Raw genomic sequence first — 113721 nt, forward strand, 5'->3', positions numbered from 1 at the left:
CCGGCGTCCTCCTCCTCGGCCGCCTTCGGCGCGATCTCGCGCTGTGCGATGTCCCGGACCAGGGCGAGCAGATCCCTCGCCTCGTCCGTGGGCAGTTGACGCTCCACCGGCTGCGTTTCGCGGTCGGACATGGCGTCGGACTCCTCCCTGTGCGGGCACATCGGCGGATGTGCGCCTTGGGTGGGGCGGCTCCGCGCGATCGCTCCGGTGGCGCCGAGGGCCCCGCTTCCGGGTCTCGGAGGCGGCTGACCAGCGGCTTGTGCCGTGAGTATGCCCGATCGGGGACCTCCCGTCACCAGTTAACGACCGCTTACTTCAAGAATCCAGCCGGAGCCGCCCGGACCCCCTTCGGCCGGGGTGCGGGCAGGGCCGTTCGGGGGAATCTCAGCCGTCGCGGCGGGCCGGCGGCGGGGCCGGGCAAGAGGGGTCCAGCTCCTCGATGGCGCGCAGGGTGCCGCCGAGCGTCTTGACAAGCAGCTCGCCCAGGGCGGCGCGGGTCAGCTCCGGGCGGCCGATCCAGTCGAGCGTGGTGCCCTCGACGCTGCAGACCCAGGAGAACAGGCCGGTACGGGCCAGCGGGCCGATGTCGGTCCTGCCGTACGCGCCGTCGGCGAGGGTGGCGACGATCGCCTCGCGCACCCCGTCCCGGATGGCGTGCACCTCGGCGTCGAAGCCGACGCCGCCGCTGACGATGGTGCGGTACGCGGCCTGGTGGTGCTCGGCGAAGCGGAGATAGCCGTCGATGGTGCGCTGGAGGCGGTCCACGGCGGGGAGTTCGGCGCCACTGGCGGCGAAGGCGACCAGCTCGGCGACGGAGTCCTGGACGATCGCCAGGTAGTAGCCGCGCTTGGAGCGGAAGTAGTAGTAGATCAGGCCCTTGGCGACATGGGCCTGGCGGGCGATGTCGTCCATGGACAGCGCGTCGTAGGAGGTGTCCGCGAACAACGTGCGCCCGATGGCGAGGAGTTCGGCGCGGCGGGCCGCGGAGCGGTCGGTGCCGCGCGCCCGGACGGGAACAGCCGCCTGCTGCTGACGCACACTCACATTCTGCCCTGGTCTCGACGTTCGGCGGGACCCGCGCAGTATGGCAGAGGGGGCGGCCGGACCGGCGCCCGGCCGCCCCCATGCCGGGTCAGCGCACGCCCACCGCCGCGAGCGCGCGGAGCTGGCGCGGGGTCGGGCGGGCCGGGAAGTAGAGGTAACAGACGCCGCCGGTACCGCTCTTGACCTGGCCGTTCGCGTCGTAGCGCTTGGTGCGCAGCCAGATGTTCTCCCACTCGCGCCGGGCGTAGACGCGGCGCACCTCGGGGTCGCTGGGCGAGGCCGGGTCGTTGGCGATGACGTCGCCGGCGGCCGTGAAGCCGATGACCGTCATCAGGTGGCCGGAGGTGCCGTAACCGGCGCCGGTCAGCTCGGTCTTGAGGAAGGACTGGGAGGTGATGGCCGGGATGCCGGCCGCGATCAGGGTCTCCAGGTCGGTGAGCGAGGTCAGCCGGGTCACCACGCCCTGGATGCCGGGGAAGGTCGCCGCGTAGGCCGCGTTGAACGGCCAGTTGCCGCAGCCGGTGTACTGGTGGTCGTAGGTGTACCGGGCCGCGTGGTCGACCTGCGGGTCGGCGTAGGAGGGGTCCACCCAGGCGAGCTGCTCCGGGGTGAGCCGGCCGCCCCAGTACTCGATGATCATCTGCGAGGAGGTCGGGCTGCACCACGCCTCGCCGCCGTTGTCGTACTCGGGGTACTGGCCCTTGTGGATCTCCTGCGAGTAGCGCGGGACGACCAGTTCGCGGGCGAGGCCGGGCGTGGAGGCCGGGACGGTGAAGCGGTCGGGGATGTCGGAGCCCATCGCGCCGACGCGCCACACGGTCGGGGTGCGCCGGGTGCCCGGCGTCCGGTACAGGGTGAGGCGCAGCCGGTACGCGATCGCGCGCAGGCCGGTGCTCGCGTCGTCGATGGCGAAGGTGTCGGTCCACACCGAACTCTTGCCGTCGCTCTGGTCGTCCACCGAGGTCCGCTTGATGTCCTGGTCGCCCGCGGCCCAGCGGCCCATCACGTACCAGGGTGCGGTGGTGCCGTCGGAGTAGCCGGCCTGCAGCTCGATCTGGAGCCAGGTGCCGGCCGGGGTGTCGGCGTTCCAGGACGCGATCAGCTCGGTGGCGGGCACCCGGAGCCGGTGCAGCGGGGAGGTCCAGGTGGCGTACTCCCAGGCGGCGGTGGTGCCGGTGTGCGGGTCGGTGTAGTCGGTGCGGCCCTCGGGCACGCCGATGGCGATGCCGGGGCGCCGGCCGGGCACGGTCCGGACGCCGTGTCCGGTGCCGCCGCGCCAGTCGAGGTACGTGGTCCAGGCGTGGTTGTCGACGGGACGGGCGGGCGCGCGGCCCGAGTCGTCGGCGTCGGCCGCGGTTGCGGTGGCGGCGGCCGCGGGTACCGTCCCGGCGGCCGCCGCGACGGCGACGGCTGCGGCGAGAACGGTACGGCGGGACGGCTGCTGGGCTCTGCTCATGGGCGCGACTACCCCCAGGTGTCCGGATCGGGACGGTTCAGGTGCACGGGCGTGCGCCAACTCGGGTGCACGGTTGTGCGCCAACTATGGAGCAGCCGACATGCCCCTGCCAGCACTTCGGCGCATGCCGCGCCCATGAATATTGGTCTTGGCCAATGGCGGGAACCGGCGCACCGGCATGGCACGGCCCCGGTGCGGGCGGGACGCCGTACACCGGGGCCGTGCCATGGCAGGCTCATGTCACCTTCGGGTCACCTTGAGGGCGCCCGGGGGCTCAGACCAGGTCCATCGCCGCGACCTCGTCGGGGCGGCCGTAGCTGACCGGGCCCTGGAAGCGGCGGCGGGCGGTGGTGAACCACCACACCGTGGCGATGAGCAGCACGGCCGCGAGCGCGATCGGCGCGTAGTTGAAGGAGTCCACGGTGATCGGGGAAGCCTGCGGCAGCATGAACAGGACGCTGCTGAGCAGAATCCAGACCACCGCGACCCAGCCGATCGGCCGGCCCCAGCGGCCCAGGTGCCAGGGGCCTGGCTGGAACTCGTCGCCGAGCCGCAGCCGCAGGAAGATCGGCACCGCGTAGGCGAGGAACAGTCCGACCACGTTGACACTGACGATCGCCGTGAACGCCGTGTGGGACCACCAGCCGGGGACCACCAGGGCGAGCGAGCAGGCCACCGCGAGCCAGACCGCCTTGACGGGTGTCCGGGTGCGCGGCGAGACGGAGTGCCACCAGCGGGAGCCGGGCATGGCACCGTCGCGCGAGAAGGCGAAGATCTGCCGGGTGTTGCTGGTGAGGTTGGCCAGCCCGCAGAAGAGCATGGCGCCGATGACGATCAGCAGCATGACCTTGGCGGTGCCGATGCCGAGCCCGTCGATGAGAATCTGGACGGGCGGGGCGTCCGAGCCGGCCACCTTGGTGTAGTCGCTAATGCTGTAGACCAGCGCGAGCATCAGGATCAGGCCGGTGATCGCCGAATAGCCGATGGCGCGGGTGATGCCCTTGGGCGCGTTGACGGTCGCCTGGACGGTTTCCTCCGACATGTGGAAGCTGCCGTCGAAGCCGGTGAAGGTCCAGCTCGTGACCAGCAGGCCCAGCATGCCGCCGTAAAGGCCGTTGGTGAAGCCGGTGTTGTTCTCGAAATGCGTGACGAAGGACGCCGACTGGTGGTGATCGGGAATCACGATGAGTGCGCCCACGATCACCACGAGTCCGATCAGCAGCCACCACACGGAAATCCGGTTCAGCACCGCGACGAGCTGGACGGTGTAGGTGTTGGCGAGACCCTGGAGCACGATGATCACCGCGGTGATCAGCACCGTCTGCTGGGCGGTGGGCTCGTAGGAGGACCACTGGAGGGCGACGAACGCCTGGATGAAGGTGGCGGCCGCGTATCCGGTGGCGGCGGTGCCGCCGATCTGCCCCACGAAGTTCAGCCAGCCGGTGAACCAGGACCAGGCACCCTTGTGCCGCTTGGCGAGTTTACCGGCGGAGAAATACAGCGCCCCGCTCGTCGGATAGGCGGAGGCGACCTCCGCCATGGCGGCACCGATGAAGAGCACCATAACGGAGACGCCGATCCAGCCGAATACGAGAATACGGGGGCCGCCCGCACTCAGACCGAATCCGAAGGACGAGAAAATACCCGAGAGGACATTGATGATGGTGAAGGAGATCGCGAAATTGTCGAACGCTTTGAAACGGCGCGTGAGTTTGCGCGGATAACCCATCGCGTGCAGGGTCGCGTCGTCGTCGAGCACGACCGGTTCCTCGGCCGCCGGAGCCTCGGCCCCTGGCGGCGATATCCGTTCCGACACTGATCTGCCTTTCTGTTGGGGGGTGGACGCGTGAAGTGCGGTCTCAGGCGGGTCCGGGGACGGGCAGCCCGCAGGCGCGCCGGGCACGGGAGAGCTGCTCGGCGGGGTCGCCGAAGGCGCTCCAGGGCATGCGGGAGGCGTACGGGCCCATCGCCGCGAAGACCGCCCGTGCCTCGAACTCGCTCTGGCCCATGACCAGCGCGTGCGCGAGGTAGGCCAGGTCGAGCACCGGGGTGAAGCGGGAACCGGCCACCGTGGGCAGCCAGTTGCGGTAGGCGGCCAGCGCGGTGGAGCGCCACTGCGGCTGCTCCCAGACCCGGTCGGCGAGCAACTGGGTCGGGTTGTAGCTCTCCACCAGCGCGACCAGCGGCAGCAGCCGGAGCGCGGAGTCGGCGGGGGCGCGCTGGCTGAGGAAGGCGGCCACGTCCCAGGCGGCGTTGACCGTGCCGCCGTGCCGGGTGAAGAAGAAGGAGAGGAAGCGGTGGTGGGCCTCGCGGTGCCAGGGGTCCAGGGACAGGATGTGGGCGAACAGCCGCCAGGGGCCGGGCGGCGCGGTGAGCAGGCCCTGCGGTGCGGGTTCGCGCAACTGGTGCAGCCGGGCCATGGTCAGCTTGGCGACCCAGGGCGTGGGGTCGTCCGGGGCGAGGGCGGCGGCGCGTTCGCAGGCGGCCAGCGCTATCCGCTCCAGCGCCTCGGCGCGTTCGTCGCGCGCGTCGGCGGCCCGCATCGCGCGCTGCACGGCGACCCGGGCCCACATCAGCGCGGCCTCGGGCGACGGTTCCTCGGCGAGCCAGCGCTCCACCAGGTCGGTGCCGGCCGCCTCCGAGGCCAGCACCAGCGAGCGGTGGGCGCGCAGGGCGAAGTCGGACCGGGTCTCGGCCAGGGCCTCACAGGCGTAGCGGTGACGCCCCGCCCGTACATCGACGCATACGCTCGCCAGGACGCGGTCGTCGGCCGCCGGGTGCCAGACGTACTGCCCCTCGAATAACTCCGCGGCCATGCTCCCCTGTCCGTCCCGATACGACGCGTCGCAGTTGTGCAGGACGCACCTTACTCACCGGGCGACACACCTGGAACGCCGAATTTCACATATCGGTCGGCGGATTCCGGGGGAAAATCTCCACCGATTGACCTTGAGTCAGCGGGCACCTCGGGAAGTCGCGCTTTTCCGGTCCGACGGACACCTCGCCTTCACCCCCTACTAGACTGTTTCCGGCAGAACTCCCCCACACCGCACCACACCTCAGGAATCGCCATTCACGACCTCGCCCGCCGGCTGCGCGCCCTTCCCCCGTCCCTGGGTCCGGTCCGGCTGATCGGTGTCGACGGGCACGCGGGCTCGGGGAAGTCCACCTTCGCCGGACACCTGGCGGCCGCGCTCGGCGGGGCCCCGGTGCTGCACCTGGACGACATCGCCACCCACGACGAGCTGTTCTCCTGGACAGCCCGCCTGACCGCCCAGGTCATCGAGCCCCTGGGCCGGGGCGAGAGCGCGCGGTACGCCCCCTACGACTGGACCCTGCGCGCCTTCGGCCCGCCCCGCCTCCTGCCGCCCGCCCCCGTGATCCTGGTCGAGGGCGTCGGCGCCGGGCGCCGGGAGCTGCGCCCGCATCTGGCGGCCCTGCTGTGGATGGAGCTTCCCGCGCGCGAGTCCTGGGCGCGCGGCCGCCGCCGGGACGGCGAGGCCCAGCGGGCGTTCTGGGACGGCTGGACCGAGGCGGAGCGCGCGCACTTCGCCGGCGACCCCTCGCGCCCCCATGCGGACCTGTTGGTGCGCGCGGCACCCGAGGGGTACAAGGTGCTGCCAGGGCCCGCGAGCCCCCTCCGGCCGGGATTGCCCGACCCGGATTCTCACTCAGGGTGACGAGCCGTCCGCTGTGTGCTGAACTTGTGAAGACGGCCGTCCCGGAAGTTCGTTCAGGGCCCCAACTCGGCTTGACCCGGCGCCCGTACAGGTCTTACGTTCTCCACACACGGCCCTTCACGGGCCGTCCCCAGGACACGAAGCCCCCGATTGTTCCCCCGTGATCGGGGGCTTCGTTCTGCCCTCGGCCGGTTCCGGGGCGCCGAACGCACCGATTTGATCACCCTCGGTGACCGCGCCCCATGCGCCCCGCATGCTCCCACCTCGTCAAACGCCCTTTGCGGCACCCTTCGGCAGCCGGTGCCCCCACGGGTACGATGCCCTCGGTGCGACCTTCGGGCAGCAGCCTCGCGCACCGGCAACTCCGGTCCGCGGTACAGCGGTTCGACCGCGGCGACCGCCGAGCGCCTGCCCGGCGGGGCAACCAACGGGGGGCACGGTTCGTGGGGGACGTGATGGACTTCGGCACGCAGGGCCCCGAGGCCCCGGCCGACCTCGCCTGGGTGCGAGGCGTGGACGCCTACACGATGGGCGCCTACCCGCAGGCCGAGGAGGAGTTCCGCGCCGCGGCGCGGATGGACCCGGGGATGGCCGACGCCTGGCTCGGGCTGCACGCGCTCAGGGTGGACACGACCACCGCGCTGCTCAGGATGTTCCGGCACCGGGACCGCTTCGGGGAACAGCGCGCCCGGCATCACCGCTCCCTCAACTCCTGGTACTGGCTGGGCTGGTGGGTGCAGCCGGTGCTGGAGAGCCCCCGCGATCTGCTGCTGGCGCACGCCTCGCACTGGCTGGACGGCCGCCATGTGCCCGAGCTGGACCGGGCGCTGGCCGGGCTGCCGCCCGTGGACACCGACCCGCAGGTGCGGTTCCTGCACGCCTGCCGCGCCTATCTGGTCAAGGACTGGGACCAGTTGGTCCGGCACACCGATCCGCTGCTGGACGACCCGCTGCTCGGCATAGAGGCGGGCCTGTTCGGCGGCATGGCCCGGGTCCGGCTGGAGACGTACGGGCAGGCCGAGCCGCTGCTCTCGGCCGCCCTGATGCGCTGCCGCAGCGAGCAGCCGCAGCGCAAGGAGCTGCGCTACTGGCTGGCCCGCGCCCACGAGGGCACCGGCCGCAGCGCCGCCGCGCTCCCGCTGTACCGGGCGGTGCACCGGGTCGACCCGGCCTTCATGGACACCTCCGCCCGGCTCGCCGCCATCGCCGAGGGCGACGGGTACGACGACCCGGCCGACTTCGCGTCGGTCACCCTGTCCGGCGCCGGCCAGGACACGATGGACGGGCCCGACACCCTGGACCCGCTGTTCGGCACCGAGGGCCGCGACCTCAGGTTCGCCGAGCCCGACCTGCCGACCGGCCCGCTGCCCTCGGTGCCGGACCGCGCGGTCCGCCTCAAGAGCGGGCTCTCCTCCCCCAACCTGCCGGCCGGGCCGACCGATCCCGGCTTACTGGAGGAGGCGCTGGAAGAACTGGAGCGCATGGTGGGCCTGGAGCCCGTCAAGCGCCAGGTGAAGGCGCTCTCGGCGCAGTTGAACATGGCCCGGCTGCGCGCCGGACAGGGGCTCCCGGTCCAGCCGCCGAAACGGCACTTCGTCTTCTCCGGCCCCTCCGGCACCGGCAAGACGACGGTGGCCCGCATCCTCGGCCGGGTCTTCTACGCCCTCGGCCTGCTCGGCGGCGACCACCTGGTGGAGGCCCAGCGGGCCGACCTGGTCGGCGAGTACCTGGGCCAGACCGCGGTGAAGGCGAACGAGCTGATCGACTCGGCCATCGGCGGCGTGCTCTTCGTGGACGAGGCGTACGCGCTCTCCAACTCCGGGTACGGCAAGGGTGACGCGTACGGCGACGAGGCGCTCCAGGTGCTGCTGAAGCGGGCCGAGGACAACCGGGACCATCTGGTGGTGATCCTCGCCGGGTACCCCGAGGGCATGGACCGGCTGCTGGCCGCCAACCCCGGTCTCTCCTCCCGCTTCACCACCCGGGTGGACTTCCCCTCGTACCGCCCGCTGGAACTGACCGAGATCGGCCGGGTGCTGGCGGCGGAGAACGGGGACGCGTGGGACGAGGAGGCGGTGGAGGAGCTGCGCTCCATCGCCGGGCACGTGGTCGACCAGGGCTGGATCGACGAGCTGGGCAACGGCCGGTTCCTGCGCACGCTGTACGAGAAGAGCTGCGCGTACCGGGATCTGCGGCTGTCCACCTGTCCGGGCGTCCTCTCCCGCGAGGACCTGGCCACCCTGCGCCTGCCGGACCTGATGCAGGCGTACGGCGAGGTGCTGTCGGGGCGCGCACCGCAGGACCCGTCGGCGATGTGACGGGCCCCGCGGCGCAAGCGGCCTGACGGCCTGGGACGGCCTAGGTGGCGAGCGCCTGCTCCGGGTCCCCGCTCTTGCGCGGCCGGGCCGGGGCCGGGCGCACGGGCACCGGTTCCGTCCTCGGCGCGGGCTGAGGGGTGTCCGGGTGGGCCGGGTCGTGGACCTCGCCCACCAGCAGCTCCAGCGCGTCCTCCAGCGCGACCAGGCCCAGCACCCGGCCGGAGGCGTCCGCCACCTGGGCCAGGTGCGTGGCGGCCCGGCGCATGACGGTCAGCGCGTCGTCCAGCGGGAGTTCCGCCCGCATCGTGGCCATCGGACGCCACACGTGCTGCGGCACGGCACGGTCGGAGTCCTCCAGATCGAGGACGTCCTTCACATGCACGTACCCCATGAACGCGCCGGTCCCGGCGGCCACCGGGAAGCGGGAGTAGCCGGTGCGCGCGGTCAGCTCGACGATCTCCCCCGGCGTCACCGAGGGCGGCACCGTCACGAGGGTCTCGCGCTTGAGGAGGACGTCGGTGACCGGGCGGGAGCCCAGTTCCAGCGCGTCCTCGAGACGCTCCTGCGCCTCCGGGTCGAGCAGCCCGGCCTGGCCGGAGTCCTCCAGCAGGCGGTTGAGCTGCTCGCTGGTGACGACGGCCTCGACCTCGTCCTTGGGCTCGACCCGGAACAGGCGCAGGATGCCCTGCGCGCAGGCGCCGAGCGCCACGGTGACGGGCTTGCAGATCCGGGCGAAGTACACCAGGCCGGGGCCGAGCCACAGCGCGGCCTTCTCGGGCGCGGCCATGGCCAGGTTCTTCGGCACCATCTCACCGATGACCAGGTGGAAGAAGACCACCGCGGCCAGCGCGATCACATAGCCCAGCGGGTGGATCGCGCCCTCGGGGATGTGGACGGCCTCGAACACCGGCTCCAGCAGATGGGCCACGGTCGGCTCGGCCACCGCGCCCAGCGTCAGCGAGCAGACGGTGATGCCGAACTGGGCGGCCGCCATCATCTGCGGCAGCCGCTCCAGACCGTGCAGCACCTGGCGGGCGCGCGCGGTGCCGACCGGCTCGATCTGGCTGCGCCGGACGGAGACGAGCGCGAACTCGGCGCCGACGAAGAATCCGTTGGCGAGCACGAGCAGCGCGGCGAAGAGGAGTTGGACGACGCTCATCGGGCGGCCTCCGTCTGCTGGGCGACGGGCGCCGTCCGGACCAGGCGGACCCGCTCGGCGCGGTAGTGGCGGACCTGGCGCACGGAGAGCCGCCAGCCGGGCAGTTCGGCCCGGTCGCCGGGGGCCGGGATACGGCCGAGCAGGTCGGCCACGAGCCCGGCGACGGTCTCGTAGGGGCCCTCGGGGGCGTCCAGGCCGATGCGGGTGAGGACGTCGACACGGCAGCCGCCGTCCACGTCCCAGGCAGGGCGGCCGTCCTCGGGCGGGGCGGGGGCGACTTCGGGCACCACCTGGTGGTCGTGCTCGTCGCGGACCTCGCCGACCAGTTCCTCGATGATGTCCTCCAGCGTGACCACGCCCGCGGTGCCGCCGTACTCGTCGACGACGACCGCGATGGGCTGCTCGCTGCGCAGCCGGGTCAGCAGGGGGCGCACCGGCAGGGTCTCGGGCACCAGCAGCGCCTTGCCGGCGATCCGGGCGACCGGGGTGCGCAGGCGCTCGGCCGCCGGGACCGCGAGGGCGTCCTTGAGGTGGACCATGCCCACGATCTCGTCGATCTTCTCCCGGTAGACGGGGAAGCGGGACAGGCCGGTGGCCCGGGTGAGGTTGACGACGTCCTCGGCGGTGGCCGAGTCCTGGAGCGCGCTGACCTTCACCCGCGGGGTCATGACGTGCTGGGCGGTCAGGTCGCCGAGGGACAGGGTGCGGACGAACAGGTCGGCCGTGTCCTGCTCCAGGGCGCCGGCCCGCGCGGAGTGCCGGGCCAGGGAGACCAGTTCGCCGGGGGTGCGGGCGGAGGCCAGCTCGTCGGCGGGCTCGACGCCCAGGGCGCGCACCAGCCGGTTGGCGACCGTGTTGAGCACGGAGATCACCGGCCGGAACAGCCGCGCGAACATGTGCTGCGGGCCCGCGACGAACCGCGCGACCTGGAGCGGCTTGGAGACCGCCCAGTTCTTGGGGACCAGCTCACCGACGACCATCTGGATCGCGGAGGCCAGCAGCATGCCGACCACCACCGCGATGCCGGAGGCCGCGCCCTCGGGGACGCCGAGCGCGCCGAGGGGGCCGCCGAGCAGGTCCGCGAGGGCCGGTTCGGCGAGCATGCCGACGACGAGTGAGGTGATGGTGATGCCGAGCTGGGTGCCGGAGAGCTGGAAGGAGAGTTCCTTCAGCGACTCCACGACCGTACGGGCGCGCTTGTCACCCTCGGCCGCGGCCTGCTCGGCGTCCTGGCGCTCGACGGTGACGAGGCCGAACTCGGCGGCCACGAAGAAGCCGTTGGCCAGGATCAGCAGGAAGGCCGCTCCGAGGAGCAGCAGGGGGATGCTCATGATGCCGCCGCCTCCGCGTGCCCGCGGGCCGGGTGGTCCGCGGTATGTCGGCTGGGGGCGGCGCAGGTACTACAGGACGATCCGTCCATCGCCGGAGAGGGTCACTCCTCGGATAGCAGGGAAAACCTCCGCGCGCCGGGCGTGGCACGACGGAGGCGGAGGCGTGTGGAAAAACGCCTCCGCCAACAGATTAGTCAAGACCGGGGCAGGTGCGGCAAGGGTGACCGCCCCTGAATGGTCCCCGATCCGGGACCCCGAGGGGCCCCTGAGGCCGCTCGGGGCCTCAGCTCCGGGGGAACTCGGGATCGCGCGGCGCCTGCTGCTCCACCAGAGTGCGCAGGCTCCGCGCGTCGGCGATGGCGCGCTGCTTGGCGACGCCGGGCTGGATGCCGAGCGCGGCCAGGCTGGTGCCGTCGCTGAGGTCGAGGAACACCCAGGGGTCACCCGGACGCAGGTTGACCCCGACGATCTCGGCCCAGGCCAGCTTGCGGCTGCCCGCGATGTTGACGACCGTGACGCCGGACTCGTCCGCGACGACCTTCACCCGCGCCAGCCGGGCCAGCACCCAGGCCATCAGGGCGCCGGTGACGATGAAGCTGAGGCGCTCCCCCGGCCCCATGTCCAGCAGGAAGGCGACGGCGGCGACGACCACGAAGATCGCCAGTCCGGCGGTGAGCAGGATCACCCGCGTGCGTTCCGGCCGGAAGGTGACCGGGAGGGCGGGCTGGGCGGGGGGCTGGGGCAGCTCGGACATCTGACTCGCGGTTCCTCAGAGACGGCAGGCGTGGATGGCCGTGGTCAGGATGGCCCGGGCCCCGATGGCGTAGAGGTCGTCCATGATCCGCTGCGCGTCCTTGGTGGGGACCATGGCGCGCACGGCGACCCAGCCCTCGTTGTGCAGCGGGGAGACGGTCGGGGACTCCAGGCCCGGCGTGAGCGCGACGGCCTTCTCGAGCTGCTCCACGCGGCAGTCGTAGTCCATCATCACGTAGGTCCGCGCGACCAGGACGCCCTGGAGGCGGCGGAGGAACTGCTGGACCTTGGGCTCGTCGGTGTCGGCGCCGGTGCGGCGGATGACGACGGCCTCGGACGTCATGATGGGCTCGCCGAAGACCTCGAGCCCGGCGTTGCGCAGCGAGGTGCCGGTCTCCACCACGTCGGCGATGATCTCGGCCACGCCCAGCTCGATGGCGGTCTCCACCGCGCCGTCGAGGTGGACCACGGAGGCGTCGATGGCGTTGTCCGCGAGGTGGCGGGCGACGATGCCCTCGTAGGAGGTGGCGACCGTGCGGCCCTTGAGGTCGGCGGTGCCGGCGAAGGTGCCGGGGCGGGCGGCGAAGTGGAAGGTGGAGCGGGCGAAGCCGAGCGGGAGGATCTCCTCGGCGCCGGCGCCGGAGTCGATCAGCAGGTCCCGGCCGGTGATGCCGATGTCGAGCTGCCCGGAGGAGACGTAGATCGCGATGTCCCGGGGGCGGAGGTAGAAGAACTCGACCTCGTTCACCGGGTCCACGGTGCGCAGTTCCTTGGACTCCCGCCGCTGCCGGTAGCCGGCCTCATGCAGCATGTCCCCCGCAGGTCCGGACAGGGAACCCTTGTTGGGGACGGCGATGCGCAGCATGAGGTCGGCTTCCTTCGTGTGACGGGGTGGTGCGGTGGGTGATGCGGAGGGGGCGCGTACGGGGCGACGGATCACAGATGGGCGTAGACGTCGTCCAGCGAGATGCCGCGGGCGACCATCATCACCTGGACGTGGTAGAGCAACTGCGAGATCTCCTCGGCGGCTGCTTCCTTGCCCTCGTACTCGGCGGCCATCCAGACCTCGGCGGCCTCCTCGACGACCTTCTTGCCGATGGCATGGACGCCCTTGCCGACCAGTTCGGCGGTGCGGGAGGTGGCGGGGTCGCCGTTGGCTGCCTTGTGCTGGAGCTCGGTGAAGAGCTCCTCGAACGTCTTATTGGACATGGTGGTCCTCAGCCTACGCGGTCCGGGCGGGGTCTCAGTGCCAGGGTTCGGAGACCGAACGGAGCGTCGCGGCCGTGGCCACGGCCGCGGTGACCGCCTCGTGGCCCTTGTCCTCGCTGGAGCCCTCGATGCCGGCGCGGTCCAGCGCCTGCTCCTCGGTGTCGCAGGTGAGGACGCCGAAGCCGACGGGGACGCCGGTCTGTACGGAGACCTGGGTGAGGCCCTGGGTGACGCCCTGGCACACGTAGTCGAAGTGGGGGGTGCCGCCGCGGATGACGACACCGAGGGCGACCACGGCGTGGTAGCCGCGGTCGGCCAATACCTTGGCGGCGACGGGGAGTTCGAAGCTGCCGGGGACCCTGATCAGGGTCGGCTCGTCGATCCCCAGGTCGTGCAGGGCGCGCAGGGCGCCGTTCACCAGACCGTCCATCACCTTCTCGTGCCACTGCGCCGCGATGACGGCGACCCTGAGGTCGCTGACGTTGCTGCGTACGGAGATCTCCGGTGCACCCTTGCCGCTCACGTTGCTCCTTCGTGCTGTTCGCTTACTGGTTGCCGCAGGTGGACACGGCGGGGGTGTCCAGCCAGGGCAGGTCGTGGCCCATCCGGTCGCGCTTGGTGCGCAGGTACCGGACGTTGTGCTCGTCGGCGTGGACCGGCATCGGCTCGCGGCCGGTGACCTGGATGCCGTGCCGGGTGAGCGCGTCGGTCTTGTCGGGGTTGTTGGTCATCAGGCGGACGTCGCGCACACCGAGGTCGGCGAGGATCTGGGCGCCGGCCGCGTAGTCGCGGGCGTCGGCGGGCAGGCCGAGTTCCAGGTTGGCGTCGAGGGTGTCCCGGCCGCGCTCCTGGAGTTCGTAGGCGCGCAGCTTGGACAGCAGGCCGATGCCGCGTCCCTCGTGGCCGCGCAGGTAGACGACGACGCCCCGGCCCTCGGCGTGGATGCGGGCGAGGGCGGCGTCGAGCTGGGGGCCGCAGTCGCAGCGCAGGGAGGCGAAGACGTCGCCGGTGAGGCACTCGGAGTGGACACGGGCGAGGACGCCGGTGCCGTCGCCGAGGTCGCCGTGGACGAGGGCGACGTGCTCGACGCCGTCGGGGGCGCGGTAGCCGTAGGCGGTGAAGGTGCCGTGCCGGGTGGGCAGGCTGGTCTCGGCCTCGCGGCGGACGGTGGGCGCGACGGCTGCCACGGTCTGCTCGCGGTCGGCCTCGGCCTCGGGGGCGCGGAGGTGGGCGACCAGGTCCGCGATGGAGATGATCGTCAGCCCGTGCTTGCGGGCGAACGGGATCAGCTCGGGCAGCCGCAGCATACGGCCGTCCTCGCCGGCGATCTCCACGATGGCTCCGGCGGGGCGCAGTCCGGCGAGCCGGGCGAGGTCGACGGCGGCCTCGGTGTGGCCGTCGCGGACCAGGACGCCGCCCTCGCGGGCGCGCAGCGGGAAGATGTGGCCGGGGCGCACCAGGTCGGTGGGCCGCGCGGTGCCGCTCGCCAGCAGGTTGAGGGTGGTGGCGCGGTCGGTGGCGGAGATGCCGGTGGTCACGCCGTGCGCGGGCGAGGCGTCCACGGAGACGGTGAACGCGGTCTTCATCGACTCGGTGTTGTCCTCGACCATCTGCGGCAGCTTCAGCCGGTCGAGTTCGGCGCCCTCCATGGGGGCGCAGATCAGGCCCCGGCACTCGCTCATCATGAAGGCGACGATCTCGGGGGTGACCTTCTCGGCGGCGATGACGAGGTCGCCCTCGTTCTCCCGGTCCTCGTCGTCGACGACCACCACGGGCCGGCCCGCGGCGATGTCGGCGACGGCCTGCTCGACGGGGTCGAGGCGGAGGTCTTCGATGCTGTCAGCGGGGTGCAGCGGGGGTGCCGAGGTCATGCGGGCGTTCCTTCCAGGACGGGCCGCGCGTTCTCGCGGGAGCGCAGCCACCAGTCGCGCATGCCCCACAGGACGAGCGCGCCGTAGATCACGTAGACGAAGCCGGAGAAGGCGTAACCGTTGGCGAAGTTGAGCGGGACGCCGACGACGTCGACGAGCAGCCAGGCGAACCAGAACTCGACCATGCCCTTGGCCTGGGCGTACATGGCGACGATGGTGCCGACGAAGATGTAGGCGTCCGGCCAGGGGTCCCAGGACAGGGACGGGTACGCGGTGAAGAGCAGCGCGACGGCGACGGTGCCGGCGGCGGCCGCCGCGATCATGGCGGCGCGTTCGCGCCAGGTGGCGAAGCGGGGGGCGATGTGGCCGTCGGCGGCCTTGCCGCGGCTGCGGCTCCACTGCCAGAAGCCGTAGACGGCGACGGCCATGACGACGACCTGCTTGCCCGCGCTGCCGGCGAGGTGGCCGTAGAAGGCGGCGAAGAGGATCAGGCCGGAGACGAGCTGGACCGGCCAGGTGATGAGGGACCGGCGCCAGCCGAGCGCGAGGGCGGCCAGGCCGAAGAGGTTGCCGATCATGTCCGACCAGAGGATGTGCTGGCCGAACAGGGTGAACGCCTCGGTGTTGAGCGAGTTCACGCCCCTGCCTCCTGTCCGGCCGCGAGCAGCCGCTCGACGTACTTGGCGATGACGTCGACCTCGAGGTTGACCGGGTCGCCGGGCTGCTTGTGGCCGAGCGTGGTCAGGGCGAGCGTGGTGGGGATGAGGCTGACGGTGAAGAAGTCGGGGCCCGCTTCGACCACGGTGAGGCTGATGCCGTCGACCGTGATGGAGCCCTTCTCCACGACATAGCGGGAGAGGGCGGCGGGCAGCGAGATCTTGACGATCTCCCAGTGCTCGGACGGGGTACGGGCGAGCACCTCGCCGGAGCCGTCGACGTGTCCCTGCACGATGTGGCCGCCCAGGCGCGCGCCGACGGCGGTGGGGCGTTCGAGGTTGACGCGGGAGCCGACGGCGAGGGCGCCGAGGCTGGAGCGTTTGAGGGTCTCGGCCATCACGTCGGCGGTGAACTCGTCACCCTCGTGGTCGACCACGGTGAGACAGACGCCGTTGACGGCGATGGAGTCCCCGTGCCGCGCGCCTTCGGTGACGACGGGGCCACGGAGCCGGAAACGGGAGGCGTCGCCGAGGTTCTCGACGGCGGTGACCTCGCCCAGCTCTTCCACGATTCCGGTGAACACGTCCCCGGTCCTCCTGCCTCTTCGGGCACGGACTCCGGGGGCCGGTCGATGACGACGGCATGGACGAGGGGGATGCACCGGGTGACGACGCCGAGAGGGACCCGTCCCGAGGGACGAGACCTGATACGGCGGCGCGCATGGTGATGCCCGCCCGCCGCGCACTGCCTCCCATCCGGACTTTAACCGTCGGTCCAGGAATTTCACCTGGTCAACCGGCCGCTGGAAGCGACCGGGTCGCGGACTGTAACCGCCGGTTCGGACTTTCACCGACCCCGGAGTGCGCTGCTTCTGGTACACCGCAAGTCTGCCACGCCCGCCGGTCGGCCATACAGGGGACCGGTGTGGGCTGCCTCACAAGGGCATCGCACGGGTGAATGCCCTGCACAACATCCCCGCATCACAAGGGAATTGAGCTTGGTCCGGACCTATTGACCGGAGTGGTCTAGTCCTTTTATGGTGCGACCGGACCCGGCGGCGGTGACGAAGGCCCTTGCCCGCCGCCGGGTCACCCCAGCCGCATGTCACATCCGCCGGGGCGCAGCCGTCCTAGGCCATGGGGCGTGCCGAACGGGCCGCCCCGGACCTTCGGGAAGGCGAGCGGCATGACCACGATCCTGGTGACGGGCGGCACCGGCACACTCGGCCGGCTGGTGACGGAGAGACTCCGGGCGGACGGCCACGAGGTACGGGCGCTCAGCCGGCACAGCGAGCCGTACGCGGTCGATCTCCGCAAGGGCGGGCCCGCGCTGGACGCGGCGCTGGCCGGAGTGGACACCGTGGTGCACTGCGCCAGCTCGCCCAACGGCGGCGACGAGAAGGCCGCGGGCCATCTGATCGCGGCCGCGCGGCGGGCCGGAGTGGCCCACCTGGTGTACATCTCCATCGTCGGCGTGGACCGGGTACCGCTGCCCTACTACCGGGCCAAGCTCGCGGTGGAGCGGCGGATCGAGGAGTCGGGTCTCGGCTGGACCGTGCTGCGCGCGACCCAGTTCCACGACCTGATGGTCACCTTCCTGAGCAAACTCACCGCGCCTCCGCTGGCCCTCCTCCCGGCCGCCCTGTCCGACCAGCCGGTGGAGGTCTCCGAAGTCGCCGACCGTCTCGCGGAGTTGGCCCTCACGACTCCCTCGGGCCGCGTCCCCGACATGGGCGGCCTCGAGGTCCGCTCGGTCCCCTCCCTGGCCCGCGCCTACCTGAACGCCACGGGCCGGCGGCGCCGCCTCCTGGAGGTTCCCCTGTTCGGCCGGACGTACGGCGCCTTCCGCGCGGGCGGTCACCTCGCCCCGGAACAGGCGGTGGGGAAGGGCACGTTCGAGGAGTACCTGGCACGCCGGTTCGGCTGAGCGGAGGGCCGGGGTTGCCGGGCGCCGGAAGCGGAGGGGTGCAAGACCGGTGCCGGGCGCGCGGTGGCCCCGAGGCGCGACTGAGTCCTAGGGCGCGAACAGTTCGTCCTGGGCGCGGTCGCGGGCCGTCAGGAGGGCGCCGCGCAGGACGGCCGTGCCGCCGAGGGTGCCGGGGCGGACCTCGGTGGACAGGGGGGACATGCGCTTCAGGCGGGCGCCGACCCGTGCCGCGAGGGCCTCACCGCCGGCCTGGCCGACCTCGCCGCCGAGGACCACGCAGCCGGGATCGAGGATGGCGGTCACGGCGGCGGTGCCGATGGCGAGGCGGTCGGCCAGGGTGTCGAGGAAGCGGGCGGCGGGGCCGTCCCCGGCGGTCACCGCCTGGGCGACCAGCCGTGCCGCGCCCGGTCCGTCCGGCGGGCCTTCGGCCGCCAGGCCGTGCTCGCGGGCGAGGGCACTGATCGCGGCGGCGCCCGCCAGGGCGTGGAAGCCGCCGTCGCAGTCGGTCGCGGAGGGCAGCGAGCCGGTGCCGGGGACGGGCAGGAAGCCGATCTCGCCGGTACCGCCGGAGGCGCCCCGGCGCAGGCGGCCGTCGAGGACGACGGCGGCGCCGACCCCGTGCCCGAGCCACAGCAGCACGAAGGTGTCCCGGTCGCGGGCGGCGCCCTCGCGCTGCTCGGCGAGGGCCGCGAGGTTGGTCTCGTTCTCGACGGTGACCCGTGCCTTCGGCAACCGCCACTGAAGGGCGGCGACCAGACTGCGGTGCCAGGCGGGCAGCCCGCTGGAGTCGCGCAGGTCGCCGCTGGCGGGGTCGACCAGACCGGGCGCGCCGATGCCCACGGTGTGCAGCCCCGCCCACGCGTCCGGGCCCGCCTTCCGCGCCGCCTCCTCCACGGCCGCGACCGCCTGCTCGACGGCGGGTCCGGTACCGCTCCCGGCGTCGATGGGCACCGCCACCTCCGCGAGCACCCGCCCCACCAGGTCGGAGACCAGCACCAGCACTCCCCCGGTGCGCACGTCGAGCGCGGCCAGGTGGGCGCGGTCGGCGGCGATCCCGTACAGCCGGGCGTTGGGGCCCCGGCGCTGCTCGCCCGACTCCCCCACCACCCGGATCAGACCGGAGACGGTGAGGCGCTCGACGAGGTCGCTCACGGTGGGCCGGGACAGTCCGGTGAGCTGCTTGAGCTGTCCCGCCGTCAGCGGGCCCTCCTGCTGCAACAGCCGCAGGGCGAGCCGGTCGTTGATGGCCCGTGCGGTGCTCGGTGATGCGGGCATGACGGGAATCCTCCCAGAGACGGGCCGCTGGACGCACTCTATCTATCAGGCAGGGTCCCTGATAGTTTGCGCGGGTGCCGAGGACGGTACAGCGGGCGACTCCCTGGGGAGGGACGTGAAAATGGGTGACGTGAGCCGGCCGGCCGGGGAGGTCAGGCGTGCCCGGTACGCCGTGGCCGCCGTGTTCGCCGTGCACGGCGCGGTGACGGGTTCGTTCGCCACCCGCGTGCCCTGGATTCAGGACCACGCCGGTCTCAGCGCGGGCCAGCTCGGGTTCGCGCTGGCCTTCACCGCGCTCGGTGCCTCCGTGGCGATGCCGCTGGCGGGCCGGATCAGCCACCGCTTCGGCAGCCGTACGGCCCTGCGCGGGCTGCTCGCGCTGTGGACGCTCTCGCTGGTGCTGCCCTCGCTGGCGCCGAACCTGCTCACGCTGTGCCTGGGGATGTTCGCCTACGGCGCCGCCTCCGGCATGGCGGACGTGGTGATGAACGCGCTCGGGGTGGAGGTCGAGCGGCTGCTCGGCAAGTCGATCATGTCGGGGCTGCACGGCATGTGGAGCACCGGCGCGCTGATCGGCTCGGCGGCGGGCACGCTGGCCGCGCATCTCGGCTCGGACGCCCGGCTGCACCATCTGCTGGCCGCCGCCGTACTCACCCTGCTGGGCCAGCTGGCCTGCGCCTGGGTGCTGGACGTGCAGCCCGCCGAGGACGAGGAGCCGCCGCCGAGGTTCGCGCTGCCGCCCCGCTCGGCCCTGCTGATCGGCGCGGTCGGCTTCTGCGCGGTGTTCGCGGAGGGGGCGAGCCTGGACTGGTCGGCGGTGTTCCTGCGGGACCGCCTCGACGGCTCGCCGGGTCTCGCGGCGGCCACCACGACCGGGTTCATGCTGACCATGGCCATCGCCCGGATCGCCGGGGACGCGGTGGTGAACCGCTTCGGCGCGGTGCGCACGGTCCGGTCGGGCGGCCTGCTCGCCGGGGTGGGCGGTCTGCTGGTGGTCCTCGCGGACCGGCCCCCGCTGGCCATGACCGGCTTCGCCCTGATGGGCCTCGGCATCGCGGTGGTCGTCCCGCTGTGCTTCGCGGCCGCCGGGCACTCGGGACCCAACCCGAGCCAGGCCATCGCGGGCGTGGCCACCATCACCTACACCTCGGGGCTGGTGGCGCCGAGCCTGATCGGCGGGGTGGCGCAGGCGACCAGCCTGACCGTGTCGTTCGTCGTGGTGACCGTGCTGGCCTGCGCGCTGGCCGGGTTCGCGGGCGTGCTGCGCACCGCCGAGCGCGGGGGCGGCGAGGTCAGCCGGCAGGCCGCAGCAGTTCCCGGCCCGCCTGCCTGAAGCCCTCGCTCCAGGGCGCGGGCCGCAGCGTGTCCGCGTCCAGCCGGACCAGGACGCGGGTGCCGCGCGCGTAGGTCGTGGCGCCGTCGGCCGAGCAGAGCCGGAAGCCGTAGGTGAGGCCGGTGGTGCCGAGCCGCTCCAGCCAGAGGTGGACGGCGTAGGCGCCGGGGCGGGTGACGGGCGCCTCATAGCCGATGACGAGTTCGCGGACCGCGTTGCAGGCGTCGCCGGCCGTCGCCCAGTCGCCGTCGAAGCGGACCCCGCGGGCGTTCCACAGCTCGGTCCAGGCCCGCTCGACCAGCAGCGGGTACCGGGCGTTGTGCAGCAGCCCGAGCGCGTCCAGGTCGTCGAAGTGCACGGCGACGGGGACGAGTTGGCCGTACGGGACGGTGGGGGCGGTCGGCGCTTCGGCGGTCACGGGCGGGGCTCCTGGGACACGATGGGCGGGGCGGCGCGCCCCCGGACCCCACCATACTAAGCGACCGCTCAGGACCACTCGGAGGGAACTCCCCTGGTCAGGACGGGGTCCCCGGACACCCGTTCCCGGCGCGCGAGAGGCACCGCGGGCGCGAAGCGCACCTTCGGACCCCTGACAATGGTGCGGACCCTCTTCAGTACAGAGAAAGCGAAACCCCACCATGGACCTCGGCGTGCGATGGAAGCTGCACGGTGACGGGAAGAGTCCCGCACCCGGAGCGGTGGTGCGCCCCGACGAGCGGCTGACCTGGCCGCGCACGGTGGGCCTGGGCGCCCAGCACGTCGTGGCGATGTTCGGCGCCTCCTTCGTCGCCCCCGTGCTCATGGGCCTGGACCCCAACCTGGCGATCATGATGTCGGGTGTGGCGACGGTGATCTTCCTGCTCGCCACGCGCGGCCGGGTCCCCAGCTACCTGGGCTGCTCGCTGTCCTTCGTGGGTGTCGCCGCGGTGATCCGCGCGGACGGCGGCAGCAGCGCGACCGTGACCGGCGCGATCCTCGTGGTCGGCGTGGCGTTGTTCCTGGTGGGTCTCGCGGTGCAGAAGTTCGGCGCGCGGATCATCCACGCCGCGATGCCGCCGATCGTCACGGGCGCCGTGGTCATGCTGATCGGCTTCAACCTGGCGCCGGTCACCGCGACGACGTACTGGCCGCAGGACCAGTGGACGGCGCTGCTGGTGATGCTGTTCACCGGTCTGGCCGTGGTCTGCCTGCGCGGATTCTGGTCGCGCATCGCCATCTTCCTGGGCCTGGTCTTCGGCTACCTGATCTCCTGGATCTTCGACCTGACCCTCGGCAAGATCCACTCGGCGGACGCGAGCGGCAAGGTCACCGACCACTGGCGTCTGGACCTCTCCGGCGTCTCCAAGGCGGACTGGATCGGGCTGCCGACCTTCCACGGGCCGACGTTCCAGTGGTCGGCGATCCTGGTCGCGCTGCCCGTGGTGATCGCGCTGGTCGCGGAGAACGCGGGCCACGTCAAGGCGGTCGGCGAGATGACCGGCGACTCCCTGGACGACAAGCTCGGCACCGCGATCTCGGCGGACGGCGTCGCCTCGGTGCTGTCCACGGCGGTGGGCGGCCCGCCGAACACCACGTACTCCGAGAACATCGGCGTGATGGCCGCGACCCGGGTCTACTCCACGGCCGCCTACTGGGCCGCCGCCTGCTTCGCCCTGCTGTTCGGCGTCTGCCCCAAGTTCGGCGCGGTCGTGGCCGCGATCCCCGGCGGTGTCCTCGGCGGCATCACCGTCATCCTGTACGGCATGATCGGCCTGCTCGGCGCGCAGATCTGGCTGCACGGCAAGGTGGACCTGCGCAATCCGCTGAACCTGGTCCCGGCGGCCGCGGGCATCATCATCGGCGTCGGCAACGTCACCATGAAGTTCACCGACACCTTCTCGCTGAGCGGCATCGCGCTGGGCACCCTGGTCGTCATCACCGGCTACCACGCCCTGCGCGCCTTCGCCCCGGCCCACCTGAAGACGCAGGAACCGCTGCTGGACGAAGGCACCTCGAAGTACGACGAGTCGGGGGAGAACCCGGCCCGGCCCGACCAGCCGTAGGAGCGCGGTCCGGCCCGGCGTTCGCTCGTTCCGGCGAAGCACCGGGCCGGTCGGCCCACCGGCCGGTGCGCGGCTGCCACCCTTCCCCCATGGTGCTGCCGCGATATACCACCACCCCCGTCGACGCCGTCCTGACCCGGATGCGCGCGCTCGACGCGGCGCTGCCCGAGCGGGACGGGGTCGCGGTGTTCAACCGGGTCTACCTCAGCGTCACCGAGGAGGTGGACCGGCGGCTGGACGCCGGGGAGTTCCCGGACGCGTGCGCGGCGGCCGCGCTGGACGTCCGGTTCGCGGAGCGGTACCTCGCGGCCGTGGACGCGGTGGAGGACGACCGCCGTCCGCCCGCCTGCTGGCGCCCGCTGTTCCAGCTCCGCCGCCATCCCGGCGTGCGGCCGCTGCAGTTCGCGCTCGCGGGGATCAACGCGCACATCGGGCACGACCTCGCGCTCGCCGTGGTCGACACCTGCCGGGCGCTGGGGTGCGCGCCGGCCGAGCTGGAGGACGAGTTCGACCGGGTCGGCGAGCTGCTGGCCGAGCTGGAGGAGCGCATCCGCGAGGATCTGATGCCGGGTCCCGACCTGCTCCAGATCGCCGACCCGATCACGCATCTGCTGGGCGCGTGGAGCCTGGAGCGGGCCCGCGACGCCACCTGGTCGGCGGCCCGGGTCCTGTGGGCGCTGCGCCGCTGCGGCGACATGGCCGAGGAGTTCACGACCCGGCTGGACGCGGCGGTCGGCTTCGCGGGGCGGATGCTGCTCACACCGCTGGGTGACTGAGGTGGCCTGAAGTCACTCCATCGGGTGACTTACGGAACAGCCGGGCGAGGGCCGCGCGTTGAAGAGGCATCCCGACGCGAAGGAGCACCGGTATGACGACCAGGCTCGGCCTCGGCCTTCCCCAGATGCGCCAGTACGACCTCGGCAGGGACGTGCCCGACGTGGCACGCGCCGCCGAGGAGATCGGTTACGACAGCCTGTGGGTCTTCGAGCGGGCCCTGGTCCCGGAGCCCGCCACCCAGGGGCTCTACGGCATACCGGGTGCGCCCTGGCCGGACTACTACCGGGGTGTGGCCGACCCCCTGGTCACCCTCACCCTGGCCGCCACCGCGACCTCGCGGGCCGAGCTGGGCTCCAGCGTGCTGGTCGCTCCGCTGCACCTCCCCTTCCAGCTCGCCAAGTCGCTGGCCACGCTGGACGCGGTGAGCGGCGGGCGGGTGATCGCGGGCTTCGGCACGGGCTGGTCCCTGGACGAGTACGCGGCCTCGGGGGTGCTCCCCTTCGAGGAGCGCGGCACGGCGCTGGACGAGGTGATCGCGGTGTGCCGGGCCGTGTGGGGTCCCGATCCGGTCGTCCATCACGGCAAGACCACCGACATCGCCTCGGCGGTCGTCGGCCCGAAGCCGGTGCGGCCGATCCCGGTCCTGCTGGCGGCGACCAACCGGCGGGCGATGCGGCGGCTGGTGGAGCGGGCCGACGGCTGGCTGCCGGGCGCCTACGGCCCCGAGCAGCTCGCCGCCCAGTGGCGCGACCTGCGGGAACTGGCCGAGGAGGCCGGTCGCACGGAACCCGTCCGTACGGTCATCCGGGTCAACGCGCGCGTGGCCGCGAAGCCGAACACCGCCGCGGACCGCCCGCTGTTCGAGGGCGACACCGACCAGATCGCGGCCGACGTCGCGGCGCACACCGGCATCGTCCCGGACGCGGAGATACTCCTCGACGTCCAGAGCGAGGCACGGGACGCGGCCGAACTGAAGGACACCGCCGCCGAGCTGTACGAGAAGGCGCGGGCGGCCGGGGTCTGAACCCCGGGCCACCCGCGCCCGCTCCAGCCCTCCGGCTCAGTCCTCGGGCAGCTCGACGGGTGCGATCTCGTCGTACACGTCGCCGGGGCCCGGGTTGGTCGGGTCGGTCTCGCCGCCGAAGTGCCGCATGACGCCCCAGACCGCGTTCAGCGCGGTCTGGACCGCGCCCTCGGCCCAGCCGGCCGTCCAGGAGATGTCGTCACCGGCGAGGAAGACGCCCCGCTTGTCCTCGGGCAGCCGGTCCTGCATGAAGTGCGTGAACAGGCGGCGCTGGTAGCGGTAGTGGCCCGGCAGGTTGGCCTTGAACGCGCCCATGAAGTAGGGCTCGTTCTCCCAGGAGACGGTCACCGGGTTGCCGATGATGTGCTTCCGGATGTCGACCTTCGGGTAGATCTCGCCGAGCGACTTGAGCATGACCTCCATCCGCTCGTTCGCGGACAGCGGCAGCCACTTCAGGCTGTCGTCGCACCAGGTGTAGGAGAGGCAGATGACGGCGGGCTTGTCCGGGCCCTCGTCCAGCAGATAGGTGCCGCGCGTCATCCGGTCGGTGAGCGTCATCGACATGACGTCCCGGCCGGTCTCCTCGTCCTTGTCCAGCCAGAAGGGCCGGTCCACGGGCACGAAGAGCTTGCTGGACTCCATGTAGTGCGTGCGCTCGATCGCGGTCCAGTGGTCGATCGGGAAGAGCGAGTCGTCGCAGGCGATCTTGGAGAGCAGCATCCAGGACTGGGCGGTGAAGATGGCCGCCTGGTAGGTCCGGATGTCGCCGTTCGCGTCGGTGACCGTGATCCGGTTGCCGGAGGTGCGGTTCAGCCGGGTCACGGCCGGGCGGGGCTCGCCGCCGACGTGCAGGGACGCCAGCGAGGTGCCGTAGGGCCAGTGGACGATCTTCTCCGGCTCGCGCTCCCACATCCGCAGCGGCAGCTGCTGGGAGCCGCCGACGATGCCCCGGTGGTGGTCGTCGGCCTCCGTGTAGACGACGCGCAGGATCTCCAGGATGGAGTTGGGGAAGTCGGTGTCCCAGCCGCCGGTGCCGAAGCCGACCTGGCCGAAGATCTCCCGGTGCCGGAAGGACTTGAACGCCTCGGAGTCGCAGAGGAAGCCGTAGAAGGTCTGGTTGTCGAGCTTCTCGACCAGCTTCGCCCAGATCTCGCGGATGCGCGGCACGTCACGCTCGCGCATGGCGCGGTTCATGTCGGAGAAGTCGGCACCCTCCTCCAGGCACTTGCCCCACGCGGCGGCGACGTCCCGGTAGACCTGGGGCAGGTCCTCGACCGTCTCCGCGTAGTGCGACTCGCCCTTGAGGTCCACGACAGTGGACGGCGTGCCCTCGGCCAGCGGGTTGGGGAAGGGCCGGGTGTGCAGGCCGACGAGGTCGATGTAATGCTGGAGGGCCGTGGAGGACGGCGGGAAGCGCATCGCGCCCATCTCGGCGGTCAGCGACTCGTCGCAGCCCTCGAACCCGACGGTCCGCAGCCGGCCGCCGAGCTGGTCGGCCTCGTAGACGACGGGCTTGAGGCCCATCTTCATCAGCTCGTAGGCGGCGACGATGCCGGACAGACCGCCGCCGATGACGGCGACCTCGGTGCCGTGCTCGGTCGCCGGTATCTGGCCGAGCCCCGCCGGGTGGGCGAGGAAGTCGTCGTAGGCGTAGGGGAAGTCCGGGCCGAACATGGTGATCGGCGGCTGCTGCTCGTCGGCGTGCTCGACGGCGTTGGGCACCGTGGACGTCATGGGGTACGGACTCCTTGCGCGGAAGTACTGCGACGAACTGTGGGGGGGGGAGGTTCAGGCGGTGAGCGAGCCGTACAGACCGGGGCGGCGGTCGTTCAGGTACGGGTTGGCCTCGCGGGAGGCGGCCAGGAAGGCGGGGTCGGCATCGGCGAACACCAGCTCGGCCGAGGCGCGCCCGGCGCGGACGCGGGCCACCCCGTCGGGCCCGGCCAGCGTGGTGAGCCCGACGAACTCGAACTCCCCTTCCTGGCCGACCCGGTTGACGTAGGCCACGTACATCTGGTTCTCGAAGGCCCGCACCGGGATCATCGACTCCGGCACGAACTGGTACGGGTGCATCTGCGCGGTCGGCACGATCAGCAGGTCGGTGCCGGCCAGCGCGTGGGCCCGGACGTTCTCCGGGAACTCGACGTCGTAGCAGATCAGCAGGCCCACGGTGAGGCCGTTCAGCTCGGTCTGGACGACCTGCCGCTCGCCCGGCGTGAAGTGGTCGCGCTCGAAGCAGCCGAAGAGGTGGGTCTTGCGGTAGTTGGCGAGCCTGGCGCCCTCGGCCGAGATGATCTGGGCGGAGTTGTAGACGGTGTCGCCGTCGCGCTCGGGGTAGCCGTAGGCGATGGCGAGGCCGTGCCGGGTGGCGATGTCGGCGACGGCGTCGGCCGAGTCGCCGTCGGCGGGCTCGGCGAGGTGCGGGATCTCGCCGCCGATCGCGTACCCGGTCAGGAACATCTCCGGTGCGGCCAGCAGCCCGGCGCCCGCCCCGGCGGCGCGGCCCGCGGCCTCGTCGAGGACCTTGAGGTTCTCGGCGACGGAACCGGGGCGGCCAGAGCTCTGGAGCAGGGCGGTGCGCATGGGTGTTCCTCACCGGGAAAAAGGGGGATTCGGGGGGCATCGGGAAGCCAGTAAGACGGTACGGTCGGCGCGCTCACCCGGACAAGAAGCACCCGTTGCGCGCCGGTGCGCGGTTCGTTGCGTCGAGAGGCCCCCGGACGGCGATTCGTTGCGCGTGCCACGGATGCACGCGCGTAGAAAACGGCTACAGCTCGCGCAGCCTGCGCACGATCTCGCGCAGCAGCTCGGGGTCGGCGGTGCCCTCGTGGACCGGGAGGCGGCGGGGCGCGTCGATGCGGATCAGTCCCTGTTCGGCCAGGTCACCGAGGAGTACGCGGACCACGGTGAGCGGCAGATCGGCGTCGGCCGCCAGCTCGACGACCGGGCGCGGGCCGCGCCGGACATGGCCGAGCAGCGCCGCGCGGGCGTGGTCGACACCGGGACCGTCCGGGCCGGGCTCCAGGGCCGTGACCCGTGACATCAGGTCGATGGCCAGCCGCGCCGAGGGCCGGGTGCGGCCACGGGTGACGGTGTAGGGGCGGACCATCGCCCCGGTGTCCTCCTCGTACCAGTACTCCTCGTCCACCGCCGGTCACGGCGCCGAGCGGGCCGCGGCGTCCAGGTGGCGGCCGAGGCGGCGGACGAGAAGGGTCATCTCGTGGGCGAGCTGCCCCACGTCGGTGCGGGCCTCGCACAGCACGGCGAGCCGGCTGCCGTGCCCGGCGGGGGTGATGAAGAGGTAGGCGTCCTCCAGCATGACCATGGTCTGCCGGACCTCCCCGGCGGCGAACCGGTCCCCCGCCGAGCCGGCGAGCCCCTGGAGGCCCGAGCAGACGGCGGACAGGTGCTCGATGTCGCGGCGGCGCATGCCGTCGGAGCTGCTGAGCGGCAGCCCGTCGGCGGTCAGGAGCACGGCCTGGCGGACGTGCTCGGTGCGCGCGACGAGGTCGTCGAGCAGCCAGCCCAGGTCGGTACCGGGCGCGCCCTCGGGCACGGCCGGGTTCTCCGGGTTCAGATCGTCACCGTACATCGTCGGTGTCCGTCCCTTCGTCGGCGTTGACGTCGGCGGGAATGCCGTTGCGGCCGTCGCTCAGGCCCCGCTGGAAGGCGGCGAACAGGGCCCGCATCTCCTCGGGGTCGGCCGCGCCGAGCGGGGTGTCGTCGGCGGGCGGCGGGTCGGCGCGGAGTTCGGGGGCGAGGGACGCCTGCCGGGTGCGGGTGGGCAGGGCGGCGGTGCCGGGAGACACCTGGACGGGCGTGCGCACCGGTCTGCGGGGGCTCGGCGGTGCGGGGGCCGGGCGGGCTGCCGCGGGCTCGACGGTCGCCAGCACCCCGGCGGGGATCAGCACGGTGGCGGTCGTGCCCCCGTAGGGGGATTCCCCGAGGCCGACCTCGATGCCGTGCCGGGCGGCGAGGCGGCCGACCACGTACAGGCCGAGCCGGTCGTGTCGGGTGGGGTCGAAGGCGTCGGGGTCGCGCAGGGTGCGTGTCGCTTCGTCGCGCTGTGCGGCGTCCAGGCCGAGGCCCCGGTCGTCCACGCGGAGCACGAGGTGGCCGTCCTCGTGCTCGGTGCGCAGGGTGACCTCGGTGTGCGGGGGCGAGAACAGGGTGGCGTTCTCCAGGAGTTCGGCCAGCAGGTGCACCAGGTCGGCGACGGCGTCCGCCGCGATCCCGTCGTCCGGCATCGGCGGCACCACCACGCGGGCGTACGCCTCGATCTCGCTCACCGCCGAGGCGACCACGTCCGCGACGGGTACGGGCCCGCGCCAGCGGCGGCCGGGTGCGGCGCCGGAGAGGATGATCAGGCTCTCCGCGTGGCGGCGCATCCGGGTGGTGAGGTGGTCGATCCGGAACAGCTCGCGCAGCACGTCGGGGTCGTCGGTGCGCCGCTCCAGGGTGTCGACCAGCTTCAACTGCCGGTGCACGAGCGCCTGGTTGCGGCGGGCGATGTTGAGCAGGACCGCCGACAGCCCCCGGCGCAGGGCGGCTTGATGGACGGCGGCCTCGACGGCGGCCAGCCGGGCGGTGTTGAAGGAGCGGCCGACCTGGCCGATCTCGTCGTCGCACCCCTCGTCGGCGGCCAGCGGCGGCGCCTCGGCGGCCGCGTCGACCCGCTCCCCCGCGCTCAACCGGCGCATCACGTCCGGGAGTTGACGGGTGCTGAGCAGGTCGGCCGCGTCGCGGAGGTTCTCCAGCCGCCGGGAGACGCGCCGGGCACCGCGTACCGCGAGCCACAGGGAGAGTCCCGCGACGGCCAGCCCGGCCGCACCGACGACCGCCGCCTTGGTCAACTCCCGGTAGGCGAAGGCCCGTCCGCGTGCGGCGGAGTGCTCGGCGGCGCTGGAGCACAGCCGCATGTAGCTGTGCACGGCCCGGTCCGCGACCGACCGCCAGGTGTCGGCGGCCACCGCCTGATCCGCACCGCCGGCCCCGGCGGCGAGCAGCGCGTCCTCGGCGCTTTCCAGCGCCCGGTGCGGGCCGCCGTCGCGGAACTCCTCGTACAGCGCGCGGGAGTCGGCGGGCAGGTCGGGCGCGTAGGTCCGCTCGAAGAGGCGGCGGTCCTCGATGGTGGCGGTGAGCAGGGCGTACTCGGCCGGGGTGAGGGTGCCGGCGGCCCGTGCCCCGGCGACCAGGGCGTCCTCGCGGGAGACGAACTCGCGCACCCGGACCAGTTCGATGACGGTCTGGGACTCGCGGGCGAGCTGTCCGGCCTGGAGGGCGGTGAGCGCGGACTCGACGGCGAAGCCGGGTTCGACCAGGGCGCTGTACTCGGTGACGGCCTTGTCCCAGCCGATCCGCCGGGACAGCACGTCCCGGCGCAAAGCCTCCAGCTTCCCGGTGGCGGTGACCATGGCGTCCAGGGCCCGGCGCTGCCGGCCGGTGAGCCGGTCGCGGTCGCCGCTCGAAAGGGCGCGGCGCATCGCGGTGACCGCGCGGTCGGTGCGGCGCTGCTGGGCGAGGAGGGCGGCCGCCGGTGCGCTGGCGCGCGGGTCGCCGAGGTGGGCGGCGGTCATGCGGCGCTCGATCTGGATCTGCCCGATCGCGGTGTCCACGGGGGTGCCGTAGTCCTCGTAGACCCCCTGGAGCCGGATCAGGGCCCGTAACTCGCCGGTGACGGAGACCATCGCGAAGCTCCACAGCGCGGTCAGCGCGAGGGCCGGGGCCAGGGCGAGGGCGATGATGCGGGCGCGGACGGTACGGGGACGGCAGACGGGCCAACGCATGGATCACCTGCCGGTTACCAGTCGGTAGAAAGTGCCGGACAACCTACGGGACCGCTCCGGGGAGCGCAATGGTTACCGTAGGTAGCCCGGTCCCCGGCAAGGGCGGTCAGCCCGGCGCGCCCGAGGAGAAGCGGCGCAGCAGCGGGGAGAGCACCAGCACCGACTTGGTCCGCTCCACGAAGGGCTCCCCGGCGATCCGCTCCAGCACCCGCTCGAAGTGCCGCATGTCGGAGGCGAAGACCTGGGCGATGGCGTCCGCGTCCCCGGTGACGGTGGACGCGGCCACCACCTCCTGGTAGCGCTCGAGCCCGCGCAGGATGGTCTCCGGCGAGGTGTTGCTGCGGCAGTAGATCTCGATGTACCCCTCGGTCTCCCAGCCGAGGGCCGCCGGGTCCACCCGGACGGTGAACCCGGTGATGGCTCCGGTGGCCCGCAGCCGGTCCACGCGCCGCTTCACGGCGGGCGCGGACAGGCCGACCAGTTGCCCGATGTCCGCGTAGGAGCGGCGGGCGTCCTCGGCGAGGGCGTGCACGATGCGTTCGTCGAGATCGTTCAGCACAGGGGGTGGTTCACTTCGTCGGTACGGTCACTTCTCCTACGAAGTAGAACACGAACCGCGCCCGCCCCCGCACCTGGGAAGCTCCCAGGTCGCAGGCGTGCGGAGGGGTCAGCTCCAGCTCGCGTGCAGGGGCATGCCCTCGGCGTACCCGGCCGCGCTCTGGATGCCGACGATGGCCTTCTCGGCGAACTCCTCCAGCGAACCGGCACCGGCGTAGGTGCAGGAGGAGCGGACGCCCGCGATGATCGAGTCGACCAGGTCCTCCACGCCCGGCCGGGCCGGGTCGAGGAACATGCGGGAGGTGGAGATGCCCTCCTCGAAGAGCCCCTTGCGGGCGCGGTCGTACGACGACTCCTCGGAGGTGCGGTTGCGCACCGCGCGGGCGGACGCCATGCCGAACGACTCCTTGTACAGGCGGCCGTTGGCGTCCTGCTGGAGGTCGCCGGGCGACTCGTAGGTGCCGGCGAACCAGGAGCCGACCATCACGTTGGAGGCACCGGCCGCGAGCGCCATGGCGACGTCGCGGGGGTGGCGGACACCGCCGTCGGCCCACACGTGCTTGCCGTGCTTCTTCGCCTCGGCGGCGCACTCCAGCACGGCGGAGAACTGGGGGCGGCCCACGCCGGTCATCATCCGGGTGGTGCACATGGCGCCCGGTCCGACACCGACCTTGATGATGTCGGCGCCGGCCTCGATCAGATCGCGGACGCCCTCGGCGGAGACGATGTTGCCCGCGACGATCGGCACCTGGGGGTCGAGGGCGCGCACGGTGCGGACCGCGCTGATCATCGACTCCTGGTGGCCGTGCGCGGTGTCGATGACGAGGGTGTCCACGCCCGCGTCGAGGAGCTGCTTGGCCTTGCCCGCCACGTCGCCGTTGATGCCCACGGCCGCCGCGATGCGCAGCTTGCCGTCGGCGTCCACGGCCGGGGTGTACAGGGTGGCGCGCAGGGCGCCCTTGCGGGTGAGGATGCCGGCGAGGCGGCCCTCGGCATCGACGGCCGGGGCGTAGCGGCGGTTGGCCGCGTCCAGGATGTTGAACGCCTCGCGCGGGTCGATGCCGGCGTCGAGCAGCAGCAGGTCGCGGGACATGACCACTTCGAGCTGGGTGAAGCGGTCGACCCCGCTGAGGTCCTGGTCGGTGACGACACCGACGGGACGGTAGTCGGCGTCCACGACGACACCGGCGTTGTGCGACCGCTTGGGCAGCAGGGCCAGCGCGTCGGCCACCGTCTGGTGCGGGGACAGCACGATCGGGGTGTCCAGCACGAGGTGGCGGCTCTTGACCCAGGAGACGACCTCGGTGACGACGTCGATCGGGATGTCCTGCGGGATGACCACCAGGCCGCCGCGCCGGGCCATCGTCTCCGCCATCCGGCGTCCCGCGATGGCGGTCATGTTGGCGACGACCAGCGGGATGGTGGTACCGGTGCCGTCGGGAGAGCCGAGGTCCACCGCCTGCCGGGAGCCGACCGCCGATCGGCTCGGCACCATGAAGACGTCGTCGTACGTCAGGTCGTAGGCGGGCTGGATGTCATTGAGGAAACGCACGTGCCGCACATCCCAGTCGATCAGAGGTGACCCCCTGACGGGTGCGCCAGGGGGAAAGAGCACGTACTTCATTCTCCCATGCCAGGGCCCTGATCATGCCCTCACGGAACCTCCAGGGACCCGAGGTCACAGCTCGGAGGTTCCTCCAAGGGCGAGCATCACGTCGAGGAACGAGGTGCGGTCCACCGCCTCGGAGAACACGTCCCGCGCGATCCGCCACTCCTGCCCGTTCAGCTCGGCGAACGGCTCCCAGTTCCGTACGACGATCAGCAGCCCGCGCTCGATGGCGGCCGGGGGCCAGAGGGTGGTGTCGGAGAGGGAGTCCAGCAGGGCGTCCCAGTTGCGGCCGAACCAGTCGGGCAGGTTCAGCGCCGACACCACCTGGTCCATCAGCCCGGCCTTGTTCCGGACCCCCTTGAGGTCGAGGGTGACCGCAACCCGGTCGACAAGGTCTTCGCTCATCTCAGCACCGCCCGGAACGAGTTGTAATGATCATCGGTGTAGTAGAACTCCCCGCCGTCCCCGGTGACCATGCGCCGGGCACCCCGGTCGCTCGATCCGGGGGTCGGCACGGTGTACTCGTGGTAGTAACCGCGCTGGTGCTGGGGCAGACGGCCCTCGAAGTTCCCGAAGACGATCCCGTCCCGTGCGTACGGATAGGGGCCGCCCTTGTCGATGAGGGCGAGGGTCCGCCGCGCCTCGACGGGCAGCTTGGATTCGGGGACGGTGGCCATGCCCTTGGCCCAGGCCGGGACCGAAACGGTCTTCTGCGAGGCGGCCGGGGGCTCGGTGGCCGTGTCCGTACCGGCGCAGCCGGCCAGCAGGACACCGAGGACGGCCAGCACACCGGCGAGCAGACATGCCCGGCCGCTGTTTCGCTTCAGGATCTGGGGGACGAACCGCGACAGCATGCCGCAGATGCTGCCACGGCCCGCCCGCCGTGGCAGCGTTCCGCCGGATTCCGTCCTCAGACCCCGTCGGGGTCGGCGCGGCTGAGCGCGGGCTTCGGCGCGGCGCCCGCGGTGAGCAGGTAGTCCGCGGCCGAGGTGTCCGTCACCAGACTGGTGACCAGCCCGGAGCGCAGCACCGCGTCGATCGCCGGGGCCTTGCGCTGCCCGCCCGCGATGGCCACGACCTCGGGGATACGGCGCAACTGGTCGGTCTTGACCGTGATGCACCGCTCCCCCAGGTCCCGTCCGATCCGGCGCCCGTCGGCGTCGAAGAGGTGCGCGGACATCTCGGCGGCGACCCCGAGCGAGGCGTAGTGCGCGCGCTCCTCGTCGCTGAGCATGTCGTGCACCGTGGAGATGCCCGGCTCCCAGGAGCCGATGGAGACGCAGGCGACCGTGACCTTGTCGAAGTACTCGAAGGCGCGGGCGATCCCGGTCTGGTTGCGCAGGGCGGCGGCCGTGGCCTCGTCCGGCAGCAGCATCGGCGCGTAGATGGGGTGGGCGTCCCCGCCGGACACCTGGGCGGCACGGCGGACGGCCTCCACCGAGCCGCGCTCGGCGGTCCCGGCGTCGTACACGCCCGTGAGCTGCACCACCGTGCACGGCGGCAGCCGGTCGAGCGCGGCCGCCATGTGGATGGTGGAGCGGCCCCAGGCGAGGCCGAGGACATCGCCCTCGTCGACGAGTTCACCGAGCAGGTCGGCGGCGACCTCGCCCAGGTTCTCCGGGTCGGGGGTCTCCTCGGCGTCGGCCGGGGACTCGACCACGACGGCGTGTCTGAGGCCGTACCGGGCGCGGAGCGCGTCCGAGCGCTCGGCGTCCAGCTCGGCCGGGACGCGGATCTCGATACGGACGAGATCCCGTTCGAGGGCGGTCTCCAGCACTCGGGCCACCTTGAAGCGGCTGACGCCGAACTCCTCGGCGATCTGGATCTTGGACTTGCCCTCCAGGTAGAAGCGGCGGGCCATGGCCGCCGCCTGCACCAGCTCAGCGGGTCCCATCCGCATGGCTGACCGGCCCGCCGACATACCCGACACGGCGCTCTCCTCACTGCTGTTCACACTCTGGATTCGCCGTTCATCCTCGCAGATCCGGCGCCGTGAATCCGCCCTGATGGGCGGCCTTCTCTCAACCGTTCACCTACGCGTGGCTCAGTGGCCGCACGCCCAGGACGAATCGGCGATCGCCCGGTCCGCCTGCGCGCGCAGCGCACGGACCGCCTCGGCCGGGTCCTGGGCCCCGTACACGGCCGATCCGGCGACGAACACGTCCGCCCCCGCCTCGGCGCAGCGCTCGATCGTCTCGGCCGAGACACCGCCGTCGACCTGGAGCCACATCTGCAGGCCGTGCTTGGCGATCAGGTCGCGGGTGCGGCGGATCTTGGGCAGCGTGATGTCGAGGAACGCCTGCCCGCCGAAGCCCGGCTCGACCGTCATGATCAGCAGCATGTCCAGCTCGGGGAGCATGTCCTCGTACGACTCGATCGGCGTCGCGGGCTTGAGGGCCATGGCGGCGCGGGCGCCCTTGGCGCGGATCTCGCGGGCGAGCCGGATGGGGGCGTGCGCCGCCTCGACGTGGAAGGTCACCGAGGAGGCGCCCGCCTCGACGTACTGCGGGGCCCAGCGGTCCGGGTCCTCGATCATCAGGTGGCAGTCCAGCGGGATGTCCGTGGCGCGGGCCAGGGACTCCACGACGGGGGTGCCGAGCGTGAGGTTCGGGACGAAGTGGTTGTCCATGACGTCGACGTGGAGATAGTCGGCGCCCTCGACCGCCTTCGCCTCGTCGGCGAGGCGGGCGAAGTCTGCGGACAGGATGCTGGGGTTGATCTGCGCGGCCATGGACCAAGCCTGCCATGCCCCTCCGGGGGGTGCGGGGTCAGGTCCGGGGTGGTGGGGGTCGGGTGTTCGGGTGCCGGCCCGGTGGGGGTTGTTCGCGCAGTTCCCCGCGCCCCTGGGTTGGCCCGGCCCGGCTGGGTTCAAGGGGTGCCCCTGATTCCCTCACGCTGTGCGGCGGATCAGGGCCAGGTACATCGCGTCTGTGCCGTGTTTGTGGGGCCAGAGTTGGATGTCGGGGCCCTCGCCGAGGTCGGGGACGCCGGGGAGGAGGGGGCGGGCGTCGATCAGTTCGGTGTCGGGGTGTTGCTTGAGGAGGTCGGCCACTACTGCCCGGGTTTCCGCGAGGTGGGGGGAGCAGGTGGCGTAGCCGACGATGCCGCCCACGCGGACGGAGTCCAGGGCGGTGCGGAGGAGGGCTCGCTGGACCGGGGCGAAGTTCTCGAGGTCCTCGGGGCGGCGGCGCCAGCGGGCCTCGGGGCGGCGGCGCAGGGCGCCGAGGCCGGTGCAGGGAACGTCCATCAGGACGCGGTCGAAGGTGCCGGGGAGCCACGGCGGACGGGTGCCGTCGGCGGTGATCACCTGGTACGGGCCGGGGTTGCCGGCCAGCGCCTTGGCCACCAGGCCCGCGCGGTGCGGCTGCTTCTCGGAGGCGACCAGGGTGGCACCGCGCTGGGCGGCCAGGGCGGCCAGCAGCGCGGCCTTGCCGCCGGGGCCCGCGCAGCCGTCGAGCCACTTCTCGTCGGGGCCGTCCAGGGGCGCGTTGGCGAGGGCGAGGGCGACGAGCTGGCTGCCCTCGTCCTGCACACCGGCCCGTCCCTCGCGCACGGCCTCCACCGCGCCCGGCTCGCCGCCCTCGGTGAGCCGTACCGCGTACGGGGACCAGTCGCCGGCCACGGCCGCGTCCTCGGTGAGCAGTTCCTCGGTGGTGGACCGGCCGGGCCGCGCGACGAGGGTGACCTCGGGGCGCTCGTTGTCCGCCGCGAGAAGTTCCTCGATGCCGGCGCGGCCGCCGCCGAGGGAGTCCCACAGCGCGGAGACGACCCAGCGGGGGTGGGAGTGGACGACGGCGAGGTGGTCCTCGGGGTCCTCGTCGTAGGGCGGCGCGACCCGCTCCAGCCAGCCGTCCAGGTCGTGCTGGGCGATCTTGCGCAGCACGGCGTTGACGAACTTGGCCCGCCCGTCGCCGAGCACCACCCGCGCCAGCTCCACCGAGGCCGAGACGGCGGCGTGGGTGGGGATGCGCGTCCCGAGCAATTGGTGCGCGCCCAGGCTCAGTACGTCGAGCACCGGCGGGTCCACCTCGCGCAGCGGCCGGTCCACGCAGGCGGCGATGATCGCGTCGTAGGTGCCCTGGCGGCGCAGCGTGCCGTAGACCAGCTCGGTGGCGAGGGCGGCGTCCCGCGCGTCGAAGTCGCCGTTCTCCCGCGCCTTGCGCAGCAGCGGGGGCAGCACGAGGTTGGCGTAGGCGTCCCGCTCGTCCACCGCGCGCAGCGCGTCGAAGGCGAGGACGCGGACGGGGTCCTTCTGGGGGCGCCGGTAGGGCTTGGCGGGCCGGTGCGGCCGACGGGACTGCTCGCTCACGGGAAAGGTGCTCCGGATGTGGTCAGGGGGTGCGGTCACCAGCGTACGTCGGCGGACCGTCACCCCCCACTCGCGGGGTGTCAGCCGCCGAGCGACTCGCCTTCGGTGATCCGCGCCCCGCGCGCCCAGTCGGCGGCCCGCATCGGCTTCTTGCCCTGCGCCTGCACCCAGAGCAGCTCGACGGCGTACGAGCCCGTGCCCACGTGCACACTGTTCTTCCCGACGGCGAGCTGCCCGGGCGCGAGGTCGGTCCGCTCGGGCACCGGCCTGACCTGCACGAGCTTGAGCCGCTCGCCCCGGAACACCGTCCACGCGCCGGGGGCGGGCGTGCAGCCGCGCACCACCCGGTCGACGCGCAGCGCGGGCGCCGTCCAGTCGGCCCTGGCGTCCTCGACCGTGATCTTCGGCGCGAGCGTGATGCCCTCGGCGGGCTGCGGTACGGCCTTCAGGGTGCCGTCCGCGATGCCGTCCATGGTGGCCGCGAGCAGCCCGGAACCGGCGAAGGCGAGCCGGGTGAGCAGGTCGCCGCTGGTGTCGGTGGGGCGGATCTCCTCGGTGACGGTGCCGTAGACCGGGCCGGAGTCCAGGCCCTCCTCGATGAGGAAGGTGGAGGCGCCGGTGATCTGGTCGCCCGACATGATCGAGTGCTGTACGGGCGCGGCTCCGCGCCAGGCGGGCAGCAGCGAGAAGTGCAGGTTGACCCAGCCGTGGACGGGGATGTCGAGGGCGACGCGGGGCAGCAGGGCGCCGTAGGCGACGACCGGGCAGCAGTCCGGGCCGATCTCCTTCAGCCGCTCCAGGAACGCCGGGTCGCGCGGACTGGCCGGCTTCAGCACCTCGATCCCGGCCTCCTCCGCCCGCTCGGCCACGGGCGAAGCGACCAGCCTGCGCCCCCGCCCGGCGGGCGCGTCGGGCCGCGTGACGACGGCGGCCACCTCGTGCCGCCCGGAGTCGATCAAAGCGTCCAGAGCGGGAACGGCGACCTCGGGGGTACCGGCGAAGACAAGCCTCATGGTCAGAAACGACCCTCTCGAACGACAGCAAACGGCAGCGGACCAGTCTATGACCGCGCGCGGTCATCAGGTGGCCGAGGCCGCCGACGGCGATCGGCACCACATGTTGTCCAGCCTCCCGGCCAACAGCAAACGGGTGGTGCGCGGGTGGGAGACCCCGGCGTACAAACACACCCCGCACGCCCCCACCCCGTGACCAGCGGAGCGCCCACGCGTTGGTCAAGAGAGAGTTGACCACTTCGGGCCGCCAAAGCCGCCCACTTCCTTTCAACGCCGGTTCGAGAGGCTTGTTCATGGCCGACCACGCAACCCACGACGCCCAGGCCCGTGCCAGCCTGCACTTGCTGGTGCGCGACATCGAGCGGGTCCGCCGGCAGGTGGACGCGCTGCGCACCCTCACCGCCCAGCTCGGCAACGTCTACCGTCCCCGCCGCTCCGGTCCGTCCACCGGCTTCGTCGTCTACGGACGCGCCCCCGCCCCGACGGTCCGCCTCGCCCAGGAACTCCGGGACAGCGTCGAGACCCTGGTGACGGCGGCCGTGGACTTCGACCGCTCGCTCGGCTTCTCGTGGGACGCGGTGGGCTCCGCGCTCGGCGTCACCAAGCAGGCCGTGCACCGCCGTTACGGCGCCCGCCGGGCCGCCGCCCAGGCCGCGGCCGAGGCCGAGCGGGCCGGCGAGCCCTCGGGCACCCGCACCATCAACACCGGTATGCCGACCGTTCCCGCGGCCCGCTCCATGCCGACCCAGCCGACCTCGGGCAGCCCCACCCTCCGCGACGACCCGAGGCCCCCGGCCTTCCCGGGCCCCCGCAGCGGCTGACCGGACCCGCCCCGCGCCCTCCCGGTAACCGACCGGGAGGGCGTTCGTATGCGCGTCAAGAACCTCAGCCGATGTCCGGCGGATCGATCCGCACCCGTACCGGCTCTCCACTCCCCCGCGCCATCCGCGCCGCCTGAGCCGTCTTCAGCGCGGCGGCCAGCGCGGAGCCACTGCCGGGCGGCACCCGGATCAGCGCACGTTCCCACTGCTCCCCCGGCGGGGGCGCACCGGGACGGCGGGGCCGGCCGGGCAGGGTCGGGGGCAGCGGCACCGGCCCCAGTACCTCCGCGTCCGGGGGTGACTCCACCGCCGCGAGGAACTCCGCGACCGCCTCCGGCGTCCCCGACACCGCCGCCATCCGCGACACCGGCGGAAACCCCAGCTCGGCCCGCTCGGCCAGCTCGCGGACCGCGAACCCGACGGGGTCCCAGCGGACCAGCGCCTGCACGGGCCGCAGCGTCGGCTCGGCCACGACCACCACGGTCCCGCCGTCGCCCTGCGGACGCACCAGTGCGGCCGCGCCGATCCACCGGCGCAGCGCGTCCTCGCCGGAACGCAGGTCGGGCCGGCCGAGCATGGCCCAGCCGTCGAGCAGCAGCGCGGCCGCGTACCCGCCCTCGGCGACCGGCTCGGCGCCCGGCGTGCTGACGACCAGCGCGGGCGCGTCCGGCACGGTGTCGAGCACATGCTCGCGCCCGGAGGTGCGTACCGGCACGGCGGGGAAGGCGCGCCCCAGCTCCTCGGCGGTACGGCGCGCGCCGACGACCTGGGCCCGCAGCCGGAAGCCGCCGCACTCGGGACAGTGCCAGGAGTGCTCCTGGCGCCCGCACCACTCGCAGCGCAGCGCCCCCGCGTCCTGCGCCTGGAGCGGCCCGGCACAGTGCGCGCACCGCGCGGGCGCCCGGCACTGGGCGCAGGCCAGGCGGGGTACGTACCCGCGCCGGGGCACCTGCACCAGCACCGGGCCGGTCTTGAGCCCCTCGCGGACGGCCTGCCAGGCGAGGCTGGGCAGCCGGGCGGCGCGGGCGGCCTCGTCACGCGCGAGGTCGGTGTCCCCGACGGTGCGTACCAGCGGGGCGGTGCGGCGGACCTGGTCGCGTCCGGCGGTCAGGGGCCGCGCCCAGCCGCTCTCGACGAGCTGCGCGGCCTCCACCGTGCAGCTCCAACTACCCACCAGAAAGGCGCACTTGTCGAGGGAGGCACGCAGCAGCAGGACGTCGCGGGCGTGCGGCTGGGGCGCGTGCTGTTCGCTGTGGCTGTCGTCGCCGTCGTCCCAGATGGCCACGAGCCCGAGGTCCCGCACGGGGGCGAACATGGCGGCGCGGGTGCCGACGACCGCCCGTACCGAGCCGCGCCGGACCGCGAGCCACTGCCCGTACCGCTTCTCGGGCCCGGCGTCGGCGGTGAGCAGCGCGTGGCGGCCCTTGCCGAGCAGGTCGGTCAGCGCGGCGTCGACCCGCGCGGCGGTCCGCCCGTCGGGGACGACGACCAGCGCGCCACGACCCGAGGCGAGGGTGGCGGCGACGGCGCGGGCGATCTCCTCGCTCCACTCGGGCCCCGGCAGCGCGTTCCACACCGCGCGGGGTGAACCGCCGGAGGCCAGCGCGTCGAGGAAGGCGGGACCGTACTCGTAGCGGGCCCAGGTGCCCGCGTCCGGGGCGGGGGGCGCGGGGAGGGGCTCGGGGGAGGCGCGCTTCTCCGCGCGGGCGCTGCGCGGCGGCACGGCCAGTTGCAGCACGTCGGCGAGGCTGCCCGCGTACCGGTCGGCGACGGCGCGGGCCAGCCCGAGGAGTTCCTCGCCGAGCACCGGCTCCGGGGAGACGACCTGGGCGAGGGCGGCGAGCGGTCCCGAGTAGTCGGACTCGTCCCGCCGCTCGATCAGGTAGCCGTCGATCAGGCCGCCGCCCTCGCGCCGCCCGTCCCGCACCCGGTGCCGTCCGGCGCCGAACCGCACCCGGACCCGTACGCCGGGCTGGGCGTCGGCGTCGAGTTCCTCGGGCACGGCGTAGTCGAAGTACCGGTCGAGATGGAGCACGCCCTTGTCGACGAGCACCCGCGCGACCGGCCGGTCCTTGGCGAGCGCGGCCCCCCGCCAGGTGCGCGGCTTGGCGCGCGGCACGTCGGCGCCGCGCACGCTCTCCCGGATGAGCGCGAGCTGCTCCGGCGGCGGCCCCTCGGCCCCGCCGTCCCCCGGCCCGTTGTCGCTGCTCACGCTTGCATTCTTCCAAAGACCACTGACAGCGCCGTCCGTCGAGGCACCCGGAACATGCCGGGGCCCGGCTTCCCCGAAGGGAGGCCGGGCCCCGGTTCACGCGGTGCGGATCAGACGCCGGCGGCCTTGCGCAGGGCGTCGACGCGGTCGGTGCGCTCCCAGGTGAAGTCGGGGATCTCGCGGCCGAAGTGGCCGTAGGCCGCCGTCTGGGCGTAGATCGGGCGCAGCAGGTCGAGGTCGCGGATGATCGCGGCCGGACGGAGGTCGAAGACCTCGTCGATGGCCTTCTCGATCTTCTCGGGCTCGATCTTGGCGGTGCCGAAGGTCTCCACGAAGAGACCGACCGGCTCGGCCTTGCCGATCGCGTAGGCGACCTGGACCTCGCAGCGCGAGGCGAGACCCGCGGCCACCACGTTCTTGGCGACCCAGCGCATGGCGTACGCGGCCGAGCGGTCCACCTTGGACGGGTCCTTGCCCGAGAAGGCGCCGCCACCGTGGCGGGCGAAGCCGCCGTAGGTGTCGATGATGATCTTGCGGCCGGTGAGGCCGGCGTCGCCCATCGGGCCGCCGATCTCGAAGCGGCCGGTCGGGTTGACCAGCAGGCGGTAGCCCTCGGTGTCGATCTTGATGCCCTCGTCCAGCAGGGCCTTCAGCTCGGGCTCGACCACGAACTCGCGGATGTCGGGCGCGAGCAGCGACTCGAGGTCGATGTCGGAGGCGTGCTGGGAGGAGACCACGACGGTGTCGAGACGGACGGCCTTGTCGCCGTCGTACTCGATGGTGACCTGGGTCTTGCCGTCGGGGCGCAGGTAGGGGATGGTGCCGTTCTTGCGGACCTCGGAGAGGCGCTTGGACAGGCGGTGCGCCAGGAAGATCGGCAGCGGCATCAGCGTCGGCGTCTCGTCCGAGGCGTAGCCGAACATCAGGCCCTGGTCGCCCGCGCCCTGCTTGTCCAGCTCGTCCTCATCGCCCTCGACACGCGACTCGTACGCCGTGTCGACGCCCTGCGCGATGTCCGGGGACTGCGCGCCGATGGACACCGAGACGCCACAGGAGGCGCCGTCGAAGCCCTTCTTGGAGGAGTCGTAGCCGATCTCGAGGATCTTCTCGCGCACCAACTGGGCGATCGGCGCGTAAGCCTTGGTCGTGACCTCGCCGGCCACGTGCACGAGGCCGGTGGTGATCAGCGTCTCGACGGCGACGCGGGACGAGGGGTCCTCGCGGAGCAGCGCGTCGAGAATGGTGTCGCTGATCTGGTCAGCGATCTTGTCGGGGTGACCTTCGGTCACGGACTCCGAGGTGAACAGGCGACGGGACACAACGCTCCCTGGGGTTGCAGCGGCTGCTGGCTGATCATTGAAGGACCACGTCGGGAGCTGCGCCCAACGTCGTCCGTGAACAGTTTATCGGTCGCACCTGGCCGCAGGGCCACCCGTTCTCGCCCAGCGAGAACGCTGTGACCTGCGGCACAGGCATTCTGCCCGCTGGTGCGCGGCGTTGACCAGATCCGCCACGCGCCATCGCGGTGTGAAAAAAAGACTCCGGGTGGCCGAAAACAGACCGCCCCGAACGGCCCAGCCGCTCAGCCCAGCCGGGCCGCCACCAGGTCCCAGACGGTGTCCGCGAGGGCCTCCTTCGGCCCGTGCGGTACGGCCGTCTCGGTGCCGTCGGCGCCCAGGACGACCGCCTCGTTCTCCTCCGAGCCGAAGGTCCGGCGCTCCCCCACCTCGTTCACCACCAGCAGGTCGCAGCCCTTGCGGGCCAGCTTGGCGCGGCCGTTGGCGAGCACGTCGTCGGTCTCGGCGGCGAAGCCGACGACGACCTGGCCGGGGCGGGCGCGCTCGGCGGCGACCTCGGCGAGCACGTCGGGATTGCGCACCAGGGCGACCGGCTCGGGCTCCTGGCCGTCCTTCTTCTTGATCTTCCCGCTCGCGTAGACCGCCGGGCGGAAGTCGGCGACGGCGGCGGCCATGACCACGGCATCGGCGTCGGCCGCGGCCTTGAGCACCGCCTCGCGGAGCTGGACGGCGGTGCCGACGTGCACGATGTCCACCCCGGCCGGGTCGGGCAGGGAGGCGTTGGCCGAGACCAAGGTCACGCGGGCCCCCCGCGCGGCGGCGGTCCGGGCGAGGGCGTACCCCTGCTTGCCGGAGGAGCGATTGCCGAGGAAGCGCACCGGGTCCAGCGGCTCACGGGTGCCGCCCGCCGAGACCACCACATGGCGCCCGGCGAGGTCGGGCTCGGTCACGCCCCGCGCCAGCACCCGGCGGCACACCTCGAAGATCTCGGCCGGGTCGGGCAGCCGCCCCTTGCCGGTGTCGACGCCGGTGAGGCGGCCCACGGCGGGCTCGATGACGACCGCGCCCCGGCGGCGCAGAGTGGCCACGTTCTCCTGGGTGGCCGGGTGCTCCCACATCTCGGTGTGCATCGCCGGGGCGAAGACCACCGGACAGCGCGCGGTGAGCAGGGTGTTGGTGAGCAGGTCGTCGGCGAGGCCGTGCGCGGCCTTGGCGAGCATGTCGGCGGTGGCGGGCGCGACCACCACGAGGTCGGCGTGCTGCCCGATGCGGACGTGCGGGACCTCGTGGACGCTGTCCCAGACCTCGGTGGAGACCGGGTTGCCGGACAGCGCGGACCAGGTGGCGGCGCCGACGAAGTGCAGCGCGGAGGCGGTCGGCACCACCCGCACGTCGTGCCCCGACTCGGTGAGCCGTCTGAGCAGCTCACAGGACTTGTACGCGGCGATGCCGCCGCTGACGCCCAGCACGACCTTCGGCTTGTCCACCGTCTCCACCGTCTCCCAGCGTCCTACGGACTTTCTCGGAACCTTTGACACCCATGACACACCACAGGCCCGGCAGGGTGACTGCCGGGCCTGTGGACAAGACGGGAACTACTGGACCGGGCCCTCGATGGCCTCGGAGGTCAGCAGACCGGCGTTGATCTCGCGCAGCGCGATCGAGAGCGGCTTCTCGTGGACGTGGGTGTCGACGAGCGGACCGACGTACTCGAGGAGGCCCTCACCGAGCTGCGAGTAGTACGCGTTGATCTGACGGGCGCGCTTGGCCGCGTAGATCACCAGGCTGTACTTCGAGTCGGTGGCCTCGAGGAGCTCGTCGATCGGAGGGTTGATGATGCCCTCGGGCGCGGTGATGGAAGAGGACACGCTCTGCCTTCCGATGGGTGGGAAAGAATCAGTCGGTGTGGATCACCGTGACCGTTGGGTCCTCTTCATGGACGGCGGTCACGATCACACAACGTCCATCAAGGCTAGCAGCTCCCCGGCCACGTCCTCGACGGAGGTGTTGACCAGGGTGACGTCGAACTCGGGCTCGGCGGCCAGTTCCGTCCGGGCCGCCGCCAGCCGGCGCTCGATGACCTCCGGCGGCTCGGTGCCCCGGCCGGTGAGCCTGCGCACCAGCTCGTCCCAGGACGGCGGGGCGAGGAAGACCAGTTGGGCGTCGGCCATCGACTCGCGGACCTGCCGGGCGCCCTGGAGGTCGATCTCCAGCAGTACCGGCTCGCCCTTCTCCAGCCGCTCCAGCACGGCCGTGCGGGGTGTGCCGTAGCGGTTGCCGGCGAACTCGGCCCACTCCAGCAGCTCGCCGTTGGCGATCAGCTTGTCCATCTCCTCGTCGCTGACGAAGAAGTAGTGGACGCCGTGCTGCTCGCCGGGTCGCGGCTTGCGGGTCGTCGCGGACACCGACAGCCAGACGTCGGGGTGTTCTTTGCGCATATGGGCGACGACCGTGCTCTTGCCGACCCCGGAGGGGCCGGAGAGCACGGTCAGCCGCGGACGTGCGTCCGGGGGTACGGGGGACGTCCCCCGGAATGTTCCAGCCATGCAGCGATTATTCCAGCAATCCCGGAGTGTCCGGGACTCCGGTCCGGGCAGCGCCCGGACTCAGGAGCCGGTGCTGCCGAACTCACGCTCCAGGGAGGCGATCTGGTTGGAACCGAGGCCGCGGACACGGCGGCTCTCGGAGATGCCCAGACGCTCCATGATCTGCTTGGCGCGGACCTTGCCCACGCCCGGCAGGGACTCCAGCAGGGCCGAGACCTTCATCTTGCCGATGACCTCGTTCTCCTGGCCCTGCTTGATGACCTCGTGCAGCGAGGCGCCGGAGTGCTTGAGTCGATTCTTGACCTCGGCCCGCTCCCGGCGAGCCGCGGCGGCCTTTTCGAGCGCGGCTGCGCGCTGTTCAGGGGTAAGGGGCGGAAGAGCCACGCCTACGTCACCTCGGATGTCGAACTGTCGGATACGGACCGGTGAGGAACCTAGTCGCCCCACACCTGGGGAGCGACGAGCAACACGCTCGCCCGCTCTCACTGCTCGGAGACTAGCGGGCATGTTCGCCAGAGTCAGCGAGAACAGCGGAAAAGTCCTGGTCAGCCTCCGTGAGGTCGGACTTTTCGGGCATACTGCCCACGATTCGTGGATGTATTCGCCTCTCGGACCCCCCATCGAGCCCGTCCGCCGTGCTCAGGAGCCCGCGACGGCGGCCCGGATCTCGCCCGCGAAGGCCGCCGTGGCCGCCCGCAGCGCCGCGACGTCGGGACCGTGCCGCAGCACGCCCCGGCTGACGTTCGGCACCACGTTGCCCACCGCGCTCCCGAACACCGCCGGGAGGTCCGCCGGGGTGGCCCCCTGGGCACCGACGCCGGGGGCGAGCAGCGGCCCGTTGATGGCGAGGTCGTAGGAGGACAGGTCGCCCACCGTGGCGCCCACGACCGCGCCGAAGGAGCCCAGCGGCTCGGCGCCCGCGTTATCGGCGGCGAGGTGGGCCAGCACGGTCGCGGCGACACTGCGCCCGTCCGCGCGGACCGCGTGCTGCACCTCGGGACCCTCCGGGTTGGAGGTCAGCGCGAGCACGAACAGCCCGGTGCCGCTCTCGCGGGCCAGCTCGACCGCCGGCGCGAGCGAGCCGTAGCCGAGGTACGGGGACACGGTGAGCGCGTCCGAGAACAGCGGGGCGTCCTTGCGCAGGAACGCCTCCGCGTACCCGGCCATGGTGGAGCCGATGTCGCCGCGCTTGGCGTCCATCACGACCAGGGCGCCCGCCGCGCGGGTCTCCTCGACGACACGCTCCAGGACGGCGACACCGCGCGAGCCGAACCGCTCGAAGAACGCGCTCTGCGGCTTGATCACGGCGACCCGGTCGGCCACGGCCTCCACGACCGTGCGGCTGAACCGCTCCAGGCCGGCCACGTCGTCGTTCAGGCCCCAGTCGGCGAGCAGCGAGGCGTGCGGGTCGATGCCGACGCACAGCGGGCCGCGCTCGTCCATGGCACGGCGCAGACGGGTACCGAAGGGCTCGCTCATGCGGGGTTCCTGACGTCGGCGCCGACCGCGTCGGCGAGGGTGGCGTACGGGCTGGCCTTCAGCCGGGCGGCGAGGCCCTTGTGGACGGCACGGGTCCAGAAGGGGCCCTCGTAGACGAAGGCGCTGTAGCCCTGGACCAGGGTGGCACCCGCCAGGATGCGCTGCCAGGCGTCCTCGGCGGTCTCGACGCCGCCGACGCCCACCAGGGTGATGCGGTCGCCCACGCGCGCGTACAGGCGCCGCAGCACCTCCAGGGAGCGTGTCTTGAGCGGCGCGCCGGACAGTCCGCCGGTCTCCTTGACCACCGAGGGCGCCGAGCGCAGGCCGAGGCCCTCGCGGGCGATGGTGGTGTTGGTGGCGATGATGCCGTCCAGGCCGAGTTCCACGGCGAGGTCGGCGACGGCGTCGACGTCCTCGTCCGCCAGGTCGGGGGCGATCTTCACCAGGAGCGGCACGCGGCGCTCGCCGGTGGCGCGGTCGGCGGCCTCGCGCACGGCGCCGAGCAGCGGGCGCAGCGCCTCGGTGGCCTGGAGGTTGCGCAGACCGGGGGTGTTCGGGGAGGAGACGTTGACCACGAGGTAGTCGGCGTGCGGGGCGAGCCGCTCGGCGGACTTCACGTAGTCCGCGACCGCGTCCGCCTCGGGGACGGCCTTGGTCTTGCCGATGTTGACGCCGACGACCGTACGGAACACCGGGCGCCGGGAGGCGAGGCGGGCGGCGACGGCGAGGGAGCCCTCGTTGTTGAAGCCCATGCGGTTGATCAGGGCTCGGTCGGCGACCAGCCGGAACAGCCGCTTCTTCGGGTTGCCGGGCTGGGCCTCGCCGGTGACGGTGCCGATCTCGACGTGGTCGAAGCCGAGCATGGAGAGCCCGTCGATACCGACGGCGTTCTTGTCGAAGCCGGCGGCGAGCCCGAAGGGGCCGTGCATGCGCAGGCCGAGGGCCTCGGTGCGCAGTTCCTCGTGCCGGGGGGCGAGCGCGGCGGCGGCGAAGGTGCGCAGGACCGGGATGCGGGCGAGCAGGCGAATCCAGCGGAAGGCGAGGTGATGGGCCTGTTCCGGGTCCATCCGCTGGAAGATCAGCCGGAAGAACAGCTTGTACATGTGGGGAGTCCTCAAGGGGCGGGGCGGGCGTGGCTCATGAAGAGGGGCTCATGAAGAGGGGGACACCGTTTCCGGTGTCCCCCTCGGCGCGGCTAGTCGCGGGCCGCGTTCAGATGTTCCGCGTGCTCCTGGAGGGAGCGGACGCCCACGTCCCCGCGGCCGAGGGCGTCGATGCCCTGGACGGCGGCGGCGAGCGCCTGGACGGTGGTCAGGCAGGGCACCGAGCGGGCCACGGCCGCCGTACGGATGTCGTAGCCGTCGAGGCGGCCGCCGGTGCCGTAGGGAGTGTTGACGATGAGGTCGACCTCGCCGTCGTGGATGAGCTGGACGATGGTCCGCTCGCCGTTCGGGCCGGCGCCCTCGGACTGCTTGCGCACGACGGTGGCGTTGATGCCGTTGCGCTTGAGGACCTCGGCGGTGCCGGAGGTGGCCAGCAGCTCGAAGCCGTGGGCGACCAGCTCGCGGGCCGGGAAGATCATCGAGCGCTTGTCGCGGTTGGCGACCGAGATGAACGCGCGGCCCTTGGTGGGCAGCGGGCCGTACGCGCCCGCCTGCGACTTGGCGTACGCCGTGCCGAAGACGGAGTCGATGCCCATGACCTCGCCGGTGGAGCGCATCTCCGGGCCGAGCACGGTGTCCACGCCGCGGCCCTGGATGTCCCGGAAGCGGGACCAGGGCATCACGGCCTCCTTGACGGAGATCGGCGCGTCCAGCGGGAGTTCGCCGCCGTCGCCGGTGGCGGGCAGCAGGCCCTCGGCGCGCAGCTCGGCGATGGTCGTGCCCAGCGAGATGCGGGCGGCGGCCTTGGCGAGCGGGACGGCGGTCGCCTTGGAGGTGAAGGGGACCGTGCGGGAGGCGCGCGGGTTGGCCTCCAGGACGTAGAGGATGTCGCCCGACATGGCGAACTGGATGTTGATCAGTCCGCGGACGCCGACGCCCTTGGCGATGGCCTCGGTGGAGGCGCGCAGCCGCTTGATGTCGAAGCCGCCCAGCGTGATCGGGGGCAGGGCGCACGCCGAGTCGCCGGAGTGGATGCCGGCCTCCTCGATGTGCTCCATGACGCCGCCGAGGTACAGCTCCTCGCCGTCGTAGAGGGCGTCGACGTCGATCTCGATGGCGTCGTCCAGGAAGCGGTCCACGAGGACCGGCCGGGACGGGCTGATCTCGGTGGACTCCTCGATGTACGCGGAGAGGCGCTCCTCCTCGTACACGATCTCCATGCCGCGGCCGCCGAGGACGTAGGAGGGGCGGACCAGGACCGGGTAGCCGATCTCGTCCGCGATGGCCTTGGCCTCGGCGAAGGTGGTGGCGGTGCCGTGCTTGGGCGCGGGCAGGCCGGCCTCGGCCAGCACGCGGCCGAAGGCGCCCCGGTCCTCGGCGGCGTGGATGGCCTCGGGCGGGGTGCCGACGACCGGCACGCCGTTGTGCTTCAGCGCCTGCGCGAGGCCGAGCGGGGTCTGGCCGCCGAGCTGCACGACCACACCGGCGATCGGGCCGGCGAGGGACTCCGCGTGCACGATCTCCAGCACGTCCTCCAGGGTGAGCGGCTCGAAGTAGAGCCGGTCGGAGGTGTCGTAGTCGGTGGAGACGGTCTCCGGGTTGCAGTTGACCATCACGGTCTCGTACCCGGCGTCGGAGAGCGCGAAGGAGGCGTGGACGCAGGAGTAGTCGAACTCGATGCCCTGGCCGATGCGGTTGGGCCCGGAGCCCAGGATGATCACGGCGGGCTTCTCGCGCGGCGCGACCTCGCTCTCCTCGTCGTAGGAGGAGTAGAAGTACGGCGTCCTGGCGGCGAACTCGGCGGCGCAGGTGTCGACCGTCTTGTAGACCGGGCGGATGCCGAGCACGTGCCGGACCTCGCGGACGACGTCCTCGCGCAGGCCCCGGATCTCGCCGATCTGGAGGTCGGAGAAGCCGTGCCGCTTGGCCTCGGCGAGCAGTTCGGCGGTCAGCTCGGACGCCTCGGCCAGCTCGTCCGCGGTCTCCTTGATGAGGAAGAGCTGGTCCACGAACCAGGGGTCGATCTTCGTGTAGTCGAAGATCTCCTCGGGCGTGGCACCGGCGCGGATGGCCTGCATGACGGTGTTGATCCGGCCGTCGGTGGGGCGTACCGCCTCTTCGAGGAGGGCGGTCTTGTCGCCGGGGTCACCGATGAAGGTGAACTGGCTGCCCTTCTTCTCCAGCGAGCGCAGCGCCTTCTGGAACGCCTCGGTGAAGTTGCGGCCGATGGCCATGGCCTCGCCGACCGACTTCATGGTGGTGGTCAGCGTGGAATCGGCCTGCGGGAACTTCTCGAACGCGAACCGGGGGGCCTTGACGACGACGTAGTCGAGCGTGGGCTCGAAGGAGGCCGGGGTTTCCCGCGTGATGTCGTTCGGGATCTCGTCCAGCGTGTAGCCGACGGCCAGCTTGGCGGCGATCTTGGCGATCGGGAAGCCGGTGGCCTTGGAGGCGAGCGCGGAGGACCGGGAGACACGCGGGTTCATCTCGATGACGATGACCCGGCCGTCCTCGGGGTTCACCGCGAACTGGATGTTGCAGCCGCCGGTGTCCACGCCGACCTCGCGGATGATGGCGATGCCGACGTCGCGCAGGAGCTGGTACTCGCGGTCGGTCAGCGTCATCGCGGGGGCGACGGTGATCGAGTCGCCGGTGTGCACGCCCATCGGGTCGAAGTTCTCGATGGAGCAGACGACCACGACGTTGTCGTTCTTGTCGCGCATCAGCTCCAGCTCGTACTCCTTCCAGCCGAGGATGGACTCCTCCAGGAGCACCTCGGTGGTCGGGGAGAGCGTGAGGCCCTGGCCGGCGATGCGGCGCAGCTCCTCCTCGTCGTGGGCGAAGCCGGAGCCGGCGCCGCCCATGGTGAAGGAGGGGCGGACGACGACGGGGTAGCCGCCGAGCGTGTCGACGCCCGCGAGGACGTCGTCCATGGCGTGGCAGATGACCGAGCGGGCGGACTCGCCGTGGCCGGTCTTCTTGCGGACCTCCTCCACGACGCCCTTGAAGAGGTCGCGGTCCTCGCCCTTGTGGATCGCCTCGGGCCGGGCGCCGATCAGTTCGACGCCGTACTTCTCCAGCACCCCGCTGTCGTGCAGCGAGATGGCGGTGTTCAGCGCGGTCTGGCCGCCCAGGGTGGGCAGGAGGGCGTCGGGGCGCTCCTTGGCGATGATCTTCTCGACGAACTCGGGGGTGATCGGCTCGACGTAGGTGGCGTCGGCGATCTCCGGGTCGGTCATGATCGTCGCCGGGTTGGAGTTGACCAGGATCACGCGCAGGCCCTCGGCCTTGAGCACGCGGCACGCCTGGGTGCCGGAGTAGTCGAACTCGGCGGCCTGACCGATGACGATCGGGCCCGAGCCGATGACCAGGACGGACTGGATGTCGGAGCGCTTAGGCACGCTGGCCCTCCCGGACGGTGCTCATCAAAGACGTGAAGCGGTCGAACAGATAGGCGGCGTCGTGCGGACCGGCCGCCGCCTCGGGGTGGTACTGGACGGAGAAGGCCGGCTGGTCGAGGAGCTGGAGGCCCTCCACCACGTCGTCGTTCAGGCAGACGTGGGAGACCTCGGCGCGGCCGAACTTCGTCTCGCTGACCTGGTCCAGCGGCGCGTCGACGGCGAAGCCGTGGTTGTGCGCGGTGACCTCCACCTTGCCGGTGGTGCGGTCCTGGACGGGCTGGTTGATGCCCCGGTGGCCGTACTTCAGCTTGTAGGTGCCGAAGCCGAGGGCGCGGCCGAGGATCTGGTTGCCGAAGCAGATGCCGAACAGCGGGGTCTTCCGCTCCAGCACGGCGGTCATCAGGGCCACCGGGCCGTCGGCCGTGGCCGGGTCGCCGGGGCCGTTGGAGAAGAACACACCGTCGGGGTCGACGGCGTAGACGTCCTCGGCCGTGGCGGTCGCCGGGAGCACGTGGACCTCGATGCCGCGCTCGGCCATCCGCTGCGGGGTCATGCCCTTGATGCCGAGGTCGATGGCGGCGACGGTGAACTTCTTCTCGCCGACCGCGGGGACGACGTACGCCTCCTTGGTGGCGACCTCCTCGTAGAGGCTCGCGCCCTTCATGTGCGGCTGGGCCTGGACCCGCTCCACCAGTTCGGCGTCGGGGGCGAGTGCCTCGCCGGAGAAGATGCCGGCGCGCATGGAGCCGCGCTCGCGCAGGTGCCGGGTGAGGGCGCGGGTGTCGATGCCGCTGATGCCGACGACGCCCTGGGCGGTCAGCTCGTCGTCCAGGGAGCGCCGGGAGCGCCAGTTGGACGGCACGCGCGCGGGGTCGCGGACCACGTAGCCGGAGACCCAGATGCGGCCGGACTCGTCGTCCTCGTCGTTCCAGCCGGTGTTGCCGATCTGGGGGGCGGTGGCGACGACGATCTGGCGGTCGTAGGAGGGGTCGGTCAGGGTCTCCTGGTAGCCGGTCATGCCGGTGGAGAACACGGCCTCGCCGAAGGTCTCCCCCACGGCCCCGTAGGCGCGGCCGCGGAAGGTGCGGCCGTCCTCCAGGACGAGTACGGCGGGAGTCTTCGCGGCTCCCCTGGTGGAGGTCGTCATCGTGCGCCTTCCGTGTGGTTGGTCATCTGGTTCAGGGTGTCGACCCAGGTGGTGTGTTCGGCGGCGTGGTCGGAGCGGAAGCCGGAGTCGATCAGCTTCTCGCCGTGCGCCCAGGTCACCACGAGCAGTCCGCCCTCGGTGAGGACCTTGCCCGCGATGCCCTTGTCGAGCCGAGCGCCGCGCAGCGCTCCGGCGGGGATGAAGAAGTCGGTGGCGCCGGGGCGCTCGACGGCCAGGCCCTCATCGGTGAGGGTCAGCTCGGCCCGGCTGCGGGAGCCCAGGCCGTGGGCCACGATCCGGTCCAGCCACTGCCCGGCGGTGGTGGAGCCGTGGTAGCGGCCGCTGAGGGTAAGTTTCTCGGGGCCGAGGTCGTCCGGCACCTCGGGGAGTTCGGGCAGGTCGCTCTGGAGGGTGCCGCGCCACTTCCAGCCCTCGCGCATCAGCCAGTAGACGAGGGCGACGAAGAGGGCCAGTCCGACGAGCCAGCCCAGGCGGGCGGCCCAGTCGGTCACCGCGGCCGACTTCTTCTCGTCCGCCAGCCCGGTGGCGAGCGATACGGCGAGCTGAGTTGCAGGTGTCACGTGAGCTTCCCGTCCATGAGCGTGGCCTTGCCCCGCAGCCAGGTGTGGGTGACACGGCCCGGCAGCTCGCGGCCCTCGTAGGGGGTGTTGCGGCTGCGCGAGGCGAAGCGCGCGGGGTCCACCTGTCCACGGTAGGCCGTGTCCACGAGGGTGAGGTTGGCGGGCTCGCCCGCGGCGACCGGGCGGCCGTGGCCGGTGGCGCCGCCGATGCGGGCCGGGGTGAAGGACATCCGGTCGGCGACCGCGGCCCAGTCCAGCAGGCCGGTCTCCACCATGGTCTCCTGCACCACGGACAGCGCGGTCTCCAGGCCGACCATGCCCATGGCGGCCGCGGCCCACTCGCAGTCCTTGTCCTCGTGCGGGTGCGGGGCGTGGTCGGTGGCGACGATGTCGATCGTGCCGTCGGCCAGCGCCTCGCGCAGGGCGCGCACATCGCGCTCGGTACGCAGCGGCGGGTTGACCTTGTAGGCGGGGTTGTAGGTGCGCACCATCTCCTCGGTCAGGAGCAGGTGGTGCGGGCACACCTCGGCGGTGACGTCGATGCCGCGGGACTTGGCCCAGCGGATGATCTCCACCGAGCCGGCCGTGGAGAGGTGGCAGATGTGCAGGCGGGAGCCGACGTGCTCGGCGAGCAGCACGTCCCGCGCGATGATCGACTCCTCGGCGACGGCCGGCCAGCCGCCGAGGCCCAGCTCGGCGGAGACGACGCCCTCGTTCATCTGGGCGCCCTCGGTGAGCCGGGGCTCCTGGGCGTGCTGGGCGACGACCCCGCCGAACGCCTTCACGTACTCCAGGGCGCGGCGCATGATCACCGCGTCGTCCACACACTTGCCGTCGTCGGAGAAGACGCTGACCTCGGCGGCCGAGTCGTGCATGGCGCCCAGCTCGGCGAGCTTCTTGCCCTCCAGGCCCACGGTGACGGCGCCGATGGGGCGTACGTCGCAGTAGCCGGACTCCTTGCCGAGCCGCCAGACCTGCTCGACCACGCCGGCGGTGTCGGCGACGGGGAAGGTGTTGGCCATGGCGAAGACGGCGGTGAAGCCGCCGGAGGCGGCGGCGCGGGTGCCGGTCAGCACGGTCTCGGAGTCCTCGCGGCCCGGCTCGCGCAGATGGGTGTGCAGGTCGACCAGGCCCGGCAGCAGCACCTTGCCACCGGCCTCGATCACCTCGGCGCCCTCGGCGCTCAGCCCGGTGCCGACCGCCGCGATCAGCTCGCCGTCGATCAGTACGTCCTGCGGCTCGCCCCCGAGCACCTTCGCACCACGGATCAGGATCTTGCTCATGGGTCTTACTTCTCCTCGGTACGAAGGTGGGCGGTGGCGGGCTGGGCGCCGGCGGGCTCGTTGCCGCCGAGCAGCAGGTAGAGGACGGCCATGCGGATGGAGACGCCGTTGGCGACCTGCTCCACGACCGTGCAGCGGTCGGAGTCGGCGACCTCGGCGGTGATCTCCATGCCCCGGACCATCGGGCCGGGGTGCATCACGATGGCGTGGTCCGGCAGCCTGGCCATGCGGTCGCCGTCGAGGCCGTAGCGGCGGGAGTACTCGCGCTCGGTGGGGAAGAACGCGGCGTTCATCCGCTCGCGCTGCACGCGGAGCATCATCACCGCGTCGGACTTGGGCAGCGTGGAGTCGAGGTCGTAGGAGACCTCGCAGGGCCAGGTCTCCACGCCGACCGGCAGCAGGGTGGGCGGGGCGACCAGGGTGACCTCGGCGCCCAGGGTGTGCAGCAGATCCACGTTGGAGCGGGCGACGCGGCTGTGCAGGACGTCGCCGACGAGGGTGACGCGCTTGCCGTCGAGGTCCCGGCCGAGCCCGGCGTCGGCGCCGATCAGGCGGCGGCGCATGGTGAAGGCGTCCAGCAGGGCCTGGGTGGGGTGCTGGTGGGTGCCGTCGCCGGCGTTGATGACCGGGGCGTCGATCCAGCCGGAGTTGGCGAGGCGGTAGGGGGCGCCGGAGGCGCTGTGCCGGATGACGACGGCGTCCACGCCCATCGCCTCCAGCGTCTGGGCGGTGTCCTTCAGCGACTCGCCCTTGGAGACGCTGGAGCCCTTGGCCGCGAAGTTGATGACATCGGCGGAGAGGCGCTTCTCGGCGGCCTCGAACGAGATCCGGGTGCGGGTCGAGTCCTCGAAGAAGAGGTTGCAGACCGTGCGGCCGCGCAGGGTCGGCAGTTTCTTGATCGGCCGGTCCGCGACCCGGGCCATCTCCTCGGCGGTGTCGAGGATCAGGACGGCGTCGTCGCGGGTGAGGTCGGCGGCCGAGATGAGATGACGCTGCATCTGTCAGGCTCCGTAAGGCAGTTAATACGGGAGGTTTCGGGCGGACCGGGGTGCGCCGGGGCACGCCGAAGCGGCCGGGCACCCGGAGGCGCTACTGGTCGGCAGACTTGGCACCGAGCAGCACGGTGTCCCGTCCGTCCTCCTCGGCGAGCTGGACCTTGACCGTCTCCCGCAGCGACGTGGGGAGGTTCTTGCCGACGTAGTCGGCGCGGATCGGGAGTTCCCGGTGCCCGCGGTCGACGAGGACGGCGAGCTGCACCGCGCGGGGGCGCCCGATGTCGTTCAGGGCGTCGAGGGCGGCGCGGATGGTGCGGCCGGAGAAGAGCACGTCGTCGACGAGGACCACCAGGCGGCCGTCGACTCCCTCACCGGGGATCTCGGTGCGGGCGAGGGCGCGCGGGGGGTGCATGCGCAGGTCGTCGCGGTACATCGTGATGTCGAGCGAGCCGACGGGGATCTTCCGGCCGGTGACCTGCTCCAGCTTGACGGCGAGCCGCTGGGCGAGGAAGACGCCTCGCGTGGGGATGCCGAGGAGCACCACGTCGTCGGCGCCCTTGGCGCGTTCGACGATCTCGTGGGCGATGCGGGTCAGAACCCTGGCGATGTCCGGGCCTTCGAGCACGGGCCGGGCATCGGAGTTGAGCGGATTGGCGTGCGTGTCCATACGAAACGGACCTCCTTCTCCGCCTCACGGGACGGACTTTAAAGGACGTCGGATTTGCGCCAACCACCCTAGCAGGTCCCCGGAGGGGCTTCTTCACCCGCTTGGCCCAACGGGCGGCCACTACCACGGAAGAGTCGGTGTGGACCATTCGGCTTGACGCAGGAGAATCACGCTGCGTAACCTCACAGTGAGTTACCAGCCGCGCGGTGGGATCACCTGCCGCCCGCGTCTACACAGTGTCCGGGGAGCTATATGTCCAGCGAATACGCCAAACAGCTCGGGGCCAAGCTCCGGGCCATCCGCACCCAGCAGGGCCTTTCCCTCCACGGTGTCGAGGAGAAGTCCCAGGGGCGCTGGAAGGCCGTGGTGGTCGGTTCCTACGAGCGCGGCGACCGTGCCGTGACCGTACAGCGCCTGGCCGAGCTGGCCGATTTCTACGGCGTTCCGGTGCAGGAGCTGCTGCCGGGCACCACGCCGGGCGGGGCCGCCGAGCCGCCGCCGAAGCTGGTCCTGGACCTGGAGCGGCTGGCCACCGTGCCGGCCGAGAAGGCGGGCCCCCTCCAGCGGTACGCGGCGACCATCCAGTCCCAGCGCGGCGACTACAACGGCAAGGTGCTGTCGATCCGCCAGGACGACCTGCGCACCCTCGCCGTCATCTACGACCAGTCCCCCTCGGTCCTCACCGAGCAGCTCATCAGTTGGGGCGTCCTGGACGCGGACGCGCGCCGCGCGGTCGCCCACGAGGACGCCTGACCGCTCCGCGGGGTTCAGCAGCAGAAACGTGCCGCCGGGGTGGCAGGGAAACCTTCCCTGCCACCCCGGCGGCTTTTTCGGCTCGCTGAGGCCGGAGAAACTCAGGGGCGCGGGGAACTGCGCGACCAGCCCCGACGGGCCGGCACACGCGGCTCTCCCGCGCCCCTACGACGCTGCTACGGCTGATCGCGCCGCAGGCTCGGCTTCAGCTCCTTGAAGCGGCCGAGAAGACCGTTCACGAAGGCCGGCGACTCGTCCGTCGAGAACTCCTTCGCGAGCTGCACCATCTCGTCGAGGACGACCGCGTCCGGGGTCTCGTCCTCCCAGATCAGCTCGTACGCGCCGAGGCGCAGCAGGTTGCGGTCGACGACCGGCATCCGGTCGAGCGTCCAGCCCACCGCGTACTGGGCGATCAGGTCGTCGATGCGGCGGGCGCGCTCGGCGTACCCCTCGACGAGCTGCATGGTGTACTCGCTGACGGGCGGCTGCCGGGTGTCGCTCCGGGAGAGCCGGACCCAGTCGGCGAGAACCGTGATGACGTCGGTGCCGCGCTGGTCACCCTCGAAGAGGATCTGGAAGGCGCGCTTGCGGGCCGTGTTGCGGGCGGCCACGGTTAGCTGTTCACCCGGCCGAGGTAGTCGCTCGTGCGGGTGTCGACCTTGATCTTCTCGCCGGTGGTGATGAAGAGCGGGACCTGGATCTGGTGGCCGGTCTCCAGGATGGCGGGCTTGGTGCCACCGGTGGAGCGGTCGCCCTGGACGCCCGGCTCGGTCTCCTGGATGACCAGCTCGACGGCGGCCGGCAGCTCCACGAAGAGCACCTCGCCCTCGTGCTGGGCGACGACGGCGGTGAAGCCCTCGATCAGGAAGTTCGCGGCGTCGCCGACGGCCTTCGGGTCGATGTGGAGCTGGTCGTACGTCTCCATGTCCATGAAGACGAAGTACTCGCCGTCCTTGTACGAGTACTGCATGTCGCGCTTGTCGACGGTGGCCGTCTCGACCTTGACACCGGCGTTGAAGGTCTTGTCGACCACCTTGCCGGAGAGGACGTTCTTGAGCTTGGTGCGCACGAAGGCCGGGCCCTTACCGGGCTTGACGTGCTGGAACTCGACGACGGACCAAAGCTGGCCCCCGTCGAGCTTGAGCACCATGCCGTTCTTGAGGTCGTTCGTGGAAGCCACGGTTGCGGAATCTCCTGGACTGACGTACGACCCCGGCGCTCACACCTGTCTACAGGGCGAGCAGTTCCTTGGTCGTGATGGTGAGTAGCTCGGGTCCGCCGTCCGCCTCGGGGCGGACGACGAGCGTGTCATCGATCCGGACTCCGCCCCGGCCCGGAAGGTGGACCCCCGGCTCGACGGTGACCGGCACGCAAGCGTCAAGTTTACCCATGGCCGCGGGGGCGAGCTGCGGGTCCTCGTCGATTTCGAGCCCGACCCCGTGTCCGGTGGCCGGCTGGAGGGCCGCGCCGTGCCCGGCGGAGTCCAGCACCTGGCGCGCGGCACGGTCCACGTCACGGCAGGCCGCGCCCGGCACGAGGGCCTCGCGACCGGCCCGTTGGGCGGCGAAGACCAGGTCGTACAGCTCGACCTGCCAGTCGGCCGGCGAGGTGCCGATGACGAAGGTCCGGCCGATCTCGCACCGGTAGCCGCGGTAGGCGGCGCCCAGGCAGACGGAGAGGAAGTCGCCCTCCTCCACCCGCCGGTCGGTGGGACGGTGGCCCGGACGGCCGGAGTTGGGGCCGGTGGCCACCGAGGTCGGGAAGGCCGGGCCCTCGGCGCCGTGGTCGACCAGCCGGCGCTCCAGCTCCAGCGCGAGATGGCGCTCGGTGCGGCCGACGAGGATGGACTCCAGCAGCTCGCCGAGGGCCTGGTCGGCGATCTCGGCGCCGATGCGCAGGCAGGAGATCTCCTCCTCGTCCTTGATCAGCCTGAGCTGCTCCACGGCCGTACCGAGCCCGGCGAGCCGCAGCCCCGGCGCGACGGCGTCCAGGGCGCGGTACCGGGCGACGGTGAGGTGGTGCTCCTCCACGGCGAGGGCCTCGCTGCCCTGGCTCCCGGCCAGGTCGGCGGCGGCCACGGCCGGGTCGCGGCCGGGCGTGGACAGGATGTGCAGGACCAGGGACTCGTCGGGGCGCCCGTCCGCGGGCCGGTCCTCCGGCGGGACGGGGCACACCAACTGGTCCTGCTGGTCCTGGTCCCTGCCGAGCAGCAGGACAGCGCCCTGGGGCGCGGCGCCCGCCAGGTAGCGCACATTGGCGGGGCGGGAGATGAGCGCTGCCGCGGTACCGGCCGCGTTGCAGCGTTCCCTCAGCCGGGATCGACGGGTCGCGTACACCTCTGACATGAGACGAGCGTAGAAGTTGTGCCCGGTTTGTGCCGGTTGGCGGGGGCCGAGTGGGGTGCGGCCGGTGTCCCTACCAGTTCGGCGGGCTGGCGATCGCGCGGGCCAGCACCTCGTCCAGGACCCGCGCCGTGCCGGGGACGTCCAACTGGGAGTTGTCGATGATGGGCAGCCCGGAGCCGTACCAGCCGGCCATGCGGCCGTGGATGCGGGCCACCTCCTCGTCGGTGAGGCGGCGGTTGCCCGAGCGCTCGGCGTTGCGCTCCAGGACGATGTCCAGCCCCGGCAGCAGCACCACCGGGAGCAGGCCGGGGCCCACATGGCGCTTCCAGCCGCCGAGCCCGACGACCGGGCGGTCCGGGAAGACGGCGTCGTCGAGGATGCAGGAGATCCCGTTGGCCAGGAAGTTGCGGGCCGCGAAGCCGCAGGTGCGGCGGGCCAGCCGGTACTGGGCCTCGGAGTGGTCGTTCCACCCGGTCTGCGGGTCGGCGAAGCCGGAGCGGACCCACTCGCGCACGTCGTCCAGGCTGATGTGGGCGGTGGGCACCCGGCGGTGGTCGGCCCAGTACTTGGCCACGCTGGTCTTGCCCGCGCCCGCCGGGCCGATCAGCAGCACGGCGAGCGTGGTGGCCGAGGGGTCGGGCGCGGTCGGGTGGGGCGGCGCCGCGGGAACGCCCACGGGACCGCCGGGCGGCAGCGTCACATGCCCGGAGACATCGGGCGCGGGCGGCGGGGCCACGGGGTGCTGAGGAGCGGGAGCCTGCGGCGGCGGGGCCGGCGGCGTGAGCGGCGCGGGCGGTACGGGAGCCGAGAACCCGGGTGGCGGCACGCCGGGACCCTGTGGCGCCCCCGCGGCCCAGGTGGTGTGCGGCCCGTGCCCCGGCTGGTGGGGCGGCGGCAGCGGAGATCCCACTGCGTGCTGCATCCGTTGCCACTCCATCTCGTACACACACTCGGCGCCGGAAGGCGGGTACGGAGCCCGCACCCTACCGAACGGTACCGCCCCCGGCCGTCATTCGGTGAAACGGCCGGGGGCGGTGCGAAGTGCCCGCCCCGCGTGGGGAATCGGGGCACACCGGGCGGTACGGGACCTACTGGCCGACCTCGCCGTAGGCGGCGAGGAGCACGGCCGGGTCGGGGCCCTCCAGCACGGTCGGCCGGGCGAGGCCGTCCAGCACGATGAAGCGGAGCAGGTCGCCACGGGACTTCTTGTCGACCTTCATCGCCTCCACCAGCTTGGGCCACTGGTCGTAGCGGTAGTGCAGCGGCAGGCCCACCGACTCCAGGACCGCGCGGTGCCGGTCGGCGGTCGCGTCGTCCAACCGGCCCGCCAGGCGGCCGAGTTCGGCGGCGAAGTGCATGCCGACGGCGACGGCCGCGCCGTGCCGCCACTTGTACCGTTCGTTCTTCTCGATGGCGTGGCCGAGGGTGTGGCCGTAGTTGAGGATCTCCCGGCGGCCGGTCTCCTTGAGGTCGGAGGAGACCACGTCGGCCTTGACCCGGATCGAGCGCTCGATCAGCTCGGCGGTGTGCGGGCCCGCCGGGGTGCGGGCGGCCTCCGGGTCGGACTCGATCAGGTCGAGGATCACCGGGTCGGCGATGAAGCCGGCCTTGATGACCTCCGCCAGCCCGGAGACGTAGTCGTGCACCGGGAGGGAGTCCAGCGCGGCCAGGTCGCACAGGACGCCGGCCGGGGGGTGGAAGGCGCCGACGAGGTTCTTGCCCTCGGCGGTGTTGATGCCGGTCTTGCCGCCGACCGCCGCGTCCACCATGGCCAGCACGGTGGTGGGGACGGCGATCCAGCGCACGCCGCGCAGCCAGGTCGCCGCGACGAATCCGGCGAGGTCGGTGGTGGCGCCGCCGCCGACGCCCACGACCACGTCGGTGCGGGTGAAGCCGGACTGGCCGAGCGCCTTCCAGCAGTAGGCGGCGACCTCGGCGGTCTTCGCCTCCTCGGCGTTGGGCACCTGGATGGCGACCGCCTCGTACCCCTGCTCCGCCAGGTCGGCGCGGAGCGCGTCGCCGGTCTCGGCGAGCGCCTCGGGGTGGATGACCGCGACCCGCTTGGCCTTCTGGCCGATCAGTCCGGCCAGCTCGCCCAGCAACTGGCGGCCCACCAGGACCTCGTAGGGGTCGGTGCCCGCCGTCCCGGCGATCTGGATGCGGGTGACTGCCTCGCTCATGCTTCCTTCAACTCCAGTGCGTCCAGGACGGCTCGGGCGACGTCCTCGGGACCGCGTCCGTCGGTCGGCACGACGGCGGTGGCGACCTCTTCGTACAGATGGCGGCGGGCCTCCATCAGCGCGCGCCACTGCTGGCGCGGGTTGACGGCGAGCAGCGGACGGGCCGCGTTCAGGCCGGTGCGGCGTACGGCCTCCTCGACGTCCATCGAGAGGTAGACCACCCGCTGCGCGGTCAGCAGCGCGCGGGTGTCCGCGTCGAGGACGGCGCCGCCGCCCAGCGCGAGGACGCCCGCGTGCCCGGCGACCGCCTCGGCCACCGCGCGCTTCTCCAGCGCGCGGAAGGCGTCCTCGCCGTCGTCCACGAAGATCTCGGCGATGGTGCGGCCCTGGGCGGCCACGATGTCGTCGTCGGTGTCCCGGAACGCGGCGCCCAGCCGGTCGGCCAGCAGCCGTCCGACGGTGGACTTGCCCACGCCCATCGGTCCGACCAGGACGACCAGGGGCACGGCGCTCATCCGATGGCCAGGTTGTCGAGGTAGGAGCGGACGTTGCGGCGGGTCTCGGCCACGCTGTCGCCGCCGAACTTCTCCGCGACCGCGTCCGCGAGGACCAGGGCCACCATCGCCTCGGCCACGATGCCGGCGGCCGGGACCGCGCACACGTCGGAGCGCTGGTGGTGGGCCTGCGCGGCCTCGCCGGTGGCGACGTCGACCGTGGCCAGCGCGCGCGGCACGGTGGCGATCGGCTTCATCGCCGCCCGCACCCGCAGCAGCTCACCGGTGGTCAGACCGCCCTCGGTGCCGCCGGAGCGGCCGGTGGCGCGCCGGATGCCCTCGGGGGTGGTGAGGATCTCGTCGTGCGCCTTCGAGCCGGGCACCCGGGCCAGGTCGAAGCCGTCGCCGACCTCGACGCCCTTGATCGCCTGGATGCCCATCAGGGCGGCCGCGAGCCGGGCGTCCAGCCTGCGGTCCCAGTGCACGTGCGAGCCGAGGCCGACCGGGACGCCGTACGCCAGCACCTCGACCACACCGCCCAGGGTGTCGCCGTCCTTGTGGGCCTGGTCGATCTCCGCGACCATCGCCTTGGAGGCGTCCGCGTCCAGGCAGCGCACCGGGTCCTCGTCCAGCCGCTCGACGTCGGCCGGCGTCGGGTACACGCCGTACGGCGCCTTCGCCGCCGCCAGCTCCACGACGTGGCTGACGATCTCGATCCCGGCGGTCTCCTTCAGGTACGACCGCGCCACCGCGCCCAGCGCGACCCGCGCCGCCGTCTCCCGCGCGGAGGCCCGCTCCAGGATCGGCCGGGCCTCGTCGAAGCCGTACTTCTGCATGCCGGCGAGGTCCGCGTGGCCGGGACGCGGGCGGGTCAGCGGGGCGTTGCGCGCGAGACCGGCCAGCACCTCCTCGTCCACCGGGTCGGCCGCCATGACCTGCTCCCACTTCGGCCACTCGGTGTTGCCCACCATGACCGCAACCGGGGAGCCGAGCGTGAGCCCGTGCCGCACACCGCCGAGGAACGTGACCTCGTCACGCTCGAACTTCATCCGCGCGCCACGCCCATAGCCGAGCCGCCGCCGCGCGAGATGATCCGCCACCATCTCCGTGGTGATCGGCACGCCGGCGGGAAGTCCCTCCAGCGTCGCGACGAGTGCGGGACCGTGGGACTCCCCCGCGGTCAGCCAACGCAGCCTGCTCAACGGTGCTCCTCAGTTTTCGCGCCCGGTACTGCCCCGCTTACGCGTGTCCGCGCGTACGGCGGGCCGACCGGGTGCGCGATCCCGGCCCGCCACCTCCGATCCTCCCACGCCGGGCCCGGTATCCGGGCCTCGGTCCGGATTTCGGGACCCCGGTACGGGGGCGGGGGGCGGCGGGTCAGCGGGCGGCGAGGGCCCGTTCGCCCGCCCGGCGCATGGCCTCCAGCGGGGCGGGGGTGCGGCCGGTCATCCGTTCCACCTGGAGCACGGCCTGGTGGACCAGCAGGTCCAGGCCGCCGACCACGGCTCCGCCGAACATCGACCAGCGGGCCGCCAGCTCGGTGGGCCAGGGGTCGTAGAGCACGTCGAAGAGGGTGGTGGGGCGCTCGGGTACGGCGGTGGCGAGGGCGTCCGCCGTACCGGCGGGGGTGGTGGCGATCACCAGGGGCGCGTGCAGGGCCTCGGCCGCGTCCGCCCAGTCGGCGGTGCGGACGTCCACGTCGAGGCGCTCGCCCCACTCCCGCATCTCCGCGGCGCGGGCGGCGCTGCGGACGTACACCACGACCTCGCCCGGGCAGATCCGGGCAAGCGCGGCGAGCGCGGAGGACGCGGTGGCGCCGGCGCCGAGGATGGCGGCGGACTCCACCTCCTCGATCCCGTGCTCGCGCAGCGCGGCGACCATGCCGGGGATATCGGTGTTGTCCCCGACCTTCCGCCCGTCCTCGGTAAACACCACCGTGTTCACCGCATCCACGGAGGCCGCCGTCTCACTGACCTCATCCAGCAACGGCATCACGGCCCGCTTGAGCGGCATGGTCAACGACAACCCGGCCCACTCGGGCCCAAGCCCGCCGAGGAAGCCGGGCAGCCCCACCTCATCGACCTCGAACCGGTCGTACGACCAGTTGCCGAGCCCGAGTTCGGCATACGCGGCCCGATGCAACACCGGCGACAACGAATGCCCGATCGGCTTACCGAGCACAGCGGCCCGGCGGGCGTCGGTGGCCTCAGTTGGCATTGAACTTGTCCTTGAGCGCCTTGAACTCGTCGTACGTCTTGGCGAATTCGGTCTTGTTCATACCGTCCGTCGCCACGAAGTACATCCAGCCCTCGTGCGTCGGGGACAGGGCCGCGTTGAGCGCCTCGTCGCCCGGGTTGCCGATCGGGCCGGGCGGCAGGCCCTTGTTGGTGTACGTGTTGTACGGGCTCCGGTCGGCGTTGATCTCCGCCTCGGAGATGTGGATGTTGCTGGCGCCCTTGAGGTAGTTGTACGTCGAGTCGAACTGGAGGAGCCGGTTCGTCTCGGTGTTGTCCGGCTTGAGGCGGTTGTAGATGACTTCAGCCATCTTGCGGAAGTCGTCGTGCGTCTTGCCCTCCGCCTGGACCAGGCTCGCGGCGGTCAGCAGCTCCCAGGGCGATTCGAGCCCGACGTCGGACGCCTTCTTGTCCAGGCCCAGGGCCGTGTACTTGTCGTTGGCCCGGCCGACCATCGCCTTCAGGACGTCCTTGGGCTTCTGGTCCTTGCCGACCGCGTAGCTGGACGGGAAGAGGAAGCCCTCCAGCGGGTCCTTCAGACCGGGGTGGTTCAGCGCCCAGGCGGGCAGGCCGAGGGACTTGTACTCCTTCGCGGCCACCTTCTGGGTGGTGCCGCTCGCCACCTTCAGCCGCTTGTCGATCAGCGCGTAGACGGCCGCGTTGCGGGTGCCCTCGGCGATGATCAGGTTGTTGCGGCTCTTCGGGCTGAGCATCAGCTCCACCGCGCTGGCGGCGGACATGTGCTTCTGCAGGGTGTAGACGCCGTCCTGGAGGGACTTGCCCTTGGGGTTCGCGAGCTGGGCCGAGACGAAGGCGTCGACGCTCTGGACGACGCCGGCCTCCTTGAGCTTGCGGCCGATGTCGGCGCCGACCGCGCCCTTGGGGATCTCGACCGTCACCGCCTCGCCGTTGCCGCTGCCCGCGTAGTCCGGGGCGGGGGCGAAGCGGTTTTTGTAGAACTGGTAGCCGAAGTAGGCGACGCCGCCGAGGCCGCCGCCGAAGACGAGGACGACGACCATCAGGGCGCAGCCGGTGCGGCCCTTCTTGCTCTTGACGGGCTTGCGGCCCTTGCCGCGCCGCTCGGCGGGTTCCGCCGGGACGTCGTCGTCCTCGGGGGGCAGCGGAGGCTCGTCGTCGCCCTGGGGGTCCCGGTGGCCGGGCGGCTGGGGCGGCGGGTAGGCGTCCTCGGTGCCGTAGAGGTCGGGCTGCTCGGCGCCGTAGGCGGCGGGGTGCTGCCCGTAGGGGTCGCCCGGATCGGCCGCGTAGGGCACATGGCCGTGCGTGCCCGTCGCGTCCCAGCCGCCCTGGTGCTGCTGGGGATACGGGTGCTGCCCGGTCTGCTGGGGATCGAAGTGCTGGCCCTGGCCGTCGTACGGCGGGTACTGCTGACCCCCGTAGTGCGGCTGCTGCTCCTGGGACCAGCCGTCGTACTGCGGGTGCTGCGGCTGGCCGCCATAGGGGTACTGCTGTCCCGCGTGGGCCGCTTGCGCCCCCCACCCGGCGTCCCCGTACAACGGGTCCTCCGGATGCCACGGTTCGGTGCCTGGGCCCCGGCCATACTCAGTCATCGATCCCCTAGAGCCGCGAGGCCGACGGTCGCCCGGCTCCAGGACCGGCTTCCGTTCCGCCTCTTGCTGTGCGGCGGCTGTTCGAACACCGCCGCATCGCGCGGAACGTTACCGCACCGCGATCAGATGACCACTTCGACGCCCTCACCGGGTGGCGCACCTGACACCCGTTCGGATTCCAGCGCCTGCTGGAGAATGATCACCGCGGCCGCCTGGTCGATCACGGAGCGGCCCTTCTTGGACTTCACGCCCGAGGCGCGCAGTCCCTGACTGGCCGTCACCGTGGTCATCCGCTCGTCCACCAGCCTGACCGGCACCGGCTTGATGCCCCGCGCCAGCTCCTGGGTGAACGCGCGCACCTTGACCGCCGCCGGCCCCTCGCCCCCCTTGAGGGAGCGAGGGAGCCCGACGACGACCTCGATCGGCTCGTACTCCTCGACCAGTTGCCGCAGCCTGCGGTGCGCGGCCGGGATGTCCCGGCCGGGAACCGTCTCCACCGGGGTGGCGAGGATTCCGTCGGGGTCGCACGAGGCGACCCCGATCCGGGCGTCCCCGACGTCGATGGCGAGCCGGCGTCCTCTGCGCATGACGGCCCGGCCTACTTCGCGGTGTCGGCGACGAGGCGCTCGACGGCGTCGACGGCCTCGCCGACGGCGGCCGGGTTCTGGCCGCCGCCCTGGGCGACGTCCGGCTTGCCGCCACCGCCGCCGCCGAGGGTCTTGGCGGCGGTGCGGACCAGCTCACCGGCCTTGAGGCCGCGCTCGCGGGCCGCGTCGTTGGTGGCGATGACGGTGAGCGGCTTGCCGTTGTTCACCGTGAAGAGGGCGACCACGGCGGCCCGGCCGCCCTGGATGCGCCCGCGCACGTCCAGCACCAGCTTGCGCAGGTCGTCCGGGGTGGTGCCGTCCGGGACCTGGCCGGCGACCAGGGCGACACCGCGTACGTCCTTGGCGGACCCGGCGAGACCGGCGGCGGCCTGGAGGACCTTCTCGGCGCGGAACTTCTCGATCTCCTTCTCGGCGTCCTTCAGCTTGCCGAGCATCGCGGAGACCTTCTCCGGCAGCTCCTCCGGGCGTCCCTTGATCAGCTCGCTGAGCTGGTTGACGACCGTGTGCTCGCGGGCGAGGAAGTTGTAGGCGTCCATGCCGACCAGCGCCTCGATCCGGCGTACGCCGGAGCCGATGGAGGACTCGCCGAGCAGCTTCACCAGGCCGAGCTGGGCGGTGTTGTGCACGTGGGTGCCGCCGCACAGCTCCTTGGAGAAGTCGCCGATGGTGACCACGCGGACCCGCTCGCCGTACTTCTCGCCGAACTCGGCGATGGCGCCCTGCTTCTTGGCGTCGTCGATGCCCATGACCTCGGCGTGCACGTCCAGGTCGCGGGAGAGCACCTCGTTGATCTTCTGCTCGACGTCGGTCATCACGGCCGTCGGGACGGCGGCCGGGGAGCCGAAGTCGAAGCGGAAGCGGCCGGGCTGGTTCTCCGAACCGGCCTGGGCGGCCGTCGGGCCGAGGGCGTCGCGCAGCGCCTGGTGGGTCAGGTGGGTGGCCGAGTGGGCGCGGGCGATGGCCTTGCGGCGGCGGGCGTCGATGGACGCCTGGGCCCTGGCCCCGACCGTGACCTCGCCGACCTGGACAACGCCCTTGTGGACGTACACGCCCGGCACCGGCTTCTGGGTGTCGCGGATCTCGATGACGGCACCGGTGTCCACCTTGATGCGGCCGGTGTCACCGATCTGGCCGCCGCCCTCGGCGTAGAACGGGGTGCGGTCGAGCACGATCTCGACCTCGTCGCCCTCGGTGGCGGCCGGCGAGGAGACACCGTCGACGAGGATGCCGACGATCGTGGTCTCGCTCTCGGTGTCGCTGTAGCCGATGAAGTCGGTGGCGCCGGAGGCGTCCGCGATCTCCCGGTAGGCGCCGAGGTCGGCGTGGCCGGTCTTCTTGGCGCGGGCGTCGGCCTTGGCGCGCTCCCGCTGCTCCGTCATCAGGCGGCGGAAGCCGGTCTCGTCCACGGAGAGGCCCTGCTCGGCGGCCATCTCCAGGGTGAGGTCGATCGGGAAGCCCCAGGTGTCGTGGAGCAGGAACGCCTTGTCGCCGGAGAGCATGCTGCCGCCGGACTGCTTGGTCTCGGTGACGGCGGTGTCGAGGATGTTGGTGCCGGCCTTGAGCGTCTTGAGGAAGGCGTTCTCCTCGGCGACGGCGACCTTCTCGATGCGCTCGCGGTCGGTGATCAGCTCGGGGTACTGCTGGCCCATCATGGCGATCACGACGTCGATCAGCGGCTTGACGACCGGTCCGTCGGCGCCCAGCAGGCGCATGTTGCGGATGGCGCGGCGCATGATGCGGCGCAGCACGTAGCCGCGGCCCTCGTTGCCGGGGGTGACGCCGTCGCCGATCAGCATGACGGCGGTGCGCATGTGGTCGGTGACCACGCGCAGCGAGACGTCCGACGCCTGGGCGTCGCCGTAGGCCACGCCGGTCAGCTCGGTGGCCTTCTCGATGACGGCCATGGAGGTGTCGATCTCGTACATGTTCTGCACGCCCTGCAGAATCATGGCGAGGCGCTCCAGGCCGAGGCCCGTGTCGATGTTCTGGCTCGGCAGGTCCCCGAGGATCTCGAAGTCGTCCTTGCCGATGCCCTCGCCCCGCTCGTACTGCATGAAGACGAGGTTCCAGATCTCGACGTACCGCTCGTCGTTGACGGCGGGGCCGCCCTCGACGCCGAACTCGGGGCCGCGGTCGTAGTTGATCTCGGAGCAGGGGCCGCAGGGGCCGGGGACGCCCATGGACCAGTAGTTGTCCTTCATGCCCAGGCGCTGGATGCGCTCCTTGGGCACGCCCACGACGTCGTGCCAGATGCGCTCGGCCTCGTCGTCGTCCTTGTAGACGGTGATCCACAGGCGCTCGGGGTCGAGGCCGTAACCGCCCTTGTCCTGGGGGCTGGTGAGCAGCTCCCAGGCGAACTTGATGGCGCCTTCCTTGAAGTAGTCGCCGAAGGAGAAGTTGCCGCACATCTGGAAGAAGGTGCCGTGGCGGGTGGTCTTGCCGACCTCTTCGATGTCGGGCGTGCGCACGCACTTCTGCACGCTGGTGGCGCGCTGGAAGGGCGGCTTGACCTCACCCAGGAAGTAGGGCTTGAAGGGCACCATGCCGGCCGGGACGAGGAGCAGAGTCGGGTCGTCCGCGATGAGCGACGCCGAAGGGACGACGGTGTGCCCGCGCTCCTCGAAGAAGCTCAGCCAGCGGCGGCGAATCTCGGCCGACTCCATCAGTGGTCCTCATTCCGGTTGTACGAGTACGTCGTGTTCTCGATGTACTTCACTGTGCTGCTGTTGTTCTCGATGGCGGTGATCCGCCGGGGCTCCGGCAGGGCGGGGCTCTCGTGGATGCCGAGCGCCTCCTCCAGCTCCGCCTCGCGCTGGACCATGTTGTCGCGGACGTCGAGTGCGAAGCCGACCGCCGCGTCCTTGAGCCGGTGCCCGGTCTCCAGTGCCTTGTTGGCCGCGGTGACGGCGAGGCTCTCGGGAGTGAGCTGCTTCAGCTTGCGGTTGACCTTGGTGGTGGCCCACACACCGGCGGCGACGCCGGTGCCGAACCAGAACGTACGGCGGAACATCGCGGTCCTCAGTCCTTCTTTCGCTTGCCCCGCCGTGCGGCCGGGACCGTCCGGCCCACGATCACCGTTCGGCGCGGCGTCTTCGCGGGCTTGGCCTCGTCGCGGCCGCCGAGCGCGCGGCGGACGCCGTAGCCGAAGGCGGCGACCTTGACCAGGGGGCCGCCGAAGGTGGAGGCGACGGTGGAGGAGAGCGCGGAGGCGTTCGACGTCACCTCCTGCACGTCGGAGGCGATGGCGTCGACGCGCTCGATCTGGGTCTGCGCCGAGCGCACCGCCGTGGACGCGTCCGCCAGCAGCGGGACGGCCTGGTCGGTCACGTCCGCCACGAGCTTGGTGGTCGCCTTGAGCGTCTGGGCCAGCCTCGCCAGCGCTACGGCGAGGAAGGAGACCAGGATCGCCCAGAAGACGGCCACCAGAATCCCGGCAACCTCTCCACCGGACACTGTGCGCACCAGCTCCCTGAAACGTGCTTGAGCATCGATAAAAGTCGTGCACCGAGCCTATCGCGCCACCGGCGGGGCTCCGTACCGGATTACCGGGCGCCGGCGGGGGCGCCGGAAACGCGCGAGCCCGCCGTCCCGCCCGCGAAAGAGCGGGGGGACGACGGGCCGTGGTGCTGCGCCGGGGCTGGGATCAGCGGGCGTAGTACTCGACGACGAGCTGCTCGTCGCAGATCACCGGGATCTCCTTGCGGTTCGGCTCACGGTCCAGGCGGAACGCCAGGGCCTTGAGGTTCACCTGGAGGTAACGCGGGGTCTCACCGTCGGCGGCGAAGCCACCCTCACGCGCGACCTGGAAGAGCGTCTTGTCCTTGGAGCGGTCGCGGACCTGCACGACGTCGTCCGGACGGACACGGAAGGACGGCTTGTCGACCTTCTGGCCGTTGACCTGGATGTGGCCGTGGACGACCATCTGGCGGGCCTGGTAGATCGTGCGGGCGATGCCCGAACGCAGGACCAGCGCGTCGAGGCGGCGCTCGAGCTCGATGATCAGGGCCTCACCGGTCTTGCCCTGGACCTTGGAGGCACGCTCGTAGGCGCGGACGAGCTGGCGCTCGGACACGTCGTACTGCGCGCGCAGACGCTGCTTCTCGAGCAGACGGACCTTGTAGTCCGAGTTCTGCTTGCGGCCGCGGCCGTGCTCGCCCGGCGGGTAGGGGCGGGCCTCGAAGTACTTGACGGCCTTCGGGGTCAGCGCGATGCCGAGGGCACGCGACTTCTTGACCTTGGGGCGGGACTGGTTCGCCATGGAACCGACACCTCGTGTTTCTTATGCGAATACGGCTTCACCAGGGTTAGGGGAGGTCGCATCCGCAGCCGGGGAGACCCTGCCTGTCCTTACCGGACGGGCCGGGCAGCCGTTCCCCGAACTGGGCACATACGTGCAGCACGCGAGTGGCCCACCGACCGGTCCCGGCGCTCGGCCGGAGGGTGGTGGGCTGCCCGCGACACCTTCGACGGTGCGCGACGCTCCTGGAGAACCCCGCCCCGAGGGGCCGGACTCTCCGGCTGGATGTCCCGCTCTGGTGAGCCGTTCCCCCTTGTCGGGGGCCCGGACACGGGACTCAGCACTTCGAGGCAGTCTACAGGGCGCTCAGGACCGCTTTCGACCCAGGTGCTTCCTGGTCCATTCGACCGCGTCCGCGTACCGCGCCTCGGCGCCGTGCCGGGTCGGGGTGTAGTACTCGCGGTCCTTGAGGGCGTCCGGGGCGTACTGCTGGGCGGCGATGCCGTCGGCCTGGTTGTGCGGGTAGACGTAGCCCTTGGCGTGGCCCAGCTTCTTGGCGCCCTGGTAGTGCCCGTCCCGCAGGTGGGCCGGGACCGGGCCCGCGAGGCCCTTGCGCACGTCGGCCAGGGCCTCGCCGATCGCGGTGGTCGCGGAATTGGACTTGGGGGCCAGCGCGAGCGCGATGGTGGCGTGGCTGAGGGTGAGCGAAGCCTCGGGGAAGCCGATCATCGCGACGGCCTGCGCGGCCGCGACGGCTATCGGCAGCGCGTTGGGGTCGGCGACACCGATGTCCTCGCTGGCGGAGATCATCAGGCGCCGGGCGATGAAGCGGGGGTCCTCGCCGGCCTCGATCATCCGGGCCAGGTAGTGCAGGGCCGCATCCACGTCCGAGCCCCGGATGGACTTGATCAGGGCGCTGGCCACGTCGTAGTGCTGGTCGCCGTCGCGGTCGTACTTCACCGCCGCGCGGTCGGCGGTCTCCTCCAGCGTGGTCAGGGTGATCTCGCCCTCACCCTTGTCGAGAGAGGCGCCGGCGGCGGCCTCCAGCACGGTGAGGGCGCGGCGGGCGTCGCCGCCGGCCACCCGCAGGATGTGCTCCTCGGACTCCTCGGGGAGGGTGAGCGTCCCGCCCAGGCCCCGCTCGTCGGCCAGGGCGCGGCGCACGAGGTCGCGTACGTCGTCGTCGGTGAGCGGTTCGAGGGTCAGAAGCAGGGAGCGGGAGAGCAGCGGGGAGTTGACCGAGAAGTGCGGGTTCTCCGTGGTGGCCGCGATCAGGGTGACCCAGCGGTTCTCCACGGCCGGGAGCAGGGAGTCCTGCTGGGCCTTGCTGAAGCGGTGGATCTCGTCCAGGAAGAGGACGGTCTCCTTGCCGAAGCCGCCGGTGGCGCGGCGGGCGCCGTCGATGACCGCGCGGACCTCCTTGACGCCGGCGCTGATGGCGCTCAGCTCCACGAAGCGCTGGTCGGTGGCGCGGGAGACGACATGGGCGAGGGTGGTCTTGCCGGTGCCGGGCGGGCCCCAGAGGATCACCGAGGAGGGTCCGGCGGGACCCCGGCCGCCCTCGCCGACCAGTCTGCGCAGCGGCGAGCCGGGCTTGAGCAGATGGCGCTGGCCCACCACCTCGTCCAGGGTGCGCGGGCGCATGCGCGCCGCCAGGGGACTGCCCGCGGGCTCCTTCTCCTGGCGTTCTTCGGCTGCGGCGGTGAACAGGTCGGCTTCCACACCGAAAACCCTAAATCACGCCACTGACAACGGCCCCGGACACCGGTTGAGGCACGGCCGGTCAGCTCGTCCAGAAGCTCCACCAGCGGGTCAGGATCAGCATGCCGATGATCCCGATGTGCAGCACGGGCAGGACCCAGGTGAACTCGCCGAAGAAGGAGCGCAGCGGGCGCGGGGCGGGCAGGAAGCCCTGGCGCACGTTGAAGGAGGTGAGGTACCAGAACATGATGATCGTGGCGACCCAGGCCAGCGAGCACCACAGGCACAGGGCGTTGATCCGGTACAGGGACTGGAACTGGAGCCAGGTGCAGAAGCCGACGCCGAACAGCGTGCCGGCGTTGAAGGTCAGCCAGTACCAGCGGGGGAAGCGGGCGCGGGCGAGCAGGCTCACCCCGACGCAGATCACGATGCCGTAGGCGACCAGGCCCAGCATGGGGTTGGGGAAGCCGAAGGCGGCGGCCTGCTTGCTCTCCATGACGCTGCCGCAGGAGACCACGGGGTTGAGACTGCAGCCGGGGACGAAGGTCTTCCCCTCGACCTTGGCTTCGAGCAGCTTGAACTTGTCGAGCGTGATGACCCAGGCGGCGAGCAGTCCGGCCGCGCCAGTGATCACCAGCATCAGGGCGAAGGCGCGGCTGCCGCCCTCGACGCGGGCCGTGCCGTGAGCACGTTCGGGCCCGGACTGGGTGGAGACGTCGTTGACTGTCGTCTTGCTCATCACGCCGATTCCGTCACTCGCTAGATCGGACCTGCTTCGGGCATCGGTCATTGTGCCGCACAGGCGCCCTGGCGCACCGTTCGCTGTGCATAAGTTCGAGGCGGGCGGGGCACGCTCCCTCTATTTTCGGCCGGTTCGGACCGTACGGCAGCACAGGCGATCGAACGGTGACGGGCCGGACGGCTGTCCGTCCGGCCCGTCACCTGTTCACGACCGAGGGTCAGAGCCGGGACTCCAGCTCCGCGACGACCTCGTTCAGGCCGACCGCGGTCTGCTCGCCGGACTCCATGTCCTTGACCTGCACCAGGCCCTCGGCGAGGTCGCGCTCGCCGAGCACCAGCGCGTAGCGGGCGCCGGAGCGGTTGGCGGCCTTCATCGCGGCCTTCAGGCCCTTGCCGCCGTAGGAGAAGTCGGCCGCGACGCCGACCTTGCGCAACTCGGTGACCTTGGCGAACAGCACCCGCCGGGCCTCCTCGCCGAGCGGCACGGCGAAGACGCTGGTGGTGGACGGCAGGTCCAGTTCCACGCCCTCGGCCTCCAGGGCGAGGACGGTGCGGTCCACGCCGAGCGCCCAGCCGACCGAGGGCAGCGCGGGGCCGCCGATCATCTCGGAGAGGCCGTCGTACCGGCCGCCGCCGCCGACGGCGGACTGGGAGCCGAGGCCGTCGTGGACGAACTCGAAGGTGGTGCGGGTGTAGTAGTCCAGGCCCCGGACCAGCTTGGGGTCGTCCTCGAAGGCGACGCCGGCGGCGGTGATCAGCTCGCGGACCTCCTCGTGGTACGCCTTGCAGGCGTCGCACAGGTAGTCGCGCAGCAGGGGGGCGCCGGTGAGCTGCTTCTGCACCGACTCGCGCTTGTCGTCCAGGACGCGCAGCGGGTTGATCTCGGCGCGGCGCAGGGTGTCCTCGTCGAGGTCGAGTCCGCGCAGGAAGTCCTGGAGCGCGGCCCGGTACACCGGACGGCACTCGGCGTCGCCCAGGCTGTTGAGCAGGATGCGGAACTCGCGCAGGCCCAGCGAGCGGTACGCCTGGTCGGCCAGGATGATCAGCTCGGCGTCCAGCGCGGGGTCCTCGGCACCGATCGCCTCGGCGCCGACCTGGGAGAAGTGGCGGTAACGGCCCTTCTGCGGGCGCTCGTAGCGGTAGTAGGAGCCGGAGTACCAGAGCTTGACCGGGAGGTTGCCCGCCTTGTGCAGGCTGGCCTCCAGGGCGGCGCGGAGCACGGAGGCGGTGCCTTCGGGGCGCAGGGCGAGGCGGTCGCCGCCCTTGGTCTCGAAGGCGTACATCTCCTTGGTGACGATGTCGGTGGACTCACCGACACCGCGCGCGAACAGCTCGACGTTCTCGAAGCCCGGCGTCTCGATGTAGCCGTACCCGGAGTTGCGCAGCGGGGCGGCGATGGCCTCGCGGACGGCGAGGTACTGGGCGGACTGCGGCGGGATCAGGTCGTACGTGCCCTTGGGGGCCTTGAAGGTGCTCACGGAAGTTCTCTCGTCACATTCCTCGTCGGGGAGCCGGGTCGGTTCCCTGGCCGGCGGCCACCTGCCGCAGATAGGGGTTGGTGGCGCGTTCCTGGCCGATGGTGGTCTGGGGGCCGTGGCCGGACAGGACCACGGTGGAGTCGTCGAGCGGCAGGCACACGCGTGCCAGCGACCCGAGCATGTCCTCCATCGATCCGCCCGGCAGGTCGGTGCGTCCCACGGAGCCGGCGAACAGCAGATCCCCGGAGAAGAAGACCGACGGGACGTCGGCGCTCTCGGGCATCCGGAAGGTCACCGACCCCTTGGTATGGCCCGGCGCGTGGGCGACGGAGAACTCCATCCCGGCCAGGTCCAGCTTCGCCCCGTCGGTCAGCTCGCGGACGTCGTCCGGCTCCCCCACGGTCAGTTCGCCCATGAGCGGCATCCCGATGGACCGGCCGAGCGCCTTCTCGGGGTGCTTGAGCATGTACCGGTCGTCGGGATGAATCCACGCGGGCACGTCGTGCGCGCCGCACACGGGGACGACGGAGGCGACGTGGTCGATGTGGCCGTGGGTGAGGACGACGGCGGTCGGCTTGAGGCGATGCTTCTTCAGCGCTTCCTCGACGCCGGGGGCGGCCTGATGGCCGGGGTCGATGATCACGCACTCCTCACCGGCGGCGGGGGCGACGAGATAACAGTTCGTCCCCCAGGCCCCGGCGGGGAACCCGGCAATGAGCACGATCGTCCTTCGTTGTGTCGGTACGGGAGGGCTCGCGCGGGGGCGGCCCGTGATCCCAGAGCCTACCGGCGCTGCCGATTCCTCAGCGAACCCATATACGGTACGGGGCTACACGCGCCTGTCGGATCACAGGACGCACACGTACCGGTCGGCATACGACACGCATGAGGGAGAAACCCGGTGGTCAGCCAGGAGCAGCGACGGCGTCAGCTCGCACGGGAGAAGTTCTTGCGGCAGCAGCAGCGGCGCACGGACTCGCGACGCAAGGCGCGCATGCGCAACTCGGTGATCGCGTCGGTGCTCGGCGTGATCGTGATCGGCAGCGTGGCGCTGTACACGACGGGCGTGATGAAGGACGACGGCGACAAGAAGGTGGACGCCGCCGGGTCCTCGCCGAGCGCGGCCGCGAGCCCCAGCAAGGCCCCGGACCCCTGCGAGAAGCCGGCCAAGGGCTCGGTGAAGAAGCAGTCGTGGAAGAAGGAGCCGGCGGTGTCGATCGACACGTCGGCCGACTACACGATGAAGCTGGCGACCACCTGCGGCGACATCGGCATCGCGCTGAAGGCGTCGGCGGCCCCGCACACGGTGAACTCCTTCTCCTACCTCGCGGACAAGGGCTTCTTCGACCACACCAAGTGCCACCGGCTGACCACGAACGGGATCTACGTCCTGCAGTGCGGCGACCCGACGGGCACCGGCACCGGCGGGCCGGGCTACACCATCCCGGACGAGAATCTGAAGGACAAGAGCCTCAAGAAGAACACCTACCCGGCGGGCACGGTGGCGATGGCCAACACCGGGCAGGCGCACACCGGCGGCAGCCAGTTCTTCCTGGTGTACAAGGACAGCCCGCTGCCGCCGTCGTACACCCCCTTCGGCACGATCGACAAGGCCGGGCTGAAGGTGCTTGACAAGATCGCCAAGGCGGGCGAGAACACCGGCCAGGGCGACGGCGCCCCGAACGCGACGGTCGTGATCGACAAGGCGACGGTCACGAAGTCCTGACCCCGCCGGGGCGTTCCGGCCCGCCCTCGCGGGCCGGTCGCCTGCGGAATTGGGTGCCGCCGGATGCGGACAGGCCACCCGCCGGTCGCCTATGTTGGCGATGACGAAACTGTGGACGATGCCAGGGGGCCGGGAGGCTCCCCGCAGGCATCATGTGGAGGAGGCGCTGTGAGCAGCGACCCGTGGGGCCGCGTCGACGAGACGGGGACCGTGTACGTGCGTACGGCCGACGGCGAGCAGGTCGTCGGATCGTGGGCGGCCGGCTCCCCCGAGGAGGCGCTTGCCTACTTCGAGCGCAAGTACGAGGGCCTGGTGGTCGAGATCGGCCTCCTCGAAAAGCGCGTGCAGACCACCGATCTGTCCGCGAAGGACGCCCAGACCGCGATCGGCCACATCCGCGAGCAGGTGGACGCGCACCACGCGGTGGGCGACCTGGAGGCGCTGCGGACCCGGCTGGACAAGCTCGTCGAGAAGGTCGAGTCGCGGCGCGAGGAGCGCAAGGCGCAGCGGGCCAAGCAGTCCGACGAGGCCCGCAAGGCCAAGGAGGACCTGGTCGCGGAGGCGGAGCAGCTCGCGGCGTCCGACCAGTGGCGGGTGGCCGGGGAGCGGCTGCGGGCCCTGGTGGACACCTGGAAGGGCCTGCCCCGGCTCGACCGCAAGTCCGACGACGAGCTGTGGCACCGCTTCTCGCACGCCCGGTCGGCGTTCTCCAAGCGCCGCAAGGCGCACTTCGCGCAGCTCGACTCCCAGCGCGAGGACGCCCGGCGTGTGAAGGAGCGGCTGGTCGCGGAGGCCGAGGCGCTGTCCGGTTCGACGGACTGGGGTGCCACGGCGGCCCGGTACCGCGAGCTGATGGCGGACTGGAAGGCCGCGGGCCGCGCCCAGCGCGAGCACGAGGACGACCTGTGGAACCGCTTCCGGGGCGCGCAGGACGTGTTCTTCGCCGCGCGCAGCTCGGTGTTCGCCGAGCGGGACGCGGAGCAGGGCGAGAACCTGAAGCTGAAGGAGTCGCTGGCCGAGGAGGCCGAGCAGATCCTCCCGGTGCGCGACCTGAAGGCCGCGCGTGCCGCGTTCCGTTCGGTCAACGAGCGGTGGGAGGCCATCGGTCATGTGCCGCGGGACGCGCGGGGCAAGGTCGAGGGCCGGATGCACGCGGTGGAGCGGGCGATCCAGGAGGCCGAGGAGGCCGAGTGGCGCCGGACCAACCCGGAGGCGCGTGCGCGTGCGGCGGGTCTGACCGGTCAGCTCCAGGCCGCCGTGGACAAGCTCCGGGGCCAGGTCGAGCAGGCCCGCGCCCAGGGCAACACCTCCCGCGCCGACAAGCTGGAGCGTGAGCTGGAGGGCCGCCAGGCGCTGCTGGACCAGGCGCTCAAGGGTCTCGAGGAGTTCGGGGGCTGAGACGGCCCCCTGATTTCCGCCGCCTGCGCCGAGGGGCTCCGTACACACCGTACGGAGCCCCTCGGCGTATCTGTCGCTAGCCCCGGTTGCGGGCCGAGGTGACGCGGTAGACGTCGTAGACGCCCTCCACGCCCCGGACCGCCTTCAGGACGTGCCCCAGGTGCTTGGGGTCGCCCATCTCGAAGGTGAAGCGGGAGGTGGCGACCCGGTCGCGGGAGGTCTGCACGGCCGCCGACAGGATGTTGACGTGCTGGTCGGACAGGACGCGGGTGACGTCCGAGAGCAGCCGGGAGCGGTCCAGCGCCTCGACCTGGATGGCGACCAGGAAGACCGAGGACTGGGTGGGCGCCCACTCGACGTCGAGGATGCGCTCGGGCTCGCGGGAGAGCGAGTCCACGTTGACGCAGTCGCTGCGGTGCACCGAGACCCCGCTGCCCCGCGTGACGAACCCGATGATCGGGTCGCCCGGGACCGGGGTGCAGCAGCGGGCCAGCTTCACCCATACGTCGTCGACGCCCTTGACGACGACACCGGGGTCGGCGCTGGAGCGGCGCTTGCGGCTGCGCCGGGTCGGCGGGACCGGCTCCTCGATCTCCTCGGTGGCCGCCTCCTCGCCGCCGAGCGCCTGGACGAGCTTCTGCACGATGTTCTGCGCGGAGACATGGCCCTCGCCGATCGCCGCGTACAGCGCGGAGATGTCGGAGTAGCGCATCTCGTGCGCCAGCGTGACCAGGGAGTCGCCGGTCAGGATGCGCTGGATCGGCAGGTTCTGCTTGCGCATCGCGCGGACGATCGCGTCCTTGCCCTGCTCGATCGCCTCGTCCCGGCGCTCCTTGGAGAACCAGGCGCGGATCTTGTTGCGGGCGCGGGGCGACTTGACGAAGCCCAGCCAGTCGCGGGAGGGCCCGGCGCCGGGCGCCTTGGAGGTGAAGACCTCCACCAGGTCGCCGTTGTCCAGGGTGGACTCCAGCGGGACCAGGCGTCCGTTGACGCGTGCCCCTATGGTCCGGTGGCCGACCTCGGTGTGCACCGCGTAGGCGAAGTCGACCGGGGTGGCCCCGGCCGGGAGCGCTATCACGTCGCCCTTGGGCGTGAAGACGAAGACCTCGTTGCGGGACAGGTCGAAGCGCAGGGACTCCAGGAACTCGCCGGGGTCCTCGGTCTCCTTCTGCCAGTCCAGCAACTGGCGCAGCCACGCCATGTCGTTGAGGTGGTCGTCCTTGCCCTTGCCGGACGACTTCGGGGCGTCGGTGCGCACCTTGGAGGCGCCGGCCACGGCCTCCTGCTTGTACTTCCAGTGCGCGGCGATGCCGTACTCGGCGCGGCGGTGCATGTCGAAGGTGCGGATCTGCAGCTCGACCGGCTTGCCGTTGGGGCCGATGACCGTCGTGTGCAGCGACTGGTACATGTTGAACTTCGGCATCGCGATGTAGTCCTTGAACCGGCCGGGGACCGGGTTCCATCGCGCGTGGATCGTGCCGAGCGCCGCGTAGCAGTCCCGGACGGTCTCCACCAGGACGCGGATGCCGACCAGGTCATAGATCTCCGCGAAGTCCCGGCCGCGGACGATCATCTTCTGGTAGACGCTGTAGTAGTGCTTGGGCCGGCCGGTGACGGTCGCCTTGATCCGGGCGGCGCGCAGGTCGGCCTGCACCTCGTCGGTGACTATGGCCAGGTACTCGTCGCGCTTGGGGGCGCGCTCGGCCACCAGCCGCACGATCTCGTCGTACATCTTGGGGTAGAGGATGGCGAAGGCCAGGTCCTCCAGCTCCCACTTGATGGTGTTCATGCCCAGGCGGTGGGCGAGCGGCGCGTAGATCTCCAGGGTCTCGCGCGCCTTCTTCTCCTGCTTCTCGCGCTTGAGGTAGCGCATGGTGCGCATGTTGTGCAGGCGGTCGGCGAGCTTGATGACCAGGACACGGGGGTCCTTGGCCATGGCGACGACCATCTTGCGCACGGTCTCGGCCTGCGCGGCCTCGCCGAACTTGACCTTGTCCAGCTTGGTGACGCCGTCCACCAGCAGCGCGACCACGTCACCGAAGTCCCGGCGCAGGTCGTCCAGGCCGTACTCGGTGTCCTCGACGGTGTCGTGCAGCAGCCCGGCCATCAGGGTCGCCGGGTCCATGCCCAGCTCGGCCAGGATGGTGGTGACGGCCAGCGGGTGCGTGATGTACGGGTCGCCGCTCTTGCGCTTCTGGCCCCGGTGCCAGCGCTCGGCCACCTGGTAGGCGCGCTCGATCTGGCGGAGCGTCGCGTTCTCGATCTTGGGGTCGTTGCTGCGCACTATCCGCAGCAGCGGCTCCAGCACCGGGTTGTACGGGTTGGCGCGCTGCACGCCGAGGCGGGCCAGGCGGGCGCGGACGCGGTTGGAGGAGCCGGAGCGGGGCGCGGTCTGACCGGCTGCGGGGCGCACGGGGGCGGGCTTGGGGCGCGCGGCGTCGGCGGTCTTCTCCACCGGCGCCGACTGGGCGTGCTCGACCGAGCCGCGCCGGTCGTTCTTCGCTTCGGACGCGTTCGGCGCGGGCTTCACCGCGGGCGCCGAGGCGGACTCCGGCTTGGCGGCGGTCAGTGGCTGGGCCTCGTCGGGCAAGAGGACTCCTAGTGCGCGATCCGGGTCCCCCGGTCAGGCTCCGGAAACCCCATGGTAGCGATCCCGCGCCCCGTCATCGCCTTCAGGCGGTGGGGAGAGCGGCCCACCAGTGGAACACCCAGTGGAACACGTGGGACGGGTGGTGGATTCCGGGGGGCCGGTCTCGCGGGACGCGGAGCGGCCGCGAGCGCGGGCCGGGGAGGCCCGGTGCGCTCGCGGCCGCTCAAGGTCCGCTCGGTCCGGTTCAGACCTGGAGCAGCGCCTCCAGGGGCGCGCCGTGCAGGGCGGACTCCAGACGGGCGCGGCCCTGGAGGAAGCCCAGCTCCATGAGGACGGCGACGCCGGAGACGCGTGCGCCGGCGCGCTCGATCAGCTTGATCGCGGCCTCGGCGGTGCCGCCGGTGGCGAGCACGTCGTCCACGATGAACACACGGTCACCGTCGGACAGGTCCTCGGCGTGCACCTCGATCTCGGCGGAGCCGTACTCCAGGTCGTACGCCTGGCGCAGCGTCGCTCCGGGGAGCTTGCCGGCCTTGCGGACGGGGATGAAGCCGAGGCCCGCGCGGACGGCGACCGGCGCGCCCAGGATGAAGCCCCGCGCCTCCAGACCGACGATCTTGGTGGCGCCGGTGGCCGTGGCCAGCTCGGCCAGCGTGTCGGTGAGGGCCGTGAACGCGGCGGGGTCGGCCAGGAGCGGGGTGATGTCCTTGAACATCACGCCCGGCTCCGGGTAGTCGGCCACGTCGCGGATACGGCTGAGCAGCAGCTCCTGGATGGAGGTCATCGGCGCTTTCCAGAGGGTCGGCCGCGGCCCCGGTTGCGGGGCGCGGACTGGTCGCGCGGGCCCACCACAGCGGGCGCCGCGCCGTCGGACGGTTCTCCGGTGGCGGACCGGGACTCCCCCTGGGCCTCTCCGGCGGCGGCCTGGGCACGCTTGGCCATGACCCGCTTCCGGAGGGCCTTCATCGCCGGCTCGCGCTCCTTGAGGTCGGCGACGAGCGGCGTGGCGATGAAGATCGAGGAGTACGCGCCGGCCGCGAGGCCGACGAACAGCGACAGGGAGATGTCGTTGAGGGTGCCCGCTCCGAGGAAACCGCCGCCGATGAACAGCAGGCCCGCCACCGGGAGGAGCGCGACCACCGTGGTGTTGATGGAGCGCACCAGGGTGCTGTTGATCGAGTGGTTGGCGATGTCGCTGTAGGTGAAGCGGGTCTGCTTGGTGATGCCCTTGGTCTGCTCCTTGAGGCTGTCGAAGACGACGACCGTGTCGTAGAGCGAGTAACCGAGGATGGTCAGCAGACCGATGACCGTGCCGGGCGTGACCTCGAAGCCGACGAGGGCGTAGATGCCGACGGTGATGGTGATGTCGTGGATCAGCGCGACGAGGGCCGCGATGGCCATGCGCCACTCGAAGGCGATCGCCAGGTAGATCACCACGAGCACCATGAAGATCGCCAGGCCCTGCCACGCCTTGTTGGCGATCTGCTCGCCCCAGCTCGGGCCGACCAGGTCGGCGTTGAGCCGCTCGGGGTCGAGCTTCAGGTCCTTCGCCAGGGTCTGCTTGACCTGGTCGGACTTGGCGGTGTCGAGGCCGGCGATCTGAATGCGCAGGCTGCCGTTGCCGAGCTTCTGCACGACGGCCTCGTGGCCGGAGGCGTCGTGGGCGTACTCCTCGACCTGGGCGACCGAGGCGCTCATCTTGGTCGGGGTGGTGAAGACGGCGCCGCCCTGGAAGTCGATGCCCATGTTCAGGCCGCGCACCGCCAGGCCGAGGATGGCCGTGATGGTGATCAGGATGGAGACGCCGTACCAGATCTTGCGCTTGCCGATGAAGTCGTAGCTGACTTCGCCGCGGTGCAGCCGCGCGCCGAGGTTACCGAGTTTCGACATCGCTCACGCCCCCTTGGGGTCGACGGGGCCCGTGGTGGGACCGGAGGGACGGCGGGTGCGGCGCAGCGGCGGGTTGGCGCCCAGGCTCCGCGGGTCGAGGCCGGACCACTTGTGGCCGTCGGCGAAGAACCTGCGGCGGGCCAGCAGCGTCATCAGCGGCTTGGTGAAGAAGAAGACCACCACGACGTCGAGGACGGTGGTCAGACCGAGGGTGAACGCGAAGCCCTGGACCTTGCCGACGGTGACGATGAACAGCACGGCGGCGGCGAGGAACGACACGAAGTCGGAGACCAGGATGGTGCGCCGGGCGCGCGGCCAGGCCCGCTCGACGGCGGGGCGCAGGGTGCGGCCCTCGCGGATCTCGTCCCGGATGCGTTCGAAGTACACGATGAACGAGTCCGCGGTGATACCGATGGCGACGATGGCACCGCAGACGGCGGGCAGGTTCAGCGCGAAGCCGATGGCCGGGCCGAGCAGCGACATGATCACGTAGGTGAGGATCGCGGAGACCAGCAGGGAGGCCATGGCCACCAGCGACAGACCGCGGTAGTAGGCCACCAGGTAGATCACGACCAGCACGAGGCCGATGGCGCCCGCGAGGAGGCCGGCCTTGAGCTGCTCGCCGCCGAGGGCGGCGGTGACCGTGGTGACGGTCTCCTCCTGGAAGGACAGCGGGAGCGCGCCGTAGGACAGCATGTTGGAGAGGCTCTGGGCCTCCTCCTGCGTGAACCGGCCGGAGATCTCGGCCTGGCCGCCGGTGATGGCCTGCTGCACGTACGGGCTGGAGACCACGTCGCCGTCGAGGACGATGCCGAACTCGTTCTGCGGCTGCTGGTTCTTGGCCAGCTCGCCGGTGATGTCGGCGAACTTCTTGGCGCCGGAGGAGGTGAAGGTCATCTGCACCTGCCAGCCGGAGGCGCCCTGGGTGTCGAAGATGGCCTGGGCCTTCTTCACCTCGGTGCCGTCCACGGCGGCGGGGCCGAGCACGTACTTGTACCAGACCTTGTTGATCTCACCGCAGGCCACGGTGGGGTCACCGGGCTTGGCGGCCTGGCCGACCTTGGCGCGCTCGGCGGGCTTGGTGCAGTCCAGGGCCGCGTACTGGGCCTGGAGCTTCGCGGTGGCCGCGTCGGTGCTCGGCGTCGGCGAGGGGCTCGCCGGGGCGCCGGAGGACTTGGCGCTCGCGGAGCCGGTGGGCGACGGGGTGGCGTCGGCCTTCAGCGCGTCGCTGACGGCGCGGCCCTGCGAGGTGGCCGAGGCGTTCGGCGAGGGGGAGCCGGAGGGCGAGGTCGCCTTCTGGTCGCCGGAGGGGCTGGCGGCCGGGCTCGGGGAGCCACTGGCGCCGGAGGAGGTGCTCGGCGACGGCGCGGGGGTCGCGCCACCGCTGGGCTCGCTGGCCAGGACCGGGCGGAAGTACAGCTTGGCGGTGGTGCCGACCTGCTGCTGGGCCTCCTTGGAGTTGGTGCCCTTGGGGATGTTGACGATGATGTGGTCGTCGCCCTGGGTCTGCACCTCGGCCTCGGAGACACCAAGGCCGTTGACACGGCGGTTCATGATGTCGACCGCGGTGTCCATGTTGGCCTTGTTGATCGCCGACCCCTGGTCGGCCTTCGCCTTGAGCGTGATGCTCGTACCGCCGGCAAGGTCGATGCCGAGACGCGGGGTGGTGTGACCGGCGAGGAACATTCCGCCGGTCATCGCCACGATGGCGATCAGGATGAGGACCAGCGAGCGCCCTGGCTTGCTCTGGGCACTCGGGCCCCGGCCCTTCTTAGGTGCTGCCACCTTCTCGTACTCCCTCTCGGGCCGCCCGGTGCGCCGTGGGCGCCGGTGGCCATGACATGGTGTCGGGATTCCGTGCGGGAAAACGTGCGGGAACCGAGCCGTCCGGGGCGTACCGCGCGCCCGGTGTGAGGCGCCGGGACGCCCCGGGGACGTGACTACTTCGCGTCGGTGTCGCCGTCGGTCTTCTTCGGCGCCTCGGCCGGCTCGGCCGTCTCCGCCTTGTTCACGACGGTGTCGTCCTTGGCGGCGGGCTCGACGGTCTCGGCCTTGTCGGCGAGCGTCTTGTCCTCGGCGACCGGGGTCTCCTCGGCGGCGTCCTTCTTGCCGAAGTCGACGGCCTTGTGCTCGGCGTCGGCGGCGGTGAGGGAGGAGGCGTCGTCCGGGACGATCTCGGAGTCCGACTTAAGGTCGTGCTCGATGCCGTGGATGATGCGGTTGTACTCGTCGTCGGAGAGGACGGCGCCGATCGCGTTCTTGGCGAAGATCAGCTCGACGCCCGGCCCGGCGTCGAGGAGGACGGTGTCCTCCGTGACCTCCTTGACCGTCGCGTACATCCCCCCGATCGTGCGGACGCCCGAACCGGGCTGCATCTCGTTCCGCATGTTGGCGGCCTGCTGCTGCTTCTTCTTGGCCGAGCGCGTCATCAGGAACATGACCGCGATGAGCACGATGAAGGGGAGAAGGGTATAGACATTCACGAGACGGAATTTCCTTCGCGCGACCGCGCGGTGAGCGGCCTGTTGGAGGGGGCTGGTCGGCGTCGCCCACAAGGGCGGCATCGGCGGAGTCTAAGCGAGTCCGCGCGCATGGAACAACGCTCAGCATGGCACCTGGGTTCCTCCTGGGGCCAATGCGCCGGTCTCACGCCCCGAACAGGTCCTGTTGTCCGTTTCCCGTGGCCGGCCGCTGCGGCGGGGTGAGGCCCAGGTGCGCCCAGGCCGCCGGGGTGGCCACGCGCCCGCGCGGGGTGCGGGCGAGCAGGCCCTCGCGCACCAGGAACGGTTCGGCGACCTCCTCCACCGTCTCCCGCTCCTCCCCCACCGCGACGGCCAGCGTGGACAGGCCGACCGGGCCGCCGCCGAACAGTTTCAGCAGCGCCTCCAGCACGCCCCGGTCGAGCCGGTCGAGGCCGCGCTCGTCCACCTCGTAGACGGCGAGGGCGGCGGCTGCGATGTCCTCGGTGATCAGGCCGTCCGCCTTGACCTGGGCGTAGTCCCGCACCCGGCGCAGCAGCCGGTTGGCGATCCGGGGCGTGCCGCGCGAGCGGCCGGCGATCTCGGCGGCGCCGGACGGGTCGATCTCGACGTCCAGCAGGGCGGCCGAGCGGTGCACGACCCGCTGGAGTTCGCGCGGCTCGTAGAACTCCATGTGCGCGGTGAAGCCGAAGCGGTCGCGCAGCGGGGGCGGCAGCAGGCCCGCGCGGGTGGTGGCGCCGACCAGGGTGAACGGGGGAAGTTCCAGCGGGATGGCGGTGGCGCCGGGGCCCTTGCCGACGATGACGTCGACCCGGAAGTCCTCCATCGCCATGTACAGCATCTCCTCGGCGGGCCGGGACATGCGGTGGATCTCGTCCAGGAAGAGGACCTCGCCCTCCTGGAGGGAGGAGAGGATCGCGGCGAGGTCGCCGGCGTGCTGGATGGCGGGGCCGGAGGTGATACGGATGGGGGCGCCCATCTCGGCGGCGATGATCATCGACAGGGTGGTCTTGCCGAGGCCGGGGGCGCCGGAGAGCAGCACGTGGTCGGCGGTGGCGCCGCGCGCGCGGGCGGCCCGCAGTACGAGGTCGAGCTGTTCGCGCACCTTCTCCTGGCCGATGAACTCGCCGAGGTCCTTGGGGCGCAGGGCGGCTTCGACGGCCTGGTCCTCCCGGTCGGCGGCGGTGTCCACCAGCCGTTCCGCGGCGGCGCCGTCCGTCGTGTCGTCCCAGTTCACTTCAGGTGCTCCTAGCGGTGGCGCGCGGGTCAGCGGGCGCGGTTCAGGGTCTGGAGGGCGGCCTTGAGCAACTGGCCGACCTGGGGGGTGCCGCCCGCCGCCTCGGCCTGGGGGGTCACGGCGGTGACGGCCTCGTCGGCCTCGCGGGTGGCGTAGCCCAGGCCGATGAGGGCCGCGTGCAACTGGTCGCGCCAGCCCTGGCTGACCGGGGCGCCGACGGCGGGGGCGCCGAGGGGGGCGCCGAGCCGGTCCTTCAGCTCCAGCAGCAGTTTCTGCGCGCCCTTCTTGCCGATGCCGGGCACGGCGGTGAGGGCTTTCTCGTCGGCGGTGGCGACGGCGCGGCGCAGGGTGTCCGGGCGGTGGGTGGCGAGCATGGCCTGGGCGAGGCGGGGGCCGACGCCGCTGGCGGTCTGGAGCAGTTCGAAGACCTGGCGCTCGTCGTCGTCGGCGAAGCCGTACAGGGTGAGCGAGTCCTCGCGGACGACGAGGGAGGTGTGCAGCCGGGCGGCCTGGCCGACGCGGAGCTTCGCCAGGGTGTCGGGCGTGCACTGGACGGCCATGCCGACCCCGCCGACCTCGACGACCGCCGAGTCGGGGGCGAGGGCGGCGACGGTGCCGCTGACGAAGGCGATCATGCCGTTCGGCCTTTCGTTGCCTGAGGTGTGCGACGGGCCGTGTGCTCGGCGACCGCCTGCTGGAGCCGGTTCTGGGCGGGGGCGCGCCAGATGTGGCAGATGGCGAGGGCGAGGGCGTCGGCGGCGTCGGCGGGCTTCGGGGGCGCGCTGAGCCGGAGCAGCCGGGTGACCATGGCGCCGACCTGGGCCTTGTCGGCGCGGCCGGTGCCGGTGACGGCGGCCTTGACCTCGCTGGGGGTGTGCAGGGCGACCGGGATGCCGCGCCGGGCCGCGCACAGCATGGCGACGGCGCTGGCCTGGGCGGTGCCCATGACGGTGCTGACGTTGTGCTGGCTGAAGACCCGCTCCACGGCGACGAACTCGGGCTGGTGCTCGTCCAGCCACTGTTCGAGGCCCCGCTCGACGGCGAGCAGCCGGTGGCTCAGCTCGGCGTCGGAGGGCGTACGGACGACACCGACGCCGACCATGGTCAGCGGCCGCCCCGCGACCCCCTCGACCACCCCGACCCCGCACCGCGTCAGTCCGGGGTCCACCCCAAGCACCCGCACCTGTCGCCCCCTGGGCTCGATCATTTGTTTGTGCAGGCTATCGGGTGCCACTGACAACGTCCCGCAACCGAGCCCGGCAAAGGCGACGGGCCGGCGGATGTGTCCCACCGGCCCGTGCCCACCGCCAAGCCCGCGGCAGCGTTACGCGTCGACCTTCTCCATGACGTCGTCGCTCACGTCGAAGTTGGCGAAGACGTTCTGGACGTCGTCGCTGTCCTCGAGGGCGTCGATCAGCTTGAAGATCTTCCGGGCGCCGTCCTCGTCCAGTTCGACCTGCATGGTCGGGACGAAGTTGGAGTCGGCGGAGTCGTAGTCGATACCGGCCTCCTGGAGGGCGGTGCGGACCGCGACCAGGTCGGTGGCCTCGCTGAGCACCTCGAAGGACTCACCGAGGTCGTTGACCTCCTCGGCACCGGCGTCCAGGACGGCACCGAGCACGTCGTCCTCGGTCAGCTCGCCCTTGGGGACGATGATGACGCCCTTGCGGTTGAACAGGTACGACACCGAGCCGGGGTCGGCCATGTTGCCGCCGTTGCGGGTCATGGCGACGCGGACGTCGGAGGCGGCACGGTTGCGGTTGTCGGTGAGGCACTCGATGAGCACCGCGACACCGTTGGGGCCGTAACCCTCGTACATGATCGTCTCGTAGTCGGCGCCGCCGGCCTCCAGGCCGCCGCCGCGCTTGACCGCGGAGTCGATGTTCTTGTTGGGGACCGACTGCTTCTTCGCCTTCTGGATGGCGTCGTAGAGCGTCGGGTTGCCCTCGATGTCGACGCCGCCCATGCGGGCCGCGACCTCGATGTTCTTGATGAGCTTCGCGAAGAGCTTGCCGCGCTTGGCGTCGATCACGGCCTTCTTGTGCTTCGTCGTAGCCCATTTAGAGTGGCCGGACATCTGCCTGTCTCCTTCGCGTAACCCGATCCTGAGGACTCCCCCGGCGCTGGGAGAGCCTGAGGGGTACCGCCGCAGATCCTACAAGGACTCCGGTGTCCGGTTCGCGCGGACCATGTCGGTGAAGAGCGCGTGCATCCGGTGGTCGCCGGTCAGTTCCGGGTGGAACGAGGTGGCGAGCACGTTGCCCTGGCGTACGGCGACGATGTGGCCGTCGTGCTCGGCGAGCACCTCGGCGGCCGCGCCCACGGACTCGACCCAGGGGGCGCGGATGAAGACGCCCTCCACGGGGGCGCCCTCGACACCCTTGACGTCGACCGCGGCCTCGAAGGACTCGTTCTGGCGGCCGAAGGCGTTGCGGCGGACGATCATGTCGATGCCGCCGATGGTCTCCTGGCCCGAGCGCGGGTCGAGGATCTTGTCGGCGAGCAGGATCAGCCCGGCGCAGGTGCCGTAGACGGGCAGCCCGGCGCGCACGCGGGCGCGCAGGGGCTCCATCAGGCCGAAGAGGACGGCCAGCTTGGAGATGGTGGTGGACTCGCCGCCGGGCAGCACGAGGGCGTCCACCTCGGCGAGTTCTTCGGGGCGCCTGACCGGCCTGGCCACGGCGTCCGCCGCGGCCAGGGCGATGAGGTGCTCCCGTACGTCGCCCTGGAGGGCCAGGACGCCGATGACGGGGGTGTTCATGTGACGGGGTCCTACCAGCCGCGGTTCGCGTAGCGCTCGGTCTCGGGGAGGGTGTCGCAGTTGATGCCGACCATGGCCTCGCCGAGGTTGCGGGAGGCGTCCGCGACGATCTTCGGGTCGTCGTAGAAGGTGGTGGCCTTCACGATGGCGGCGGCGCGCTTGGCCGGGTCGCCGGACTTGAAGATGCCGGAGCCGACGAAGACGCCCTCGGCACCGAGCTGGCGCATCAGGGCGGCGTCGGCCGGGGTGGCGACGCCACCGGCGGAGAACAGCACGACCGGGAGCTTGCCCAGCTCGGCGACCTCCTTGACCAGCTCGTAGGGGGCGCGCAGCTCCTTGGCGGCGGCGAACAGCTCGTTGTGGTCGCAGCCGCGCAGCTTGGCGATCTCGCCCTTGATCTGGCGCAGGTGGCGCACGGCCTCCACGACGTTGCCGGTGCCGGCCTCGCCCTTGGAGCGGATCATGGCCGCGCCCTCGGCGATGCGGCGCAGGGCCTCGCCCAGGTTGGTGGCACCGCAGACGAAGGGGGTGGTGAACGCCCACTTGTCGGAGTGGTTGACCTCGTCGGCCGGGGTGAGCACCTCGGACTCGTCGATGTAGTCGACGCCGAGGGACTGGAGCACCTGGGCCTCGACGAAGTGGCCGATGCGGGACTTGGCCATGACCGGGATCGAGACGGCGTCGATGATGCCCTCGATCATGTCCGGGTCGGACATACGGGCCACGCCGCCGTCCTTGCGGATGTCGGCCGGGACCCGCTCCAGGGCCATGACGGCCACGGCGCCCGCGTCCTCCGCGATCTTCGCCTGCTCGGCGTTGACCACGTCCATGATGACGCCGCCCTTGAGCTGCTCGGCCATGCCGCGCTTCACACGGGCGGTGCCGGTCTCGGGACCCTGGTTGTCGATGATGGACACGCGTGACCTCACTGATGGGTAAAGACGGTTTCTGCACCGTCGAGGAAACGCGACCGGGCCAGGCCACATCAAGGGCCAATGGGAAGCCGGTGGATCATTTTGTCCCGGCGTGCCCCCGCCGGACCCCGCTCAGGCGACCCGTTCGACCAGCGCGGCGGGCGGTTCGTCGTCCATCTCGAAGGCCAGCGGGAACGGCGCGTGCCCGGCGAGGCGGAACCAGCGGACCTTGCGGTGCTCGCGCAGCCGGCGGGCGGCGCCGACCGCGTCGTTGTGGAAGCGGCGGGCCATCGGCACCCGGCGCACCGCCTCGGCCAGCTCGTGCGCCGCGTCCTCGCCACCGGGGGCGGCCCGTACGCCCTCGACCTGGCGGGCGTCCTCGAACACGGCGCGCAGGGCCTGGCTCAGCTCGCTCTCGGCGACCTCGCGCTGCTCCTCCTCGGCCTGCCGGGCGGCGTGCGCGGCCTCGTAGAGCACGATGGAGGCGGCCGGGTCCAGGACGCCGGAGGTGGCGAGTTCCTGCGCGACGGACGCCCGGCGCAGCAACTGTGCGTCCAGGGCGGCGCGGGCGGCGTCCATGCGGACGTGCAGCCGGTCCAGCCGGCCGGCGGTCCAGCTCAGGTAGACGCCGATCGCCAGCAGCGCGACGAGAATCCAGATGAGGGTGGGGATCACGCGCGAAGGTTATCGGTGGAGTGCGGGGTGCCCGCTTCCGCGTCCCGTTCGCGGGCCAGGCCGAACCGCGACCACAGGCCGGGCCGCTCGTCGGTGGCGACCGCCGCGGTGCCGGTGGTGACCGTCTCGTACACCGAGAGGATGTCCGCGCCGACCGTGGACCAGTCGAAGCGGCGCACATGGGCGCTGCCCCGCTCCCGCAGCTCCGCCCGGCGCTCGGGGTCGGCGAGCAGGGCCACGGCCTTCTCGGCGAGCGCGTCGGCGTCCTCGTTGGCGAAGACCTCGCCCGCCTTGCCCTGGTCCAGGACCTGCACGAAGGCGTCCAGGTCGGAGGCGAGCACGGGGGCGCCCGCCGACATCGCCTCCACCAGGATGATGCCGAAGCTCTCACCGCCGGTGTTGGGCGCCACGTACAGGTCGACGCTGCGCAGGAAGCGGGCCTTGTCCGCGTCGCTGACCATGCCGAGGAACTCCACGCGGGAGCGCAGCTCCTCGGGCAGCTCCTCGACGGCCGCCTCCTCGTCACCCCGGCCCGCGACCAGCAGCCGCGCCTCAGGGTGGGCGGCGACGATCTTCGGCAGGGCGCGCATCAGCACCGGCAGGCCCTTGCGGGGCTCGTCGATGCGCCCTATGAAGCCGATCGTGCCGCCCTGCCACTCCGCCTTGGGCTCGGCGTCGGCGAAGAAGTCCACGTCGACCCCGTTGGGGATCACCACCGCGTCCCCGCCCAGGTGCTCGACCAGGGTGCGCCGGGCGTACTCGCTGACCGCGATCCGGGCGCTGATCTTCTCCAGCGCGGCCTGGAGGATCGCGTAGGCGGCGATCATGGCGCGGGAGCGCGGGTTGGAGGTGTGGAAGGTGGCCACGATGGGCCCCTGCGCCGCCCAGCAGGTGAGCAGGCCGAGCGAGGGCGAGGTCGGCTCGTGGATGTGCACCACGTCGAACGCGCCGTCGTGCAGCCACCGCCGCACCCGCGCCGCCGACAGGAACCCGAAGTTCAGCCGGGCCACCGACCCGTTGTACGGCACCGGCACCGCGCGGCCCGCCGAGACCACGTAGGACGGCAGCGGGGTGTCGTCGTCGGCCGGGGCGAGCACGGAGACTTCGTGGCCGAGCCGGATGAAGTACTCGGCGAGGTCCCGGATGTGGAACTGGACGCCACCGGGCACGTCCCAGGAGTACGGGCAGACGATCCCGATTCTCACGCGGGTCCCTTCGCCGGATCGAGGTCGGCGAGCCACAGTCGCTGGAGCATGTGCCAGTCCTCCGGGTGCTCGGCGATCCCGGAGGCGAAGGCGTCGGCCAGCGCCTGGGTCATCGCGGCCGTCTTCTCGATCCGCGTACCCGCCTCGGGCACCTCGACCGGCGGGTGGACCCGGCCCTGCATCACCGGCGAGTCGTCGTACCAGAGGGTGACCGGGAGCAACTGGGCGCCGGTCTGCTGGGCGAGCAGGGCGGGCCCGGCGGGCATCCGGGCGCGCTCGCCGAAGAAGTCGACCTCGACACCGGCGGCCGACAGGTCCCGGTCCGCGACCAGGCAGACCAGGCCGCCGTCGCGCAGCCGCCGGGCCAGGGTGCCGAACGCGGAGGCCCCGCTGTGCGCCAGCACCTCCATGCCCAGGCCCTCGCGGTAGGCGACGAACCGGTCGTACAGCGTCTCCGGCTTCAGGCGCTCGGCGACGGTGGTGAAGGGGATGCCGAGGGTGGTGGTGACCCAGGCGCCGGCCAGGTCCCAGTTGGCCAGGTGCGGCAGCGCCAGTATCACGCCCTTGCCCTGCGCCAGGCCGTCCGTCAGATAGTGGGCGCCCTTGGGGTCGAAGCCGGTGCGCACCCGCTCCGGGCTCCAGGCGGGCAGCCGGAAGGACTCCATCCAGTACCGCAGGTAGGACCGCATGCCCGCGCGGGACAGCTCCGCGAGCCGCTTGGGGGAGGCGTCCGGCACCACGCGCGCGTAGTTGGCCTCCAGCCGCTGGACGCCCTTGCCGCGCCGCTTCCAGGCGGCGTCCGCGACGGTACGGCCCAGCTTGGCGGCGACCGGTTCGGGGAGCTTCTTGACGGTGCTCCAGCCGAGCCCGTACAACCCGTCGGTGAGACGTTCGGCGGCGCTCACTTGGCCGCCTCGCTCCCGGTGTCGAGTCGGGCCGCCTCTTCCGCCTCGGCGGACTCCCGGCGCACGGTGACGACCCGCTGGACCAGGGTGACGAGACTGCCGACGGCGACGATCCACAGGGCGACGGGCAGCAGGTACTGGATGCCCGGCACCCCGAACTTGTGCAGCCCCGCGAATCCGGCCGCGACCAGCGAGATCACCAGCCGCTCGGCCCGCTCCACCAGCCCGTTGACCGCCACGGGCAGCCCGATCGCCTCGCCGCGCGCCTTGGTGTACGACACCACCTGGCCGCTGGCCAGACAGAAGATGGAGACCGCGCACAGCACGTTGTCGTCGCCGTTGCCCGCGTACCAGAGGGCGAAGCCGCCGAAGATCGCGCCGTCCGCGACCCGGTCCAGGGTGGAGTCCAGGAAGGCGCCCCAGCGGCTGGAGCGGCCGAGCTGGCGGGCCATGTTCCCGTCGACCAGGTCGGAGAAGACGAAGAGCGTGATCACGATCGTGCCCCAGAAGAACTCTCCCCGGGGGTAGAAGACCAGCGCACCCGCGACCACACCGGCGGTGCCGATGAGCGTCACCGTGTCGGGGCTCACCCCCCGCCGGATGAGAAACGCGGCGAACGGCGTGAGGACACGCGTGAAGAATGCACGCGCGTACTTGTTCAGCATGGCCTTCCCGACGGTCGGTGTCGCCGTGGCCCCTGGTGGCCGTCGGCTGGCCCATCGTAGCCACGCGCGCCCGCGCACGGGGGCGCGCACCCTCCGTCCCGGCACGATCCGTGACCATCCCCACGCCGCCGCACGGCCTTGAGGGCCCGTCGTATGGACGCGGCATGACGGGAGTGGAAAGCTCGAAGGACCGCGGGCGCCGCCGGAGCCGCCGCACCCACGCGGGACCCCGCCGCGTTCGCGTCCCCGATGACCTCACCGTGCACGGGAGGCAGAACCATGGGCGACAAGACACACGCACACCCCGGAGCCGCCGGCAGAGCAGTGACGGCCGACCACCCCGCGTCCGTACGGAACGTGGTGCTGGTCGGCCCCTCCGGATCGGGCAAGACCACCCTGGTGGAGGCCCTCGCACTCACCGCGGGGGCGGTGAACCGGGCGGGCCGCGTCGAGGACGGCGGCACCGTCTCCGACCACGACGACATCGAGCACCGCCAGCACCGCTCCGTACAGCTCTCGCTGGTCCCCGTCGAATGGGACGGCATCAAGATCAACCTCCTCGACACCCCCGGATACGCCGACTTCGTCGGGGAGCTGAGGGCCGGTCTGCGCGCGGCGGACGCGGCCCTCTTCGTCGTCTCCGCCGCCGACGGCGTGGACGGCGCGACCCGGATGGTGTGGGAGGAGTGCCAGGCAGTCGGCATGCCCCGCGCCATCGTCGTCACGCACCTGGAGTCCGCCCGCGCCGACTTCGAGGAGATGACGCGGGTGTGCGCCGAGGCGTTCGGCGCCGACGACCCCGACGCCGTCCTCCCCCTCTACCTCCCCCTGCGCGGCCCCGCCGGACCCGACGGGCACGCCCCGGTGACCGGCCTGGTCGGCCTGCTCTCGCGCAAGCTCTTCGACTACTCCCCCGGCGAACGCAAGGAGTCCGAACCCGGCGAGGACCAGCTCCCCGCCCTGGAGGGCGCCCGCGACCGGCTCATCGAGGGGATCATCGCCGAGAGCGAGGACGAGACCCTCATGGACCGCTACCTCGGCGGCGAGCAGGTCGACGTCAAGACGCTCATCGAGGACCTCGAACGCGCCGTCGCCCGCGGCACCTTCCACCCCGTCCTCGCCGCCGCACCCGCCGCCGAGGGCGCCCGCCAGGGCCTCGGCACCGTGGAACTCCTGGAACTGATCACCCGAGGGTTCCCCACCCCCTTCGAGCACCCCCTGCCCGACGTCACCGACATCGGCGGCACCCCCCGCGAGCTGACCCCCTGCGACACCGAGGGCCCCCTGGTCGCCGAGGTCGTCAAGACCTCCTCCGACCCCTACGTGGGCCGCCTCTCGCTGGTCCGCGTCTTCTCCGGCACCCTGCGCCCCGATGACACCGTGCACGTCTCCGGACACGGCCTCGCCGACCGGGGCCATGAGGACCACGACGTGGACGAGAAGGTCGGCGCCCTCTCCATGGCCTTCGGCAAGCAGCAGCGCCCGGTCCAGCAGGCGGTCGCCGGCGACCTCGTCTGCGTCGCCAAGCTCGGCCGCGCCGAGACCGGCGACACCCTCTCCGCCAAGGACGACCCGCTGCTCATGGAGCCCTGGCGGATGCCCGACCCGCTGCTCCCCCTCGCGATCCAGGCCCACAGCAAGCCCGACGAGGACAAACTCTCCCTCGGCCTCTCCCGGCTCGTCGCCGAGGACCCCACCATGCGCCTCGAACAGAACCAGGACACCCATCAGGTCGTCCTCTGGTGCCTCGGCGAGGCCCACGCCGACGTCGCCCTGGAGCGGCTCCGCAGCCGCTACGGCGTCCAGGTCGACGTCGTCCCGCACAAGGTGCCGCTGCGCGAGACCTTCGCCGGCAAGGCCGCCGGACGCGGCCGGCACGTCAAGCAGTCCGGCGGCCACGGCCAGTACGCCATCTGCGAGATCGAGGTCGAGCCGCTGCCCGGCGGCTCCGGCATCGAGTTCGTGGACAAGGTCGTCGGCGGCGCCGTACCCCGCCAGTTCATCCCCTCGGTCGAGAAGGGCGTCCGCGCCCAGGCCGCCAAGGGCGTCGCCGCCGGCCACCCCCTGGTCGACGTGCGCGTCACCCTGCTCGACGGCAAGTCCCACTCCGTCGACTCCTCCGACGCCGCCTTCCAGACCGCGGGCGCCCTCGCCCTGCGGGAAGCCGCCGCCGAGGCCCGCATCCACCTGCTGGAGCCGGTCGCCGAGGTCGCCGTCCTGGTCCCCGACGACTACGTGGGCGCCGTCATGAGCGACCTCTCCACCCGGCGTGGCCGCGTCCTGGGCACCGAACAGACCGGCGCCGGACGCACCCTGATCCGCGCCGAGGTACCCGAGTTCGAGATCGGCCGGTACGCCATCGACCTGCGCTCCCTCTCCCACGGCACGGCCTCCTTCAGCCGCGCCTACGCCCGCCACGAACCGATGCCGCCCCAAGTCGCCGGGAAACTGCGCGAACAGGACGGCGAGAACCCGTAACTCCCGGCACCGGCGGGCGGCTTCGGCCGTCCGCCGACGCGCGGGGCACGGCTGCCGATACGCTGGCCGACGGGTCCCGGACCGGCCGAACCGGCGCCGTGGCCACGGGACATCGCAACGATGTCCGGTTCGGCAGGTGTGCGCGGCGGGGAAGCCGGGAAGGCCGCAGGAGCGACACGGCGGCGATGGGGGCGGGAATGTCGGCAGGTACGGAGTGGGACGGGCCTCAGGTGCCCGTCTCCGGGGACGAGGGCCAGGCGGCGACTCTCGCGCTGGCCTCGGCGGCCTACCGGGACAACCCCATCCTCGAGATCAAGAAGGCCGACAACGAGTGGCACGCGTCCACCGTCAAGGCCGGCCGCATCCCGCTGTTCCGCCCGAACCTGGGCGAAGCCTTCTCCCGCGCGGTCGCGGACCGCCTCCTCGCACCCGGCCGCAAGCCCCTGATCCAGTCCTTCGGCGCGGACCCCCAGGTCGTCGTCGAACACTGCCTGGCCGCCAACAACATCCGCCGCGAACGCGACAACAAGCTGACCCTGGTGATGGTCGTCTGCGGTCTGATCTTCCTGCCGGGCCTGATCGCCTGGCTCCTGGTCTTCCTGCTCCGCTCGTTCCTGGCCAAGCGCGAGGGCCGGGCCGGGGCGCTCGGCACCGCGCTGCTCGTCGGCGTCGGCATCCTCGCCGTGCTCTTCCTGCTCAAGCTGCCCTTCGGCGGCTTCTGGGGCTGGTACACCCGCGCCGCCGTCGTCGTCCCCGTCCTCGGCTGGTTCTGGGCCCGCCGCGTCTGCGAGCGCACCGCCGCCGACCTGCGCGAACGCTGGGCCGGACTGCTCTCCGGCAGCAGCGTCGGCGCCAAGGTCCCCGAGGCCGTACCCCGCAGCCCCGGCGAGACCGCCGCCGAACAGCTCCGCCAGTCCCTGGCCCGGCTCGGCGCCGAACAGCGCTCCAACTCCGTCTTCTACGCCGGACCCAAGGGCATCCTCGGCATGGGCACCCGCTGGGGCTCCTGGCAGCTCGCCGAGGAACTCGTCTCCGCCGACCCCCCGCGCGAGATCCACCCCTTCCGGAGCTGGGACGTCATACGCGCCATCCACGACCAGCTCAGCCTGCTGGAGCGCGGCCCGCTCAACACCGGCGGCTTCCCCCGCCCGTCCGTACGGCACTGGATCGTCACCCCGATCGGCGAGAAGGCCGACGCGGTCTCCCGGCCCGACGGCACCGACGTCGAGGCGTTCCAGGTCAAGCCGCACGCCATACAGGAGATCTGCAACAAGCAGCAGTTCGGCAGCGGCGACCGGCACTACCTGGGCGTCCAGTGGACCCTGTGGGACGGCCAGCTCGTCCTCACCATGATGATCACGGTGACCGTCCTGCACGAGACCCTGCGCATCGAGGTCACCGGCCACGCGCTCGGCCCGGTCAACCCGCTCTTCCACGCCAAGCCGGCCGCCCCCACCAAGGAGGTCGCCAAAACCCTCAAGCCGTGGGAGAACCGCACCGTCAAGCTGCCCCTGGTCCCCACCGACGAGGTCGTACGCCTCGCCGTCCGCGCCCCGCTGACCCGGTTCACGCCCACCCTGAACTGGCTCGGTGGCTCCATCGGCCTCCCCGAGCCCTTCGGCCTGCGGCACGCCTGGGCCGACCAGCCCTGGCGCCACCGCTTCATGGCCGACGACGCGCTGCGCGCCGCCACCCCGGTCCTCCGCGTGGTGCACTCCGCCGCGATCAAGGTGCTCAAGGAGAACGGCGTGGACACCGAGAAGTTCGGCGCCCGCTCCGCCTTCCTCAGCGGCCTGGTCCAGGACCCGGCCCCGCGAAAGGCGGACCTGTACGACGCGTGAGCGTACTCAGCTCTCCGGCCAGGCGTCCGCGAGCATCTTGCGGGTGTCGCCGAGCAACTGCGGCAACACCCTGGTGTGGCCCACCACCGGCATGAAGTTCGTGTCGCCTCCCCAGCGCGGCACGATGTGCTGGTGGAGGTGGGCCGCGATGCCCGCGCCCGCCACCGAGCCCTGGTTCATCCCGATGTTGAACCCGTGCGCCCCGGACGCCGCACGCAGCGCCGTCATCGCCTGCTTCGTCAGCTCCGCCAGCTCGGCCGTCTCCGGACCGGTCAGATCGGTGTAGTCCGCCACATGCCGGTACGGCACCGTCATCAGATGACCGCCGTTGTACGGGTACAGGTTGAGCACCGCGTACACATGCTCACCCCGGCGCACGATCAGACCGTCCTCGTCGGATTTCGCCGGGATCGAGCAGAACGGGCAGCCGTCGTCCGCGCCCGGACCGCTCGGCTTGTTCTCGCCCTGGATGTAGGCCATCCGGTGGGGCGTCCACAGGCGCTGGAACGCGTCCTGCGTCCCCACTCCGATCTGCTGCTCCGGCTCACTCGTCATGCAAGGCAGCATATGGCTTCGCCCGTTCGCGGCGTGTCGCCGGGGCGGCGGGAAGGCTCCCGGCGGCCAAGCTGAGCCGGTGGACCACGACAGAACCAAGACCCACTGGGAGCGCCGCATGGAGATGCCGCTCACCGTGGCGTCCCTGACGTTCCTCGGTTCCTACGCGGCGCTGGTGCTCGCGCCGCGCCCCGGCGCGGTGTGGCACGACCTGTGGATCGCCCTGCTGCTGGCCTGCTGGCTGCTGTTCGCCGTGGACTACGCGATGCGCTGGAGGCTGAGCGGTAAGGGCCCGCGCTTCGTGCGCGCCCACTGGCTCGACGCGCTCGTCGTGGTGCTGCCCCTGCTGCGGCCGCTGCGGATCGTGCGGGTCTACGAGTCCATGGAGCACCGGCGCGGGCTGCCCCGGCTCCCGCTGTACGCGCGGGTGATCGCCTACTCGGGGCTCACCGCCCTGCTTCTCGGCTTCACCGGCGCGCTCGCGGTCTATCAGCAGGAACGGGACGCGCCCGCGTCGAACATGCGGACCTTCGGCGATGCCGTGTGGTGGGCCTGCTCCACCCTGTCCACCGTCGGCTACGGCGACATCGTCCCGGTCACCGCCGGCGGCCGGATCATCGCGGCGGCGATGATGGCGGGCGGCCTGGCCCTGCTGGGCGCGGTGACGGGCTCGTTCTCGTCGTGGCTGCTGCAGGTGTTCGCGCGGGAGGAGGACGACGAACCCCCGAGGCGACGGTGATGCCCCGGGGGTTCGTACGGATCTGCTCGGGTCAGACCTGGACCCGCTCCGCCACGACCTTCTCGATCTTGGCGATGGCGTCCTCGAACGGGATGCCGTTCTCCTGCGAGCCGTCGCGGTAGCGGAAGGAGACGGTGTCCGCGTTCATGTCCTCGTCACCGACGATGATCATGAACGGCACCTTCTGCCGCTGGGCGTTCCGGATCTTCTTCTGCATCCGGTCCGAGGAGGAGTCCACCTCGACCCGCAGCCCCTTCCGCTTGGCCTCGGCCGCGAACTTCTCCAGGTACTCGACGTGCGCGTCCCCGATCGGGATGCCCACGGCCTGCACCGGAGCGAGCCACGCCGGGAAGGCACCCGCGTAGTGCTCCAGCAGTACGGCGAAGAACCGCTCGATGGAGCCGAACAGGGCGCGGTGGATCATCACCGGGCGCTGCTTGGAGCCGTCGGGGCCGGTGTACTCCAGGTCGAACCGCTCGGGCAGGTTGAAGTCGAGCTGGATGGTCGACATCTGCCAGGTACGGCCGATCGCGTCCTTGGCCTGGACGGAGATCTTCGGGCCGTAGAACGCGGCGCCACCGGGATCGGGCACGAGCGGCAGCCCCTGCTTCTCGGCGACCTGACGCAGCGTCTCGGTCGCCTCCTCCCACGCCTCGTCGGAGCCGACGAACTTCTCCGGGTCCTTGGTGGACAGCTCCAGGTAGAAGTCGGTCAGACCATAGTCGCGCAGCAGACCGAGGACGAAGGTGAGCGTCCGGTCCAGCTCCTCGGACATCTGCTCACGGGTGCAGTAGATGTGCGCGTCGTCCTGGGTGAAGCCGCGGGCCCGGGTGAGGCCGTGCACGACGCCCGACTTCTCGTACCGGTACACGGTCCCGAACTCGAAGAGGCGCAGCGGCAGTTCACGGTACGAGCGGCCGCGCGCGTCGAAGATCAGGTTGTGCATCGGGCAGTTCATGGGCTTGAGGTAGTAGTCCACGCCCTCGTCGAGCTGCATGGGCGGGTACATGCCGTCGGCGTACCAGTCCAGGTGGCCCGAGGTCTCGAAGAGCTTCCCCTTCGTCGCGTGCGGGGTGTAGACGAACTCGTAGCCCTCCTCCTCGTGGCGGCGCCGCGAGTAGTCCTCCATGACCCGGCGGATGATGCCGCCCTTGGGATGGAAGACGGCGAGGCCGGAGCCGATCTGCTCCGGGATGGAGAAGAGGTCCAGCTCGTTGCCGAGCTTGCGGTGGTCACGCTTCTCGGCCTCGGCGAGGAACTCCAGGTGCGCCTTCAGCTCGTCCTTGGACGGCCAGGCGGTGCCGTAGATGCGCTGGAGCATCGGGTTCTTCTCGCTGCCGCGCCAGTAGGCGGCCGCGTTGCGCATCAGCTTGAACGCCGGGATGTTCCGGGTGGAGGGCAGGTGGGGACCCCGGCAGAGGTCCTTCCAGCACAGCTCGCCGGTCTTGGCGTCCAGGTTGTCGTAGATGGTCAGCTCGCCGGCGCCCACCTCGACGTCCGCGCCGTCGTCGGAGGAGGCCGAGCCCTTGAGGCCGATCAGCTCCAGCTTGTACGGCTCGTCGGCCAGCTCGGCGCGGGCGTCCTCGTCGGAGACCACGCGGCGGGAGAACTTCTGGCCCCGCTTCTGGATCTCCTGCATCTTCTTCTCGATGGCCTTGAGGTCATCGGGATGGAAGGGCTTCTCCACGTCGAAGTCGTAGTAGAAACCGTCCTTGACCGGCGGGCCGATGCCCAGCTTGGCCTCGGGGAACAGCTCCTGCACGGCCTGGGCCATGACGTGCGCGGTGGAGTGGCGCAGGATGTTGAGGCCGTCCTCGGAGGAGATCTCGACGCCCTCGACCTCGTCGCCGTCGGACAGCACGTGGGCGAGGTCCTTCAGCTCGCCCGCCACGCGCGCGGCGATGACCGAGCGCTCGCCCGCGAAGAGCTCGGCGGCGGTAGTGCCCGTCGTCACCACGCGCTCTTCCCGCTCGGAATCGCGTTGGATGATCACACGGACGTCTGACACCGGTCTCTCCTGACTGAAGGCTCGAGTGCGGCGCCGTACCAGGAGCGCGCGCACAAGGGATCGTACCGACCCGCCCCCTCCGACCGCGAAACGGTTACTTTCCGTCGCCGTCCCCGTACGCCTCTCCGCATGCCTCCTCGAAGAAGTCGAGGTTCTCCTGGAGGGACTTCATCAGCCGGTCGCGTTCGGTCTCGTCGACCCGTACGGGGACGACCCCGGTGGCGCCGGTGAGCCTGCGGAAGCCGCCCCGGCGCTCCAGCCGGCCCCGCACGCGGACGGGGAGGCCGACGAGGTGGGCGTGGCCCGCTATCCGGTAGTCCTCCTCGCCGAGGGTGAGCCGCAGGTGCGGGACCTCGGCGCCCGCGAGGACGCGCAGCCGTACGGTGCCCGCGCCGCGCGGTCCGGAGCGGCGCAGTCTTACGACGACGCCGGTGACGCTGACGCTCACGGAAGGTTCGGCGCGCAGGTAGCGGGCGCCGGCGGCGCGCAGGGCGGGGAGGTCGCCGGGTGAGAACTCGACGGGGCCGGCCGAGGCGGCGCAGCCGTCGGGGACGCCGGCTGCGGGGGCCCAGGCGATGGCGACGCGGGCGCCCTCGGTGCCCCGGACGAGTGCGGTGAGGGCCTCGGTGAGTTCGCGGCTGACGCCTGCTTCCACGGCGCCGTCGAAGGCGTCCATGTTTCCGGTGGCGCGCTGGTAGTCGATGGCTTCGCGGGTGGCGTGCAGGGCGTGGTGCAGGCGGACGGTGAGGGGGCGGCCGGTGGGGGCAGGGGCGAAGGCGGTGAGGGTGCGGCCTTCGGCGGCGGGGCCGAGGAGGACCCCGTCGAGGAGCGCGGTGGCGGGGCCGCGGTGCCGGGCGCCGTGGTAACCGGTGCGGGCGCGGGTGGCGAGGGCGGCGGCGAGGAGGGTCTGGCGGGCGGCGGTGCGCAGGCGTTCGTCGAGGGTCCAGGGGGTGGCGCCGTCGACGGGTCCGGCGGGGGTGTCGCGGTGCCAGCGGATCTCGTCGCTGGGGACGGCGAGGGCGATGAGGATCTCGCGGGCGGAGGGAGCGGCGCTGCGGTGGAGGGCGTGCAGGGCCTCGCCGAGGAGGTCGTCGGCGTCGGGGAAGGCGCGGCTCTCGGGGACGAGGAGGCTGGTGGGGCCTTCGGCGGGGATGGGCGGGGTCCAGCGTCCGTAGCGTCCGGGGACTCCGCCGCGTCTTTGCCAGCCGTGGCGGCGGAGCAGGGCGGTGAGGTCGGCGGGGTCGACGCGGGCCGGGTCGGGGGGTCGGTGCCAGGCGGAGTCGTCGGGGTGGGGGCGGAGCATGCGCAGGGGTTCGTCGGGGCTTGTCATGGCCTGCCTCCGGTGCCGACGCGCGTCATGATCTCGCAGAGGGCGCGGTCGTCGAAGATGCGCGCGGTGGGGACGCGGACGGTGGTGCGGGTGCGTCCGGTGACGGGGTGTCCGGCGAGGTTGACCCAGTAGCAGCAGTGCCTGAGGTCGAGCCGGTCGTGTCCGGCGCGCAGCCAGTCGTCCTGGGAGCGCGGGACGATCATGACGACGAGGATCTTGTGCACCGAGACGGGGGTGCGGGCGAGTTTGCGCAGGTGGTCGTTGTCCAGCGTGAAGGAGAAGGTCGGGCCGGGGGGCCTGGGGGCGAGCTGGTAGGTGCATTTGAGCTGCACCTTGATGGTGACCTCGTCGTCCACGGTGTGGCCGGGGGCGCTGTGGCTGACGTGCCAGTCGATGCCGTTGTCGGGGAACGGCTGGGACAGCGAGCAGCCGGCCGCGGCGGCGACCGCGTGCAGATAGCCGACCTGCAACGTCTCCATGCAGGCGGTGGTGGCGAGCGTGCCGCGAAGGTGACCCGTGCGGTCGGGCAGCAGCCCGCCCCGCTCGGGCTGCGCCATGGCCATGGGACAACAGCCTTCCGAACCGGGGGTTTCCCCACTGCGGGCCGCTGAACTGCAAAGACCCGTACTCCTGTTGTCTCCTCCCGGCGTACGGCGCAAACGGGCCGGGTATCACCAAACGGGCAGAAGACGGAACGTCAGCCGCCATGTGCGGGCGAGGAGTTGGGTTGGGATGACGTGCTGGTACGAAGGGGCGCTGGCCGCCTTCGACACGGAGACGACGGGCGTGGACGTCGAGGCCGACCGGATCGTGTCGGCCGCCGTCGTCGTCCAGGACGCGCCGGGGACGCGGCCGCGGGTGAGCCGCTGGCTGGTCAGTCCGGGGGTGCCGGTGCCCGAGGGGGCGACGGCGGTGCACGGGCTGACGGAGGAGCACCTCCAGCGCAACGGCCGCTGGCCCGCGCCGGTGGTGTACGAGATAGCCCAGCAGTTGGCGGAGCACACGGCGATGGGGCGGCCGCTGGTGGTGATGAACGCCCCCTTCGATCTGACGCTGCTGGACCGGGAGTTGCGCCGGCACCGGGCGTCGTCACTGGACCGTTGGTTCGAGTCGGCGCCGCTCAGGGTGCTGGACCCGAGGGTCATGGACAAGCAGTTGGACCGCTACCGCAAGGGCCGCCGCACGCTGGCCGATCTGTGCGAGCAGTACGGGGTGGAGCTGCGGGGCGCGCACGACGCGGCGGCGGACGCGATGGCGGCGCTGGACGTGGTGCGGGCGATGGGGCGCCGGTTCGCGGCGCGGCTTGAGCGGCTGTCCCCGGCGGAGTTGCACGCGTTGCAGGTGGGCTGGCACGCGGCGCAGGCGCGGGGTCTCCAGGCGTGGTTCGCGCGCAGCGGGTCGCCGGAGCTGGTGAGTACGGAGTGGCCGCTGCGGCAGGAGTTGTCGGCGGCGGCGTAGCCGGGGCGGCCGGTGTGCACGGCCCCGGACAGCGGAAGAGCCGGCCCGCGGTGTGCGGACCGGCTCCTCGTGCCGGTGGGCGATACTGGGTTCGAACCAGTGACCTCTTCGGTGTGAACGAAGCGCTCTCCCACTGAGCTAATCGCCCGGCAACGCACTGAACCATACAGGTCCGGGCGGGGTGAGTCCAAACCGCCGCCGGCAGCCCCAGGGACCCCGAGTGCCGTGCGCGCGGTGCCGGATGGACGTGACCGGGAATCAGAAGAGCGTGCACAAAGGGGACTTGGCGGGGGAATGAATTCACATGTTGTCGCACTTGCCGGAAATTCGGACGCTTTCCGTCGGGATATGGTCCGCATATCGTCCGTATTTCCCGCCGCCCTTTTACGTGCACACGCCGAAGGCCCGCCTGCTGTTCGCAGACGGGCCTTCGGTCCAGGGTGGGCGATACTGGGTTCGAACCAGTGACCTCTTCGGTGTGAACGAAGCGCTCTCCCACTGAGCTAATCGCCCTGGGCGCAGGAAGAACATTACCCCATGTCAGCGGGTGCCTGTGACCACCTGCGGCCCCGGCTCACTGGTCCTTGATCTCCCACGGCGCGACGACGCCGAACTTCCAGAGGTAGATCCCGGCCAGCACCCCGATGATCACCAGCCCGATCACGGTCAGGGTGATGTTGCGGCGCCGCACCTTGGGGTCCAGCGCCTTCTGCGCGGCCTCGGTGACCTTGCGCTTGGTCCAGCGCAGCACGAGCTGGGCCCAGACGAACTCGGTCGCCCAGATCGCCATGCCGCCGAAGATCACCACCCAGCCGGGGCCGGGCAGCGGGAGCATGATGATGCCGGCCACGACCACGGCGAGGCCGATCACGAAGACCCCGACCTGCCAGCTCAGATGCAGGGCCCTGCGCTGCTTGACGAACTCCGGCGCCCGCGAGCCCAGCCCGTCGTCGGCCGGCCCCTCGCCCGTCTCCGCCTTGTCCGGCACCACGGCGACCTCACCCGGCTCGTCACTCCCCGTATTCATACGGTCAAACCCTACCGGAGCGAATGAGTCACTGGAATGGTGGCAGATCTCGTATCACTTCTCGGCCGGAAGAGGTACCTAAAGCCACGCAAAACCCTCGAAGGGGTTTACAACGGCACCGTAGGTGGCATGTCGATTTCGCCGACGTGCGAATCCCCGAGCGCACACTGAGCGAAAGGCCCTGGCGCTTATGAACACCACGGTCAGCTGCGAGCTGCACCTGCGCCTCGTTGTGTCGAGCGAGTCCTCCCTGCCTGTCCCCGCAGGCCTGCGGTACGACACGGCCGACCCCTACGCCGTGCACGCCACCTTCCACACCGGAGCCGAGGAGACCGTCGAGTGGGTGTTCGCCCGCGACCTCCTCGCCGAGGGGCTGCACCGCCCCACCGGCACCGGCGACGTCCGCGTCTGGCCATCGCGCAGCCATGGTCAGGGCGTCGTCTGCATCGCCCTCAGCTCTCCGGAGGGCGAAGCGCTGCTGGAGGCCCCCGCGAGGGCCCTGGAGTCCTTCCTGAAGCGAACCGACGCCGCCGTGCCGCCCGGCACGGAACACCGGCACTTCGATCTCGACCAGGAGCTGTCGCACATCCTGGCGGAGAACTAGGCCACGACACCCCACCGAGCCGCCCGGCGCCGTCCACTCGGGGAGACGGCGCGGGCCGAGACAACCGCATAGGGCACCCAGCGGCGTCGTCACCGTGAGCGTTCACGGAGGCGGCGCCGCTGTGCGTGTGCGCGGTGCTCAGGGTCTCCGGGGAACCCCGGCGGCGGGGCGGGCGTTGCACGGGCAGGAGCCGTCGTCGGGCGGCGGACGGTGGGGCGGGCGCGGTTGTCGCTACCATCTGCCCCCATCGGCGGGCGCCCGCCCGACCCTCAGGCCAGGGAGCGAAACGTGCTGATCACCCACGACACCCGGTGCGCGCTCGACACCGTGGTGGATCTGGTGAACACCGCGCCGGAGGACGACACGGCGGCGGACGGACTGCCGGACGTGGCGGCGCTGGCGGAGTTCACCCGCGGCCACGCCGTCAGCGACATCGGCACGCTGACCGAGCCGGACCTGGCGGCGGTGCGGGAGATCCGCGGCCGGTTCGCGGGCATCTTCGCCGCGCCGGACGCCCGTACGGCGGCCGGGATGATCAACGAGCTGGTCGCGGCCGCGGGCACCACCCCGCGGCTGACGGACCACGACGGCTACGACTGGCATGTGCACTACTTCGCCCCCGGCGCCTCGCTGGCCGACCATCTCGCGGCCGACTGCGGGATGGCGCTGGCCTTCTTCGTGGTGGCCGGCGAGGAGGAGCGGCTGCGGCGCTGCGAGGCACCGGACTGCCGCCGCGCCTTCGTGGACCTCTCCCGCAACCGCTCGCGCCGCTACTGCGACAGCCGCACCTGCGGGAACCGGCTGCATGTGGCCGCCTACCGGGCGCGCCGCAAGGAGGCGGCCGGCTGAGGCGGGCCGGGGTGCGCGGGGTTGCGCGGGGTGCGGTTTCGACGCCGGCCCCGGCGGGTGACGCCGGGACGGGCGCGTACGGCTCACAGCAACAGCAGATCGTGCAGCGCAGCCATGAGGATCAGACACCCGATCACCGCCAGGAAGATCATCAGCGGTGGCTGGGAAAGGGCGAAGAGGCACCCGCGCGGCTCGTCCTTCGGCGGCGCGGCCTCGCTCTGTGTCGTGTCGACCATCTCGCGGTGATGATGGCCCAGGTCAGGCCCTGTACGCGATCAACACACACGTAAAGTGCGGGACTGCGCCGAATTCGTGCCGTAGCTTTCGCGTCGCTCCGCGTGGTGAACGGTTTCGTGCGGGGGGTGACGGTATGTGGCGACTGGCCCGTCATGTGCAGGTCATCGGCGCTGGCATATGCCAGTGGCTCATATGCCGTGCTTCTTGAGGATGGCCTCGATGTCGCTGAAGTCGTCCGAGGAGGACTGGGAAGCAGGGGGTGCCGAGGCGGGCCGGGAGCCCTGTCCCGCCTTCCGGCCCAGGGCGGGCGCCGAGGCGGAGGGGCTCACCGGGACGGCCGAACCGTCACCTGTGGCCGTCCGCGCGGTGCGGGTGCCCCGGCGGTGCTCCACGGCGCGGACGAGGGCGAAGAGCGCCCAGGACGCGCCGAGCACCCCGAAGCCGGCCCAGGCCAGCGGGCTGAAGGCGGTACGGGCCAGCCAGCCGACGGCACCCGTCATCACCAGGCCGACCGGGATCAGGGAGTAGGCGGTGATGCGCAGGGCGGTCAGGAAGCGCTTGCGGTAGGCGGTGACCGCGGCGATGCCCAGGCCCGCCGCGGACACGGCGGAGCAGACGGTCTCGGCGAGCATCCGGTCCTCCTGGCGGGGTCGGTCGGTCCTCCGGGCCGGTGTTCCGGGCCGGGGCGGCGAGGGCACCGGCGGTGCGCTTCGTCCCTTCCATCCTGCACCGTCCGCCCCCGGCGGGGCCATGGTCCGGCCCGGAGATCAGGGACTTCTCAGGGATGCCCCCGGCCCTCCTCGGGGTCCCCACCAGGCAGGGTGTCCGCCGCCGCGATTGGGCCGGGCCGGGCCCGCCTGGAAGACTGGCCCGCATGAGCGACACCTCCCCCGCGCACCCCGAGCCCGTCGTGCTCGACATCTGGTGCGAACTCCAGTGCCCCGACTGCCGCAGCGCCCTGGACGACGTACGCGCCCTGCGTGCCCGTTACGGCGACCGGCTGGAGATCCGGCTGCGGCACTTCCCGCTGGAGAAGCACAAGCATTCCTTCGCCGCCGCCCAGGCCGCCGAGGAGGCGGTGGAGCAGGGGCAGGGCTGGCCGTACATCGAGGCGGTGCTGGCGCGTACCGAGGAGCTGGACCGGCGGGGCGAGGCCGTGCTGGTGGACTCCGCCCGTGAACTCGGCCTGGACGCCGAGGAGTTCGAGGTCGCCCTGATCGACGGGCGGCACATCCTGATCGTGGACGCCGACCAGGCCGAGGGCAAGGCGATCGGCGTCACCGGCACCCCGACCTATGTCATCGGCGGCGAGCGCCTGGACGGCGGCAAGAGCCAGGAGGGGCTCCGCGAGCGGATCGAGGAGATCGCCGACCGCCTGCTGGCCGGCGCGGGGGCCTGAGCCGCTACAGCAGCGGCTTCGTCAGCGTGCGGGACGTCGTCCCGTAGCCGAGCGACTCGTACAGCCGCTCGGCCGGGGTGTTGCCCGCGAAGACGTTGAGGCCGAGGGCGTGGCCGCCCTCGGTGATCGTGCGGGCCTCCGCGAGGAGCATCAGGGCGCGTCCGTGGCCTTGGCCGCGGCGGGTCTCGTCGGTCTGGATGTCGTAGATCCAGCGCTCGCCCTCGCGGTGGCCGAGCCAGACGTGGCCGACCGGGGTTCCCTCGTGCTCCAGGACGCCGAACCAGACGCCCTCGGTGGCCAGGCCGTCCGGGAGGACGGTGGCATGGTCGCGCCGGGCCTTGGCGTGGGCGTCGGCCTCGGGGACGCCGCGCTCGATCCACTCCCCCGCGTACCGCTCCCGCTCCGCCTCCTGCCAGGCGGTGAACTCCGCCTCGGTCATCGGGCGGGCGGTGCCGCCGGGCGGGAGCTGCGGGGGCTCCTCCCCGAGCAGCTTGCGCATGCCCCGGTTGCGGAGGACATAGCCGAGGGCGTCCGCGAGGCGGGACGCGGCCTCGTTCTCCGCCGGGTGGGTCAGCTCGATCTGGCGGCAGCCCCAGCTCCGTGCCACCTCCTCGGCGGCGAGCATGGCCACCGTGCCCCGGCCGCGCCGCCGGTCGGGCTCGTCGATCCGCAGTGCGGTGACGCGGGCCACCGAGGGGCCGAGGAACGGCGAGGTGTCCAGGGCGATCTCACCGACGGGGCGGCTGTTCACGCACACCTGGAAGCGGCGCGAACGGATGCCGTCCGGGTGCTGCTGAAGCGGCTCGGTCGGCCGCAGTGTCGTCGTCATCACGGGAGTTGTACCCGCTCGGCGGCGCCGGCTGCGCCCAATTACCGGCGCCCGCCGGGCGGATGGGGTGTCACGGGTTCAGGTCGGCGCGCGAGCGCTCCTCGAAGATCCGCATCGCCTTGGCGGTCACCGGGCCCGGCGCGCCCGGCAGTTCACGGCCGTCGACCCGGTGCACGCCCTGGACGTCGCGCAGCGAGGAGGTCAGGAAGATCTCGTCGGCGCGCTCCAGCACGTCCAGCGGGAGGTCGGTCTCCTTGGCGCCGGTCCACTCGACCGTCAGCGCGCGGGTGATGCCGGCCAGGCAGCCGGAGGGGACCGGCGGGGTGTGGATCTCACCGTCGAGGACGACGAACACGTTGGAGCCGGTGCCCTCGCAGAGCCGGCCGACGGAGTTGGCGAACAGCGCCTCGGACGCGCCCTGTTCGTGCGCACGGGCCAGCGCGACCACGTTCTCGGCGTACGAGGTCGTCTTCAGGCCGGTGAGCGCGCCGCGTTCGTTGCGAATCCAGGGGACGGTGACGACCGCCGTGGAGTCGGGGCGACGGGTGGCCTCGCTCGCGGCGACGACCAGGGTCGGGCCGTGCTCGCCGCGTTCGGAGCCGAGGGGGGCCTGACCGCCGGTGTAGGTGACCCGGAGCCGCCCGAGCGGCATGGGGTTGGCCTCCAGTACGGCCGCGCAGGCGCGGGCGACCTCGTCGTGGTCGGGGTCGGGCAGCCCGAGGCCGCGGGCGGAGCGGGTCAGCCGGTCGAGGTGCCGGGTGAGCGCGAACGGCTTGCCGTCGACCGCCTTCAGCGTCTCGAAGACGCCGTCGCCCACGGTGAGACCGTGGTCGAAGACGGAGACGCTCGCGGTGTCGGCGTCCCGCAGGGCGCCGTCCAGCCAGATGCTCATGTGCGGGCCTTTCCACTTTCCTGGTACTGCCCCGACGCTACCGTGAGCAGCCGGGCCCTCTTCAGTTCGGTCTCGCGCCACTCCGCGAACGGGTCGGAGCCCCAGGTGATCCCGGCCCCGGTGCCGAAACGTAGGGCAGCCGTGCCGTCGGAGGACCGGTCTATCCAGAACGTACGGATGCCCACGGCCAGCTCGGCCGTGCCCCGGTCGGCGTCGACCCAGCCGATGCCGCCGCAGTAGGGGCCGCGCGGGGCGGTCTCCAGGGCGGCGATGATGCCGAGGGCGCTCGGTTTGGGGGCGCCGGTGACCGAGCCGGGCGGGAAGGTGGCCGCGAGCAGCTCGGGCCAGCCCACGTCGGCGCCCAGTTCGCCGCGCACGGTGGAGACGAGGTGGACGAGTCCGGGGTGTTTCTCGGTGACGCACAGCTCGGGGACGGTGACGCTGCCGGTGGCGCAGACGCGGCCGAGGTCGTTGCGGACCAGGTCCACGATCATCACGTTCTCGGCGTGGTCCTTCTCCAGCAGGTCCGCCTCGGTGCGCCCGGTCCCCTTGATGGGCCCGGACTCGATGGTGCGGCCGGTCCGGCGCAGGTACAGCTCGGGCGAGGCGGTGGCGATCTCCACCCCGTGCTCCGGCAGGCGTACGGTGCCCGCGTAGGGGGCGGGGTTGCCGCGGGCCAGCAGGGCGGTGAGTGCGTCGACGTCGGCGTCGGGGCCGACCGGCGCGCTCAGCACCCGGCAGAGGTTGGCCTGGTAGACGTCGCCGGCCGCGATGTGCTCCCGGATGCGCCGCACGGCGCTCATGTAGGCGGCGCGGTCCAGTGAGGTGGTCCAGTCCTCGGGGGCGGGGCCCTGCCAGGCGCCCGGTACCGGGGCGGGGACGGGCGCGTGCCGTACGTCGGCGAAGCGTGCGCAGGTCAGCGCGCCCTCGAAGTCGGCGACCACGGCCCAGAAGCCGGTGGAGTCGAGGGCGGCGGGGTCGCTGGTGACGTCGAGGAGGCCGGTGGCGAGGCGTTCGCCGAAGCGGGCCAGTGGAGTCCGGGAGGAGGCGGCGGCCGGGAGGTGGAGCACGTGGCCGAGTCTAGGCCGGGTGTCCGAAAGCCGAGCCGGACGGGCGGCCGGCGCAGCCCGTGACCGGGGTGGCCGCCGGGTGCACCGCAGCACGCTGCGCAAACGCGTTTTTGTGCTGGCTCAGGAATCCGCTAGAGTTCAACACGTCGCCGGGACGCGCAAGCCGACCGAAACGACAAGCGGACGTAGCTCAGTTGGTAGAGCGCAACCTTGCCAAGGTTGAGGTCGCGAGTTCGAGCCTCGTCGTCCGCTCGCAGGAAGTAGGGTGTCTTCCCGATCCCTACGCTCCTGGTGGAGTGGCCGAGAGGCGAGGCAACGGCCTGCAAAGCCGTCTACACGGGTTCAAATCCCGTCTCCACCTCCAAGGACGATTAGCTCAGCGGGAGAGCGCTTCCCTGACACGGAAGAGGTCACTGGTTCAATCCCAGTATCGTCCACTGGATCTTCTCGAAGGTCCCATCCCGCGCGATTAGCTCAGCGGGAGAGCGCTTCCCTGACACGGAAGAGGTCACTGGTTCAATCCCAGTATCGCGCACGCAGTGCCCATGATCCGCTCCATGGAGTGACACGATCGTGGCCCCGAGGACGATTAGCTCAGCGGGAGAGCGCTTCCCTGACACGGAAGAGGTCACTGGTTCAATCCCAGTATCGTCCACACACCGAAGAAGCCCCCGGCCGTCTCGTACGGCCGGGGGCTTCTTCGTGTCTCAACTCGTGTCTCAGCTCGAGAAGAGCATGTGGCCGAAGCTCTTGCGGCGGTGGTGGCCGCCGTAGTGGCCGCCTCCGTGGTGGCCGCCGTGCTGCGGGGCGCCCCAGGCGGGGGCGGGCGCGGCGGGGTAGCCCTGCGGGGCGGGCGGCGGCGGGCCGGGCTGGGACCACTGCGACTCCAGGCGGGTCAGCGCCTCCAGCTCGCCGTAGTCGAGGAAGATGCCGCGGCAGCCGTTGCACTGCTCTATCTGGATGCCGTTGCGGTTGTAGGTGTGCATCGGCGCATGGCACTTCGGACACTGCATGGTTCGGCTCAACTCCTGATCCTCGGGTCCTGCTTGGTGTTTCCCCAGGACAGACTCCGTCCTGCCCGGGCCGGTTGCAGCCTATTTGAGGAAATCGCGGGCCAACCGGTCGGGGGCGCCCGGCATTCGGGCGCAGGCGTCCACGACGGCCCGCTCCACCTCGTCCAGCGGGCGCCTGGCGGTGAGGGCCTTGGTGAGGGCGAGGGCGGCGGTCTGCACGGTGAGCGCGCGGGCCGGGACGTCCAGTACGGGCCAGGGGTCGGCCCCTTGGGGTACGGCGGGGCCGCCCGCAGCCTGGTAGGCGGTCAGGAAGCGGAGCCATTCGTCGGGCGGGAGGAGGCCGCAGGCGTACCAGGCGGCGGGGCGGGCGAGGTCCCAGGCGGGGTCGCCCACTCCGAGGTCGTCGACGTCGATGAGGTGCCAGGGCCCGTCGGGTGCGGGGTGGCGGACGAGCTGGCCGAGGTGCAGGTCGCCGTGGCAGAGGAACGGGGTGCCGGGGGCGGGGGCTTCGGCGCGGGCCCAGGGCGGGAGGGCGGCCCAGGCTGCCAGGACGGGCGGGGCCTCGGTGGAGGGGTGGTCGGTCAGGGTGCGGCGCAGGCGGGATATCGCCAGGGCCGATTTCGCGGGGCCGCGCATCGGGGGTAGTCCCGTGGGTGGAGGGGTGCGGTGGAGGCGGGCGAGGAGGGTGGCCGTGGCTTCCCAGGGGGCGGCGTCGGGGTCGTCCCGGTCGACGGGGGTGCCGTAGGGCCAGTGGGTGACGAGGCGGCCGTCCAGGCGGGCCGGGGTCGTAGCGCTCGGGGGCAGCAGGATGCCGGGAAGGCGGGCGGCGACGGTGAGGCGGTGGGCCAGCTCGTGCGGGTCGGTGTCCGGGGCGTGGGCCTTGGCGACGGTCGTGCCGTGCCGGACGACGGTGGCGTCCGGGCGGTCGGCCAGCGCACCGCAGACGCAGGCACACGGCCCGGCGCCGGGATGTACGGCCGCCTTGAGCCGGGCCGTCAGGGCCGGGGCTGTTTCCGCTGTCACGGGAGGTGAGCGTACTGGGGCCGGCCAGGACGCGATGCCGGGCGGAAACGCAATGCCGGCGCAGCTCCCCAGCTACGCCGGCATTGCGTGCCGTCCGTCGCACCCCCGTCCCCACGGGGTTTCCTGGATGTAAGGGAGATCCACCCGGACCGCTCTTCCGGGCCTGGACCGCTTCTCAGCGGCCCAGCATCGCACCCACGGACGACGCCTGTGTGGCCACCGTCTCCCAGCCGTCGAAGACGAGCAGGAGCAGGGCCGCCAGGGGAAGGGCCATCAGGGTCGCCACCAGGGGGTGGCGGCGGCCCGTGCGGCGTCGGAGGAGTGTGTCGCGCCTCGGTGCCGTGGGGGCCATGGTTCCTTCTCCCGGCCGATTCGGTTGTTGGCAGCGGCGGGCGTGTGGCCTCGGGGGGCGAGCGCCCTGGCCCGCCGCTTGACCTCAAATCTAGGTTCGCGGCGCCGGGCGGGCGTCATGCCCTCGTACCGAATGGCGGGCCTCCCGGAGGATGAGCCTCCTGGCTGCGTGTACTCCCCTGGGTGGAGACGTGCGGTGGAGTCTCAGGGTCTTCCCGGAGGGGTCGCGGGCGGCCGCCCCGGCGTCTCCTCCCAGGGGTGGATTGCCGTGACTTCAGTCACTTTGGCCGTCCGGGGGCGCGGCCGGCGGGAGGGAAGGTGCCGCCGGGCGTCGCGGCGGTGACCCGGCCCTTCTCCCCCGCCCGGCAGGGTGCCGACCTCTCCTGCCCGTTGACCAAAAGTCAACATCCGTGCCTGGTCAGAGGGTTGACGACGTCCTTACATCAACCACACAGCAAGATCCGTGTCGCTGACCGCGTTTCACCTCGACCGTGGGGTAGGCGCAATCCATCGGCCCGAGAGGGCGCGGCCTCTGCGCGCGGGCGGCCGTGGAAACGTAAGCTGGGCACGTCACAGGGACCGGGCAGCGGGGATGAACATGGCGATGATGCGCCTGAGGCGCGAGGACCCGCGCGTCGTCGGCTCGTTCAGGCTTCACCGACGGCTCGGCGCGGGCGGGATGGGCGTGGTCTATCTCGGCTCGGACAAGAAGGGTCAGCGGGTCGCGCTGAAGGTGATCCGGCCCGATCTCGCGGAGGACCAGGAGTTCCGGTCGCGGTTCGCGCGCGAGGTGTCGGCGGCCCGGCGCATCCGGGGCGGCTGTACGGCGCGGCTGGTGGCGGCGGACCTGGAGGCCGAGCGGCCCTGGTTCGCCACGCAGTACGTGCCCGGCCCCTCCCTGCACGACAAGGTCGCCGAGGAGGGCCCGCTGTACGCGGCCGACGCGGCGGCGATCGGCGCGGCCCTGTCCGAGGGGCTGGTGGCGGTGCACGAGGCCGGTGTGGTGCACCGGGACCTCAAGCCGTCCAACATTCTGCTGTCCCCCAAGGGCCCCCGGATCATCGACTTCGGCATCGCCTGGGCCACCGGCGCCTCCACGCTCACCCATGTCGGTACGGCGGTGGGCTCCCCCGGCTTCCTGGCACCGGAGCAGGTGCGCGGGGCGGCGGTCACCCCGGCCACCGACGTGTTCTCGCTGGGCGCCACCCTGGCGTACGCCTCGACCGGTGACTCCCCCTTCGGGCACGGCAGTTCCGAGGTCATGCTGTACCGGGTGGTGCACGAGGAGCCGCATCTGCACGGGGTGCCGGACGCGTTGGCGCCGCTGGTGCGGGCCTGCCTGGCGAAGGACCCCGCTGACCGGCCGAGCACGCTGCAACTGTCGCTGCGGCTCAAGGAGATCGCGGCCCGCGAGGCACAGGGGCTCGGCGAGGTACGGCCGCCCGGACCCCGGGCGCCGGTGGCGGACCGGGCCTCGGTGCGGCTCGCGGACACCTCGCCCGACCAGCAGCGCACCACGCAGCGCCGGGCCGCGCCCGGTACCCCGCCGCCGCGCGGGGCCGCGCCCTCGCGGGGCGGGGCTCCTTCGCGCGGCGGTGTCGCGTCCCGGCCCGGCACCCGGCCGAACCCGTCGGGGCGCGGTACCGGAAACCGGCCCGCTCCGCGCAGTGGCGCGGGCCGCCCGGCCCGTACCACGGGGACCAAGCTCCGTCCGGCCAACCCCCGGCTGCTGCGGCAGCGGCTGACCGTGTTCGTGGTGGTGACGCTGCTGGTCGCCCTGGGCATCGCGGTGGCGCAGGGCTGTTCCGGCCCGGCGCGCGGCCTGGGCGGGGACGGCGGGCAGCGTACGGGCGCGCGGCAGGCGCCCGTGACCGGGGACGGTCAGGGGCGGGTGGCGTAGAAGGCGACCGCCGAGGCCGCGGCCACGTTCAGGGAGTCGACGCCGGCCTCCATCGGGATGCGCACATGGACGTCGGCCGCAGCGAGCGCGGCCGGGGAGAGCCCGTCGCCCTCGGTGCCCAGCATCAGCGCGAGCTTCTCCGGGCGGCGGGCGGCGAGTTCGTCCAGGTCGATCGAGTCGTCCGAGAGGCACAGCGCGGCCAGCGTGAAGCCGTGTGCGCGGAGGGTGTCCGCGTCGTGCGGCCAGGACTCCAGGCGGGCGTACGGCACCGCGAAGACCGTCCCCATGGAGACCTTCACCGAGCGCCGGTACAGCGGGTCGGCGCAGCGCGGGGTGAGGAGTACGGCGTCCACGCCGAGGGCGGCGGCGTTGCGGAAGGCGGCGCCCAGGTTGGCGTGGTCGACCATGTCCTCGAAGAGCGCGACCCGGCGCGGGGTGCCGTGGGGGCCGACGGACTCCAGCAGCGCGGCCGGGGTGGGCAGCGGGTTGCGGGCCATCGAGGCGAGGGCGCCCCGGTGGACGTGGTACCCGGTGACGCTCTCGGCCAGCTCGGGGCTCACCACGTAGACCGGGCAGGTCAGTTCGTCGATGAGGTCGGCCATGGTGTCGACCCACTTGGGGGTGAGCATCATCGAGCGCATGCCGTAACCGGCGTTCCCCGCGCGGCGGA

General features: G+C 71.9%; 109 protein-coding genes, 7 tRNA genes and 1 riboswitch (2 of these 117 running past the window's edge). Of the genes, 24 read left to right on the plus strand and 92 right to left on the minus strand.

The window, feature by feature from the left end; genetic code table 11:
- The 5 genes from E5083_RS25325 to E5083_RS25345 form a co-directional block, all read right to left on the minus strand.
- On the minus strand, positions 1 to 131 hold the 5' portion of the coding sequence (locus tag E5083_RS25325; RefSeq protein ID WP_135788017.1) for an acyl-CoA dehydrogenase. Its footprint begins 1042 nt before the window's first position; only the first 131 of its 1173 coding nucleotides appear in the window; its start codon is at positions 129 to 131; the stop codon falls past the left edge of the window.
- Between the two features lie 253 nt (positions 132 to 384).
- A complete protein-coding gene (locus tag E5083_RS25330) occupies positions 385 to 1038 on the minus strand; it encodes a TetR/AcrR family transcriptional regulator (protein WP_425276750.1) in 654 nt (217 codons plus the stop codon).
- A gap of 94 nt (positions 1039 to 1132) precedes the next feature.
- Entirely contained in the window at positions 1133 to 2500 is a 1368-nt protein-coding gene (locus E5083_RS25335; protein WP_135788019.1) for a peptidase C39 family protein, read from the minus strand.
- A 274-nt stretch (positions 2501 to 2774) separates the two neighbouring features.
- A complete protein-coding gene (locus E5083_RS25340) occupies positions 2775 to 4316 on the minus strand; it encodes an amino acid permease (protein WP_135788020.1) in 1542 nt (513 codons plus the stop codon).
- 43 nt (positions 4317 to 4359) lie between these two features.
- Positions 4360 to 5316 (minus strand): hypothetical protein, encoded by a 957-nt coding sequence (locus tag E5083_RS25345; RefSeq protein ID WP_031180216.1) that lies wholly within the window; start codon positions 5314 to 5316, stop codon positions 4360 to 4362.
- Between the two features lie 393 nt (positions 5317 to 5709).
- Here E5083_RS25345 and E5083_RS25350 point away from each other — a divergent pair, with 393 nt between their 5' ends.
- Both E5083_RS25350 and E5083_RS25355 read left to right on the plus strand, forming a co-directional pair.
- Complete coding sequence (locus tag E5083_RS25350) at positions 5710 to 6180, plus strand: uridine kinase family protein (RefSeq protein WP_341869885.1); 471 nt, start codon at positions 5710 to 5712, stop codon at positions 6178 to 6180.
- A 455-nt stretch (positions 6181 to 6635) separates the two neighbouring features.
- Positions 6636 to 8498, plus strand: a complete 1863-nt coding sequence (locus E5083_RS25355) for an AAA family ATPase (RefSeq protein WP_135788295.1) — start codon at positions 6636 to 6638, stop codon at positions 8496 to 8498.
- Between the two features lie 40 nt (positions 8499 to 8538).
- Here E5083_RS25355 and E5083_RS25360 read toward each other — a convergent pair whose 3' ends face one another.
- The 9 genes from E5083_RS25360 to E5083_RS25400 form a co-directional block, all read right to left on the minus strand.
- A complete protein-coding gene (locus E5083_RS25360) occupies positions 8539 to 9657 on the minus strand; it encodes a hemolysin family protein (RefSeq protein ID WP_135788021.1) in 1119 nt (372 codons plus the stop codon).
- Positions 9654 to 10988 carry a hemolysin family protein gene (locus E5083_RS25365; RefSeq protein ID WP_135788022.1) on the minus strand — a complete coding sequence of 445 codons (1335 nt, stop codon included), beginning with the start codon at positions 10986 to 10988 and terminating at the stop codon, positions 9654 to 9656. Before E5083_RS25365 ends, E5083_RS25360 begins: the two co-directional genes overlap by 4 nt.
- 283 nt (positions 10989 to 11271) lie before the next feature.
- Positions 11272 to 11742 carry a PH domain-containing protein gene (locus tag E5083_RS25370; protein ID WP_135788023.1) on the minus strand — a complete coding sequence of 157 codons (471 nt, stop codon included), beginning with the start codon at positions 11740 to 11742 and terminating at the stop codon, positions 11272 to 11274.
- A 15-nt stretch (positions 11743 to 11757) separates the two neighbouring features.
- Positions 11758 to 12606 (minus strand): ATP phosphoribosyltransferase, encoded by an 849-nt coding sequence (gene hisG, locus E5083_RS25375; protein ID WP_135788024.1) that lies wholly within the window; start codon positions 12604 to 12606, stop codon positions 11758 to 11760.
- A 71-nt stretch (positions 12607 to 12677) separates the two neighbouring features.
- Entirely contained in the window at positions 12678 to 12950 is a 273-nt protein-coding gene (locus E5083_RS25380; protein WP_020117406.1) for a phosphoribosyl-ATP diphosphatase, read from the minus strand.
- 34 nt (positions 12951 to 12984) lie between these two features.
- On the minus strand, positions 12985 to 13473 hold the full coding sequence (gene ribH, locus E5083_RS25385; RefSeq protein WP_135788025.1) for a 6,7-dimethyl-8-ribityllumazine synthase: 489 nt from the start codon (positions 13471 to 13473) through the stop codon (positions 12985 to 12987).
- A 22-nt stretch (positions 13474 to 13495) separates the two neighbouring features.
- Positions 13496 to 14821: a bifunctional 3,4-dihydroxy-2-butanone-4-phosphate synthase/GTP cyclohydrolase II gene (locus E5083_RS25390; protein WP_135788026.1), complete on the minus strand. Its 1326-nt coding sequence runs from the start codon at positions 14819 to 14821 to the stop codon at positions 13496 to 13498.
- Positions 14818 to 15459: a nicotinamide mononucleotide transporter family protein gene (locus E5083_RS25395; RefSeq protein WP_135788027.1), complete on the minus strand. Its 642-nt coding sequence runs from the start codon at positions 15457 to 15459 to the stop codon at positions 14818 to 14820. Before E5083_RS25395 ends, E5083_RS25390 begins: the two co-directional genes overlap by 4 nt.
- Positions 15456 to 16061, minus strand: a complete 606-nt coding sequence (locus E5083_RS25400; protein WP_135788028.1) for a riboflavin synthase — start codon at positions 16059 to 16061, stop codon at positions 15456 to 15458. The genes E5083_RS25395 and E5083_RS25400 overlap by 4 nt, the downstream gene beginning before the upstream one ends.
- 154 nt (positions 16062 to 16215) lie before the next feature.
- A riboswitch (FMN riboswitch) is annotated at positions 16216 to 16346 on the minus strand.
- A gap of 317 nt (positions 16347 to 16663) precedes the next feature.
- Here E5083_RS25400 and E5083_RS25405 point away from each other — a divergent pair.
- On the plus strand, positions 16664 to 17404 hold the full coding sequence (locus tag E5083_RS25405) for an SDR family oxidoreductase (RefSeq protein ID WP_135788029.1): 741 nt from the start codon (positions 16664 to 16666) through the stop codon (positions 17402 to 17404).
- Positions 17405 to 17491: 87 nt separating this feature from the next.
- On the opposite strand, the gene E5083_RS25410 is transcribed toward E5083_RS25405, so the two are convergent.
- Entirely contained in the window at positions 17492 to 18679 is a 1188-nt protein-coding gene (locus tag E5083_RS25410) for an ROK family transcriptional regulator (RefSeq protein ID WP_135788030.1), read from the minus strand.
- Between the two features lie 121 nt (positions 18680 to 18800).
- Between E5083_RS25410 and E5083_RS25415 the strand changes: the two genes are divergently transcribed.
- Positions 18801 to 20012, plus strand: a complete 1212-nt coding sequence (locus E5083_RS25415; RefSeq protein WP_135788031.1) for an MFS transporter — start codon at positions 18801 to 18803, stop codon at positions 20010 to 20012.
- On the opposite strand, the gene E5083_RS25420 is transcribed toward E5083_RS25415, so the two are convergent.
- Complete coding sequence (locus tag E5083_RS25420) at positions 19972 to 20430, minus strand: acyl-CoA thioesterase (protein ID WP_135788032.1); 459 nt, start codon at positions 20428 to 20430, stop codon at positions 19972 to 19974. The two genes, E5083_RS25415 and E5083_RS25420, sit on opposite strands and share 41 nt — an antisense overlap.
- A gap of 220 nt (positions 20431 to 20650) precedes the next feature.
- Between E5083_RS25420 and E5083_RS25425 the strand changes: the two genes are divergently transcribed.
- From E5083_RS25425 to E5083_RS25435, 3 genes are all read left to right on the plus strand, one after another.
- Entirely contained in the window at positions 20651 to 22054 is a 1404-nt protein-coding gene (locus E5083_RS25425; RefSeq protein ID WP_135788033.1) for a uracil-xanthine permease family protein, read from the plus strand.
- 89 nt (positions 22055 to 22143) lie between these two features.
- On the plus strand, positions 22144 to 22830 hold the full coding sequence (locus E5083_RS25430; RefSeq protein WP_135788034.1) for a DUF5995 family protein: 687 nt from the start codon (positions 22144 to 22146) through the stop codon (positions 22828 to 22830).
- A 92-nt stretch (positions 22831 to 22922) separates the two neighbouring features.
- The gene (locus E5083_RS25435; RefSeq protein ID WP_135788035.1) at positions 22923 to 23855 is read left to right on the plus strand and encodes an LLM class F420-dependent oxidoreductase; all 933 of its coding nucleotides are present in this window, start codon (positions 22923 to 22925) and stop codon (positions 23853 to 23855) included.
- Between the two features lie 36 nt (positions 23856 to 23891).
- Here E5083_RS25435 and E5083_RS25440 read toward each other — a convergent pair whose 3' ends face one another.
- The 13 genes from E5083_RS25440 to fmt all read right to left on the minus strand — a co-directional run bounded on the left by E5083_RS25440 (position 23892) and on the right by fmt (position 37130).
- The gene (locus E5083_RS25440; RefSeq protein WP_135788036.1) at positions 23892 to 25589 is read right to left on the minus strand and encodes a flavin monoamine oxidase family protein; all 1698 of its coding nucleotides are present in this window, start codon (positions 25587 to 25589) and stop codon (positions 23892 to 23894) included.
- Between the two features lie 54 nt (positions 25590 to 25643).
- On the minus strand, positions 25644 to 26438 hold the full coding sequence (locus tag E5083_RS25445) for a carbon-nitrogen hydrolase family protein (protein WP_135788037.1): 795 nt from the start codon (positions 26436 to 26438) through the stop codon (positions 25644 to 25646).
- Positions 26439 to 26622: 184 nt separating this feature from the next.
- Positions 26623 to 27003 (minus strand): DUF742 domain-containing protein, encoded by a 381-nt coding sequence (locus E5083_RS25450; protein WP_244317655.1) that lies wholly within the window; start codon positions 27001 to 27003, stop codon positions 26623 to 26625.
- A 6-nt stretch (positions 27004 to 27009) separates the two neighbouring features.
- Complete coding sequence (locus E5083_RS25455) at positions 27010 to 27447, minus strand: roadblock/LC7 domain-containing protein (protein ID WP_135788038.1); 438 nt, start codon at positions 27445 to 27447, stop codon at positions 27010 to 27012.
- Positions 27437 to 29641, minus strand: a complete 2205-nt coding sequence (locus E5083_RS25460; RefSeq protein ID WP_135788039.1) for a sensor histidine kinase — start codon at positions 29639 to 29641, stop codon at positions 27437 to 27439. Before E5083_RS25460 ends, E5083_RS25455 begins: the two co-directional genes overlap by 11 nt.
- A gap of 106 nt (positions 29642 to 29747) precedes the next feature.
- Positions 29748 to 30200, minus strand: a complete 453-nt coding sequence (locus E5083_RS25465) for an Lrp/AsnC family transcriptional regulator (RefSeq protein WP_030810550.1) — start codon at positions 30198 to 30200, stop codon at positions 29748 to 29750.
- 108 nt (positions 30201 to 30308) lie between these two features.
- On the minus strand, positions 30309 to 31751 hold the full coding sequence (locus E5083_RS25470) for a GuaB1 family IMP dehydrogenase-related protein (protein ID WP_167513636.1): 1443 nt from the start codon (positions 31749 to 31751) through the stop codon (positions 30309 to 30311).
- A 126-nt stretch (positions 31752 to 31877) separates the two neighbouring features.
- Positions 31878 to 32213: a barstar family protein gene (locus tag E5083_RS25475; protein ID WP_135788041.1), complete on the minus strand. Its 336-nt coding sequence runs from the start codon at positions 32211 to 32213 to the stop codon at positions 31878 to 31880.
- Positions 32210 to 32662 carry a guanyl-specific ribonuclease gene (locus E5083_RS25480; protein WP_135788042.1) on the minus strand — a complete coding sequence of 151 codons (453 nt, stop codon included), beginning with the start codon at positions 32660 to 32662 and terminating at the stop codon, positions 32210 to 32212. Before E5083_RS25480 ends, E5083_RS25475 begins: the two co-directional genes overlap by 4 nt.
- 56 nt (positions 32663 to 32718) lie before the next feature.
- Positions 32719 to 33762 (minus strand): sugar-binding transcriptional regulator, encoded by a 1044-nt coding sequence (locus E5083_RS25485; RefSeq protein WP_030810559.1) that lies wholly within the window; start codon positions 33760 to 33762, stop codon positions 32719 to 32721.
- Between the two features lie 90 nt (positions 33763 to 33852).
- Positions 33853 to 34539 carry a ribulose-phosphate 3-epimerase gene (rpe, locus tag E5083_RS25490; RefSeq protein ID WP_135788043.1) on the minus strand — a complete coding sequence of 229 codons (687 nt, stop codon included), beginning with the start codon at positions 34537 to 34539 and terminating at the stop codon, positions 33853 to 33855.
- A gap of 159 nt (positions 34540 to 34698) precedes the next feature.
- A complete protein-coding gene (locus E5083_RS25495) occupies positions 34699 to 36117 on the minus strand; it encodes an RsmB/NOP family class I SAM-dependent RNA methyltransferase (protein ID WP_135788044.1) in 1419 nt (472 codons plus the stop codon).
- An 80-nt stretch (positions 36118 to 36197) separates the two neighbouring features.
- Positions 36198 to 37130: a methionyl-tRNA formyltransferase gene (fmt, locus tag E5083_RS25500; RefSeq protein ID WP_135788045.1), complete on the minus strand. Its 933-nt coding sequence runs from the start codon at positions 37128 to 37130 to the stop codon at positions 36198 to 36200.
- Between the two features lie 293 nt (positions 37131 to 37423).
- Here fmt and E5083_RS25505 point away from each other — a divergent pair, with 293 nt between their 5' ends.
- The gene (locus E5083_RS25505; RefSeq protein WP_135788046.1) at positions 37424 to 37951 is read left to right on the plus strand and encodes a hypothetical protein; all 528 of its coding nucleotides are present in this window, start codon (positions 37424 to 37426) and stop codon (positions 37949 to 37951) included.
- Between the two features lie 64 nt (positions 37952 to 38015).
- On the opposite strand, the gene E5083_RS25510 is transcribed toward E5083_RS25505, so the two are convergent.
- From E5083_RS25510 to pyrR, 14 genes are all read right to left on the minus strand, one after another.
- Positions 38016 to 40163, minus strand: a complete 2148-nt coding sequence (locus tag E5083_RS25510) for a primosomal protein N' (RefSeq protein ID WP_135788047.1) — start codon at positions 40161 to 40163, stop codon at positions 38016 to 38018.
- A 110-nt stretch (positions 40164 to 40273) separates the two neighbouring features.
- Positions 40274 to 41482 (minus strand): methionine adenosyltransferase, encoded by a 1209-nt coding sequence (gene metK, locus E5083_RS25515; RefSeq protein ID WP_030810578.1) that lies wholly within the window; start codon positions 41480 to 41482, stop codon positions 40274 to 40276.
- A 263-nt stretch (positions 41483 to 41745) separates the two neighbouring features.
- Complete coding sequence (coaBC, locus tag E5083_RS25520; RefSeq protein WP_135788048.1) at positions 41746 to 42948, minus strand: bifunctional phosphopantothenoylcysteine decarboxylase/phosphopantothenate--cysteine ligase CoaBC; 1203 nt, start codon at positions 42946 to 42948, stop codon at positions 41746 to 41748.
- A gap of 108 nt (positions 42949 to 43056) precedes the next feature.
- Positions 43057 to 43329 carry a DNA-directed RNA polymerase subunit omega gene (gene rpoZ, locus E5083_RS25525; protein WP_030810584.1) on the minus strand — a complete coding sequence of 91 codons (273 nt, stop codon included), beginning with the start codon at positions 43327 to 43329 and terminating at the stop codon, positions 43057 to 43059.
- A gap of 84 nt (positions 43330 to 43413) precedes the next feature.
- Positions 43414 to 44007, minus strand: a complete 594-nt coding sequence (gmk, locus tag E5083_RS25530) for a guanylate kinase (protein WP_135788049.1) — start codon at positions 44005 to 44007, stop codon at positions 43414 to 43416.
- Positions 44008 to 44067: 60 nt separating this feature from the next.
- On the minus strand, positions 44068 to 44391 hold the full coding sequence (locus tag E5083_RS25535) for an integration host factor (protein ID WP_030810589.1): 324 nt from the start codon (positions 44389 to 44391) through the stop codon (positions 44068 to 44070).
- Between the two features lie 255 nt (positions 44392 to 44646).
- Positions 44647 to 45486 (minus strand): orotidine-5'-phosphate decarboxylase, encoded by an 840-nt coding sequence (gene pyrF, locus E5083_RS25540; protein WP_135788050.1) that lies wholly within the window; start codon positions 45484 to 45486, stop codon positions 44647 to 44649.
- Positions 45483 to 46589 (minus strand): quinone-dependent dihydroorotate dehydrogenase, encoded by a 1107-nt coding sequence (locus tag E5083_RS25545; RefSeq protein ID WP_135788051.1) that lies wholly within the window; start codon positions 46587 to 46589, stop codon positions 45483 to 45485. The genes pyrF and E5083_RS25545 overlap by 4 nt, the downstream gene beginning before the upstream one ends.
- 92 nt (positions 46590 to 46681) lie before the next feature.
- A complete protein-coding gene (gene carB / locus E5083_RS25550; RefSeq protein ID WP_135788052.1) occupies positions 46682 to 49990 on the minus strand; it encodes a carbamoyl-phosphate synthase large subunit in 3309 nt (1102 codons plus the stop codon).
- Positions 49983 to 51137, minus strand: a complete 1155-nt coding sequence (gene carA / locus E5083_RS25555) for a glutamine-hydrolyzing carbamoyl-phosphate synthase small subunit (protein WP_135788053.1) — start codon at positions 51135 to 51137, stop codon at positions 49983 to 49985. Before carA ends, carB begins: the two co-directional genes overlap by 8 nt.
- Positions 51134 to 51718, minus strand: coding sequence for a PH-like domain-containing protein (locus E5083_RS25560; RefSeq protein WP_208754154.1), 585 nt, complete (start codon positions 51716 to 51718; stop codon positions 51134 to 51136). Before E5083_RS25560 ends, carA begins: the two co-directional genes overlap by 4 nt.
- Positions 51715 to 53001, minus strand: a complete 1287-nt coding sequence (locus E5083_RS25565) for a dihydroorotase (protein ID WP_135788054.1) — start codon at positions 52999 to 53001, stop codon at positions 51715 to 51717. The genes E5083_RS25560 and E5083_RS25565 overlap by 4 nt, the downstream gene beginning before the upstream one ends.
- 5 nt (positions 53002 to 53006) lie before the next feature.
- Complete coding sequence (locus E5083_RS25570; RefSeq protein ID WP_135788055.1) at positions 53007 to 53999, minus strand: aspartate carbamoyltransferase catalytic subunit; 993 nt, start codon at positions 53997 to 53999, stop codon at positions 53007 to 53009.
- Between the two features lie 91 nt (positions 54000 to 54090).
- Positions 54091 to 54663 (minus strand): bifunctional pyr operon transcriptional regulator/uracil phosphoribosyltransferase PyrR, encoded by a 573-nt coding sequence (gene pyrR, locus E5083_RS25575; protein ID WP_031180175.1) that lies wholly within the window; start codon positions 54661 to 54663, stop codon positions 54091 to 54093.
- Between the two features lie 252 nt (positions 54664 to 54915).
- Between pyrR and bldD the strand changes: the two genes are divergently transcribed.
- On the plus strand, positions 54916 to 55416 hold the full coding sequence (gene bldD, locus E5083_RS25580; RefSeq protein ID WP_099927449.1) for a transcriptional regulator BldD: 501 nt from the start codon (positions 54916 to 54918) through the stop codon (positions 55414 to 55416).
- 176 nt (positions 55417 to 55592) lie between these two features.
- Here the strand turns inward: bldD and nusB are convergent, their stop codons facing one another.
- The 18 genes from nusB to E5083_RS25670 form a co-directional block, all read right to left on the minus strand.
- Entirely contained in the window at positions 55593 to 56027 is a 435-nt protein-coding gene (nusB, locus tag E5083_RS25585) for a transcription antitermination factor NusB (RefSeq protein ID WP_135788056.1), read from the minus strand.
- A gap of 2 nt (positions 56028 to 56029) precedes the next feature.
- On the minus strand, positions 56030 to 56596 hold the full coding sequence (gene efp, locus E5083_RS25590) for an elongation factor P (protein ID WP_030810617.1): 567 nt from the start codon (positions 56594 to 56596) through the stop codon (positions 56030 to 56032).
- Positions 56597 to 56645: 49 nt separating this feature from the next.
- Positions 56646 to 57761 carry an aminopeptidase P family protein gene (locus tag E5083_RS25595; protein ID WP_135788057.1) on the minus strand — a complete coding sequence of 372 codons (1116 nt, stop codon included), beginning with the start codon at positions 57759 to 57761 and terminating at the stop codon, positions 56646 to 56648.
- A gap of 70 nt (positions 57762 to 57831) precedes the next feature.
- Positions 57832 to 58683: a Pro-rich N-terminal domain-containing protein gene (locus E5083_RS25600; protein ID WP_135788058.1), complete on the minus strand. Its 852-nt coding sequence runs from the start codon at positions 58681 to 58683 to the stop codon at positions 57832 to 57834.
- A gap of 166 nt (positions 58684 to 58849) precedes the next feature.
- Positions 58850 to 59941 (minus strand): 3-dehydroquinate synthase, encoded by a 1092-nt coding sequence (gene aroB, locus E5083_RS25605; protein ID WP_135788059.1) that lies wholly within the window; start codon positions 59939 to 59941, stop codon positions 58850 to 58852.
- On the minus strand, positions 59938 to 60456 hold the full coding sequence (locus tag E5083_RS25610) for a shikimate kinase (RefSeq protein WP_135788060.1): 519 nt from the start codon (positions 60454 to 60456) through the stop codon (positions 59938 to 59940). Before E5083_RS25610 ends, aroB begins: the two co-directional genes overlap by 4 nt.
- Entirely contained in the window at positions 60453 to 61637 is a 1185-nt protein-coding gene (aroC, locus tag E5083_RS25615; RefSeq protein WP_135788061.1) for a chorismate synthase, read from the minus strand. Before aroC ends, E5083_RS25610 begins: the two co-directional genes overlap by 4 nt.
- Positions 61638 to 61812: 175 nt before the next feature.
- On the minus strand, positions 61813 to 62652 hold the full coding sequence (locus E5083_RS25620) for a shikimate dehydrogenase (RefSeq protein WP_135788062.1): 840 nt from the start codon (positions 62650 to 62652) through the stop codon (positions 61813 to 61815).
- Positions 62642 to 64183, minus strand: coding sequence for an endolytic transglycosylase MltG (mltG, locus tag E5083_RS25625; RefSeq protein ID WP_167513637.1), 1542 nt, complete (start codon positions 64181 to 64183; stop codon positions 62642 to 62644). Before mltG ends, E5083_RS25620 begins: the two co-directional genes overlap by 11 nt.
- Before the next feature lie 176 nt (positions 64184 to 64359).
- Positions 64360 to 64824: a Holliday junction resolvase RuvX gene (gene ruvX, locus E5083_RS25630; RefSeq protein ID WP_086695596.1), complete on the minus strand. Its 465-nt coding sequence runs from the start codon at positions 64822 to 64824 to the stop codon at positions 64360 to 64362.
- An 11-nt stretch (positions 64825 to 64835) separates the two neighbouring features.
- Positions 64836 to 67508, minus strand: a complete 2673-nt coding sequence (gene alaS, locus E5083_RS25635) for an alanine--tRNA ligase (RefSeq protein WP_135788064.1) — start codon at positions 67506 to 67508, stop codon at positions 64836 to 64838.
- Positions 67508 to 67855, minus strand: coding sequence for a hypothetical protein (locus tag E5083_RS25640; RefSeq protein ID WP_030810645.1), 348 nt, complete (start codon positions 67853 to 67855; stop codon positions 67508 to 67510). Before E5083_RS25640 ends, alaS begins: the two co-directional genes overlap by 1 nt.
- 8 nt (positions 67856 to 67863) lie before the next feature.
- Positions 67864 to 68307, minus strand: a complete 444-nt coding sequence (locus tag E5083_RS25645) for a DUF948 domain-containing protein (protein ID WP_031180163.1) — start codon at positions 68305 to 68307, stop codon at positions 67864 to 67866.
- Between the two features lie 181 nt (positions 68308 to 68488).
- Positions 68489 to 69103: a 30S ribosomal protein S4 gene (gene rpsD / locus E5083_RS25650; RefSeq protein ID WP_135788065.1), complete on the minus strand. Its 615-nt coding sequence runs from the start codon at positions 69101 to 69103 to the stop codon at positions 68489 to 68491.
- A gap of 345 nt (positions 69104 to 69448) precedes the next feature.
- Complete coding sequence (locus E5083_RS25655; RefSeq protein ID WP_135788066.1) at positions 69449 to 70804, minus strand: replication-associated recombination protein A; 1356 nt, start codon at positions 70802 to 70804, stop codon at positions 69449 to 69451.
- Positions 70805 to 70865: 61 nt separating this feature from the next.
- On the minus strand, positions 70866 to 71522 hold the full coding sequence (locus tag E5083_RS25660; protein WP_135788067.1) for a vitamin K epoxide reductase family protein: 657 nt from the start codon (positions 71520 to 71522) through the stop codon (positions 70866 to 70868).
- A 220-nt stretch (positions 71523 to 71742) separates the two neighbouring features.
- Positions 71743 to 73002 (minus strand): histidine--tRNA ligase, encoded by a 1260-nt coding sequence (gene hisS / locus E5083_RS25665; RefSeq protein WP_135788068.1) that lies wholly within the window; start codon positions 73000 to 73002, stop codon positions 71743 to 71745.
- 13 nt (positions 73003 to 73015) lie between these two features.
- Positions 73016 to 73723, minus strand: coding sequence for an MBL fold metallo-hydrolase (locus E5083_RS25670; protein ID WP_030810661.1), 708 nt, complete (start codon positions 73721 to 73723; stop codon positions 73016 to 73018).
- Positions 73724 to 73903: 180 nt separating this feature from the next.
- Here E5083_RS25670 and E5083_RS25675 point away from each other — a divergent pair, with 180 nt between their 5' ends.
- Complete coding sequence (locus E5083_RS25675; protein ID WP_135788069.1) at positions 73904 to 74728, plus strand: peptidylprolyl isomerase; 825 nt, start codon at positions 73904 to 73906, stop codon at positions 74726 to 74728.
- Positions 74729 to 74896: 168 nt separating this feature from the next.
- Positions 74897 to 76126, plus strand: a complete 1230-nt coding sequence (locus tag E5083_RS25680) for a DUF349 domain-containing protein (protein WP_135788070.1) — start codon at positions 74897 to 74899, stop codon at positions 76124 to 76126.
- Between the two features lie 76 nt (positions 76127 to 76202).
- Here the strand turns inward: E5083_RS25680 and E5083_RS25685 are convergent, their stop codons facing one another.
- The 15 genes from E5083_RS25685 to pgsA all read right to left on the minus strand — a co-directional run bounded on the left by E5083_RS25685 (position 76203) and on the right by pgsA (position 91448).
- Entirely contained in the window at positions 76203 to 78716 is a 2514-nt protein-coding gene (locus tag E5083_RS25685) for a RelA/SpoT family protein (protein WP_135788071.1), read from the minus strand.
- Positions 78717 to 78960: 244 nt separating this feature from the next.
- Entirely contained in the window at positions 78961 to 79500 is a 540-nt protein-coding gene (locus tag E5083_RS25695) for an adenine phosphoribosyltransferase (protein ID WP_135788072.1), read from the minus strand.
- Positions 79497 to 80606 carry a protein translocase subunit SecF gene (gene secF, locus E5083_RS25700; RefSeq protein WP_135788073.1) on the minus strand — a complete coding sequence of 370 codons (1110 nt, stop codon included), beginning with the start codon at positions 80604 to 80606 and terminating at the stop codon, positions 79497 to 79499. The genes E5083_RS25695 and secF overlap by 4 nt, the downstream gene beginning before the upstream one ends.
- Before the next feature lie 3 nt (positions 80607 to 80609).
- A complete protein-coding gene (secD, locus tag E5083_RS25705) occupies positions 80610 to 82391 on the minus strand; it encodes a protein translocase subunit SecD (protein WP_208754155.1) in 1782 nt (593 codons plus the stop codon).
- Positions 82392 to 82546: 155 nt separating this feature from the next.
- On the minus strand, positions 82547 to 83089 hold the full coding sequence (gene yajC, locus E5083_RS25710; RefSeq protein ID WP_135788075.1) for a preprotein translocase subunit YajC: 543 nt from the start codon (positions 83087 to 83089) through the stop codon (positions 82547 to 82549).
- Between the two features lie 163 nt (positions 83090 to 83252).
- Positions 83253 to 84323: a Holliday junction branch migration DNA helicase RuvB gene (gene ruvB / locus E5083_RS25715; RefSeq protein WP_086693877.1), complete on the minus strand. Its 1071-nt coding sequence runs from the start codon at positions 84321 to 84323 to the stop codon at positions 83253 to 83255.
- A 29-nt stretch (positions 84324 to 84352) separates the two neighbouring features.
- Positions 84353 to 84958 (minus strand): Holliday junction branch migration protein RuvA, encoded by a 606-nt coding sequence (gene ruvA, locus E5083_RS25720; protein ID WP_135788076.1) that lies wholly within the window; start codon positions 84956 to 84958, stop codon positions 84353 to 84355.
- Positions 84955 to 85506: a crossover junction endodeoxyribonuclease RuvC gene (ruvC, locus tag E5083_RS25725; protein ID WP_135788298.1), complete on the minus strand. Its 552-nt coding sequence runs from the start codon at positions 85504 to 85506 to the stop codon at positions 84955 to 84957. The genes ruvA and ruvC overlap by 4 nt, the downstream gene beginning before the upstream one ends.
- A gap of 141 nt (positions 85507 to 85647) precedes the next feature.
- A complete protein-coding gene (locus tag E5083_RS25730; protein WP_031180147.1) occupies positions 85648 to 86400 on the minus strand; it encodes a YebC/PmpR family DNA-binding transcriptional regulator in 753 nt (250 codons plus the stop codon).
- 78 nt (positions 86401 to 86478) lie between these two features.
- Positions 86479 to 87084, minus strand: a complete 606-nt coding sequence (pdxT, locus tag E5083_RS25735) for a pyridoxal 5'-phosphate synthase glutaminase subunit PdxT (RefSeq protein ID WP_135788077.1) — start codon at positions 87082 to 87084, stop codon at positions 86479 to 86481.
- A gap of 11 nt (positions 87085 to 87095) precedes the next feature.
- Positions 87096 to 88001: a pyridoxal 5'-phosphate synthase lyase subunit PdxS gene (pdxS, locus tag E5083_RS25740; protein ID WP_030810697.1), complete on the minus strand. Its 906-nt coding sequence runs from the start codon at positions 87999 to 88001 to the stop codon at positions 87096 to 87098.
- Positions 88002 to 88130: 129 nt separating this feature from the next.
- Positions 88131 to 88673 (minus strand): LemA family protein, encoded by a 543-nt coding sequence (locus E5083_RS25745; protein ID WP_030810699.1) that lies wholly within the window; start codon positions 88671 to 88673, stop codon positions 88131 to 88133.
- Entirely contained in the window at positions 88670 to 89878 is a 1209-nt protein-coding gene (locus E5083_RS25750) for a glycosyltransferase family 4 protein (protein ID WP_135788078.1), read from the minus strand. Before E5083_RS25750 ends, E5083_RS25745 begins: the two co-directional genes overlap by 4 nt.
- Positions 89875 to 90783, minus strand: a complete 909-nt coding sequence (locus E5083_RS25755) for a phosphatidylinositol mannoside acyltransferase (RefSeq protein ID WP_135788079.1) — start codon at positions 90781 to 90783, stop codon at positions 89875 to 89877. Before E5083_RS25755 ends, E5083_RS25750 begins: the two co-directional genes overlap by 4 nt.
- Positions 90780 to 91448: a phosphatidylinositol phosphate synthase gene (gene pgsA, locus E5083_RS25760; protein ID WP_135788080.1), complete on the minus strand. Its 669-nt coding sequence runs from the start codon at positions 91446 to 91448 to the stop codon at positions 90780 to 90782. The genes E5083_RS25755 and pgsA overlap by 4 nt, the downstream gene beginning before the upstream one ends.
- Positions 91449 to 91727: 279 nt before the next feature.
- Between pgsA and E5083_RS25765 the strand changes: the two genes are divergently transcribed.
- Positions 91728 to 93926 (plus strand): elongation factor G-like protein EF-G2, encoded by a 2199-nt coding sequence (locus E5083_RS25765; protein ID WP_135788081.1) that lies wholly within the window; start codon positions 91728 to 91730, stop codon positions 93924 to 93926.
- Positions 93927 to 94123: 197 nt separating this feature from the next.
- The gene (locus E5083_RS25770; protein ID WP_135788082.1) at positions 94124 to 95767 is read left to right on the plus strand and encodes a hypothetical protein; all 1644 of its coding nucleotides are present in this window, start codon (positions 94124 to 94126) and stop codon (positions 95765 to 95767) included.
- Between the two features lie 6 nt (positions 95768 to 95773).
- Here the strand turns inward: E5083_RS25770 and E5083_RS25775 are convergent, their stop codons facing one another.
- On the minus strand, positions 95774 to 96334 hold the full coding sequence (locus E5083_RS25775) for an HIT family protein (RefSeq protein ID WP_135788083.1): 561 nt from the start codon (positions 96332 to 96334) through the stop codon (positions 95774 to 95776).
- 67 nt (positions 96335 to 96401) lie between these two features.
- Between E5083_RS25775 and E5083_RS25780 the strand changes: the two genes are divergently transcribed.
- Positions 96402 to 97061 (plus strand): potassium channel family protein, encoded by a 660-nt coding sequence (locus E5083_RS25780; RefSeq protein ID WP_425276751.1) that lies wholly within the window; start codon positions 96402 to 96404, stop codon positions 97059 to 97061.
- A 31-nt stretch (positions 97062 to 97092) separates the two neighbouring features.
- On the opposite strand, the gene thrS is transcribed toward E5083_RS25780, so the two are convergent.
- The 3 genes from thrS to E5083_RS25795 form a co-directional block, all read right to left on the minus strand.
- Positions 97093 to 99069, minus strand: a complete 1977-nt coding sequence (thrS, locus tag E5083_RS25785) for a threonine--tRNA ligase (protein WP_135788085.1) — start codon at positions 99067 to 99069, stop codon at positions 97093 to 97095.
- A 94-nt stretch (positions 99070 to 99163) separates the two neighbouring features.
- Positions 99164 to 100399: a hypothetical protein gene (locus E5083_RS25790; RefSeq protein ID WP_135788086.1), complete on the minus strand. Its 1236-nt coding sequence runs from the start codon at positions 100397 to 100399 to the stop codon at positions 99164 to 99166.
- Positions 100396 to 100962, minus strand: a complete 567-nt coding sequence (locus tag E5083_RS25795) for a DUF4365 domain-containing protein (protein WP_086696323.1) — start codon at positions 100960 to 100962, stop codon at positions 100396 to 100398. The genes E5083_RS25790 and E5083_RS25795 overlap by 4 nt, the downstream gene beginning before the upstream one ends.
- Positions 100963 to 101131: 169 nt before the next feature.
- On the opposite strand from E5083_RS25795, the gene E5083_RS25800 reads away from it, so the two are divergent.
- On the plus strand, positions 101132 to 101857 hold the full coding sequence (locus E5083_RS25800) for a 3'-5' exonuclease (RefSeq protein WP_135788087.1): 726 nt from the start codon (positions 101132 to 101134) through the stop codon (positions 101855 to 101857).
- A 76-nt stretch (positions 101858 to 101933) separates the two neighbouring features.
- Here E5083_RS25800 and E5083_RS25805 read toward each other — a convergent pair.
- From E5083_RS25805 to E5083_RS25815, 3 genes are all read right to left on the minus strand, one after another.
- Positions 101934 to 102005, minus strand: a tRNA-Val gene (locus E5083_RS25805).
- Between the two features lie 293 nt (positions 102006 to 102298).
- Positions 102299 to 102370, minus strand: a tRNA-Val gene (locus tag E5083_RS25810).
- A gap of 61 nt (positions 102371 to 102431) precedes the next feature.
- Positions 102432 to 102884, minus strand: a complete 453-nt coding sequence (locus E5083_RS25815; protein WP_135788088.1) for a TIGR02611 family protein — start codon at positions 102882 to 102884, stop codon at positions 102432 to 102434.
- Between the two features lie 190 nt (positions 102885 to 103074).
- On the opposite strand from E5083_RS25815, the gene E5083_RS25820 reads away from it, so the two are divergent.
- Together E5083_RS25820 and E5083_RS25825 are read left to right on the plus strand one after the other, a co-directional pair.
- Positions 103075 to 103488, plus strand: coding sequence for an SsgA family sporulation/cell division regulator (locus E5083_RS25820; protein ID WP_010351314.1), 414 nt, complete (start codon positions 103075 to 103077; stop codon positions 103486 to 103488).
- Positions 103489 to 103776: 288 nt separating this feature from the next.
- Positions 103777 to 104337 carry a CGNR zinc finger domain-containing protein gene (locus E5083_RS25825; RefSeq protein WP_135788089.1) on the plus strand — a complete coding sequence of 187 codons (561 nt, stop codon included), beginning with the start codon at positions 103777 to 103779 and terminating at the stop codon, positions 104335 to 104337.
- A gap of 83 nt (positions 104338 to 104420) precedes the next feature.
- Here the strand turns inward: E5083_RS25825 and E5083_RS31340 are convergent, their stop codons facing one another.
- Together E5083_RS31340 and E5083_RS25830 are read right to left on the minus strand one after the other, a co-directional pair.
- Positions 104421 to 104573: a hypothetical protein gene (locus E5083_RS31340; RefSeq protein WP_167381394.1), complete on the minus strand. Its 153-nt coding sequence runs from the start codon at positions 104571 to 104573 to the stop codon at positions 104421 to 104423.
- A 189-nt stretch (positions 104574 to 104762) separates the two neighbouring features.
- A complete protein-coding gene (locus tag E5083_RS25830) occupies positions 104763 to 105206 on the minus strand; it encodes a hypothetical protein (protein ID WP_135788090.1) in 444 nt (147 codons plus the stop codon).
- A gap of 242 nt (positions 105207 to 105448) precedes the next feature.
- Between E5083_RS25830 and E5083_RS25835 the strand changes: the two genes are divergently transcribed.
- Entirely contained in the window at positions 105449 to 105973 is a 525-nt protein-coding gene (locus tag E5083_RS25835; protein ID WP_135788091.1) for a DsbA family protein, read from the plus strand.
- 4 nt (positions 105974 to 105977) lie between these two features.
- Here E5083_RS25835 and E5083_RS25840 read toward each other — a convergent pair whose 3' ends face one another.
- From E5083_RS25840 to E5083_RS25850, 3 genes are all read right to left on the minus strand, one after another.
- Entirely contained in the window at positions 105978 to 106802 is an 825-nt protein-coding gene (locus E5083_RS25840; protein WP_135788092.1) for a GNAT family N-acetyltransferase, read from the minus strand.
- A gap of 70 nt (positions 106803 to 106872) precedes the next feature.
- Positions 106873 to 107694 (minus strand): aminotransferase class IV, encoded by an 822-nt coding sequence (locus E5083_RS25845; RefSeq protein WP_135788093.1) that lies wholly within the window; start codon positions 107692 to 107694, stop codon positions 106873 to 106875.
- Entirely contained in the window at positions 107691 to 108764 is a 1074-nt protein-coding gene (locus E5083_RS25850) for a chorismate-binding protein (RefSeq protein WP_135788094.1), read from the minus strand. Before E5083_RS25850 ends, E5083_RS25845 begins: the two co-directional genes overlap by 4 nt.
- A 179-nt stretch (positions 108765 to 108943) precedes the next feature.
- On the opposite strand from E5083_RS25850, the gene E5083_RS25855 reads away from it, so the two are divergent.
- The 5 genes from E5083_RS25855 (at position 108944) to E5083_RS25875 (ending at position 109419) form a co-directional block, all read left to right on the plus strand.
- Positions 108944 to 109016 (plus strand) — tRNA-Gly (locus E5083_RS25855).
- Between the two features lie 38 nt (positions 109017 to 109054).
- Positions 109055 to 109128, plus strand: a tRNA-Cys gene (locus E5083_RS25860).
- 1 nt (position 109129) lies between these two features.
- Positions 109130 to 109201, plus strand: a tRNA-Val gene (locus E5083_RS25865).
- Positions 109202 to 109227: 26 nt separating this feature from the next.
- Positions 109228 to 109299: transfer RNA gene (locus E5083_RS25870), tRNA-Val, on the plus strand.
- 48 nt (positions 109300 to 109347) lie between these two features.
- A tRNA-Val gene (locus tag E5083_RS25875) sits at positions 109348 to 109419 on the plus strand.
- Positions 109420 to 109483: 64 nt separating this feature from the next.
- Here E5083_RS25875 and E5083_RS25880 read toward each other — a convergent pair.
- From E5083_RS25880 to E5083_RS25890, 3 genes are all read right to left on the minus strand, one after another.
- On the minus strand, positions 109484 to 109777 hold the full coding sequence (locus E5083_RS25880; protein ID WP_135788095.1) for a TFIIB-type zinc ribbon-containing protein: 294 nt from the start codon (positions 109775 to 109777) through the stop codon (positions 109484 to 109486).
- Positions 109778 to 109858: 81 nt separating this feature from the next.
- Positions 109859 to 110800 (minus strand): phosphotransferase family protein, encoded by a 942-nt coding sequence (locus tag E5083_RS25885; RefSeq protein WP_135788096.1) that lies wholly within the window; start codon positions 110798 to 110800, stop codon positions 109859 to 109861.
- A 175-nt stretch (positions 110801 to 110975) separates the two neighbouring features.
- Positions 110976 to 111152 (minus strand): hypothetical protein, encoded by a 177-nt coding sequence (locus E5083_RS25890; protein ID WP_086695998.1) that lies wholly within the window; start codon positions 111150 to 111152, stop codon positions 110976 to 110978.
- Positions 111153 to 111743: 591 nt separating this feature from the next.
- Between E5083_RS25890 and E5083_RS25895 the strand changes: the two genes are divergently transcribed.
- Complete coding sequence (locus E5083_RS25895; RefSeq protein ID WP_135788097.1) at positions 111744 to 113051, plus strand: serine/threonine-protein kinase; 1308 nt, start codon at positions 111744 to 111746, stop codon at positions 113049 to 113051.
- Here E5083_RS25895 and E5083_RS25900 read toward each other — a convergent pair.
- Positions 113033 to 113721, minus strand: the 3' portion of a protein-coding gene (locus E5083_RS25900; RefSeq protein WP_135788098.1) for a TrmH family RNA methyltransferase. It continues 133 nt past the right edge of the window; the window shows 689 of its 822 coding nt (coding positions 134-822); the start codon falls outside the window, past its right edge; it ends in the stop codon at positions 113033 to 113035. The two genes, E5083_RS25895 and E5083_RS25900, sit on opposite strands and share 19 nt — an antisense overlap.

Source organism: Streptomyces bauhiniae (genome assembly GCF_004784475.1).
GTDB lineage: Bacteria > Actinomycetota > Actinomycetes > Streptomycetales > Streptomycetaceae > Streptomyces > Streptomyces seoulensis.

Coding starts and splice junctions, on each gene's coding strand:
- E5083_RS25820 (WP_010351314.1), top strand. CDS start 103,075: ATGAACACCACGGTCAGCTGCGAGCTGCACCTGCGCCTCGTTGTGTCG.
- carA (WP_135788053.1), bottom strand. CDS start 51,137: ATGACGACCTCCACCAGGGGAGCCGCGAAGACTCCCGCCGTACTCGTC.
- E5083_RS25610 (WP_135788060.1), bottom strand. CDS start 60,456: ATGAGCGCCGTGCCCCTGGTCGTCCTGGTCGGACCGATGGGCGTGGGC.
- E5083_RS25380 (WP_020117406.1), bottom strand. CDS start 12,950: ATGTCCAATAAGACGTTCGAGGAGCTCTTCACCGAGCTCCAGCACAAG.
- E5083_RS25830 (WP_135788090.1), bottom strand. CDS start 105,206: ATGCTCGCCGAGACCGTCTGCTCCGCCGTGTCCGCGGCGGGCCTGGGC.
- E5083_RS25845 (WP_135788093.1), bottom strand. CDS start 107,694: ATGAGCATCTGGCTGGACGGCGCCCTGCGGGACGCCGACACCGCGAGC.
- E5083_RS25600 (WP_135788058.1), bottom strand. CDS start 58,683: ATGCAGCACGCAGTGGGATCTCCGCTGCCGCCGCCCCACCAGCCGGGG.
- E5083_RS25800 (WP_135788087.1), top strand. CDS start 101,132: ATGACGTGCTGGTACGAAGGGGCGCTGGCCGCCTTCGACACGGAGACG.
- E5083_RS25430 (WP_135788034.1), top strand. CDS start 22,144: ATGGTGCTGCCGCGATATACCACCACCCCCGTCGACGCCGTCCTGACC.
- ruvA (WP_135788076.1), bottom strand. CDS start 84,958: ATGATCGCCTTCGTCAGCGGCACCGTCGCCGCCCTCGCCCCCGACTCG.
- E5083_RS25335 (WP_135788019.1), bottom strand. CDS start 2,500: ATGAGCAGAGCCCAGCAGCCGTCCCGCCGTACCGTTCTCGCCGCAGCC.
- rpe (WP_135788043.1), bottom strand. CDS start 34,539: ATGGCCGCGCAGATCAACCCCAGCATCCTGTCCGCAGACTTCGCCCGC.
- E5083_RS25345 (WP_031180216.1), bottom strand. CDS start 5,316: ATGGCCGCGGAGTTATTCGAGGGGCAGTACGTCTGGCACCCGGCGGCC.
- E5083_RS25355 (WP_135788295.1), top strand. CDS start 6,636: ATGGACTTCGGCACGCAGGGCCCCGAGGCCCCGGCCGACCTCGCCTGG.
- pdxT (WP_135788077.1), bottom strand. CDS start 87,084: ATGAACACCCCCGTCATCGGCGTCCTGGCCCTCCAGGGCGACGTACGG.
- E5083_RS25440 (WP_135788036.1), bottom strand. CDS start 25,589: ATGACGTCCACGGTGCCCAACGCCGTCGAGCACGCCGACGAGCAGCAG.
- E5083_RS25880 (WP_135788095.1), bottom strand. CDS start 109,777: ATGCAGTGTCCGAAGTGCCATGCGCCGATGCACACCTACAACCGCAAC.
- E5083_RS25765 (WP_135788081.1), top strand. CDS start 91,728: ATGGGCGACAAGACACACGCACACCCCGGAGCCGCCGGCAGAGCAGTG.
- E5083_RS25570 (WP_135788055.1), bottom strand. CDS start 53,999: ATGCAGCGTCATCTCATCTCGGCCGCCGACCTCACCCGCGACGACGCC.
- E5083_RS25835 (WP_135788091.1), top strand. CDS start 105,449: ATGAGCGACACCTCCCCCGCGCACCCCGAGCCCGTCGTGCTCGACATC.
- ruvX (WP_086695596.1), bottom strand. CDS start 64,824: ATGCGCAGAGGACGCCGGCTCGCCATCGACGTCGGGGACGCCCGGATC.
- E5083_RS25730 (WP_031180147.1), bottom strand. CDS start 86,400: ATGTCCGGCCACTCTAAATGGGCTACGACGAAGCACAAGAAGGCCGTG.
- E5083_RS25660 (WP_135788067.1), bottom strand. CDS start 71,522: ATGAGCAAGACGACAGTCAACGACGTCTCCACCCAGTCCGGGCCCGAA.
- E5083_RS25795 (WP_086696323.1), bottom strand. CDS start 100,962: ATGGCCATGGCGCAGCCCGAGCGGGGCGGGCTGCTGCCCGACCGCACG.
- E5083_RS25595 (WP_135788057.1), bottom strand. CDS start 57,761: ATGTCAGAGGTGTACGCGACCCGTCGATCCCGGCTGAGGGAACGCTGC.
- E5083_RS25505 (WP_135788046.1), top strand. CDS start 37,424: ATGGCCGACCACGCAACCCACGACGCCCAGGCCCGTGCCAGCCTGCAC.
- pyrR (WP_031180175.1), bottom strand. CDS start 54,663: ATGGACACGCACGCCAATCCGCTCAACTCCGATGCCCGGCCCGTGCTC.
- E5083_RS25360 (WP_135788021.1), bottom strand. CDS start 9,657: ATGAGCGTCGTCCAACTCCTCTTCGCCGCGCTGCTCGTGCTCGCCAAC.
- E5083_RS25480 (WP_135788042.1), bottom strand. CDS start 32,662: ATGCTGTCGCGGTTCGTCCCCCAGATCCTGAAGCGAAACAGCGGCCGG.
- E5083_RS25410 (WP_135788030.1), bottom strand. CDS start 18,679: ATGCCCGCATCACCGAGCACCGCACGGGCCATCAACGACCGGCTCGCC.
- fmt (WP_135788045.1), bottom strand. CDS start 37,130: ATGAGGCTTGTCTTCGCCGGTACCCCCGAGGTCGCCGTTCCCGCTCTG.
- E5083_RS25770 (WP_135788082.1), top strand. CDS start 94,124: ATGTCGGCAGGTACGGAGTGGGACGGGCCTCAGGTGCCCGTCTCCGGG.
- hisG (WP_135788024.1), bottom strand. CDS start 12,606: ATGCTGCGCATCGCCGTCCCCAACAAGGGTTCCCTGTCCGGACCTGCG.
- E5083_RS25620 (WP_135788062.1), bottom strand. CDS start 62,652: ATGCCAACTGAGGCCACCGACGCCCGCCGGGCCGCTGTGCTCGGTAAG.
- E5083_RS25455 (WP_135788038.1), bottom strand. CDS start 27,447: ATGTACGGTGACGATCTGAACCCGGAGAACCCGGCCGTGCCCGAGGGC.
- E5083_RS25365 (WP_135788022.1), bottom strand. CDS start 10,988: ATGAGCATCCCCCTGCTGCTCCTCGGAGCGGCCTTCCTGCTGATCCTG.
- E5083_RS25390 (WP_135788026.1), bottom strand. CDS start 14,821: ATGACCTCGGCACCCCCGCTGCACCCCGCTGACAGCATCGAAGACCTC.
- gmk (WP_135788049.1), bottom strand. CDS start 44,007: ATGGCTGGAACATTCCGGGGGACGTCCCCCGTACCCCCGGACGCACGT.
- E5083_RS25565 (WP_135788054.1), bottom strand. CDS start 53,001: ATGAGCAAGATCCTGATCCGTGGTGCGAAGGTGCTCGGGGGCGAGCCG.
- E5083_RS25775 (WP_135788083.1), bottom strand. CDS start 96,334: ATGCTGCCTTGCATGACGAGTGAGCCGGAGCAGCAGATCGGAGTGGGG.
- E5083_RS25415 (WP_135788031.1), top strand. CDS start 18,801: ATGGGTGACGTGAGCCGGCCGGCCGGGGAGGTCAGGCGTGCCCGGTAC.
- E5083_RS25640 (WP_030810645.1), bottom strand. CDS start 67,855: ATGTTCCGCCGTACGTTCTGGTTCGGCACCGGCGTCGCCGCCGGTGTG.
- E5083_RS25445 (WP_135788037.1), bottom strand. CDS start 26,438: ATGCGCACCGCCCTGCTCCAGAGCTCTGGCCGCCCCGGTTCCGTCGCC.
- rpsD (WP_135788065.1), bottom strand. CDS start 69,103: ATGGCGAACCAGTCCCGCCCCAAGGTCAAGAAGTCGCGTGCCCTCGGC.
- alaS (WP_135788064.1), bottom strand. CDS start 67,508: ATGGAGTCGGCCGAGATTCGCCGCCGCTGGCTGAGCTTCTTCGAGGAG.
- E5083_RS25815 (WP_135788088.1), bottom strand. CDS start 102,884: ATGAATACGGGGAGTGACGAGCCGGGTGAGGTCGCCGTGGTGCCGGAC.
- E5083_RS25475 (WP_135788041.1), bottom strand. CDS start 32,213: ATGAGCGAAGACCTTGTCGACCGGGTTGCGGTCACCCTCGACCTCAAG.
- E5083_RS31340 (WP_167381394.1), bottom strand. CDS start 104,573: ATGGTCGACACGACACAGAGCGAGGCCGCGCCGCCGAAGGACGAGCCG.
- E5083_RS25890 (WP_086695998.1), bottom strand. CDS start 111,152: ATGGCCCCCACGGCACCGAGGCGCGACACACTCCTCCGACGCCGCACG.
- secF (WP_135788073.1), bottom strand. CDS start 80,606: ATGTCGAAACTCGGTAACCTCGGCGCGCGGCTGCACCGCGGCGAAGTC.
- pyrF (WP_135788050.1), bottom strand. CDS start 45,486: ATGAGCGAGCCCTTCGGTACCCGTCTGCGCCGTGCCATGGACGAGCGC.
- E5083_RS25695 (WP_135788072.1), bottom strand. CDS start 79,500: ATGACCTCCATCCAGGAGCTGCTGCTCAGCCGTATCCGCGACGTGGCC.
- E5083_RS25370 (WP_135788023.1), bottom strand. CDS start 11,742: ATGTCCGAGCTGCCCCAGCCCCCCGCCCAGCCCGCCCTCCCGGTCACC.
- aroB (WP_135788059.1), bottom strand. CDS start 59,941: ATGAGCGAGGCAGTCACCCGCATCCAGATCGCCGGGACGGCGGGCACC.
- E5083_RS25895 (WP_135788097.1), top strand. CDS start 111,744: ATGAACATGGCGATGATGCGCCTGAGGCGCGAGGACCCGCGCGTCGTC.
- E5083_RS25840 (WP_135788092.1), bottom strand. CDS start 106,802: ATGACGACGACACTGCGGCCGACCGAGCCGCTTCAGCAGCACCCGGAC.
- E5083_RS25435 (WP_135788035.1), top strand. CDS start 22,923: ATGACGACCAGGCTCGGCCTCGGCCTTCCCCAGATGCGCCAGTACGAC.
- E5083_RS25425 (WP_135788033.1), top strand. CDS start 20,651: ATGGACCTCGGCGTGCGATGGAAGCTGCACGGTGACGGGAAGAGTCCC.
- pgsA (WP_135788080.1), bottom strand. CDS start 91,448: ATGCTGAACAAGTACGCGCGTGCATTCTTCACGCGTGTCCTCACGCCG.
- E5083_RS25545 (WP_135788051.1), bottom strand. CDS start 46,589: ATGTACAAGCTGTTCTTCCGGCTGATCTTCCAGCGGATGGACCCGGAA.
- E5083_RS25460 (WP_135788039.1), bottom strand. CDS start 29,641: ATGCGTTGGCCCGTCTGCCGTCCCCGTACCGTCCGCGCCCGCATCATC.
- E5083_RS25790 (WP_135788086.1), bottom strand. CDS start 100,399: ATGACAAGCCCCGACGAACCCCTGCGCATGCTCCGCCCCCACCCCGAC.
- E5083_RS25405 (WP_135788029.1), top strand. CDS start 16,664: ATGACCACGATCCTGGTGACGGGCGGCACCGGCACACTCGGCCGGCTG.
- bldD (WP_099927449.1), top strand. CDS start 54,916: ATGTCCAGCGAATACGCCAAACAGCTCGGGGCCAAGCTCCGGGCCATC.